90 protein-coding genes and 1 pseudogene (1 of these 91 only partly in view) are annotated in these 114,549 nt (G+C 69.2%); 48 read left to right on the top strand and 43 right to left on the bottom strand.

Annotation, left to right across the window (positions count from 1 at the left end):
- Positions 1-471 precede the first annotated feature (471 nt).
- The 6 genes from RBT54_RS02980 to RBT54_RS03005 form a co-directional block, all read right to left on the bottom strand.
- Positions 472-1,227 (bottom strand): hypothetical protein, encoded by a 756-nt coding sequence (locus RBT54_RS02980; protein ID WP_320363961.1) that lies wholly within the window; start codon positions 1,225-1,227, stop codon positions 472-474.
- A 664-nt stretch (positions 1,228-1,891) separates the two neighbouring features.
- Positions 1,892-2,548 (bottom strand): PIN domain-containing protein, encoded by a 657-nt coding sequence (locus RBT54_RS02985; protein ID WP_320363962.1) that lies wholly within the window; start codon positions 2,546-2,548, stop codon positions 1,892-1,894.
- 21 nt (positions 2,549-2,569) lie between these two features.
- Positions 2,570-3,523, bottom strand: a complete 954-nt coding sequence (locus RBT54_RS02990; RefSeq protein WP_320363964.1) for a restriction endonuclease — start codon at positions 3,521-3,523, stop codon at positions 2,570-2,572.
- Between the two features lie 136 nt (positions 3,524-3,659).
- On the bottom strand, positions 3,660-4,979 hold the full coding sequence (locus tag RBT54_RS02995) for a ferric reductase-like transmembrane domain-containing protein (protein ID WP_320363966.1): 1,320 nt from the start codon (positions 4,977-4,979) through the stop codon (positions 3,660-3,662).
- Positions 4,980-5,146: 167 nt separating this feature from the next.
- Positions 5,147-6,016 carry a putative RNA methyltransferase gene (locus RBT54_RS03000; RefSeq protein WP_320363968.1) on the bottom strand — a complete coding sequence of 290 codons (870 nt, stop codon included), beginning with the start codon at positions 6,014-6,016 and terminating at the stop codon, positions 5,147-5,149.
- The gene (locus RBT54_RS03005; protein WP_320363969.1) at positions 6,013-6,369 is read right to left on the bottom strand and encodes a cupin domain-containing protein; all 357 of its coding nucleotides are present in this window, start codon (positions 6,367-6,369) and stop codon (positions 6,013-6,015) included. Before RBT54_RS03005 ends, RBT54_RS03000 begins: the two co-directional genes overlap by 4 nt.
- Positions 6,370-6,511: 142 nt before the next feature.
- On the opposite strand from RBT54_RS03005, the gene RBT54_RS03010 reads away from it, so the two are divergent.
- The 7 genes from RBT54_RS03010 to RBT54_RS03040 all read left to right on the top strand — a co-directional run bounded on the left by RBT54_RS03010 (position 6,512) and on the right by RBT54_RS03040 (position 13,990).
- Positions 6,512-8,131: an AAA family ATPase gene (locus RBT54_RS03010; protein WP_320363970.1), complete on the top strand. Its 1,620-nt coding sequence runs from the start codon at positions 6,512-6,514 to the stop codon at positions 8,129-8,131.
- A gap of 118 nt (positions 8,132-8,249) precedes the next feature.
- On the top strand, positions 8,250-9,344 hold the full coding sequence (locus tag RBT54_RS03015) for a metal-dependent hydrolase (protein ID WP_320363971.1): 1,095 nt from the start codon (positions 8,250-8,252) through the stop codon (positions 9,342-9,344).
- 5 nt (positions 9,345-9,349) lie between these two features.
- Entirely contained in the window at positions 9,350-9,925 is a 576-nt protein-coding gene (locus tag RBT54_RS03020; RefSeq protein WP_413788418.1) for a protein disulfide oxidoreductase, read from the top strand.
- Between the two features lie 10 nt (positions 9,926-9,935).
- The gene (locus RBT54_RS03025) at positions 9,936-10,904 is read left to right on the top strand and encodes an alpha/beta hydrolase (protein WP_320363973.1); all 969 of its coding nucleotides are present in this window, start codon (positions 9,936-9,938) and stop codon (positions 10,902-10,904) included.
- A gap of 81 nt (positions 10,905-10,985) precedes the next feature.
- On the top strand, positions 10,986-12,017 hold the full coding sequence (locus RBT54_RS03030) for a DctP family TRAP transporter solute-binding subunit (protein WP_320363974.1): 1,032 nt from the start codon (positions 10,986-10,988) through the stop codon (positions 12,015-12,017).
- 207 nt (positions 12,018-12,224) lie between these two features.
- Positions 12,225-12,710, top strand: a complete 486-nt coding sequence (locus RBT54_RS03035; RefSeq protein ID WP_320363975.1) for a TRAP transporter small permease — start codon at positions 12,225-12,227, stop codon at positions 12,708-12,710.
- On the top strand, positions 12,707-13,990 hold the full coding sequence (locus RBT54_RS03040) for a TRAP transporter large permease (RefSeq protein WP_320363977.1): 1,284 nt from the start codon (positions 12,707-12,709) through the stop codon (positions 13,988-13,990). The genes RBT54_RS03035 and RBT54_RS03040 overlap by 4 nt, the downstream gene beginning before the upstream one ends.
- A 66-nt stretch (positions 13,991-14,056) precedes the next feature.
- On the opposite strand, the gene RBT54_RS03045 is transcribed toward RBT54_RS03040, so the two are convergent.
- The gene (locus RBT54_RS03045; RefSeq protein WP_320363979.1) at positions 14,057-14,680 is read right to left on the bottom strand and encodes a TetR/AcrR family transcriptional regulator; all 624 of its coding nucleotides are present in this window, start codon (positions 14,678-14,680) and stop codon (positions 14,057-14,059) included.
- 198 nt (positions 14,681-14,878) lie between these two features.
- Between RBT54_RS03045 and RBT54_RS03050 the strand changes: the two genes are divergently transcribed.
- The 4 genes from RBT54_RS03050 to RBT54_RS03065 all read left to right on the top strand — a co-directional run bounded on the left by RBT54_RS03050 (position 14,879) and on the right by RBT54_RS03065 (position 22,045).
- A complete protein-coding gene (locus RBT54_RS03050; protein WP_320363981.1) occupies positions 14,879-16,069 on the top strand; it encodes an efflux RND transporter periplasmic adaptor subunit in 1,191 nt (396 codons plus the stop codon).
- 11 nt (positions 16,070-16,080) lie between these two features.
- Complete coding sequence (locus tag RBT54_RS03055; protein WP_320363982.1) at positions 16,081-19,239, top strand: efflux RND transporter permease subunit; 3,159 nt, start codon at positions 16,081-16,083, stop codon at positions 19,237-19,239.
- Positions 19,240-19,258: 19 nt separating this feature from the next.
- Positions 19,259-20,665 (top strand): AdeC/AdeK/OprM family multidrug efflux complex outer membrane factor, encoded by a 1,407-nt coding sequence (gene adeC / locus RBT54_RS03060; protein WP_320364193.1) that lies wholly within the window; start codon positions 19,259-19,261, stop codon positions 20,663-20,665.
- Positions 20,666-20,791: 126 nt separating this feature from the next.
- Entirely contained in the window at positions 20,792-22,045 is a 1,254-nt protein-coding gene (locus RBT54_RS03065) for a GTP-binding protein (RefSeq protein ID WP_320363983.1), read from the top strand.
- Positions 22,046-22,114: 69 nt separating this feature from the next.
- Here RBT54_RS03065 and RBT54_RS03070 read toward each other — a convergent pair whose 3' ends face one another.
- The 3 genes from RBT54_RS03070 to RBT54_RS03080 all read right to left on the bottom strand — a co-directional run bounded on the left by RBT54_RS03070 (position 22,115) and on the right by RBT54_RS03080 (position 23,784).
- A complete protein-coding gene (locus RBT54_RS03070) occupies positions 22,115-22,618 on the bottom strand; it encodes an AAA family ATPase (RefSeq protein ID WP_320363985.1) in 504 nt (167 codons plus the stop codon).
- Between the two features lie 25 nt (positions 22,619-22,643).
- Entirely contained in the window at positions 22,644-23,135 is a 492-nt protein-coding gene (locus RBT54_RS03075; protein WP_320363987.1) for a hypothetical protein, read from the bottom strand.
- Positions 23,136-23,307: 172 nt separating this feature from the next.
- Entirely contained in the window at positions 23,308-23,784 is a 477-nt protein-coding gene (locus tag RBT54_RS03080) for a bacteriohemerythrin (RefSeq protein WP_320363989.1), read from the bottom strand.
- 238 nt (positions 23,785-24,022) lie between these two features.
- On the opposite strand from RBT54_RS03080, the gene RBT54_RS03085 reads away from it, so the two are divergent.
- Both RBT54_RS03085 and RBT54_RS03090 read left to right on the top strand, forming a co-directional pair.
- Positions 24,023-25,576, top strand: coding sequence for a DUF2868 domain-containing protein (locus RBT54_RS03085; protein ID WP_320363991.1), 1,554 nt, complete (start codon positions 24,023-24,025; stop codon positions 25,574-25,576).
- Positions 25,573-26,991: a GTPase/DUF3482 domain-containing protein gene (locus RBT54_RS03090; RefSeq protein WP_320363993.1), complete on the top strand. Its 1,419-nt coding sequence runs from the start codon at positions 25,573-25,575 to the stop codon at positions 26,989-26,991. The genes RBT54_RS03085 and RBT54_RS03090 overlap by 4 nt, the downstream gene beginning before the upstream one ends.
- Before the next feature lie 8 nt (positions 26,992-26,999).
- Here the strand turns inward: RBT54_RS03090 and RBT54_RS03095 are convergent, their stop codons facing one another.
- From RBT54_RS03095 to RBT54_RS03105, 3 genes are all read right to left on the bottom strand, one after another.
- Positions 27,000-28,025, bottom strand: coding sequence for a dihydroorotate dehydrogenase-like protein (locus tag RBT54_RS03095; protein WP_320363995.1), 1,026 nt, complete (start codon positions 28,023-28,025; stop codon positions 27,000-27,002).
- Positions 28,018-31,680 (bottom strand): pyruvate:ferredoxin (flavodoxin) oxidoreductase, encoded by a 3,663-nt coding sequence (nifJ, locus tag RBT54_RS03100; protein WP_320363997.1) that lies wholly within the window; start codon positions 31,678-31,680, stop codon positions 28,018-28,020. Before nifJ ends, RBT54_RS03095 begins: the two co-directional genes overlap by 8 nt.
- A 162-nt stretch (positions 31,681-31,842) precedes the next feature.
- Positions 31,843-32,130: a type II toxin-antitoxin system HicA family toxin gene (locus RBT54_RS03105; RefSeq protein ID WP_320363998.1), complete on the bottom strand. Its 288-nt coding sequence runs from the start codon at positions 32,128-32,130 to the stop codon at positions 31,843-31,845.
- 106 nt (positions 32,131-32,236) lie between these two features.
- Here RBT54_RS03105 and RBT54_RS03110 point away from each other — a divergent pair, with 106 nt between their 5' ends.
- Positions 32,237-33,316 (top strand): hypothetical protein, encoded by a 1,080-nt coding sequence (locus RBT54_RS03110; protein ID WP_320364000.1) that lies wholly within the window; start codon positions 32,237-32,239, stop codon positions 33,314-33,316.
- Between the two features lie 87 nt (positions 33,317-33,403).
- On the opposite strand, the gene RBT54_RS03115 is transcribed toward RBT54_RS03110, so the two are convergent.
- The 4 genes from RBT54_RS03115 to RBT54_RS03130 all read right to left on the bottom strand — a co-directional run bounded on the left by RBT54_RS03115 (position 33,404) and on the right by RBT54_RS03130 (position 39,098).
- Entirely contained in the window at positions 33,404-34,393 is a 990-nt protein-coding gene (locus RBT54_RS03115) for a hypothetical protein (protein WP_320364002.1), read from the bottom strand.
- A gap of 5 nt (positions 34,394-34,398) precedes the next feature.
- Positions 34,399-36,333: a hypothetical protein gene (locus tag RBT54_RS03120; protein ID WP_320364004.1), complete on the bottom strand. Its 1,935-nt coding sequence runs from the start codon at positions 36,331-36,333 to the stop codon at positions 34,399-34,401.
- 13 nt (positions 36,334-36,346) lie between these two features.
- On the bottom strand, positions 36,347-37,243 hold the full coding sequence (locus RBT54_RS03125; protein ID WP_320364006.1) for an SH3 domain-containing protein: 897 nt from the start codon (positions 37,241-37,243) through the stop codon (positions 36,347-36,349).
- Between the two features lie 148 nt (positions 37,244-37,391).
- Entirely contained in the window at positions 37,392-39,098 is a 1,707-nt protein-coding gene (locus RBT54_RS03130; protein ID WP_320364008.1) for an ATP-binding domain-containing protein, read from the bottom strand.
- A gap of 136 nt (positions 39,099-39,234) precedes the next feature.
- Here RBT54_RS03130 and RBT54_RS03135 point away from each other — a divergent pair, with 136 nt between their 5' ends.
- From RBT54_RS03135 to RBT54_RS03165, 7 genes are all read left to right on the top strand, one after another.
- The gene (locus RBT54_RS03135; protein WP_320364010.1) at positions 39,235-39,855 is read left to right on the top strand and encodes a MarC family protein; all 621 of its coding nucleotides are present in this window, start codon (positions 39,235-39,237) and stop codon (positions 39,853-39,855) included.
- A 156-nt stretch (positions 39,856-40,011) separates the two neighbouring features.
- On the top strand, positions 40,012-41,967 hold the full coding sequence (locus RBT54_RS03140) for a TonB-dependent receptor plug domain-containing protein (protein ID WP_320364011.1): 1,956 nt from the start codon (positions 40,012-40,014) through the stop codon (positions 41,965-41,967).
- Complete coding sequence (locus RBT54_RS03145) at positions 41,967-42,905, top strand: ABC transporter substrate binding protein (protein ID WP_320364013.1); 939 nt, start codon at positions 41,967-41,969, stop codon at positions 42,903-42,905. The genes RBT54_RS03140 and RBT54_RS03145 overlap by 1 nt, the downstream gene beginning before the upstream one ends.
- Positions 42,902-44,224 carry a diguanylate cyclase gene (locus RBT54_RS03150; protein ID WP_320364015.1) on the top strand — a complete coding sequence of 441 codons (1,323 nt, stop codon included), beginning with the start codon at positions 42,902-42,904 and terminating at the stop codon, positions 44,222-44,224. Before RBT54_RS03145 ends, RBT54_RS03150 begins: the two co-directional genes overlap by 4 nt.
- 141 nt (positions 44,225-44,365) lie before the next feature.
- On the top strand, positions 44,366-47,947 hold the full coding sequence (recC, locus tag RBT54_RS03155; protein WP_320364017.1) for an exodeoxyribonuclease V subunit gamma: 3,582 nt from the start codon (positions 44,366-44,368) through the stop codon (positions 47,945-47,947).
- A gap of 184 nt (positions 47,948-48,131) precedes the next feature.
- Positions 48,132-49,241 carry a choice-of-anchor E domain-containing protein gene (locus RBT54_RS03160; RefSeq protein ID WP_320364019.1) on the top strand — a complete coding sequence of 370 codons (1,110 nt, stop codon included), beginning with the start codon at positions 48,132-48,134 and terminating at the stop codon, positions 49,239-49,241.
- A gap of 154 nt (positions 49,242-49,395) precedes the next feature.
- On the top strand, positions 49,396-49,998 hold the full coding sequence (locus RBT54_RS03165; protein WP_320364021.1) for a YigZ family protein: 603 nt from the start codon (positions 49,396-49,398) through the stop codon (positions 49,996-49,998).
- A gap of 61 nt (positions 49,999-50,059) precedes the next feature.
- On the opposite strand, the gene RBT54_RS03170 is transcribed toward RBT54_RS03165, so the two are convergent.
- The 5 genes from RBT54_RS03170 to RBT54_RS03190 all read right to left on the bottom strand — a co-directional run bounded on the left by RBT54_RS03170 (position 50,060) and on the right by RBT54_RS03190 (position 54,224).
- Positions 50,060-50,965: a phosphorylase gene (locus RBT54_RS03170; protein WP_320364022.1), complete on the bottom strand. Its 906-nt coding sequence runs from the start codon at positions 50,963-50,965 to the stop codon at positions 50,060-50,062.
- 96 nt (positions 50,966-51,061) lie between these two features.
- Positions 51,062-51,841, bottom strand: coding sequence for a 5-oxoprolinase subunit PxpA (locus RBT54_RS03175; protein WP_320364023.1), 780 nt, complete (start codon positions 51,839-51,841; stop codon positions 51,062-51,064).
- A 28-nt stretch (positions 51,842-51,869) separates the two neighbouring features.
- On the bottom strand, positions 51,870-52,925 hold the full coding sequence (locus RBT54_RS03180) for a biotin-dependent carboxyltransferase family protein (RefSeq protein ID WP_320364025.1): 1,056 nt from the start codon (positions 52,923-52,925) through the stop codon (positions 51,870-51,872).
- A complete protein-coding gene (pxpB, locus tag RBT54_RS03185; protein ID WP_320364027.1) occupies positions 52,922-53,692 on the bottom strand; it encodes a 5-oxoprolinase subunit PxpB in 771 nt (256 codons plus the stop codon). Before pxpB ends, RBT54_RS03180 begins: the two co-directional genes overlap by 4 nt.
- Before the next feature lie 16 nt (positions 53,693-53,708).
- Positions 53,709-54,224, bottom strand: coding sequence for a winged helix DNA-binding protein (locus RBT54_RS03190; RefSeq protein WP_320364028.1), 516 nt, complete (start codon positions 54,222-54,224; stop codon positions 53,709-53,711).
- Between the two features lie 173 nt (positions 54,225-54,397).
- On the opposite strand from RBT54_RS03190, the gene RBT54_RS03195 reads away from it, so the two are divergent.
- The 3 genes from RBT54_RS03195 to RBT54_RS03205 are packed head-to-tail and all read left to right on the top strand — an operon-like array spanning position 54,398 to position 57,273.
- Complete coding sequence (locus RBT54_RS03195; protein WP_320364030.1) at positions 54,398-55,387, top strand: TRAP transporter substrate-binding protein; 990 nt, start codon at positions 54,398-54,400, stop codon at positions 55,385-55,387.
- Between the two features lie 57 nt (positions 55,388-55,444).
- Positions 55,445-55,966 (top strand): TRAP transporter small permease, encoded by a 522-nt coding sequence (locus RBT54_RS03200; protein ID WP_320364032.1) that lies wholly within the window; start codon positions 55,445-55,447, stop codon positions 55,964-55,966.
- A gap of 8 nt (positions 55,967-55,974) precedes the next feature.
- Positions 55,975-57,273, top strand: a complete 1,299-nt coding sequence (locus RBT54_RS03205; protein ID WP_320364034.1) for a TRAP transporter large permease subunit — start codon at positions 55,975-55,977, stop codon at positions 57,271-57,273.
- Here RBT54_RS03205 and RBT54_RS18430 read toward each other — a convergent pair.
- A pseudogene (locus tag RBT54_RS18430) lies at positions 57,242-58,183 on the bottom strand (LysR substrate-binding domain-containing protein). The gene RBT54_RS03205 and the pseudogene RBT54_RS18430 overlap by 32 nt on opposite strands.
- A gap of 140 nt (positions 58,184-58,323) precedes the next feature.
- On the opposite strand from RBT54_RS18430, the gene RBT54_RS03220 reads away from it, so the two are divergent.
- The 3 genes from RBT54_RS03220 to RBT54_RS03230 all read left to right on the top strand — a co-directional run bounded on the left by RBT54_RS03220 (position 58,324) and on the right by RBT54_RS03230 (position 62,086).
- Complete coding sequence (locus RBT54_RS03220; protein WP_320364037.1) at positions 58,324-59,703, top strand: L-serine ammonia-lyase; 1,380 nt, start codon at positions 58,324-58,326, stop codon at positions 59,701-59,703.
- A 100-nt stretch (positions 59,704-59,803) separates the two neighbouring features.
- Positions 59,804-61,042, top strand: a complete 1,239-nt coding sequence (sstT, locus tag RBT54_RS03225) for a serine/threonine transporter SstT (RefSeq protein WP_320364039.1) — start codon at positions 59,804-59,806, stop codon at positions 61,040-61,042.
- 6 nt (positions 61,043-61,048) lie between these two features.
- A complete protein-coding gene (locus tag RBT54_RS03230) occupies positions 61,049-62,086 on the top strand; it encodes a low specificity L-threonine aldolase (RefSeq protein WP_320364041.1) in 1,038 nt (345 codons plus the stop codon).
- A 95-nt stretch (positions 62,087-62,181) separates the two neighbouring features.
- Here RBT54_RS03230 and RBT54_RS03235 read toward each other — a convergent pair whose 3' ends face one another.
- Positions 62,182-63,732 carry a cryptochrome/photolyase family protein gene (locus RBT54_RS03235; RefSeq protein WP_320364043.1) on the bottom strand — a complete coding sequence of 517 codons (1,551 nt, stop codon included), beginning with the start codon at positions 63,730-63,732 and terminating at the stop codon, positions 62,182-62,184.
- Between the two features lie 110 nt (positions 63,733-63,842).
- On the opposite strand from RBT54_RS03235, the gene RBT54_RS03240 reads away from it, so the two are divergent.
- Positions 63,843-64,571: an aspartate/glutamate racemase family protein gene (locus RBT54_RS03240; protein WP_320364045.1), complete on the top strand. Its 729-nt coding sequence runs from the start codon at positions 63,843-63,845 to the stop codon at positions 64,569-64,571.
- A gap of 286 nt (positions 64,572-64,857) precedes the next feature.
- Here the strand turns inward: RBT54_RS03240 and RBT54_RS03250 are convergent, their stop codons facing one another.
- Positions 64,858-65,409 (bottom strand): cytochrome b/b6 domain-containing protein, encoded by a 552-nt coding sequence (locus RBT54_RS03250; protein ID WP_320364049.1) that lies wholly within the window; start codon positions 65,407-65,409, stop codon positions 64,858-64,860.
- Positions 65,410-65,493: 84 nt separating this feature from the next.
- On the bottom strand, positions 65,494-65,754 hold the full coding sequence (locus tag RBT54_RS03255; RefSeq protein ID WP_320364051.1) for a PepSY domain-containing protein: 261 nt from the start codon (positions 65,752-65,754) through the stop codon (positions 65,494-65,496).
- A gap of 336 nt (positions 65,755-66,090) precedes the next feature.
- Between RBT54_RS03255 and RBT54_RS03260 the strand changes: the two genes are divergently transcribed.
- The gene (locus tag RBT54_RS03260) at positions 66,091-66,993 is read left to right on the top strand and encodes a cation diffusion facilitator family transporter (RefSeq protein ID WP_320364053.1); all 903 of its coding nucleotides are present in this window, start codon (positions 66,091-66,093) and stop codon (positions 66,991-66,993) included.
- Positions 66,994-67,127: 134 nt separating this feature from the next.
- On the opposite strand, the gene RBT54_RS03265 is transcribed toward RBT54_RS03260, so the two are convergent.
- Positions 67,128-68,204, bottom strand: a complete 1,077-nt coding sequence (locus RBT54_RS03265; protein WP_320364055.1) for a cytochrome-c peroxidase — start codon at positions 68,202-68,204, stop codon at positions 67,128-67,130.
- 480 nt (positions 68,205-68,684) lie between these two features.
- Between RBT54_RS03265 and RBT54_RS03270 the strand changes: the two genes are divergently transcribed.
- On the top strand, positions 68,685-70,136 hold the full coding sequence (locus RBT54_RS03270) for an RNB domain-containing ribonuclease (RefSeq protein WP_320364058.1): 1,452 nt from the start codon (positions 68,685-68,687) through the stop codon (positions 70,134-70,136).
- A gap of 52 nt (positions 70,137-70,188) precedes the next feature.
- Here the strand turns inward: RBT54_RS03270 and RBT54_RS03275 are convergent, their stop codons facing one another.
- Entirely contained in the window at positions 70,189-70,815 is a 627-nt protein-coding gene (locus RBT54_RS03275; RefSeq protein ID WP_320364060.1) for an exopolysaccharide biosynthesis protein, read from the bottom strand.
- A gap of 144 nt (positions 70,816-70,959) precedes the next feature.
- On the opposite strand from RBT54_RS03275, the gene RBT54_RS03280 reads away from it, so the two are divergent.
- The 4 genes from RBT54_RS03280 (at position 70,960) to RBT54_RS03295 (ending at position 79,272) form a co-directional block, all read left to right on the top strand.
- Positions 70,960-72,099 (top strand): diacylglycerol/lipid kinase family protein, encoded by a 1,140-nt coding sequence (locus RBT54_RS03280; protein ID WP_320364062.1) that lies wholly within the window; start codon positions 70,960-70,962, stop codon positions 72,097-72,099.
- A gap of 10 nt (positions 72,100-72,109) precedes the next feature.
- Complete coding sequence (locus tag RBT54_RS03285; RefSeq protein ID WP_320364064.1) at positions 72,110-72,943, top strand: metallophosphoesterase family protein; 834 nt, start codon at positions 72,110-72,112, stop codon at positions 72,941-72,943.
- 102 nt (positions 72,944-73,045) lie between these two features.
- On the top strand, positions 73,046-76,948 hold the full coding sequence (locus RBT54_RS03290) for a UvrD-helicase domain-containing protein (protein ID WP_320364066.1): 3,903 nt from the start codon (positions 73,046-73,048) through the stop codon (positions 76,946-76,948).
- Positions 76,945-79,272, top strand: coding sequence for an AAA family ATPase (locus RBT54_RS03295; protein WP_320364068.1), 2,328 nt, complete (start codon positions 76,945-76,947; stop codon positions 79,270-79,272). Before RBT54_RS03290 ends, RBT54_RS03295 begins: the two co-directional genes overlap by 4 nt.
- A 55-nt stretch (positions 79,273-79,327) precedes the next feature.
- Here the strand turns inward: RBT54_RS03295 and RBT54_RS03300 are convergent, their stop codons facing one another.
- On the bottom strand, positions 79,328-80,812 hold the full coding sequence (locus RBT54_RS03300) for a fused MFS/spermidine synthase (RefSeq protein WP_320364070.1): 1,485 nt from the start codon (positions 80,810-80,812) through the stop codon (positions 79,328-79,330).
- Between the two features lie 126 nt (positions 80,813-80,938).
- Here RBT54_RS03300 and RBT54_RS03305 point away from each other — a divergent pair, with 126 nt between their 5' ends.
- The 6 genes from RBT54_RS03305 to RBT54_RS03330 all read left to right on the top strand — a co-directional run bounded on the left by RBT54_RS03305 (position 80,939) and on the right by RBT54_RS03330 (position 86,029).
- Entirely contained in the window at positions 80,939-81,172 is a 234-nt protein-coding gene (locus RBT54_RS03305) for a hypothetical protein (RefSeq protein ID WP_320364072.1), read from the top strand.
- A 126-nt stretch (positions 81,173-81,298) separates the two neighbouring features.
- Complete coding sequence (locus RBT54_RS03310; protein ID WP_320364074.1) at positions 81,299-82,348, top strand: PHB depolymerase family esterase; 1,050 nt, start codon at positions 81,299-81,301, stop codon at positions 82,346-82,348.
- Positions 82,345-83,142 (top strand): molybdate ABC transporter substrate-binding protein, encoded by a 798-nt coding sequence (modA, locus tag RBT54_RS03315; RefSeq protein ID WP_320364077.1) that lies wholly within the window; start codon positions 82,345-82,347, stop codon positions 83,140-83,142. Before RBT54_RS03310 ends, modA begins: the two co-directional genes overlap by 4 nt.
- Positions 83,126-83,812, top strand: coding sequence for a molybdate ABC transporter permease subunit (gene modB, locus RBT54_RS03320; RefSeq protein ID WP_320364079.1), 687 nt, complete (start codon positions 83,126-83,128; stop codon positions 83,810-83,812). Before modA ends, modB begins: the two co-directional genes overlap by 17 nt.
- A complete protein-coding gene (modC, locus tag RBT54_RS03325) occupies positions 83,812-84,891 on the top strand; it encodes a molybdenum ABC transporter ATP-binding protein (protein WP_320364081.1) in 1,080 nt (359 codons plus the stop codon). The genes modB and modC overlap by 1 nt, the downstream gene beginning before the upstream one ends.
- Positions 84,892-85,129: 238 nt before the next feature.
- The gene (locus RBT54_RS03330) at positions 85,130-86,029 is read left to right on the top strand and encodes an LOG family protein (RefSeq protein ID WP_320364083.1); all 900 of its coding nucleotides are present in this window, start codon (positions 85,130-85,132) and stop codon (positions 86,027-86,029) included.
- A gap of 113 nt (positions 86,030-86,142) precedes the next feature.
- Here the strand turns inward: RBT54_RS03330 and RBT54_RS03335 are convergent, their stop codons facing one another.
- Positions 86,143-87,537, bottom strand: a complete 1,395-nt coding sequence (locus RBT54_RS03335) for an FAD-binding oxidoreductase (protein ID WP_320364085.1) — start codon at positions 87,535-87,537, stop codon at positions 86,143-86,145.
- Positions 87,538-87,693: 156 nt separating this feature from the next.
- Between RBT54_RS03335 and RBT54_RS03340 the strand changes: the two genes are divergently transcribed.
- Positions 87,694-88,341: an alpha/beta fold hydrolase gene (locus tag RBT54_RS03340; RefSeq protein WP_320364087.1), complete on the top strand. Its 648-nt coding sequence runs from the start codon at positions 87,694-87,696 to the stop codon at positions 88,339-88,341.
- Between the two features lie 20 nt (positions 88,342-88,361).
- On the opposite strand, the gene RBT54_RS03345 is transcribed toward RBT54_RS03340, so the two are convergent.
- The 3 genes from RBT54_RS03345 to RBT54_RS03355 all read right to left on the bottom strand — a co-directional run bounded on the left by RBT54_RS03345 (position 88,362) and on the right by RBT54_RS03355 (position 95,816).
- The gene (locus RBT54_RS03345) at positions 88,362-93,941 is read right to left on the bottom strand and encodes a CHAT domain-containing protein (RefSeq protein WP_320364089.1); all 5,580 of its coding nucleotides are present in this window, start codon (positions 93,939-93,941) and stop codon (positions 88,362-88,364) included.
- A gap of 135 nt (positions 93,942-94,076) precedes the next feature.
- Positions 94,077-94,745: a hypothetical protein gene (locus RBT54_RS03350; protein ID WP_320364091.1), complete on the bottom strand. Its 669-nt coding sequence runs from the start codon at positions 94,743-94,745 to the stop codon at positions 94,077-94,079.
- 120 nt (positions 94,746-94,865) lie between these two features.
- Positions 94,866-95,816: an AraC family transcriptional regulator gene (locus tag RBT54_RS03355; RefSeq protein ID WP_320364093.1), complete on the bottom strand. Its 951-nt coding sequence runs from the start codon at positions 95,814-95,816 to the stop codon at positions 94,866-94,868.
- Between the two features lie 171 nt (positions 95,817-95,987).
- Between RBT54_RS03355 and RBT54_RS03360 the strand changes: the two genes are divergently transcribed.
- Positions 95,988-97,316 (top strand): tetratricopeptide repeat protein, encoded by a 1,329-nt coding sequence (locus tag RBT54_RS03360; protein ID WP_320364095.1) that lies wholly within the window; start codon positions 95,988-95,990, stop codon positions 97,314-97,316.
- A 121-nt stretch (positions 97,317-97,437) separates the two neighbouring features.
- The gene (locus RBT54_RS03365) at positions 97,438-99,576 is read left to right on the top strand and encodes an ATP-dependent helicase (protein ID WP_320364097.1); all 2,139 of its coding nucleotides are present in this window, start codon (positions 97,438-97,440) and stop codon (positions 99,574-99,576) included.
- A gap of 42 nt (positions 99,577-99,618) precedes the next feature.
- Here RBT54_RS03365 and RBT54_RS03370 read toward each other — a convergent pair whose 3' ends face one another.
- The 5 genes from RBT54_RS03370 to RBT54_RS03390 form a co-directional block, all read right to left on the bottom strand.
- Positions 99,619-99,987: a DUF488 domain-containing protein gene (locus RBT54_RS03370; RefSeq protein ID WP_320364099.1), complete on the bottom strand. Its 369-nt coding sequence runs from the start codon at positions 99,985-99,987 to the stop codon at positions 99,619-99,621.
- A 48-nt stretch (positions 99,988-100,035) separates the two neighbouring features.
- Positions 100,036-100,344, bottom strand: a complete 309-nt coding sequence (locus RBT54_RS03375; RefSeq protein ID WP_320364100.1) for a HigA family addiction module antitoxin — start codon at positions 100,342-100,344, stop codon at positions 100,036-100,038.
- A gap of 11 nt (positions 100,345-100,355) precedes the next feature.
- Complete coding sequence (locus tag RBT54_RS03380) at positions 100,356-100,655, bottom strand: type II toxin-antitoxin system RelE/ParE family toxin (protein WP_320364102.1); 300 nt, start codon at positions 100,653-100,655, stop codon at positions 100,356-100,358.
- Between the two features lie 100 nt (positions 100,656-100,755).
- Entirely contained in the window at positions 100,756-101,733 is a 978-nt protein-coding gene (gene cysK, locus RBT54_RS03385) for a cysteine synthase A (protein WP_320364104.1), read from the bottom strand.
- 138 nt (positions 101,734-101,871) lie between these two features.
- Complete coding sequence (locus RBT54_RS03390; RefSeq protein WP_320364106.1) at positions 101,872-104,748, bottom strand: AMP-binding protein; 2,877 nt, start codon at positions 104,746-104,748, stop codon at positions 101,872-101,874.
- 172 nt (positions 104,749-104,920) lie between these two features.
- Between RBT54_RS03390 and RBT54_RS03395 the strand changes: the two genes are divergently transcribed.
- Entirely contained in the window at positions 104,921-106,159 is a 1,239-nt protein-coding gene (locus tag RBT54_RS03395; RefSeq protein ID WP_320364108.1) for a class I SAM-dependent methyltransferase, read from the top strand.
- A gap of 13 nt (positions 106,160-106,172) precedes the next feature.
- Here the strand turns inward: RBT54_RS03395 and RBT54_RS03400 are convergent, their stop codons facing one another.
- Positions 106,173-106,742 carry a NapC/NirT family cytochrome c gene (locus RBT54_RS03400; protein WP_320364110.1) on the bottom strand — a complete coding sequence of 190 codons (570 nt, stop codon included), beginning with the start codon at positions 106,740-106,742 and terminating at the stop codon, positions 106,173-106,175.
- A gap of 96 nt (positions 106,743-106,838) precedes the next feature.
- Positions 106,839-107,594 carry a c-type cytochrome gene (locus tag RBT54_RS03405; RefSeq protein ID WP_320364112.1) on the bottom strand — a complete coding sequence of 252 codons (756 nt, stop codon included), beginning with the start codon at positions 107,592-107,594 and terminating at the stop codon, positions 106,839-106,841.
- 214 nt (positions 107,595-107,808) lie between these two features.
- On the opposite strand from RBT54_RS03405, the gene RBT54_RS03410 reads away from it, so the two are divergent.
- From RBT54_RS03410 to RBT54_RS03425, 4 genes are all read left to right on the top strand, one after another.
- On the top strand, positions 107,809-109,296 hold the full coding sequence (locus RBT54_RS03410; protein ID WP_320364114.1) for a sensor histidine kinase: 1,488 nt from the start codon (positions 107,809-107,811) through the stop codon (positions 109,294-109,296).
- A complete protein-coding gene (locus RBT54_RS03415; protein ID WP_320364116.1) occupies positions 109,262-109,903 on the top strand; it encodes a response regulator transcription factor in 642 nt (213 codons plus the stop codon). The genes RBT54_RS03410 and RBT54_RS03415 overlap by 35 nt, the downstream gene beginning before the upstream one ends.
- 156 nt (positions 109,904-110,059) lie before the next feature.
- On the top strand, positions 110,060-110,368 hold the full coding sequence (locus tag RBT54_RS03420; RefSeq protein ID WP_320364118.1) for a DUF485 domain-containing protein: 309 nt from the start codon (positions 110,060-110,062) through the stop codon (positions 110,366-110,368).
- On the top strand, positions 110,365-112,083 hold the full coding sequence (locus RBT54_RS03425) for a cation acetate symporter (RefSeq protein ID WP_320364120.1): 1,719 nt from the start codon (positions 110,365-110,367) through the stop codon (positions 112,081-112,083). Before RBT54_RS03420 ends, RBT54_RS03425 begins: the two co-directional genes overlap by 4 nt.
- Before the next feature lie 91 nt (positions 112,084-112,174).
- Here RBT54_RS03425 and RBT54_RS03430 read toward each other — a convergent pair whose 3' ends face one another.
- From RBT54_RS03430 to RBT54_RS03440, 3 genes are all read right to left on the bottom strand, one after another.
- Positions 112,175-113,599 (bottom strand): sensor histidine kinase, encoded by a 1,425-nt coding sequence (locus RBT54_RS03430; protein ID WP_320364122.1) that lies wholly within the window; start codon positions 113,597-113,599, stop codon positions 112,175-112,177.
- Positions 113,589-114,257, bottom strand: coding sequence for a response regulator transcription factor (locus RBT54_RS03435; RefSeq protein WP_320364124.1), 669 nt, complete (start codon positions 114,255-114,257; stop codon positions 113,589-113,591). The genes RBT54_RS03430 and RBT54_RS03435 overlap by 11 nt, the downstream gene beginning before the upstream one ends.
- A 228-nt stretch (positions 114,258-114,485) precedes the next feature.
- Positions 114,486-114,549: the end of a hypothetical protein gene (locus RBT54_RS03440; RefSeq protein ID WP_320364126.1), read on the bottom strand. Its footprint extends 104 nt past the window's final position; the window shows 64 of its 168 coding nt (coding positions 105-168); the start codon falls outside the window, past its right edge; its stop codon occupies positions 114,486-114,488.

The following is a 114,549-nucleotide window of genomic DNA, read 5'->3' on the forward strand; positions in this document are numbered from 1 at the left end:
GGCACATCCATGACGAACACCACCAGCACGAACACGACTTCGCCTGGAACAGTGACGATCCACATGAACATCGGCACCGCCACGAGGCGCTGGTCCACAAGCACCCGCACTTTCCGGACATCCACCATCGGCATTCACATTGATTGACCAGAACACCAATTTGGCGTCTCCAATATGTCATGCGAGGTGGCGGCTTCACTCGGTTACTTGCCGTTCGGACCACGAAGTGCCCGATGGCTGGATTGGGTCGGGACGCGACGAGCAACCTTCTTAGTTCAGCGCCGGAAACCGGCCGCTCAAGTTTCGCATCCCGAAAGCTGCCGGACGCCATCGAGTGCAGCCGACCCGTTACTGCCGTTGAGCTTTCAGGGAAGCTGTCATTCAACGTCTGAGTTAGCCGGCCCGCGCAGGCAGCCGTCGCGGGTCCGGCCGAGCGAGGGGTTAGGCCGCACTGCGCGCGGCGCGACGTCTCTAGAACCAGCCTTTCACTATGTTGATGATCTCGGAGATGATTCGCACGGCTACGTAGAATGCTGCGATCACCACCAATACCCCCGAGATAATGGCCGCAATCTTGGCGCCTCCCAGAATCTTGAGGCCAGCATGGATTGCTGCGGCGATCGTTTGCAGCTGCGTGATATCTACACCCTGCGGCGTGTCAATCCTCTTCCCCGCGCTTGGTGTGATCAAGGTGTGCGTGAGCTTGGCTGCCTCAGCGAGGTTCTCCACTTCATCCCGCCGTTGGGTAAGTACCCTGAATGCGGTGTACTTGCCCTGCGCATCCTTGGTTTGGTCTTCAAACTCAGCCGAAATCTCGCGTACCTTCGTGCGCAGCGAGTCATAGAGCTTGCCAAGCGGCTCGTCCCAAGTAACGTCGTTGTCGCTGGCGATTTTGTCGACCACAGCGAGAGCGTCAGAGGCCGCTCGCCAGTAGCGAATGGGGTCGCAATACTCATCGGAATCTTCAGTTGCTGCAGAGCGAAGCAGCTTCTCTGTAAGTTCGAGCCAACCCTTCATCCGGTCGATCGGCGTTTCGGCAAAGTCTTCTACCGTCCATCCCTTGCCGGCTTGCCAACAGGCCACCTTCTTCGCTTCAGGTTCACCCGCCGTCAAACAGATTCCTCGCGTCTCGGTCCGAGGTGTGGTTGGGTCAGTTCGAGTCGGCCGGCAGGGAATTTCGGGAGACCAAGGGCCGAACTGGATTGGGGAGGGGTAGTGAATCTCCATGGCGTTCTCCTTTGTTTGCTCGGGGCAATCGGAATGCAGAGAGATCTGGCAGGGAGGTGGTTGTGCGGCCTAACTTTGTTTTCGGGCGACTGCACTGCTGCGTAACATGACCTCTACTGCGATACACGGGATTTCAACCTGCCCGAAGAAACTAACCAAATCAGCAGTCTATCGGGGTTTGGAGTCTTGCTTGTTCTTACTAACAGTGCGGCAAATCCGGCCACGCTCAAAATCATCGACCGCAGCGCACACAGATGGAGAACCTCTCCTTGCTGCGCCGGATTCTCACCGCATTCTTTCGACCGGCACGAGCCCGTCGTCATGCCATGGCTTCAACATAGACGAGCGCCGTCAACCCGCAAGTCAAATGTAACGGTCACCGACCGCTCCTGGCCGGGTCGAGCCAAGGCGCGGTCCAAGTTGGCCGCTGTAAACCGGCCATTCCAGCGGATTGGGGGTAGCCCCGTCTCTTGAGATCGAAATGTACCCACGACCGACGGCAACTGGCCGAATGTGTGAGGTCGGGCTGAGTGCTCAGTAGCTGCCGTTGGTGATCAGGCGGAGGTCGCCCTGAGTGGCCGCACCGGCCGAGTTGCTGCCAAACGTTTGGCTGGATCGACCAGCGTCTGACCTGAGCGTCATTGCGATGCGGTGCGTTCTAGTGCTACTCCGGAATCGCGTAAGCGAGACGCTGCCCCGCCACTTTCACGAGACCCCGCTTCACCAGTTCCGAGCACACCATGTCGACGGTCGAGCCCGATACGTCCTTGCCGAGTTTGGACTGGATGGCGTTGTGCAACTTGCTCAACTTGCCCGGTCTCACCCGCTTCATGGCGACCAGTTGCGCGACGGCCATTGTGCAGAGCTCTTCGAACCTTCCCGCATCCGCTACGTGACGCTCGTTCGGCCGCGCTTGTGCGGGATCCGCGACCGACTTAACGGGGCTTGCTGCCCGAAAACAGGGCATCTCCTCGATCGACGGCGACCGCGCCGAGAATACCTTTCGTGCTTTCAGGTGCTGGATCAGGGGGTCGAAGCCCATGTCTTTCGAGATGATGTGGAAGAAGCCGCTCGGGTCTTCGGCGGCGAGACGGCCAAGATGAAAGGCGACGTGGAAGTCCAGTGCGTTCGCGCCGGGTGATTCAAGCATCACGTACTCCCCGCGCGTGCCGAACGTCTGCATGGCAAGTACGAGATCGACTGGCAGTTTCGTGTTCTTGGGCCCGAGGAACACCATGACGCGGAAGTGCTCGCCCTTGAGCAGCTCGAGCGACTTGACGTGAACGTTCTCGAAGTCGATCAGGACATGGTTGGTGCGCAAGGCAGGCTCCCAGCGTTGCGGTTAGGGGGTTGCCCCGCGCATCTGCAGCGTCGCGCGGCATTTCGGAAAATGGACACAGCCCCAGAATCGTCCGCGCTTCCCGTCGCGCGCAGCCATCTTTACCCCGCACGATGGGCAGGTGGGCGTCGTCCACTCGCCTTCCGTCGCAAAGGCGAGCAGTTGTTGGCGCAGGGCCTCGGGCAAGCGCTCGAGCATGGCGAGGAACAGTTTGCCGTCGAGCAGGGTGATCCGGTTCTCGGTGGCGAAGGCGCGGGCCTCGTCGGTGAAGCCGTTCGGGGCCATGAAGAAGGCCTTTTCAACGCGCTCGTGCGCCATCACGCCGCGCAGTTCCCGCACCGGCTTGACGCCGACGGCCTGGTTCCAGGCCTTGCACTGGACGACCGCCGTGCAACGCTGGGGATCGGCGTCGTCCTGGAACAGGCGGATGTCTACGCCGCCGTCGGCGCCGAGTCGGGTGGTTCCGGCCCGGATGCCTTTCACGCGATAGAACTCGCAACAGAGATCCTCGAAGCGCTTCCATTCGATGCGGTCGATGAGCTCGCGCGACCAGGCGGTCGGACGAGCCGGGGGCGCCGCGGCGTTGGTCGGGCTTACGAATGACGTCGCAAGCGGTGCCTTGTCGAGTTCCGACAACGAGGCCTCGGTTGCGCGAACCGCTGGCTGTATCGGGCGGCTTGCGGGCGGGCGGGGCGGGGCTGTGGGTGCCTGCAGGTTCTGCGCGAAGAAGCGGATCAGCGAAATGCTGCCGAAGAGGACGGCCATCAGCCAGGCCAGCGGCACGAATGCGAGCACCAGACCGCTGAGCATGCGGCTGCTACCGAACATGGCGGGAATGATCACGGTGGCTGCGAGGACGCACACCGCCGCCATGGCGGCAGAGACCTTCCAGTCGGACGTGGTGGCGATCTCGAACAGGCCCGGATCGCGGCGGGACTTGCGGTAACGGCGGGACATGCCGCGATTATGCTTTGCACGAATACATGCGGCATGGCCGAAGCAATGACACCTGCGAACTACTTCTCGGAGCTGGGCCGATTTGACGAGTGCGGTGCGAGGCGCGACGACCGCAGCCGCCGCGCCCCTCGCCCCGTCACCGCATCTCGAACGCCTCGCGCCGGAAGCTCAGCCGCCGTCCCCACAGCCGCGCCAGCCCGGCCTTGAGCTGGTCGCCGAAGCCGCGCGGGCCGCAGAACCAGACTTCCGCGCGCCGGCCGTCGGTGGCGGTGGCGGCGAGGTGCTCGGGCGTCAGGTCGTTGCCGGCGGCGCGGTCGTGGATGTGCAGGCTCACGCTCGGCAGCTCGGCGCACAGGCTGCGCAGGCGTTCGACGAAGGGGTCGTGCGCCGCGCCGCGGGTGCTGTAGTGCAGCTCCACCGTCGGGGCCGCGGCGGGGTCGGCGCGCAGCGCGTCGAGCCAGGCCAGGAAGGGGGTGACGCCGATGCCGCCGGCGATCCAGATCTGGCGAGCCTTGCGGTCCTGGCGACCGAGCACGAAGCGGCCGTAGGGGCCTTCAATGGTGACCGCCTGACCGACCGCGACGCGGCTGGCGAGCTGGCGGGTGTAGTCGCCCAGGGCCTTGATCTGGAAGGTGAGGCTGCGGTCGCCGTGGTCGGCGCTGGCGATGGTGAAGGGGTGCGAGCCCTCGAAACGCTCGAGGCCGACGAAGGCGAACTGCCCGGCCTGGTGTCCGCGCCAGGCGCCGTCGAGCCGGCACACGATCTCGGTGACGTCGGGGGCGGGCGAGGATACGGCGGTGACCACACCCTGCACCTTGCGGTCGCGACCGATGCGGCCGGTGAGCGCGACCACCGAGGCCACCGTGCCGGCGGCGAGCAGCAGCGCGAGGACGAGGCCGACCGGCTGCGCCCAGTAGTCGGGCGGCGCCAGCACGGCGGCGTGGAAGGCGAGCAGCAGGTAGAACACCGGCATCGCGCGGTGCAGGTGGCGCCAGAACTTGTAGGGGAAGCGCTTCCACAGGCTGAGCACGACCATCGCCAGCACCAGGTAGATGGCGAATTCGCCGAGCTCCTCGCCGGCGTCGCGCAGCATCTCGTACAGGCCGCCGAATTCATCGTGCTCTGGCTTCCCGGCCTTGCCGTACAGCGACTTGATGACGTCGTCCGACATCTCGATCAGCCAGTGCAGCGCGGCGAACACCGCGGCCAGGATGCCGGCCCATTTGTGCAGGCGGAAGATGCGGTCCATGCCGCCGAGCGGGCGCTCGAGCATGGTGGGGCGGGTGGCGAGCACCATCGCGAGCGACATCAGGCCGATGGCGAGCAGGCCGCTGAGATAGAGGCCCTGCTCGCGGACGAGCCAGGGCAGGGAGGCGGTGCCGCCGTCGAGGGCGGCGACGTTCAGCCCCCAGGCGAGGGCGAGGATGCCAATGAAGGCGGATAGGACGGGGATCATGGCGGCAGCTCCCGGAGCGGCGAATCGGAAAGGGGCGCCTGCTACGCCGGCACCCCCGTGCAAGCACTTGCATGCTGCGCTCCGATCGCTGAACCAATCCTGAAGCGGCTGTTCACCGCCCGTTCATCCGGGCCTGGTGGAGTGAGTGGGGCAACGTCCGTGCTGCGTCATGGCGCGTGTCGCGCGTAGCGTGCCAGGCGCACATCCACCGTCATCGTCAGCGCGGTGAGCGCAGCGGCGCGGGCGCGGCCTTCCGCGGTGGCGCGGTAGAGGTGGGGCGTCATCGCCAGCAGGTCGGCGATCGGCGCGGCGCCGTCGACGTGGATCTGGAAGCGCAGGGTATCGGTGCCGAGGTGCGCGAAGCCGGGCGGCGCCTGGCGTGCAGCGGGGCGTTCGGGCTTGAGGGTGGGGTAGATGACCTCGCGCAGTTCGCGCAGGTGTTCGGGGCCGGCGTCGACCTGCAGCAGCTCGCCGCCGCGGCGCAGCACGCGGGCGAATTCGGGGTAGACCGGGAAGCCGAACATGCACAGCACGCGGTCGAGCGTGCCCGGCAGCACCGGCAGGCCGGCGTTGCTGCCGACGACCCAGGCGGCGCGGGGGGTGCCGCGGGCGTCCTGGCCGTCGCGTTTGGCTGCTGCCTGCACCGCCCACTTCGAGATGTCGAGACCGAGCAGCGCGAGCGGGTGCGCGTCGCCCGCGGTGGCGGCGAGCTGGCGCAGGTAATAGCCCTCGCCGCAGCCGGCGTCGAGGCAGGTGAGCGTGCGGGCTGCGGGGGCCGCCTGCAGCAGCGCCTGGGCGACCGCGTCGGCGATCGGCTGGTAATGCCCGGCTTCGAGAAAGCGCCGGCGCGCGGCGACCATGTCCTTGCTGTCGCCGGGGTCGAGCGAACGCTTGTTCTGCACCGGCAGCAGGTTCACGTAGCCCTGGGCGGCGATGTCGAAGCAGTGGCCGTCGGCGCAGCGCCAGCTCGCGCCGCTGCGCTGCAGGGGCGCACCGTCGAGCGGACAGGCGAGCGCGGTGAAGGGCGAGACGCTCACTTGGCCGCGTCGGCCGGGCTGCGCAGCATCACCAGCACCATCTTGAAGGGTTCGAGCGGGGTGACGGCGTGGGGCACGTTGGCCGGCATCAGCAGGGTTTCGCCGGCGCCCAGGGCGTGATGCTCGCCGCCGAGCAGGATGTCGGCACGCCCTTCGACGCCGATCAGCAGCGCGTCGAACGGTGCGGTGTGTTCGCTCAGCCCCTCGCCGGCGTCGAAGGCGAACAGCGTGACGCTGCCGCCGGCGTTCTTCACCAGCATGCGGCTGACCACGGCCTTGTCCTGGAACTGCAGCATCTGCGCGAGGTTTTCGACGCGCGGCGGGGCGTCGGAGAGACGGTTTCCGGTGCTCATGGGGGCCTCTTTGTAGATGGTCATCGAATCGCCAGAATCATTGCCCGCTTTGCCAGCGCTGTCCATGACGTTGCTCAGCCCTTGCGCGGGCAGTGTCCTCCAAGTCCGATACCATGGCGGCAGGATGCGGAGGTGATCGGAGATGAGCGGCGACGAGCGCAGTGCAGGCGACCTTGTGCACCAACTGATGCAGCCGGGCGTGCTGCCCGGCTCGGAGGGTGGCGTGGACTTGATCGAGACCCACATCTCCTGGGTGCTGCTCGCCGGCGAGCACGCCTGGAAGCTGAAGAAGCCGCTCGATCTGGGCTTCCTGGATTTCAGCACGCTGGAACGCCGGCGCGAGGCCTGCGAGGCGGAGCTGCGCCTGAACCGGCGCACGGTGCCGGAGCTGTACGAGGCGGTGGTGCCGGTGTGGCGAACGGCGCAGGGCGTGCGCGTCGGTGCGGATGTCGTTGATGCGGACGCGCCGCTCGATTACCTCGTCCGCATGCGCCGCTTCGACCAGTCCGCGCTATTCACCGCCCTGCTCGATGCCGGCCAGCTCGAGCCAGCGCTGTTCGACGACCTCGCTCACCACGTCGCGACTTTCCACGCCGCAGCGGCTGTCGCGCAGCCGGGGCAGGGCTTTGGCGATGCGGCGGCGGTGCATGCGCCGGTGCGGCAGAACTTCGCCCAGTTGCGCGCGCAGTTGGCGCTTGCGCAGGTCAACGATCCGGCAATGCTCGAAGAGCTCGCCCGCGTGGAGGCCTGGGCCGAGGCGCAGTTCGCCGCGCTGGCGCCGGTGTTCGACGCGCGCCTCGCCGCCGGGCGGGTGCGCGAATGCCATGGCGATCTGCACCTGGGCAACCTGATCGTGCTCGACGGCGAGCCGCGCCTGTTCGACGCGATCGAGTTCAGCGCCGCGCTGCGCTGGACCGACGTGATCACCGACATCGCCTTCCTGGTCATGGACCTGCAGGCGCGCGGTCAGCCCGCGCTCGGCGGGCGTTTCCTCAATGCCTGGCTGGAACGCAGCGGCGACTACGCCGGGCTGCGCGTGCTGCCGTACTACCTGAGCTACCGCGCGATGGTGCGCGCCAAGGTCGCCGCCATCCGTGCGGCGCAGGTCGAGGGGGAGGAGCGCGTACAGACTCTGGCCGAGTGCGCGCGCTACCTCGCGCTCGCCGCCGCGCCGGCGCAGATGCCGGCCCCGGCCTTGTTGATCGCCAGCGGTGTCTCCGGCAGCGGCAAGACCAGCCAGTCGCAGCCGCTGATCGAGCAGCGCGGCGTGATCCGCGTGCGGGCGGACGTCGAGCGCAAGCGCCTGTTCGGACTGGAAGCGGACGCGGCGAGTGGTTCCACGCTCGGCGGCGGGCTCTACACCGCCGAGGCTACCGCGCGTACCTATGCGCGCCTGGCTGAGCTCGCGCGCGCGGTGGTGGAGGCGGGCTATCCGGTGCTGGTTGATGCGACCTTTCTCAAGCGCGCGCAGCGCCGCGGCTTTGCCGAGCTGGCCGACGCGCTCGGCGTGCCCTTCGTCATCCTCGCCTTCGACGCGCCGGCGGCGGTGCTGCGCGAGCGCGTGCGCAGCCGCAGCGCGGCCGGTGGCGACGCGTCCGAAGCCGACGTGGAGGTGCTCGAAGTGCAACTTCGCACGCGCGAGGCGTTCGAAGTGGAGGAACTCGCGCGCGTGCTGCCGATCGATACGCGCTCGGCGCCGGACTGGCGCACGCTGCTGCCTGAGCTCGAGCGCCTGTGGCGCGCTACGCCAGGGCCGGTTTGACGCTGCGCCCGACCTGCCTGCAGGACGCCCGACCCAACTTGTGTCGAGCGTGCACAAGGGCAGTGCGCGCAGGGGCAGCGACCCGGCAGCCTCTCCAATAACGAACAGCCTGGACCCCATGGATACACTCACTCACGCGCTCTCGGGCGCTCTCGTCGGCCGTGTGCTCGCGGGGCGACGCGCCCCTGCGGGCGCTGGCTCGGCGCCGGTAACGGCCACGCCGCCCGTGTGGCAGATGGTGGTCGCCGGCACCGTCGCCGCGACCTTCCCCGACCTCGACTTCGTGCTCGGCTGGATCTCCGAGCTCACCTACCTGCGCGGCCACCGCGGCGTCACCCACTCGCTGCTCCTGCTGCCGCTCTGGGGCTTGACGATCGCCTGGCTGCTGGCGCGCTTCTGGCAGCGCGGCGGGCGGCCGGGCGCGGACTGGCGCAGCTTCTACGTGGTGGTGTGCAGTGCGCTCTTCGTGCACATCCTCGGCGATCTGATCACCCAGTTCGGCACCATGATCCTGGCTCCACTCTCCGACCACCGCTTCGGCTGGGGCACCACCTTCATCATCGATCTGCCTTTCACCGGCATCATCCTCGCCAGCCTGCTCGCGAGCGCACTGTGGCGCAGCAGCAGGGTGCCGGCGACGGCGGCGCTGGTGCTGCTCGCCGGCTGGGTCGGTGTGCAGGCGACGGGGCGCGCCGAGGCGATCGACGCCGCGCGCGCCTACGCCGCGGCGCAGGGCATCCCGGTCGTCGAGCTCGACGCCGCGCCGCGCCCGGCTTCGCCCTTCAACTGGACCGCGATCGTGTTCGACGGCGAGCGCTACCACTACGCCCACATCAACACCCGGCGCAGCGAACCGCTCGTCGCCACCGAGGACGACAACTTCATCCGCCGCTTCTCTGCGCCCTACCGGCCGGTGGCGATGGCGCAGTGGCAAGTGGGCGAGCGCTTCGGCAATGGCGACGGCCGTGAGCTCGCGCAGACGGTGTGGCAGGCCGAGGACTTCGCCTTCTTCCGCTGGTTCGCGATGTTCCCGGTGCTCGACCACGTCGAGCGCGACGCCAGCGGCCAGGTCTGTGCGGCGTTTCGCGACCTGCGCTTCGTGACCCCGGGGCGCGGCCGCGAACCCTTCATCTACGGGCTGTGTGGCGTTGCGGGCGAATGGCGCCTGTTCGAGCGCGAGGGCGACGTGCGGCGCTGGATCGACGTACGATGACGCGGATGAAAGACGACGATTCCAATCTGCCTCCCGTACACGCCGAGCCGCCCGCCGAGAAGCCTGCTCGAACGGCGTCGCGCTGGCGGCGGTGGACGGTGGAGATCGCAATCTTCGTGGTCATCTTCTTTGCCATCCAGGCCTGGATGGCGCGCGACGTGCCGGCCGGCCCCGCGCCCGACTTCGCCACGATCGCCGCCGATGGTAGTTCGCTGAGCCTCGCCGACTGGCGCGCAGCCCATTCCGGAAAGGCGGTCGGCGTGTATTTCTGGGCCGACTGGTGCCCGATCTGCACCGCGCAGCAGGGCACGATCGACGGCGTACAGGCCGATTACCCGGTGCTCACGGTGGCCATGCAGTCGGGCGATGCCGCGGCGGTGGCCGGGGTGCTCGCCGAGCGCGAGCTCGACTGGACCACCGCCATCGACGCCGACGGCCGTATCGCCCAGATGTACGGCCTGCGCGGCGTGCCCGCCTTCGTCATCGTCGGCCCGGCGGGCGAGATCCGCTCCGTGTCGCTCGGCTACACCACGGGCTGGGGTCTGCGTGCGCGGCTGTGGTGGGCGGGTTTGAGTTCTTGAGGAGCAACAAATGGGCGCACCCGGACTGATCGCCGCCTTTACCGCCGGTGCAGCCACGCTCGCCGGCGGGCGGGCGCTGGTGCATTGGGGGATCCGCAAGGGCCTGGCGGCGCCGCGGGTGGCGCATCACACCGACCCGGGTGCGCTTGGGCTGGCGTTCGAGACGCTGCGCATCGGCACCGAGAATGGCAGGTCGCTGCATGCGTGGCTCATTCCCGCGCCGGGGCGCGCCGCCGTTGCCGGTGCGGATGCGGCGGCCCCTCCGGATATGGCCCCAATTGAATCCGGCGTGTCGCCCGAGTCCGCGCCCGCAGTGGTGGTGATGCACGGCTGGGGCGGCAATGCCGCCCTGATGCTGCCGCTCGCGCGTCCGTTGCATGAGGCCGGCTACGCGACGCTGTTCGTCGATGCGCGCTGCCACGGCGCGAGCGACGATGAAACCTTCACCTCGTTGCCGCGCTTTGCCGAGGACGTCGAGCACGCCTTCGCCTGGCTGGCCACCCGCGCCGGCGTCGACCCGCAGCGCATCGCGCTGCTCGGGCATTCGGTGGGCGCGGGCGCGGTGCTGTTCGCGGCCTCGCGCACGCCGCAGGTGGCGGCGGTGGTCAGTGTGGCGGCGTTCTCTCACCCGGCGGCGATGATGCGGCGCTGGCTGGCGGCCAAGCGCATTCCCGAAAAACCGATCGGCCGCTACATCCTCGACTACGTGCAGAAGACCATCGGCTACCGCTTCGACGACATCGCGCCGGTCGCCACCATCTCGCGCATCCGCCGCCCGGTGCTGCTGGTGCATGGCGCGGACGACGAGATCGTGCCGATCGACGAGGCGCAGCAGATTTTCGCCGCGCGCGGCGACACGCCGGTCGAGCTGATGACCGTGTCGGGCGACCATGAATCCTTCGCCGACCTCGAGCACCACATGGGGCGGCTGGTGGCGTTTCTTGACCGCGTGCTGGCCGCGGGGCGCGCTGGTTTGTAGAATCGACCTTCCTTCCCACGCTCCGGAGCGCACCACGCGCATCTCAGCCGGAAAAACAAGCACAAAACGGAGACGCATCCCATGCAAAAACGCCGCTTTACCGCCCTCATCGCCGGCCTGTTCGCATCCGCCGCGCTCGGCTTCTCGATGCCGGCCACGGCCCAGCAGTACAAGGACGAATACAAGCTCTCCACCGTGCTCGGCGAGGCCTTCCCCTGGGGCTGGGGCGCGAAGCGCTGGGCCGACCTGGTCGCCGAGAAGACCGAAGGCCGCATCAAGATCAAGGTCTATCCGGGCACCTCGCTGGTGTCGGGCGACCAGACCAAGGAATTCACCGCGCTGCGCCAGGGCATCATCGACATGGCGGTCGGCTCGACGATCAACTGGTCGCCGCAGGTCAAGGAGCTCAACCTGTTCGCGCTGCCCTTCCTGATGCCCGACCACAAGGCGATCGACGCGCTCACGCAAGGCCGCGTCGGCACGAAGATGTTCGAGATCCTCGCCGAGCGCGACGTGGTGCCGCTGGCCTGGGGCGAGAACGGCTTCCGCGAGGTCTCCAACTCGAAGAAGCCGATCCGCACGCCGGACGACGTCAAGGGCATGAAGATGCGCGTGGTGGGCTCGCCGCTGTTCCTCGCCACCTTCAACGCGCTCGGTGCCAACCCGACGCAGATGAGCTGGGCCGACGCCCAGCCGGCGATGGCGACCGGCGCGGTCGATGGCCAGGAGAACCCGCTCGCGGTGTTCAACGCCGCCAAGCTGCACACCGTGGGGCAGAAGAACCTGACCCTGTGGGGCTACGTGGCCGACCCGCTGATCTTCGTGGTCAACAAGAACGTGTGGAATTCCTGGTCCGAAGCCGACCGCAAGGCGGTGCAGGAAGCCGCGCAGCAGGCCGCCACCGAGGAGATCGCCCGCGCCCGCGCCGGCATCTCGGCGGGCGATGACGCGCTGCTGAAGGAGATCGAGGCCAACGGCGTGGCGGTGGTGCGCCTTTCTGATGCCGAGCGTGACGCCTTCCGCACCGCCACCGCGGGGGTGTACAAGGAGTGGGCCGAGAAGATCGGTGCCGACCTGGTCAAGCAGGCCGAGGAAGACATCGCCAAGCGTTGATTTGGGCATGTGCCCGGCGCGGCCCTCGAGAGCCGCGCCGGGTGCTTCCCGTGGCTGATGCGAGATCGTTTTCGCGGGCAAGCCCGCTCCCACGGTGCCGAGTGCGCCAGTTCGCTGTGTGGGAGCGGGGCTGCCCGCGAATGTTTTGAACCGTAATCCGCTGACCCAATCCGCCGAGCCCCTTCGTGCTCGCGGATGACGTGTTCCATGACCCCCGAAATCCCAGATCCCGCGCCCGCCGAACAGCCGCCCTACACGATCGAACAGGTCCTCTCCGGCATCGTCATGGGCCTGATCGTGCTGATCACCTTCGGCAACGTGCTGGCGCGCTATTTCACCTCGCAGTCCTTCGCTGCGACCGAGGAGTTCTCGATTGCGCTGCTGATCGTGCTGTCTTTCCTCGGCTCATCGGCGGCCTTCGCCTTCGATCGCCATATCCGCGTCGACTTCTTCGTGCGCAAGTTGCCGCCGGGTTTGCGCGCGTTCGCCGACTGGCTGTCGTTCGCGGTCACCGCGAGCTTGTTCGCCTTCATCGCCTTCTACGCCGGCTGGCTGACCTGGGACCAGTACCGGTTTGAGGAAACCTCGCCCGCGCTCGGCGTGCCGCAGTGGTGGTACACGGTGTGGATGCCGGTGCTGGCGGTGGCGCTGGTGCTGCGCCTGATCATCACCCGGGTGCGGGGGCGCGCATGATCGGCTCCGTCCTCATCGGGTTGTTCCTGTTCGCCTTGCTCGCGGGCATGCCGCTGGCAACCGGACTGGGTGTGGCCAGCATCGCGGTACTGGCGATGGCGGGCTTCGACCAGCTTGCAGTGCCGACGAACATCTACGCCGGCATCGCCAAGTACCCGCTGCTGGCGATCCCGATGTTCATCCTCGCCGGCATGATCTTCGAGCGTTCGGGGGTGGCGATCCGCCTGGTGCGCTTCGTGACCGCGATGGTCGGCGAATGGACCGGCTCGCTCGCGGTGGTCGCCGTGCTGGTGTCGATGCTGCTCGGCGGCATCTCCGGTTCCGGCCCGGCCGATGCGGCGGCGGTGGCGGCGGTGATGCTGCCGTCGATGATCGCGCGCGGCTATCCGAAAGGCTTCTCCGCCGGCCTGATCGCCGCCTCGGGTTCGACCGCGATCGTGATCCCGCCCTCGGTGGCCTTCATCGTGTACAGCGTGATGGTGCCGGCGGCGACGGTGCCGGCGCTGTTCGCCGCCGGCCTGTTCCCGGGCATGATCGCCGCGCTCTGCCTGCTGGTGCCTGCGGTCATCATCAGCCGCAAGTACGGGTTCGGGCGCGACTACAAGGCCGAGCGCCCGCCGCTGGGCAAGAGCTTCATCGACGCGATCTGGGGCCTGCTGGCGCCGGTGATCATCCTCGGCGGACTGCGCACCGGCATCTTCACGCCCACCGAGGCGGCGGTGGTGGCGGTGGCCTACGGCATCTTCGTCGGCATGGTGGTGTATCGCAGCATCAGCTTCAAGGGGCTGTTCCGCGTGCTGGTCGACGCCGGCGAGCTGTCGGCCGTGGTGCTGATGATCATCGGCATCGCCTCGGTGTTCGCCTGGGCGGGCAACACGCTCGGCATCTTCGACGTCGCGGCCAAGGCGCTGGTCGGACTGCATTCGAGCGAATGGCTGATGCTGCTGTCGATCAACCTGCTGCTGCTCGCCGCCGGCATGTTCCTCGACGCGATCTCGATCTTCCTGATCCTGCTCCCGCTGCTGGTGCCGATCGCGGTGGCGATGGGCTGGGACCTGGTGTGGTTCGGGGTGATGATGACGATCAACCTCGCCATCGGCCAGTTCACCCCACCCATGGCGATCTCGCTGATGATCACCTCGCGCATCGCCGGCATCGGCATGGAGGAGACCTTCAAGTGGGTGATCTGGCTGGTGCTGGCGATGGGCGCCGGGCTGACGCTGATGATCGTCTTTCCGCAGATCGCGCTGTGGCTGCCGGGGAAGCTGGGGTATCTGTAAGCCGGTCCGCGAGTCGCTACGGCTCGCGCCGGCTCTTTTCGCGGTCCTTAGTGAAGACGCGGTGCTTCAGCCCGGCTGATCGAGCAGGTCGTTGATCGCGAGCTGGATGCGCTGCGCGACCCGCCGGCGGTCGAGGTCGGGGTTGCGGATCGTGCGCAGCAACAGGCCTTCGAACAGGGCGGCGAGCACTTCCACCATGTCGGCGGTGGCCCCGGGGGTGTCGTCGTGGCCGGCAGCGCTGCGGATGGCGCGGATGGTGACCATCAGCTCGCGGCGACACGCCTCGTCGGCCTCGCGGACAATCCTCGCGACGTGCGGGTTGCGCGCGGCCTCGGCGACGATTTCCACCTTGAGCGCCGCACTGGCTGGATCGAGTTGATCCAGCACGCCTTCGGCGGCGCGTTCGATCAAGGCATTGCGTACGTTGCACGCTGCGCGCAGTTCGGCGGTCAGGGTCAGCAGGGTTTCAAGATCCTGTGCCACGATCGCGCCGATGATCGCTTCCTTGTTCTCGAAGTAGTGATAGATATGGCCGGCGCTCATGCCGGCGATCTTCGAGATCTGTGCGATGCTGGCGCCATGAAAGCCGTGCTCGCGAAAGCACTGCGCCGCGGCGGCAAGAATCTGCTGGCGACGGGCGGCGGCGCGCGACGCGTCGGTGGTGGGGGGCGTTGGGTCGGTGATCTGCATGCTGTTCCAATCAGACGCTCGGGCCCGCCGTCGATGAACCACCGGAGCGGGGCGATGTCTTGAAAAATCTTGCGATGCAACAAACCATAACATAGAATGAGCGTTCGATCTAGAATAACCATTCTAATAGGCGGGGTGTCGGCCGGCGACCAACAGTTGCACGCCGACGTCGCCGCCTCTCGCGTTCACGAGGCTCCCATGAAGACAAGCTCCCAACCCCTTTTCAGGTCCGCGGCTGCGCTAGCGCTGAGCGCCCTGTTCCTTGCCGCTTGCAGTGGAGGCAAGGAACAGGGCGGCGCGTCGGGCGCAGGGGCGCCACCGCCGCCTGCCGTGACCGTGATGACGCTCAAGAGCGAAACGGTGCCGATGGTGGCCGAGTTGCCCGGCCGCACCAGCCCCTACCTGATCGCCGAGCTGCGCCCGCAGGTCACCGGCATCGTCACCGAGCGCGCCTTCAACGAGGGCAGCGAGGTCAAGGCCGGCCAGGTCCTGTACCGCATCGATCCCGCGCCCTACCAGGCCGCGTTCGATAGCGCCAGGGCCGCGCTCGCGCGCGCCGAAGCCAACGCCCAGGTGGCACGCATCAAGGCCGAACGCCATTCCGGCCTGGTGAAGATCGAGGCGGTCAGCAAGCAGGCCAACGACGACGCCCAGGCCGGGCTCAAGCAGGCGCAGGCAGAGGTCGCGGCCGCCAAGGCAGCGCTCGACAAGGCGAAGATCGACCTCGACTACACCCGCCTGAAGTCGCCGATCGCCGGCCGCATCGGGCGCTCGGCGGTGACCGCCGGCGCGCTGGTCACCGCGAACCAGGCGCAGGCACTCGCCACCGTGCAGCAGCTCGATCCCATCTACGTCGACCTGACCCAGTCCAGCGCCGAGATGCTGCGCCTGCGCAGCGAGATCTCCGCCGGTCGCCTGCAGGCGGGCGCCAAGGGCGAGGTGCCGGTGAAGCTGATCCTCGAGGACGGCAGCGAGTACGCCGCCGAAGGCCGCCTGGCCCTGTCCGAAGTAACCGTCGATGAGGGCACCGGCAGCGTGACCCTGCGCGCGCAGTTCTCCAACGCCGACGATCTGCTGTTGCCCGGCATGTACGTGCGCGCACGCCTGCCGCAAGGCACGCGCAGCGACGCGATCCTGGTGCCGCACAAGGCGCTCAGCCGCGATCCGCTCGGCAACGCGCTGGTGATGGCGGTCGATGCCGAGAGCAAGGTGGTCGCCCGTCCGGTGCAGGTTGCGCAGTCGCTCGGCGAGAACTGGGTGGTGAGCAGCGGAGTGAAGGCCGGCGAGCGCATCATCGTCGAGGGGCTGCAGAAGGTCCGCCCCGGCGTTACCGTGCAGGCCGAGGAAGCGGGTGCGGCGCCGGTGGCTCCGGCCGCCGCGGCGCAGTGAGGTAGGCGACCATGGCCCGTTTCTTCATCGACCGACCCATCTTCGCGTGGGTCATCGCCATCGTCATCATGCTGGCGGGCGCGCTGTCCATCCAGCAGTTGCCGGTGTCCCAGTATCCGTCGATCGCGCCGCCCGCGATCGTCATCAACGCCCGCTACCCGGGTGCGTCCGCCAAAGCGGTGGAAGACTCGGTGACGCAGATCATCGAGCAGAAGCTCACCGGCCTCGACGGCCTGCTGTACATGAAGTCGACCAGCGACGCCTACGGCAACGCCTCGACCACGCTGACCTTCTCCGCCGACACCGACCCCGATATCGCCCAGGTGCAGGTGCAGAACAAGATGCAGACCGCGCTGCCGCTGCTGCCGCAGGCGGTGCAGCAGCAGGGGGTGACGGTCGCCAAGTCGGCGATGAACTTCCTGATGGTGGTCGGCTTCGTGTCCGCGGACGGCAGCATGGACGGCACCGACCTGTCCGACTTCCTCGTGTCCTCGGTGCAGGACCCCTTGTCCCGCGTGGATGGCGTGGGCGAGGTGCAGGTGTTCGGCGCGCAGTATGCGATGCGGGTCTGGCTCGACCCGGCCAAGCTCACCAACTACCGCCTCACCCCGGGTGACGTGCGCACCGCGCTGCTGGCGCAGAACACCCAGGTGTCGGCCGGCCAGCTCGGCGGCACGCCGGCGCTGCCCGGTCAGGGCTTCACCGCCACCATCACCGCGCAGAGCCGCCTGCAGACCGTCGAGGAGTTCGAGTCCATCCTGTTGCGCAGCAGCATGCAGGGCGGCGAGGTCCGCCTGAAGGACGTCGCCCGCATCGAGATCGGCGCCGAGAACTACGGTACCCTCGCGCGCTTCAACGGCCAGCCCGCCGCCGGTGTGGGTGTTCGCCTCGCCTCCGGCGCAAACGCGCTCGACACCGCCACCGCGGTGCGCGCGAAGCTCGACGACATGCAGCGCTATTTCCCCGAAGGCGTGGAGTACGTCGTGCCCTACGACACCACGCCCTTCGTCAAGATCTCGATCGAGTCGGTGGTGATGACGCTGATCGAGGCGGTGGTGCTGGTCTTCCTGGTGATGTACCTGTTCCTGCAGAACCTGCGCGCCACACTGATCCCGACCATGGCGATCCCGGTGGTGCTGCTCGGCACCTTCGGCCTGATGGCCGCCTTCGGCTTCTCGATCAACACGCTCACCATGTTCGGCATGGTGCTGGCAATCGGCCTGCTCGTGGACGACGCCATCGTCGTGGTCGAGAACGTCGAGCGCGTGATGACCGAGGAGGGCTTGCCGCCCAAGGAGGCCACCAAGCGCTCGATGGACCAGATCACCAGCGCGCTGATCGGCATCGGCCTGGTGCTGTCGGCGGTGTTCGTGCCGATGGCCTTCTTCGGCGGCTCGACCGGTGTGATCTACCGCCAGTTCTCGATCACCATCGTGTCCGCGATGGCGTTGTCGGTGCTGGTCGCCATCGTGTTCACCCCGGCCCTTTGCGCCACCATCCTGAAGCCGGTGGAGAAGGGGCATGAACATGGCGAAGGCAGCTTGTTCGGCAGGTTCTTCCACTGGTTCAACATCAAGTTCGAGCGCAGCACGAAGGGCTACGAGTCGGCGGTGGGCGGCATCCTCAAGCGCAGCGTGCGTTTCCTCGCCATCTACCTCGCCATCGTCGTGGTGCTCGGCCTGCTCTTCGTGCGCATGCCGACCTCCTTCCTCCCCGAGGAAGACCAGGGCGTGATGTTCAACCAGGTCATGTTGCCCGCGGGCGCGACCCAGGAGCGCACGCTCGAGGTGCTGAAGAAGGTCGAGGACCACTTCCTCGAGAACGAGAAGGACTCTGTGCGCGCGATCTTCACCGTGGCGGGTTTCAGCTTCGGCGGCAGCGGCCAGCACATGGGCATCGGCTTCGTGAACCTGAAGCACTGGGACGAGCGCACGGCCCCCGGCCAGGACGTCAAGTCGATCGCCGGACGCGCGATGGGCGCGTTCTCGCAGATCCGCGAGGCCATGGTGTTCGCCTTCGTGCCACCGGCGGTGATCGAGCTCGGCACCTCGGGTGGCTTCACGGTGCAGATGCAGGACCGCTCCGGCCTCGGCCACGAGGCCCTGCTGGCCGCGCGCAACCAGTTCCTCGGCATGGCGGCGCAGGACACGCGTCTGGTCGGCGTGCGTCCGAACGGTCAGGAAGACATGCCCGAGCTGCAGCTCGACATCGACCACGCCAAGGCCGGTGCGCTCGGGCTGTCGGTCGCCGACATCAACGACACCTTGTCGACCGCCTGGGGTGGCAGCTACATCAACGATTTCCTCGATCGCGGCCGCATCAAGAAGGTCTACCTGCAGGGCGATGATCACGCGCGCATGACGCCCGAGGACCTCGACAAGTGGTACGTGCGTAACAAGACCGGCGACATGGTGCCGTTCTCGGCCTTCGCCACCTCGCACTGGACCTATGGCTCGCCGCGCCTGGAGCGCTTCAATGGCCAGCCCTCGATGGAGCTCCTCGGCCAGGCTGCGCCCGGCTTGTCGTCCGGCGAGGCAATGCAGGCGGTCGAGGACATCATGGCGAAGATGCCCCCGGGCATCGGCTACGACTGGTCGGGTACCTCCTACGAGGAGCGCCGCTCCGGCTCGCAGGCGCCGGCGCTGTATGCGCTGTCGCTGCTGGTGGTGTTCCTGTGTCTGGCGGCGCTTTACGAGAGCTGGTCGGTGCCCTTCGCGGTGATGCTGGTGGTGCCGCTCGGTGTGCTCGGCGCGCTGCTCGCCGCCACCGGGCGCGGGCTGTCGAACGACGTGTATTTCCAGGTCGGCCTGCTCGCCACCATCGGCCTGTCGTCGAAGAACGCGATCCTGATCGTGGAGTTCGCCAAGGCGCAGATGGAAGAGGAGGGCAAGGATCTGATCGCGGCCACGCTGACCGCGGTGCGCATGCGTCTGCGCCCGATCATCATGACCTCGCTCGCCTTCGGCTTCGGCGTGCTGCCGCTGGCGATCGCCACCGGCGCCGGCGCGGGCAGCCAGAACGCGATCGGCACCGGCGTGCTCGGCGGCACCATCGCCGCGACGCTGCTCGGCCTGTTCTTCGTGCCGCTGTTTTACGTCGCGATCAAGCGCGTTTTCCCGGACAAGCCCAAGGGTGAGGCCGCTGCGCCGTCCACCCAGGAGGGAAGTTGAGATGACCAAGTACGCAACAATGCTGCCGCTGCGCGGCCTGGTGGTGGCGCTGGCCGCCACCATGCTCGGCGCGTGCTCGATGATTCCGGTCTTCGAGCGCCCGGCGGCGCCCGTGCCGGCGACCTTCCCGCAGGCGGCACCGACCGAGGCCTCGGCGCTCGCGCCGCTGGCCGACGCCATCGCGTGGCGCGACTACTTCGCCGACGAACGCCTGCGCAACGTGATCGCGCTCGCGCTCGACAACAACCGCGACCTGCGCGTCGCTGCGCTCAACATCGAGCGTGCGCGTGCCCAGTACGGCATCCAGCGCGCCGACCTGTTCCCCTCGATCGCGGTCAGCGGCGGGCAGAGCGCGCAGCGCGTGCCGGGCGACCTGAGCATGACGGGTGACGCCAACGTCAGCCGCCAGTACTCGGCCAACCTCGGCTTTGCCAGCTACGAGCTCGACTTCTTCGGCCGCGTGCGCAGCCTGGAAGAGCAGGCGCTGCAGACTTATCTGGGCACCGAAGACGCTCGTCGCAGCGCGCAGATCAGCCTGGTTGCCGAGGTCGCCAATGTCTGGCTACGCCTGGCGGCCGACCGCGAGCGCCTGGCGCTGGCACGCGACACCTTCGAGACGCGGCAGAAGTCCTTCGAACTCACCCGGCGCAGCCTGGAGCTCGGCGCAGTGTCGGCGCTCGACCTGCGCCAGGCCGAGACCCTGATGCAGACCGCGCGCGCCGATGCCGCGCGCTACGCCGCGCTGGTGGCACAGGACGAGAACGCGCTCGCGCTCGTGGTGGGTGCCGGCGTGCCGGCCGAGTTGCAGCCCGATGCGCTGAGCGCGCGTCTCGCGGCGGTCACCGAGCTGCCCGCCGGCGTGCCCTCCGAGGTGCTCGGCCGCCGCCCCGACATCGTCCAGGCCGAGCGCGCGCTGATGGCCGCCAACGCCAGCATCGGCGCCGCGCGCGCCGCCTTCTTCCCGCGCATCACGCTCACCGCCAGCGCCGGCACCGCGAGCAGCTCGCTCGACGGCCTGTTCGACGGCGGCTCGGGCGCATGGAGCTTCGTGCCGCAGATCCGCCTGCCGATCTTCGAGGCCGGGCGGCTGCAGGCCAGCCTGGACGTGGCCGAGATCCAGCGCGACATCAACGTCGCCCAGTACGAGAAGGCGATCCAGTCCGCCTTCCGCGAGGTCGCCGACGCGCTCGCCGAGCGCGCCACGCTGGCCGAGCAGCTCGACGCCCGGCGCAAGCTGGTCGAAGCCACGAAGCAGAGCTTCGAGCTGTCGGACGCGCGCTACAGGGGCGGGGTCGATAGCTACCTCAACCTGCTCGACGCCCAGCGCAGCCTGTACGGCGCCGAACTCGAGCTCATCGCCACCCGCCTGTCGGACGCCACCAACCGCGTCGCGCTCTACAAGGCGCTGGGCGGCGGCTGGCAGTGATGTGGCATTAGGCGCGGCGCCGAGGACGCGGCCGAATTCGCGGCCAAGGCCGCTCCCACGGTGCACCGGGCAAGCTCGCGGGCTTGCCCCCGAACGCTCATCGTCGGCTGCGCTACACTGCCCCGAATGAACGCAACCAGCACTCCACACGAACCCGCCGCCGGCGCTGCACCCGACGCCGACCGCCGCATCCCGGTGACGCTCCTCACCGGTTTCCTCGGCGCCGGCAAGACCACGCTGCTGAACCACCTGCTGCGCCAGCCGCAGATGGACGGCAGCGCGGTGCTGATCAACGAGTTCGGCGCGGTCGGTGTCGACCATCACCTGGTCGAGAAAGTGGATGAGAGCCTGGTCGTGCTCGACTCCGGCTGCATCTGCTGCAGCGTGCAGGGCGACCTGGTGCGGGCGCTCAAGGGCCTGTTCATGCGCGCGCTGCGGCGCGAACTGAAGGGCCTGCACCGGGTGCTGATCGAGACCACCGGCCTGGCCGATCCGGCGCCGGTCATCCATACGCTGATGGCGGAGCCTTTCCTGTCCGAGCGCTACCGGCTCGACGGCGTGGTGACCGCGGTCGACGTCACGCATGCGCTCGATCAACTCGCCAACCACAACGAGGCCGTGCGCCAGGTGGCGATGGCCGACCGGCTGCTGCTGACCAAGTGCGATCTTGCGGATGCTGCACAACGCGAAGCGGTCGCCGCCCGTCTCGCCCTGCTCAACCCCGGCGCGCGTCAGGTCGAGGTTCGGGGCGGGGCGGTGGCGCCCGACGAGGTCTTCGGCTGCGGGCTCTACGATCCGACCGGCAAGGTGCCCGACGTCGCGGCCTGGCTGGGTGAGGAAGCGGTCCGCGCAGCCCGGCGCCCGCTTGCGGCCGGCACATGGTCGCGGTCGTCGCCGCGCGCGGGCGGGGCGTCGGCCCATGAACCGGCTGCGGCCCTCCCGGCAGGGGATCGGAATGGCTCAGGCGCGGCGCTGGCGGGAGCGGGCTTGCCCGCGAGTCCCGATCTGCCTGCAAGCGCGGCACCGCAGCGCGAACGGCCGCGCCACGATGCCGGCGTCACCAGCTTCGTGCTGCGCTTCGACGAACCGCTGTCCTGGTACGAGTTCTCCGATGGCCTGGCGCTGCTGTTACAGGTGTACGGCGCGCGCATCCTGCGCATCAAGGGCCTGCTCAACGTCGCCGGCGATCCGCTGCCGCGGGTGCTGCAATGCGTGCAGCACAGTGTCTACCCGCCCACCAGCCTGCCCGCCTGGCCCGACACGCCGCCCTACGACGATCGCCGCAGCCGGCTGGTGTTCATCGTGCGCGACCTGGCGCAGGGCGAGGTGGTGTCGATTCTCGGCAGCTTCACCGGGCAGGTGCCACACTCCGCGGCTTGATGCGCGCCACCTTTCACCGTAGGGCTGCCGGGCACGGCCGAGCGGCCCATTCACGCGCGGGCCGGCGCGTCATGGCTCCACGCGGAACTCCTGTACCGCTTCGATCTCGGGCAGGGTGATGCGCAGCCGCCAGCGCCCGACCTCGAGCGCCGCACTGGTCGCCACCAGGCTGCCGGGGCGGACCAGGCGATGGCCGAGTGGCAGGGCGGTGCCCGTATCGTCGGCACGTTCAAGCGCCAGACTGAGTGCCAGCTCGGCCGGCGCGGGCTGACCGGTGGGGCCGACCAGGTCGATGGCAAAGCTCACCTGGCGCGCGGCGTCCTGTGTCATGCGCCCGCGTACTTCCCAGATGTTGGCCGTGCCGTGGAAGATCACCCCGCCGCGCTCGGCGCCGGGTGAGGCGGCAATCGGCCCGACCGCGTTGAGGCGCGCCTCGTGGTGCACGAAAAAGATCATGCCGACGAAGGCCGCGATCAACAGCATAAACAGGCCGCCGATGATACCGACCAGTACTCGTGCGCTGCGTACCTCGGCGGCGGCCGGCTGCTGGACCGGTGCAGAAGAGCGTGTCATGGCTGTCGTGCCCGATCGCCCGCGCTCAATCGCAGGTCGCGCGGCATTCGCCGCTCGCGCAGTCTGCCGCCTCGACGGTGCAGGTCGCCCTGGTGCGCATCACCATGCGCTGCTCGTTCTCGTAGTCGCAGATCAAGCGGGTCAGGTTGTTCTTCTTCTCGGCACTCATCTTCAAGGCCTTCGAGGCGCGAAGGAGGTCGGTTTCGAGGTTGCAGTTCAGGTAGCCGCTGAAGTCGCCATTCGCCGACTCCCACAGCGCGGTGTTCTTCACTGCCTTGTAGTTCTCGAAGCTCGAGCAGGTGACGGCGTCGCGCCCGTAGAGGCGGGCGTTGTCGCCGCAAAAGCCCATGAAGGTGTACTGCAGTTCGGCCTCGTTGGGGCAGGGGGCAACCTGCACCGCGGCGTTCAGGGCGGGGCACGATAGGGTTTCGGCCTGCGCCGGGCTGGCGAGCAGGGCAGCGGGCAGGGCAAGGGACAGCAGGGCCAGCCTGACCCGGGTGGTGAGCGGCATTGTCATGATCTCGGCAAAATGGATCGGAGGAGGTTCAAGAGCGGGGTTACAAGCGTTGGTGCGCGGACTCAGGTGGACCTTGGGCGACTCCCCTGATCAGGTTGGGCCTGATCGGGTCGGGCTTGAATCGGTCGGGTTCGGCAGATAGGGATGGCTCAACTGCGGCCGCGTGTGGCGATCACCAGAACTTCCACCACCATTTGCGCTTTTTCATTGCGTCTTCGACATGATCGGACCACTTGCTGGCGCCGCCCGCCTCCAGGAAGAAAGCTCCAAAGCGCTTGTCCGCCTCGTTGATGTGGCGCGTGAGCCAGACCTTCAGAAAGTGCAGGAGTTCGAAGGTGATCGTGGCCTGCCCGGAATCGAGCTTGTCCTGCAGGGCCTTGACCTGGCCGATCAGGTCTTCGTGGTTCTGCTTGTGCGCGGCGAAATCGGGATAGTTGGACACCCGCATCAGGCTTTCCTCGACGGCAAAATGCGTGCGCGTGTAGTCCGCCAGCTTGTCGAGGATCTCGCGTGAAGTGGCCGTGCCGTGATGCTCCTGAATGGCGACGTGGAGTTGGTTGAGCAGGTCGACGAGTTCCTTGTGCTGCTCATCGATTTCTTGCAGGCCGACACTGAAATCGTCGGACCAGTGAAAGAGGTCGGTGGTCATGCTCGAATCCAAGGCTGAGATGGACAGCCGAAAGGCTAACCCGTTTTGCCCGCACCGAATTGACTCTGATCAAGTTGAGCCGGGTTCTCATCCGTTTGCCATGTGATGACCTGTTGGTCCGACGCGGCGCAGCGAATGCAGGAAGTCGGTTGCCGTCGCCTGTCGTCGTGCGTCGTGCAGGGGAAGGTTGTTATCCTTCGGTATGCGATCCGGTCCCGATAACGCCCCAATTCCACGCGTGCCTCCGTCGTCCTCCTCTCAATCTCCGCGCGCGCCTCGCGGCGCTGCCGCGGCGGGGTGGTTCGACCCGCTCGCGCAGCGCTGGCTGGCCGAACTGGTGCGCCGCCATGAGGAACGCCACGGCGCATTGGACGACGCGCGCATCCATGCCGATGCGCGCGCCGCAGCGTCCGATTTCGAGGGTCGGCTGCTCCATCGGGCTGATGCGCTCGGCGCGCGCGAGGGTTGGCGCGAGGCGATCCTGCGCTGGCAGGCACGGGCGCGTGTGCTGCTGTTTGCCGCCGCGCTGCTGGCGCTGGTGCTCGGTTTCGGCGCCGCGGCCGGCGTGCTGGGCGACGGCACGCGGCCAGTGAATGTGTTGTGGACGCTGGGCGGGCTGCTCGGCGTGCACCTTTTCAGCCTGCTGCTGTGGCTGGTGACGCTGGCGCTACAGGGCGGGGCGCGCGGCGGCTTCCAGCACGGTGGAGTGCTCGGCCGCGCCTGGCTGGCGCTGACCGGCTTCCTCGATCGCAGCAAGGCGGCGGCCGACCTGCCGCTGGCGCTGGGCGGCCTGCTCGGGCGTGGGCGGCTCGCGGCCTGGGGCGTGGGCGCGGCCAACCATGCGCTGTGGTTCGCCGCGCTGCTCGGCGCCACGCTCGGCGTGCTCGCGCTGCTCGCCACCCGGCGCTACGGCTTCGTGTGGGAGACCACCATCCTGCCGGCGGACACCTTCGTCACGCTGAGCGCCGCGCTCGGCGCACTGCCGGGCATGCTCGGCTTTCCGGTGCCGGATGCGGTCACGGTGGCGGCGAGCGGTGACGCGCCGATGCTGGACGAGGCCGGCCGGCGTGCGTGGGCGGGCTGGCTGGTGGGCGCGGTGGTGGTCTACGGCGTGCTGCCGCGGCTCATGCTCGCGCTGTTCTGTGTGCTGATGTGGCGGCGCGGCACGCGAAGGCTGGCGCTCGATCTGTCGCGCCCAGGCTATGCCCGCCTGCGCCCGCTGCTGATGCCCGATAGCGAACGCATCGGCGTGCGCGACCCGGCGCCGGCGGCGATGCCGTGGCCGCGACGGCACGCCGCGCTCGCCAATGGCGACGGCGGCGTGCTCGCGGTGGCGCTCGAACTCGGCGACGATCTGGCGTGGCCGGACGTCCTCGATGCACGATCGGCGCCCGATGACGCGCGGGGGATGACGACCGCGCCGGATTCGGCGCCAGCGCGCCACTGGGACGACGGCGGTCGCCTCGACAGCCGCGAGCAACGCCGCGCCACGCGCGAATTTTTCGCGGCGCATCCGCCCAGGCGCCTGCTGGTGGCGGTCGATGCGCGCCAGACCCCGGACCGCGGCAGCCTCGGCCTGATCGCCGAGCTGGCCGATCATGCGCAGTCGATCCGGGTCTGGCTGGCCGGCGCAGCGGGTGAGCTGGTCGGCCTGGACAGCGACGTGGCGTCGCTCGGGCGGCTGCGCCAGTGGCGCGAAGGCCTGGCCGGCATCGGTCTCGGCGAGGGCGTGGCGCTGCTTGATGCCGCTGCCGCGCGCGCCTGGCTGGAACACGGAGATGCAGCGCGATGAGCGACATCCTGCGCGTGGCCGTGGTCGGCCACACCAACACCGGCAAGACCTCGCTGCTGCGCACGCTGGCGCGCGACGTCGGCTTTGGCGCGGTGTCGGATTCGGCCGGCACCACCCGCCACGTCGAGGGCCTGCGCCTGATGGCCGACGGCGTGCCGGCGGTGGAGCTGTTCGACACCCCGGGCATGGAGGACGCGATCGCGCTGCTCGAGTTCATCGACGGCCTGGTCGCGCATGGCGAGCGCGTCGACGGCCCCGAGCGCGTGGCGCGCTTTCTCGCCCGCGACGAGGCCGCCGGCCGCTTCGAGCAGGAGGCCAAGGTGCTGCGCCAGATGCAGGCGAGCGATGCCGCCCTGTACGTGGTCGATGCGCGTGACCCGGTGCTGCCCAAGCACCGTGACGAGCTCGATCTGCTCGCCGCCTGCGCGCGGCCGCTGCTGCCGGTGCTCAACTTCGTTGCCGCGCCCACGGCCCGGGTGGATGACTGGCGCACCGCGCTGGCCCGCCTCGGCCTGCACGCGGTGGTGAGCTTCGACACCGTGGCGCCGCCGCTCGATGGCGAGCGCGAACTGTTCGAGACGCTGGCCACCCTGATCCACGCCCACCGCGCCCGCCTGCAGGCGCTGATCGACGCCCGCGCGCGCGAGTCCGACGCCCGCCGCGAGGCCGCCCGCCGCCTCGTGGCCGAGCTGCTGGTCGAGCTGGCGGCGGTGCGCGACCGTCTCGACGAAGCCACCGACGCCGACAGCGACGCCGTGTTGCAGGCCACTGTCGCCCGCCTGCGCGAGGATGTGCGCAGGCGTGAGCAGGCCTGCGTCGATGCGTTGCTGCGCCTGTACCGCTTCCGCCCCGACGACGCGCGCATGGACGCGCTGCCGCTCACCGACGGGCGCTGGGACGACGACCTCTTCAACGCCGAGACCCTGCGCCAGATGGGTGTGCGCCTCGGCACCGGCGCCGCTGCGGGCGCGGCGGCCGGGCTCGGCGTTGACCTGATGGTCGGCGGCCTCACGCTGGGCGCGGCGGCTGCGCTCGGCGCCATTGCCGGCGGGCTGTGGCAGACCTTCGGCCACTACGGCGAGCGCATCGCCGCCAAGCTGCGAGGGCATCGCGAGCTCACCGTGGACGACGCCATCCTGCGCATCGTCGCGCTACGCCAGCGCGAACTGCTGGCGGCGCTGGAGGGTCGCGGCCATGCGGCGATGAAGCCGATCGAGGTGGGCGGAGGGGCGGCAAGCGCCGGCGGGAGCCGCCTGCCGGTGGCCGAGGCGACGGATCCGCTGACCCGCCAATGGCGCACCGGCAGCCTGCCCGGTGCACTGAGCCGCGCCCGCGCCCATCCGGAATGGGCGCTGGGCGAAGGCGATGACGACAAGGACGACGCAGTCGCCGAGCTGGCGTTGGAGCTCGGCTGAGCCCCTCCTCAGTAGCGCACCCCCGGCGGCGGCGTGAACGAGTCGATCGCGTTGAGGTAGGCCGCGCGCGCAAACGCGCTCGGGTCGGTGAGCTTGCGCTGGCTCATCGAGCCCTTGAGCTGCTCGACCGACGCGTACTCGCGCTCGCTCATCCAGCGCGTCATGCCTTCGAGCACGGTGGCGATGCTCTGCGGTCCGTTCTGCAGCAGCGCGCTCGCCATGTGCACCACGTCTGCGCCCGCGAGCAGCATCTTCAACGCGTCGTCGGCGCCATGCACGCCGCCGGTTGCGGCCAGGCTCAGGCCGGTGTGGCCGCGCAGCAGGGCGATCCAGCGCATGGTCAGCAGGCCGTCGGCGGGCGTGGACAACTGCACGCGATCGACCACCGACAGGGTCTCGAGGTCGATGTCGGGCTGGAAGAAGCGGTTGAACAGCGACACGCCTGCGCCGCCGGCGGCTTCGATCCGGGCGACGAAATTGGGCAGCGAACTGAAGAAGGGCGACAGCTTCATCGCCACCGGGATACTCACCACCGTCTTCAGTTCGCGCAGCAGCGCGAGGTAGCGTTCTTCGAGCGCCACGGCGCCCAGCGCCGGATCGCTCGCCATGTACCAGGCGTTGAGCTCGAGCGCGTCGGCGCCGGCTGCTTCCATCTCCTTGCCCAACTCGACCCAGCCCGACAGCGAGTTGCCGTTGAGGCTGGCGATGACCGGGATGGCCAGGCGCGCCTTGAGGCGCTCGATCTGTTCCAGGTAGGTGTCGAGCTTGCTCTGGTAGCCGGCGTCGGCGGGCAGGTGGCCGGCCGACTCGCCAAAGGTGTCGGGATGGACCAGGAAGCGGTCCATCATGCGCTCGTCGTTGGCGACGTCTTCCTCGAACAGCGAGTGCATCACGATCGCCGCGGCGCCGGCGTCTTCCATGTGCAGCACCGGGTCGAGCGTGCGGCTGAGCGGCGTGGACGAGGGCACGATCGGGTTCTTCAGCGTCAGGCCGAGATAGGTGGTGCGCAGCTCGGGCGTATTCAGGTCAGCCATTTTGGGTGTCTCCGGTGCGGGCGGCCGCTTGCGGGGCAGCGTCTTCCTTCGCAGCGCCGTCGGGGGGAGCGTCGCCCATCCCGGGCAGCGCAGCCAGTTCGGTGTACTCGTGGTGGCGCTGGCGGGCGTGGCGCTCGGCCTCGTCCAGGAAGCGGGTCGAGGCCTCGGGGTTCTGCCGTTCCAGCACGGTGAAGCGCGCCTCGTTACGGGCAAAGTCTCGGTAGGGCACGCTCGGCGCCGCGCTGTCGACCGACAGCGGGTTGCGGCCCTGCGCGCGCAGGCGCGGGTCGTAGCGCAGCAGCGGCCAGTGGCCGGACTTCACCGCCAGGTCCTGCTGGTGGTGGTTGAAGGACATGTCCACGCCGTGGGCGATGCAGGGGCTGTAGGCGATGATGATCGACACCCCCGGGTAGCTCTCGGCGTCGAGGAAGGTCTTGAGCGTGTGCACGTCCTTGGCGCCGTAGGCCACCTTGGCGACGAAGACGTTGTCGTAGTCCATCGCGATCTTCGCCAGGTCCTTCTTGTGCGAGGGCTTACCGCCGGCGGCGAACTTGGCCACCGCGCCCATCGGCGTGGCCTTGGAATTCTGCCCGCCGGTGTTGGAATACACCTCGGTGTCGAGCACCAGGATGTTCACGTCCTCGCCCGAGGCCATCACGTGGTCCAGCCCGCCAAAGCCGATGTCGTAGGCCCAGCCGTCGCCGCCGATGATCCACACGCTGCGCCGGATCAGGTATTCCGCCAGGGCGGCGAGCTGGCGCGCGGCCGCGGTGTCGATCGCCGCGAGCTTCTGGTTCAGCAACGCCACGCGTTCGCGCTGCTCATGGATGCCGGCCTCGGAGTGCTGGTCGGCGCCGAGCAGGGCAGCGACCAGATCGGCGCCGAGCGCCTCGCCGTGCGTCACCGCCAGCGCCTGCAGCTGGGTGCGCGCGGCGGCGCCGAGCTGGTCGGTGGCCAGGCGCATGCCGAGGCCGAATTCGGCGTTGTCCTCGAACAGCGAGTTGTTCCACGCCGGGCCGCGGCCGTCGGCGTCGGTGGTGTAGGGCGTGGTCGGCAGGTTGCCGCCGTAGATCGACGAGCAGCCGGTGGCGTTGGCCACCATCATGCGGTCGCCGAAGAGCTGGGTGGCCAGGCGGATGTAGGGCGTCTCGCCGCAGCCCACGCAGGCGCCGGAGAACTCGAACAGCGGCTGCAGCAGCATCGAGCCCGGGATCGTCGTGCGCTTGGCGCTGCGGCGATCGAGGTCGGGCAGGCGCAGGAAGTAGTCCCAGTTCTCGGCTTCCTGGGCGCGCAGCGGCGGCTGCGGCGCCATGTTGAGCGCCTTGTGCGAGACGTTGGACTTGTCGCGGATCGGGCACACATCCACGCACAGCGTGCACCCGGTGCAGTCCTCGGGCGCCACCTGGTAGCTCATGTGGGTGCCGGCGGGGTAGTCCTTGCTGCGCGCCGGAACGTGCTTGAACGCGGCCGGCGCGTCGGCCGCGCGATCAGCCGTGAACACCTTGGCGCGGATTGCCGAGTGCGGGCACACGAACACGCACTTGCCGCACTGGGTACACAGCTTCTCGTCCCACACCGGGATCTCGAGCGCGAGGTTGCGCTTTTCATGGCGCGCGGTGCCGCTCGGCCAGGTGCCGTCGACCGGCAGCAGCGACACCGGCAGCGCGTCGCCCTTGCCCTTGATGAGCGGGATGGTGACGCGGCGGGTGAAGGCGTCGAGGCCGTCAGCCACGATGGGCGCTGTCCCGGTGGTGTCGGCGGCGGCCAGCGTTGCCGGCACGTCCACGCGCTGCAGCGCGGCCACGGTGGCGTCGATGGCGCGGTAGTTCTGCTCGGCGATGCGCCGGCCCTTGCGGCCGTAGGTCTTCTCCACCGCATGCTTGATCGCGGCGATCGCCTGGTCCTGCGGCAGGATGCCGGAGATGGCGAAGAAGCAGGTCTGCATCACGGTGTTGATGCGCCGCCCCATGCCGGCCTCGAGCGCGACCTGATAGGCGTCGATGACATAGAAGCTGATCCTCTTGTCGACGATGGTGCGCTGCATGGTCGGCGGCAGCGCGGCCCACACCTTGTCGGCGGGCTCGCTGGCATTGAGCAGGAACACCGCGCCCGGCGCGGCGTGGGCGAGCACGTCGTGCTGCTCGATGAAGAGCGGCTGGTGGCAGGCGACGAACTTCGCGTCGCTTTCGCCGGTGAGGTAGGCGGAGCGGATCGGCTGCGGGCCGAAGCGCAGGTGCGACACCGTCATCGCGCCGGATTTCTTCGAGTCGTAGACGAAATAGCCCTGGGCGAAGAGCGCGGTCTCGTCGCCGATGATCTTGATCGAGTTCTTGTTGGCCGACACCGTGCCGTCCGAGCCCAGGCCGTAGAACACCGCGGCGAAGGCGTCGGCGGCGGCGTCGGTGCGGAAGGCGGGGTCCCAGGGCAGCGACAGGCCGGTGACGTCGTCCTCGATGCCGATCGTGCACCGGCGGCGCGGCTGGGGCTGCTGCAACTCCTTGAGGATCGCGCACACCATGGCCGGATTGAACTCCTTCGAGCCCAGGCCGTAGCGCCCGCCGATGACCTTGGGCATGGCGGCGAAGCGCGGCGTGGCGTCGGCCTGGTCCTCGGCCAGCGCCACCACCACGTCCTTGAACAGCGGCTCGCCGTCGGCGCCCGGTTCCTTGCAGCGGTCGAGCACCGCCAGGCTACGCACGGTTTGCGGCAGCGCGGCCAGCAGGGCCGCAGCGTCGAGCGGACGGAACAGGCGCACCTTGAGCAGGCCGACCTTCTCGCCGCGGGCGGTGAGGTGGGCGACGGTTTCTTCCACCGTGTCCGCGCCCGAACCCATGATCACGATCACGCGCTCGGCATCCGGCGCGCCGACGTAGTCGAACAGGTGGTAATGGCGACCGGTGAGCGCGGCGAATTCGTCCATCGCCTGCTGCACCACGGCAGGGAAGGCGTCGAACCAGGGGTTCTGCGCCTCGCGCGCCTGGAAGAACACGTCCGGGTTCTGCGAGGTGCCGCGGATCACCGGATGCTCGGGCGACAGCGCACGCGCGCGCTGCGCAGTGATGCGCGCGTCCGGCAGCAGCGCGTGCAGGACCTCGTCGGGGATGAAGTCGATCTTGGCGACCTCGTGCGAGGTGCGAAAGCCATCGAAGAAATGCAGCACCGGGATGCGTCCGGCCAGCGTCGCCGCGGTGGCGATGGCGGCGAAGTCGTGCGCCTCCTGCACCGAGTTGGAGGCGAGCAGGGCGAAGCCGGTGGCGCGGGTGGACATCACGTCGGAGTGGTCGCCGAAGATCGACAGCGCATGGGTGGCGAGCGCGCGTGCCGCGACATGGAACACCGTCGGCGTGAGCTCGCCGGCGATCTTGTACATGTTCGGGATCATCAGCAGCAGGCCCTGCGAGGCGGTGAAGGTGGTGGCCAGGGCGCCGGCCTGCAGCGCACCATGAACCGCGCCGGCGGCGCCGCCTTCGGACTGCATCTCCACCACCCGCGGCACGCTGCCCCAGATGTTGGTCTTGCCGTGGGCGGCCCATTCGTCGGCCAGTTCGCCCATGTTGGACGAGGGCGTGATGGGGTAGATCGCGATCACTTCGGATGCGCGGAAGGCAACGGAAGCGGCGGCTTCGTTGCCGTCGATTGTGATCTTTGTAGTCATGGCCTGATCTCTCTGCGGGCTTCGTAGGCACCCACTTTACTGCGGGCGTGTGAATCACCATACGAATATCTTGCGGCGCAGCATTTGACATTTGTCATGGAATCCAGCCATGAAAAAAATCGATGCATGACCGTAACCAGGCGTCTGTGGTCCGCGTCCAGCCTACTGCTGAGTCTGTTGCATCTGGTCGTACTGCGAGGGCGTCATGCCGGCACTGGCGAGGAACTCACGCAAAGCCTTCACCGCCTGCTTGCCGAACTCGTTGCTGTGGTGCGGGTGGTGCAGGTAGAACTCGTGGCGGTTGATGACGATGCGAAAGCGTGCGCCGTGGCCCGATTCGACGACCGCGCCGAGGTGATGGAGCAGTGATTCCACCTCGCGCCATTGCAGGTTGCCGGCCGGGGGGTCGCGGAAGATCGCTTCCAGGGTGTGGCGGTGCTTGTTGCTCATGGTGCGCTCCGGTGGGTGGAGGGGCCTTGTCATCGTAGCCCACACTCAACTTACCCGCGCGGATGCCGTTTACAACGCTGTCGGTGTTTGCTTTAAAGGTCTGTCCATGAAAGTCGCTGCCTTCAGTGTCGAGCTCCAGTCTTCGCACTATCGTGCGCAGTCGCTGGAAGTCAGCGAGCGTCTTGATGTTTGGCGTGATGCATCCAGCGCAGCAGGGTCGCGCGGGGCGACGGAGCACGAAGGGGCGCAGCAGCAGGGGCGCGTGCAGATCTCGCCGGCCGGGCAGATCGCGCTGGCGAGCGAGGCCGCCACGGTGGAAGCAATTGCCGAGGACGAGATCGACAGCGATCCACGTTTGGCCATGCTGGTGCGGATGATCGAGTTCCTCACCGGTGAGCCGGTGCGCCGCTTCAAGCTCAGCGAGCTCGACCCTGCCACTGCGGCGGAGCCGCCCGCAGCGGCGTCGGCAGGCCAGGGCGAGGTGCGCGCCGGCGTGGAGCAGGGCGCTGCACGACGCGTCGGCTTCGGCATGGAGTACGACTTCAGCGCCACCTACACCGAGTCCGAGCAGACCGCGTTCGGCGCGGCGGGCGTGGTGCGCACCGCCGACGGCGCCGAGATCCGCTTCGAGCTCGGCTTCTCGATGGCACGCAGCTACAGCGAGTCGGTGTCGGTCAGCGTGCGCGCGGGCGATCAGCGTCTGAAGGATCCGCTGGTGCTCGATTTCGGCGACCCGGCTGCGGCCCTGTCTGATGTGCGCTTCGACTTCGACCTCGACGGCGACGGCAGCAAGGAGCTATTGCCGTTGATGGGCGGCAGCGGCTTCCTCGCCTTCGACCGCAATGCTAACGGCCGCATCGACGACGGTCGCGAGCTGTTCGGGCCGGCCAGCGGCGACGGCTTCGCCGAGCTCGCCGCGCTCGACAGCGACGGCAACCAGTGGATCGACGAGGCGGACGCCGCGTGGTCGCAGCTGCGGCTGTGGCAACCCGATGCCGACGGCAAGGGCCGGCTGCAGACCCTGAACGAGGCCGGCGTCGGCGCCTTCTACCTTGGCCGGGTCGACACCCCCTTCAGCCTCAAGGACGCCGCCAACGACACCCTGGGCCTGATGCGCGCGAGCGGCATCTACCTGCGCGAGGATGGGGGTGTCGGGACAGTGAGCCAGGTCGACCTTCGAGTCTGAGCGGGCAGTGGCACCCGTCCGCAACACAAGAATCCGGGCGCGCGGCTAGCGGGCATGCCGCCTGCGAGGTGACATGCCCGTCGGGTCTTACAATGCGTCGACCTTGAGCTGCAGGCGCTTGAGCATCGGGCCCACCTGCTGGGGGGCGCCCATCACGCGCGCGAACTCCGCTACGCGCATCGGGCGTTCCGGTGCGATCGAGATCCTCGCACCCTCACCCGTGCCATTCACGAGCCCGACCCAGGCTGCGCAGGCGTCCTTTGGGGCGGGCAGCATGCTTGCAAGCTCCTGCTCGCAGCCGCGCACCTGCTGGGCGACGTCCGCTTCGAGCGCAGCCTTGCGCTGCTTGAGCGGGTCGCCCTTGAGCGGGTCGACCGGGTACTTGTAGCGCTGCTCGATCAGGCCGCGACGGGCGAAGTAGCCCAGGTCGCGCACGGCTGCGGAGGTCTTGCCGATCTCGATCGACTCGAGGGCACCAAGCGCCCCCAGCATGCCGCCCCCAAAGGGGTTGCCCGCCATTGCGGCAGCGTTGGCGAGCTCGGCGGGGTCGGGCAGGTTGCCGAGTTCAAAGCTGGCCTCCGCCGCCAGCAGGTCCGGCAGGGTCGCCCGATACTCCAGCCCCAGGCTTCGTTCGCGTTCCTTGTCCTTGTAGTCGGCCTTCACGTAAAGGTCGAACGGTTGCAACTCGTTGCGGCCGCTTGCGTGGAGCAAGGGCTTGAGCGCGTCGGCCGCGCTCTTCTGGCCGGTCGGCATCTGGATGCCGCTGAGGTCGAGCGTGACCCGCTTTCGCTCCTTGCTGTCCTCGTAGTCCGATATGGCGACGCGATCGATGTCGATGTCGAGCTTGCCGACCAGCGGGTTCTCGCTGCGAATGGCAAGGCCGTCGATGGTGATCGTGCCGCCCAGAGGGGTCGAGCTGACTGCGCGCCAGCTGACCTGGCCGCTCAGCTCGTTGTCGTACACCCAGTCTTCCAACTGCTTTTCCGCCTTGCTGCTGGCGTAGGCGCCGAGGCCGAGATAGCCGCCGATGGCGACGGCGAGGACGGCGGGTGCGATGAACTTGATGTGTTTCTGCATGAGGGTCATTCCTGTGCGCCTGACTGCGTGTAGCGGTCAGGCCATACGGCGCGCACCTGGTCCTTGGCTCGCTCAGGGGTCCATTCCGGCTGCCCGAGGCGATGGCGGGTGAGTTTGAGCGGGTCGCGGAGGTCGGCGCAGCCGTCCTTCTCGCAGTTGACGACGGTCTTGGTGGCGAGTTGGGTGAGCGGCAGCCCTGCCGCGTCGAGCGCCTTGCTGTCCAGGCTTGCATCGGCGGTGACGAAGTACCAGCCCTTGGACAGCTTCTCGGCGTTGCCGGCAAGCAGTTGGGCCTCATAGGGGAAGTCCACGTGACCACCTTCGTCGGTCGTGTCGCTGACGCGGACGATCAGGCTCACCGGCTTGCTGCGACCACCCATCAACTGTGCGAAGTCGTTCGCACCGTCCAGGTCATCGACCAGCTGGGCCATCAGCTGCTGCGGGTCACGCGCGAGCCTGCCAAATCCCTCGTAGACCCGCAGCTCGCTCTCGGCCTGCATCGCGATCTGCTGCAGGCGCTGCCGCTCGGCGCGCTCGCGTTCGGCGGCCTGGCGTTGTGCCAGCTCGGCCAGCTTGCGCTCGTGATTGAACAGGTGGTTGACCGCGTGGTTGGGATCGAAACCGAGCTGTTTGCTGCGCCAGTCGCGCTGCATCACGACCTCGTACAACCAGGCGTCGCGCTGCCCCTGCAGCAGGCCTTGCTGGAGGTTGCGCATGGCGTAGACGCGGACCGAGTTGACGCGCGGGCCTTGCTGTTCCAGCTCGGCGATCGGTTGCATCAAGGTGCTGCGGATGGTGTCGAGGTTGCGGAACAGGTCGACCTTCTCGGTCAGCGCGACGATGAACAGGCTGCCTGCCTGCCAGGTGCCGTTGTGACGGTCCCGCGGCAACTGCGCCAGGTAATGGACGCCATTGTCCGCATCGCTGCCGAGCAGCAGCAGGAGGTTCTGCGCGTCGTCGAAGCCGGCGATCGGCCACGCGGTGTTGCCGTTGACGATGGGCAGGCCGCGGTTGAAGGTGGCCTTGATCTTGCGGAGCAGCACGCCGTCGCTGCGCATGATGTTTAGCTCGCCTTCGCCAGTGGCGAAGCCGTCGCTCCCGCAGGTCGGGCCTTTCGATTCGACGCGCAGGAACTCCTCGGCGACGTCGGGCTTGTAGCCGACGCGATAGCGGCAACCCGCCTGGTCGCGCAGCTCGGTCAGGAAGCTCGCGCCTGCCAGCACCGTGTCCTCCCGTGGCGGGGTCCAACCGGCAACACCGAAATCTGCACGTGCGGGTTGCGCGGCAACTGCGACTGCGGCCGGCGCTGCGGGCTCGCTCGGTGTCGGGGCCGGAGCCTCAACGGGTGCCGCGGCCGGTGCAGGGGCTGGTGCGACAGCGGGGGCTGGTGCGACAGCGGGGGCTGCAGTTGGCGCGGAAGCGGCAACCGGAGCCGGCGCGGGCGCTGTTGCTGGGGGTGTCGCTGAGGCAGGCGCTGGTGCAGCCTCGGCCGCAGCCGGGGCTGGCGCAACTGCCGGTGCTGCGGCAGTTGCGGGCTTATCTGCGGGGGCCGGCTCGGCGGTGGGCGCCGGCGCGCTGGCGAGCGCTGCCTTCGGCTGGGCGGCGAGCGCGAGCCAGCCGCCGGCCTTCTCGCTGAGGCCGTTGCGGGCTTCGCTGCCGCTTGCATCGACGCTCTTCCACTGCGTGGTTGCGGCTTGCGGGCACTCCTTGGCAAGCAGGCCGCCCAGGCGAGGCATCAGGCGCTCGACCGCTTCCAGGCTGGGCTCGCCACCGAAGGCGAAGCGCATCTGCAGGGCGGGGGCGCACCAGGGCTCGCCGGCGCGGTGGTCTACGAATACTTCAACATTTTCTGCTTTCGAGAACGCCAGGCGGTGGCTTGCGTCGCCGGCAAAGGCGGAGAGGCTGAGCGCAAGCAGCCCGAGGACAGGGTATCGCTTCATGTTGGTGCAGCCCTCAGGTCAGTTCCCAGGCGCCGTCAGCGGCCTGGCAGGCCTTGACGTTCTGCTGCTCGCGCTTGCCTTCGGCGTTGACGGTGTATTCCAGGGTGCGGCAGGTCGTGGTCGCGGCGACCTTGTCCTCGACGACCGGCATGCTGTCCAAGTCGAAGCCCTGGCTCTGGGCGCTGGTGACGTCCATGGCGTCGAGGTCGGTTGCGGTGTTGGCCGGCTTCGCGGCCTGGGTCTGCGTGGTTGCGGCCTTGGCGACCTGCTGGCGGGCGGAGACGGGTTCGACCAGCGGCGCGAACACATAGCCCACGGTCACGCCACGGCGGCCCACCGCGAGCCAGTTGTTGTCGGTGCGGCCGATCGCGGTGAAGGTGCTGCCTGCGGCCAGTCCGCCGACTTTCTCGGCGCTGGCGTCGGGGGCGCTGCGCACGTTGGCGCTCTTTATGGCGCGGTAGGGCTTGTTGATGACCTGCAGATTGGAGACGGACTGTACCTTGGCCGTACGCTTGACTGCCATCTCGCGGCTGACCTGCTCGGTCGACACCGGCACGATCGTGGCCGATGCGCCGCTGTGGTCCGATTTCCAGGTCATGGTCTGGCCGTCTCCGGCGCTGTCCAGCACCTGCTGGGTCTGCATGGCCAGGGCCTCGCGGTCGCGCTCGTCGAGGCTCGCGCCGATGGACTTGCCCAGCATGCCGCCGGCAAGGGCGCCGATCACCATGGCTGCGGTGCGACCGCCGCCCTTGCCGATCTGGCTGCCGAGCAGTATGCCGGCTGCTGCGCCAACCACGGTGCCGATGTTCTCCTTGTTGAAGGCGTCGCTCTGCGGCATGTTGGCGCAGCCGGTGGTCATGCCGACGCACGCGGCGACTGCGAGTGCTGTGAGTTTCTTGCGAGTGGTCATGAGCGGATGGATCTCGGATTATTGAGCGGGTAACGAATTGTTACGCGATGATGCCATGGAGGGCATCCTGCTCAAGGTGCGTATATTCCGGATGAGTTGTGAAGTTATTCACGTGTAAGCCGAAATTGATGTCTCGAATCCGCCCGTATCACCTTCCGCTAGTGTCGAGATACCCCGGTGAGTCCGGTCGGGGACCAGCTTCCAGGGCCTGCGCACAACGCTCCGACGCCACCATGATCAGCTTCATCGTCGCCCGAGTTGCGCCGACGAAGAGCTTGCGCATGGTGAGCTCGTCCATGGCCTCGCCCGTGGTCTCGAAGTCGATCTCGGTGAAGATGATGCAGGGCGCCGATTGCCCCTTGAAGCGGTACACCGAGTCGATCAGCAATTCGCCGTGCGAGTGCTCGGGTTCGCCGAGCAGGTCATAGCGGCCGGTGAAGGCGCGCAGGCGGTGGGGGCCGAGCTGATCGAGCGCGGTGAAGCGCGAGTGTTCGCGACCGCGGAAGGTGAGCAGCACGATCATGTCGCGCCGAAAGCCGAGGCCGAGCGCGCGCGTGATCGCGCGCTTGGTGGCCTCGAGCAGGCTGGCCTCGTCGTGCCAGATCAGCACCTCGGGTTCGCTGTCGGTCACCGGGCTGCCGGCGCGGATCGGCGCCGGCAGCGGCAGGCGGGCGTTGAGCAGGGCGAGCACGTCGGCCGGGGTGCGGTAGTTGGTGTCGGCGGTGAGGCCAACCCAGCCCGGCAGTGCCACCGGCGCGCGGTCGTAGAGGTTCTGCAGCGGGTCTTCCAGCCACCACGCGCGCCCGCCCGGCTTGAGCAGCGCGAGCAGGGCGTCGCGCCAGGGCTCCATGAAATCCTGGCCCTCGTCGATGATCAGCTCGTCGAACTGCCAGTCGGCGGTGGTGTGGGTGGCGACCAGCGCGGCGAAGTCGGCCTCCATGCGGCGGAAGGCGCCGGGCGCGCCGAAGGCCGGCTTGCGCCCGGCGTCGCGCAGGCGGCGGTCGCAGAGCTGGTGGAAGGTGGCGACCTCGCCGCCGGCCGGCGCGATGCGCGCGAAGTGGTCGGCGAGCGGGCGGTTGTAACAGACGTACAAGGGGCGCCTGCCGGCGGCGAGCGCGTCGGTGTAGGCGGCGAGCGCGAGCTGGGTCTTGCCGCTGCCGGCGGTGGCGGTCACGCGCAGGCGGTGCGGTGTCATGTCGATGCGACGCGCCCATTCGGTGAGCCCGCCCGACAGCCGGGTGGTGAGGTCGTCGGCCTGGCCGATGTGGGCCTGCACATCGGGCACCAGCTCCAGGATGTCGGCGAAGAAGCGGTGCAGCGCCTGCAGGCGGGCAGGCTCGGCAGGCGGGTCGCCAGCCCGCGGCGCGGTCAGGTCGTGCACGATGGTGGCGAAGGCGTCGCGCCGGCTGGCGTCGACGATGCGCGCCGGATCGAGCCCGGCGCTGCCGGGCTGGCGCACGTGGTAGTCGGGGCAGAACAGAAGGATGTCGAGCACCGGCTCGGCGCCGGCCAGCAGCGGACGCAGGCGGGTGCGCAGCTCGTCGGCGCTGCGGGCGAGTTCATGGCTGATGTGCTGCGCGCGCTTGCGCCCCGGGCGCATCAGGCCGTCGGCGGTCTCGTCGAGGAAGCCCGCATGCTGCTCGATCAGCAGCACCCGTCCGCCCGGGCCGACCACGGCGAAGGCGATCTCGCCGAACACCAGGTGCGCGCCCTCGGCGCGCGTCCAGTGCAGGCCGTGGTAGATCGTCCATGCGCGCGGCAGCGCCGCGGCCAGCAGCGCGAGCGTGGCGCGCTCGCGCCCGCGGGCGCCGGCGGCGGGGAGCTGTTGCCAGCCTTCGGGGTGGGTTCGGGCCATCAGGCGTTCCGTGGGGGATGTGCACACAGGTTGGCACGAGCACGCGTTCGAGGCGCAAGTTTAACAAGCGATCGGCTATGCTCCCGCGCTTGCTCGCGCTGCGTCCCCCGCGCCGCGCCCCCCGGATACGGAAACCATGGAAACACTGAAGGTCTTCATCACCTTGCTGGCGCTGATCAACCCGTTCGGCGCGATCCCGATGTTTCTCAGCCTCACCGCCGGGCAGTCGGCGCGCGAGCGGAAGAGCACGATCAACACCGCAGCGGTCGCCACCGCGATCGTGGTCGGCGCGGCGGCGCTGTTCGGTCAGAGCCTGCTGGGGATCTTCGGCATCTCGATCGCCTCGCTGCAGGTCGGCGGCGGCATCCTGCTGTTCATCCTCGCGCTCAACATGTTCAACGCCGAGCCGGGGCGCATCCGGTCGACGCCGGAAGAGGAGCACGAGGCAACCGAGCGCTCGAACGTCGCCGTCGTGCCGCTGACGATTCCGCTGCTCACCGGGCCGGGCACGGTCAGCACCGTGATCATTCACTCCGAGCAGGTGCAGCACTGGTGGGACATGGTGGCACTGCTGGTGATCGGGGCGGTGATGGGCGGGGTGGTGTGGGTGTGCTTCCGCATGGCGGGACGGATCAGCCGCTATGCCGGCCAGACCGGCCTGAACATCATGACGCGCCTGATGGGCCTGGTGCTCGCGGCGCTTGCGGTCGAATTCGTCGCCCACGGCGTGCGCGCGCTCGCGACCGGAGTTGGCTAGCGAGCGTGCGGATTTTCGCGGTCTGGTCTCCGATTGGCTGGCGCATTCCACAGTTAGGGTGCAAGGTTCGGCGCGAGATCCATTGCCCCACATTCAACCGTGCCACGTCCTCGCCTCCTCAACCCGCTCCTGTCCACGGCGACCGCTGCCGGCCTGATGCTCGGCATCGGCGCAGCCCATGCGACCGACGTCTTCTTCAGCGACATCCCGGTCGTGCTCACGGCGTCGCGCATGGCGCAGTCGCCGCTCGATGCGCCGGTCGCGGTCACCGTGATCGATCGCGAGATGATCGAAGCCTCGGGCTTCACTGAAATCCATGACCTGCTGCGCTTGGTGCCCGGCTTTCTGGTCGCGGACTGGGCCGAGGGTTCGCCGACCGTCGCCAACCATGGCCTGGGCGATGCGTATGAGCGCCGCATCAAGGTCATGATCGATGGCGGCACGGTGAACAGCCCGCTGTGGGGCAACACCAATTGGCAGGATCTGCCTTTGCGCGTCGACGACATCGATCGGATCGAGGTTGTTCGGGGGGCCAACGGCGCGGCCTACGGGGTCGATGCCTTCCAGGGCGTGATCAACATCATCACCCGGTCGCCGTCCACCCAGAGTGGCGCAGGCCTGATCTCGAGAGTCGGCAGGAACGGTTTTTACGATCACGGTTTCCGGGTAAATGGCAAGCTCGATCAGGCGCTCGACTGGCGCCTTTCCGGCTCGCATCGGCGTGCGGTGAACTTCGAGCCTTATCTGGATCAGCAGTCGCCCGATCAGCCCAACTGGAACGACCGGGAGACCGTCACCCGATCGGTCGTCAACCTGTCCGCGACCGCCCAGGTGTCGGCGCACGATGAAATCGGCCTGATGCTTGGCGCCAGTGAAGGCGAGAGCGACCGCGGGATTCCGTTCAGTCTTTCCGATCCGCTGCGTGCCGACGACGCCCGTTCGACCTTCCTCCATCTGGGCTGGCGGCGCAGCTCTGCCGCGGACGCCGAGTTGTCCGTGCACTATTACCACCAGGACGAGCGCATGCGAGGCGCCTGGCTGAACACAGAGAACACCCCTGTGGTGATCGGTCGGGACCGGAACAGTGACGTGCGCCGGGACAATCTGGAACTCCAGTATTCGGCGCGTCTGTCACCGAGCTGGCGCTTCATGCTAGGCGCGGGAGTCCGCCAGGAGTCCGTGCGAGCGCCTTACATGTTCAATACCGGCAGCACGCTGCGGGGAACCAGCAGTCAGCTATTCGGCAGCGTGTTCTGGGCGCCGCTCGAGCGCCTGAAAATCGACCTTGGTGGCGTACTCGAGGATCACAACTACAGCGGTTCGCTGTTTTCGCCGCGGCTGGCGATCAACTACGCGCTGACGCCGGAGTCGGCGGTGCGATTTTCGGCCGGGGTCTCCTATCGTGCGCCGTCATGGGTCGAGTCCCGGTCCGAGGAGGCGATCTACGGCAATGGCGAGCTTCTGCGCGTTTTCAACAAGGCAAGTCCCTCCGTTGATCCAGAGCGTGTGCGCCATTTCGAGCTCGGTTACGTGGCCGCCTTTCGCGAGCTCGGGCTGCGTCTCGATGTGCGCGCTTTTCACAAGAGCTACGAGCGGTACATTGACGATGAGACCTGCCTGAATCCGTGCCCGCCCATCGGGAACATTGGCGCACCTGCGCGGACGAAGACTTTCCTGTTCCAGAACGCGGGGACTTTTCGCATGACCGGGGGCGAGTTCAGCGCCGACTGGCGCAAGCCTGGCTGGGGGCGGGTCGTGCTGTCACAGTCCTTCGCGGACGTCGACGCTGATGACGACATTCTCGATGATGACTTCACTTACAGCGTTCCGACGTCGGTCACCTCGGTGCTGCTGATCAAGGATTTGCCGGGTCGCTGGCGTGCGAGCATGGGGTTCTATCGGCATTCGGTCATGAAGTGGCTGAGCGACGGCGACATCGTTCCCGAGAAGGCTCGCGTCGATCTCAAGCTGGTGCGCGAGTTTGGCCAGCCGGGTTCCGGCAACGAGGTGGCGATCGTGGCGCAGAGCGTGGGTGGGCGATATGTCGATTTCCACGAGGGCCGCTTCCGTCACGAGCCGCAGGTCTTCGGCAGTCTTCGCCTCGCGTGGTGATGCGTTTCGTTCTGCAGCGACGCTCGTACTTGCGCGCCTGCCTGTGCGGGCTCGCGCTGTTGCTGGGCTTCACCACGTCGTCTGTGGCCTTCGCCCTCGACGTGGCGGTGGTGGTTTCACAGCGCGACGGCGTGCACAAGGCCTTCGCCGATGCCTTCATGCGTGCCGCGGCCGGTCTCGGCCACCGCGTGTTCGACATCGGCAGCCCGGCAGAAGGGCTGGATGACGTCGCGCTCGCGCGCGCCGACCTGGTGGTTGCCAGCGGCGAGGCCGCCGCCGAGCTGGCGCTCGCGCGCCACCTACGGCCCACTTTGGTGACGATGATCGCGCGCAGCCGCTTCGAGGTGCTGCGCAGTGCATACCCGCAGGCGGCGCTGTCCGCCTGGTTGCTCGATCAGCCGGTCGAGCGCCAGTTCCGCCTGCTGTGTGCCGTGGTGCCCGAGCGCATGCGGGTGGGCCTGCTGCTCGGCGACAACATCGACGCCGAGGCGGCGCTCCACGCGGCAGCCGCCGACGTAGGGCTCACGCTCGCCACTCGCCAGGTGCGCAGCGAGAAGGAGCTGATCGCCAGTCTCGAGGAGGTGTTGAGTGCGAGCGAGGTGCTGCTGGCGCTGCCCGACCCCATGCTGTCCAGTCCGACTGCGGCGCGCTCGATCCTGCTCACCAGTTACCGCTACCAGAAGCCGATCATCGCCTTCTCGCGCGCCTATGTGACCGCCGGCGCGCTGGCGGCAGTGTTTATCACCCCCGAACAGGTCGCCAGCGATCTCATCGACTGGTTGCGTACCCAGGACTCGACGCGGGTCACGCTGCCCCCACCGCAGGAGCCGGTGTCGTTCGAGATCGCGGTCAATCGTCAGGTGGCGCGTGCGCTCGGCATCAGCGTGGCCGACGACGGGGAATTGCTGCGCCAGACCGCAGGAGGTGGGCAGCCATGAGCACCGATCGCATCTCCCTGCGCGCGCGTCTGCTGCTCACCGTGCTGTTGCCGGTGCTGCTGCTGTCGGCGGCGATGACGGGCCTGTCGCTGTTTCGCGGCGCACGCATGGCGGACCGGGAGATTGCCGAGCGTGGTCTGGCCATCGTCAGTTTCCTTGCGCCCGCCGCCGAATATGGCGTGATCTCGGGTAGCCGCGGCAGTCTCGATGGCTTGATCCAGGCGCTGCAGGCGCAGAACGACGTGGCCGCGGCGGTGCTGTATGACCTCAGCGGTCACGAACTCGCCCGCCTGGGCGCACCTGTCCTTGCCGATGACGGTCGCACCCGGCAGGCCAAGGAGGCGGTCCGACTGGGCCGGCAGGGGCGGCGCGTCGCCTTTGCTGCGCCGGTGATGTCGATGCCTGTGGCGGTCGACGAATTTGCCGGGGGCAGGGCGGCGCTGGCGCCATTTCCGGTGGGCTGGGTGTATGTGGAGATCGACACCCGCGCCTACGATGCGCGCTGGCGCACCACGGTGATGACCACGGTCGGGCTGGCTGTCGGTGCACTGGTGCTCGCGATGCTGCTCGCCATTCGACTCGCCAACGTGGTGGGCGAACCCGTCGCCCGGCTGGTGGAGGCCGTTCGGCGCATGGCGCGCGGCGAGCTCGACGTGCAGGTCAGCGGTCGCGCGGGCAGTGAGGAGCTACAGACGCTGGAGGATGGCTTCAACTCCATGGCGCGTGCGATTGCCAACGCGCACAAGACGCTGCAGGCGCGCATCGAGCAGGCGACCGCGCGGCTCTCTCATCAGGCCCTGCATGACCCGCTCACGTCCTTGCCCAACCGTCGCGCGTTCGAGCAGGCGCTGGAAGAACTGCTCTCGGCCTCGCGCCGGGCCGGCGATCACGGCGCCTTGTGCTTCATGGACCTCGACCACTTCAAGCCGGTCAACGACACCGGTGGACACGCCGCCGGCGACGCCCTGCTGCGCGTGGTTGCGGATCTGATCCGCAGCCACCTGCGCAGTGAAGACACGGTATGCCGGATCGGCGGTGACGAATTCGCGCTGATCCTGCGTGGCTGCACGCCGGCCGACGTCGCCCGCATCGCCAGCGGCCTGTGCGCAGCGGTGCGGGATCTGCGCTTCGAATGGGAAGGCCGCGAGTATCGCATCGGCGCCAGCATCGGCTTCGCGATGATCGACGGCGCGCTCGGCAGCGTGGCCGAACTGGTCCGTGCCGCGGACCATGCCTGCTACATGGTCAAGCGCGAGGGACGGGGGCGCGCCATGGCGTACCGGCCGGAAGATTTCGGCGCGCCGCCGCCGGGCTCCTAGCCCGCCAGCCCGCTCCTGCGCAGGGCTGACCGGTCCGTGGTTCATGCGCCTGGCCTGGCATGGCCGGGCGCGCGAGGTGCGCGTGTCCCGCTCCGTATAATGGCGGCTCGATCACCGCTGCGCGGCCCGCCTGCGCCTGCCATGTTCCATCTCAGCTTCTCCAACCGCTTCGAAATCCTCCTCGACACCTTGCTCGAGCGCCTCGGCGCCGAGCAGCCGGGGCCGTTCGGCCAGCGCCAGGTGGTGGTGCCGAGCAGCGCGCTGCGGCGTGTGGTCGAGCTGGCGGTGGCCGACCGCGAGGGCGTCAGCGCCAACCTGCGCTTCGACTACCTCGCGCAGTGGCTGTGGCAGCAGATCGGGCGCGTGGTGCCAGTGGCGGAACGCTCGCCGTTCTCGCCCACGCTGCTCGCGTGGCGCATCCACGGTCTGCTCGATCGCGCGCATGAACACGGCGCGTGGGTGGCGGCGCATCCGCGCCTGGCGCGCTATCTCGACGGCGCCGATGCGCGCATGCGCTTCGAGCTGGCCGGGCGCATCGCGCGCGTGTTCGATCACTACCTGACCTACCGGCCGCAGTGGCTGGCGGTGTGGGCCCACGGGCGCGGCTCGGCGCTCGGACCCGGGGCGAGCGCGGTCCAGCTCGCCGACGAAGCCTGGCAGGCCGAGCTGTGGCAGCGCATCCGCGACGGCATGGGGCTGCGCCAGGAGCATCCGGCCCAGGCCTTTTTGCGCCGCGTCACTGCGATGTCGGCCGATGAGCTGGCCGCGGTGGGCCTGCCGGCCACGGTGCACGTGTTCGCGCTGCCTGCGCTGCCGCCGCTCTACCTCGACCTGCTGCGCGAGCTGGCGCGGGTGGTGGATGTGCGCCTGTACGTGCTCAACCCCTGCCGCGAGTTCTGGTTCGACATCGTCGATGCGCGCCGCCTGTCCTGGCTGGCGGCGCAGCAGAAGGACATGTTCTTCGACACCGGCAACGGCCTGCTCGCCGCCTGGGGCAAGCAGACGCGCGCCCACATCGGCCTGCTGTTCGAGGGCGAGCACGCGGTCGAGGAAGACGCCGCCTTCGCGCCCCACCCCGGCCGCCACCTGCTGGCGCGGTTGCACAACGCCATCCTCGCCCTGGAGGAACTGCCGCCGGCGGGCGTGCGGCTGGCCGGCAGCGACCGCAGCCTGGAGGTGCACGTCTGCCACTCGCGCACCCGCGAGCTGGAAGTGCTGCACGACCGCCTGCTCGGCCTGTTCAAGATGCATGCCGGCACCGACGCTGCGCTGCGCCCGGCCGACGTCGTGGTGCTGACCCCCGACCTCGAAACCACCGCGCCGCTGATCGAGGCGGTTTTCGGCACCGCCCCGGCGGCGCGCCGCATCCCGTGGCGCATCACCGGCCTCGGCGGCACCCGCGACAACCCGGTGGCGCGCGTGCTCGACCAGGCCCTGCACCTGGCCGCCAGCCGCTTCCCGGCAAGCCGCGTGTTCGACCTGCTGCAGCAGGCGCCGGTGGCGGCGCGCTTCGGGCTCGATGATGCAGCGCTGGAGGCCGTGCACGACTGGCTGCGTTCAGCCGGCGTGTGCTGGGGACTGGATGCGGTGAGCTCCGCTGCCACGGGTCCCGTCGCCGGCACGGCTGCGGCCGACGCCGGGGCACGGACCGAAGCCGGTTCGGCGTCCGCGCACACGCTGGATGAAGGCCTGCACCGGCTGTTCCTCGCCTGGGCGGCCGGCGAGGCCGCCGACCAGGCCAGCTTCGCCGGACGCATCGGCGCCGGCGCTCCTGAGGGCCAGGCCGCATCCGCCCTCGGCAGCCTGTGGCGCTATGCCGACAGCCTGCGCAGCGTGCGCGACCTGTTGCTGCGCGAACACACCGGCGCCGGCTGGCGCAGCGCGCTCAACGAGGTGCTCGATCGCTTGGTCGGCGACCCCGCCGAGCACGCCGATGCGCTGCGCGAGGTGCGTGCCGCGATCGCCGCGCTCGCCGACGATATCGCCGCCGCCGAGCTCGAGGCCGCGGTGCCGCTCGCGGTCGTGCATCCGGCGCTGGCCGCGGTGCTCGACGACCCGGCGCGTGGCGGCGTGCCCGGCGGCACGGTCACCTTCTCCGCCTTGCCCGCGCTGCGCAGCCTGCCCTACCGCGTGGTGTGCGTGATCGGGCTCGACCAGGGCGCCTTCCCCGGCAGCGACGGCCCGGCCGAGTTCGACCTCATGGCCGCCCGCCCGCAGGCCGGCGACCGCCAGCGCCGGCTCGACGACCGCAACCTCTTCCTCGACCTGATCCTGTCCGCGCGCGAGGTGCTGCACCTGTCCTACGTCGGGCGCAGCGTGCGCGACGGCAGTGCGCTGCCACCATCGGTGCTGGTGGACGAGTTGCTCGACACCCTGGCCACCGCCTGCGCCAGCACGGCGGGCGACCCGGCGGCGCTCGCCGAGGTGCGCAGGCGGCTCACCGTGATCCATCCGCTGCAGGCCTTCGCCGCCGACTACTTCATCGCCGGCGCGCGCCGTGATGAGCGGCTGACCAGCTTCAACGAGGACTACGCGCAGGCGCTCGCGAGTCGGCTGGCGGCGTCTGCGGGCGCGGGCGGTGCCGGTGCCGCAGTCGCCAGTGCCGCGGCCCCATCAGTCGCAGCGCAAGCGCAATCGCTCCTGCGCGAGCCCGGCGCCGCCGAGGGGGAAAGCGATGCGGACGATGCGGACGCACGCAGCGGCGCCGATGCCGCCCCTTTCTTCGTCGCGCCGCTGCCGCCGCCCGATGCGGCCTGGCGCGAGGTCGAGCTGCTGCAACTGATCCGCTTCTTCGCCAATCCCTGCCGCTACCTGCTGCGCGAGCGCGTGGGGCTGGACCTGCCTCACTCGGCCGAGGTGCTCGACGACGTCGAGCCGATGCTGCCCGACTGGGCGGGCCAGCGCGCGCTCGCGGCGCGCCTGCTGCCGGTGATGCTGGCCGATGCGATGCCTGCGCCGAAGGGCAGGGCAGGCGAGCTGGATGAGTCGAAGGCCGGTGTGGCCCCCGCCGTCGAGGCGCTTGAGCCGGGCGCTGGTGCGGCTCACGACCGCCTGTGGGCGCTGGCGCGTGCCGGCAACGAATACCCCGCCGGCACCCTCGGCGAGGCCGCGCTCGTGCGCGAGTTCGAAAGCTTGCTGGCTTTCTCCGGTCGCCAGCGCCAGCTCCTGGCTGCGCCGGCGCAGCCGCCGCATCGGGCGCGCTTCGAATGCTGTATCGACGGCGAGGCCTGGTCGCTGACCGCCAGCTTTGCCGACCTGCGCGCCGATGGCCTGCTGCGCGCGCGCTACGACGACACCCGCGCCAGCGACTACCTCGGCGCCTGGCTCGCCCACCTGCTGCTATGCGCAGCGCCCGCACCCGGCGTGCGCGGCGAGACGCGCGGCCTGTCGCGCGACGGCGAATTCCGCTTCGCGGCGCTGGACCCGGCCGTTGCCGGGCAGGTGCTCGAAACCTTGCTTGGGCTCTACCGTCAGGGCCTGTGTGCGCCGCTGCACTTCTTCCCCAAGTCGGCCTGGGCCTATGTAAAAAATTCCGACAGTCCGCGCAAGGCGATGGAAAAGTGGACCGGCGGAATGCGAACGGAATACGGCGAGGGCAATGACCCGGCTTACCGCCTCGCGCTGCGCGGCGTCGCCGAGCCGCTCGATGAGACTTTCTTCACGCTCGCAGAAAAAGTATTCGTGCCCCTTGTGGAGTCGATCCTTGACGAGAGGCTTTCCTGACTGCTAGGCGAATGCGGGCGTCGTCTTCCGGGCAGGATTGGCGCGCGCTTGTCGGCCGTGCTTACACGCCTGCCGTTCGCGGTGGATGGTTTTTTGCAAGCCATTGAAAAATAGAATAAAAATAGTATGGCCCGGCTCTTGCTAAAAGCGTTTCAGCCAATAACAAGACGCTCCTGGAGCCATCATGCAACTCGATTACACTGTATCTGCTGCCCGCCCATTGGCGCTTGCGCTCGCCTTGGGGGCTGGACTGCTGGCCGCGCCGGCCCACGCCCTGGTGCTGAGCACCGCGCCGGTCGCATTCACCGGCTCGGCTTCGGTCACCGATGCCGAGGGCGGTACCGCGACCAACGCCAACGGCGCCTCGCTCGGCAGCGCCAGCGTGCAGCAGTTCGATGCCAGCCTCGGGGTTCTGACCGGGGCCTCCGTCAATGTGCAGTCGACCCGCGACGCCAGCGTGCGCGTGACGTCGACCACAGGCAGTGGTGGGAGCAATGGCCAGGTGAGCTCGAACGGCACGGGTAGCAGCAGCGCCGCAATCTCGGCGCCAGGGCTGGCCTGGACCTTCAGCACGATCACGCTCGACGATGCGTGTGCGGGCAACCGGCGCGCGGCGTGTACCGGCCCGGCGACCTCCTCGAGCGTCACCACAAACTCGGATGGCGGCGTGGCCGAGGCCCAGTTGGATGCCTACGTCGGCGCCGGCAAGGTTGACTTCAGCTTCAGCGCACCGCTGCTGAGCGCGGAGCAGACCTCGAGTGCCTTTGCCGGTACCGAAAGCACCGTGACGACGCTGACCTGGGCGGGCAATCTGGGTATCAGCTATACCTACCTGCTGCATGCGCTGGCTGCGTTCGACAACGGCGAGCAGGCGCTGGAACTCGATTTCGGCACCGTCTTCGTCGGCGACTCCGCCATGCTCGGCTTCGGGCTGGGGAATGCCGCGGGTGAGCGTGTCGGGCTGGACCTCGACGAGGTCAACGGCTCGGGTGACACCGGCAAGCTGAGCACCGACCTCAAGCCCTTCATGGCGCTGCTCGCCGGCCCCCCGGGTCTGAGCTTCAACGCCTGGCTCGACACCAGCGAGGCCGGCGTGTTCTCTGCCACTTACCTGCTCGACCTGTCCGACGCCGACGTCGGTGCATCGTCCTCCCGCTACGGCTACACGATGAGCCTCAAGCTCACCGGCACCGTCCTGGACCGCCCGGCTGTCAGTGCCGTGCCCGAGCCCGGCTCGCTCGCTCTGCTCGGTCTGGGCGTGATCGGCCTGGCCGCGCTGCGCCGCCGCGCCTGATCCGGTTCGCATAGTCCCTGGCCGGGGCCGTCACCCTCGCGGGTTGGCGGCCCCGGTTGTTTGTGGCGGCGGTTTTCCGCGCATCGATGCCGGGCAGTGCGTGGAACCGAGCCTGGAACGGTCTGCGCGCGGGCCATCGGCTAGAATCGTCGCCATGCCGCTGACTCTCGCCGCCCCCGTCCACAGCGAACTGATCATCAAGAAGAGTCGCTTCATCGGCTGCGTTCAGCCGATGGCCGATCGCGCCGCCGCGCAGAAGGTGGTGGCAGCGTTGTGGGCGCAGCATCCCGGCGCGCGCCACGTGTGCTGGGCGCTGCTCGCGGGCGGGCAGTCGGCGGCGGTGGACGACGGCGAGCCGAGCGGCACCGCCGGGCGGCCGATGCTCGAAGTGCTGCGCCACCAGGACCTGGAAGGCGTGCTCGCCACCGTGGTGCGCTACTTCGGCGGCGTGAAGCTTGGGGCTGGCGGGCTGGTGCGCGCCTACACCGACGCGGTGGCGCAGGCCCTGCTGCAGGCGGAGAAGGTGCCGATCGTGCGCCTGGCGACGCTGCGCTGCGCCGTGCCCTATGCGCTCGAAGGCCTGCTGCGGCGCGAACTCGAGGTGGCGGGCGCGAGCCTGCTGACGGTGACTCATGGCGAGGCGGTGGAGCTTTGCTTCAGCCTGCCGGAGGATGCCGCGGCCGCGCTGCAGGCCCGGCTCGCCGAGGCCGGGCAGGGGCGGATTGCCTGGCAGGCGGTGCCGGACGTGGCCGAGTAGCGCTGCACTCCCATCGCCGAAACACCGCGCTCGGGTGGCGCTGCCCGCCCCGCGTTTCCTGTCAGCAGCCGACCGCTGCGAGTGCCTGCAAAGGCCCGACGCGGCGGATGGATTCGATCTGCTCGCGCTGGCGGGTGTACAGCGTGCCGCCGAAGCACACCGCGCTGATCGAGATGCCTTCGAAGCATTCCTGGCTGCGCGGCAGCATCAGCAGCCAGCCGTCGTGGATCAGCAGGTTGCAGGGCGGCAGCAGGCCGTCGGCGCCGGGCTTCAACTGCAGCGTGTCGCAGGCGCGGCGAAAGCCTTCGAGCAGGCTGTCGGCAGCCACGTCGACAGCCACACCCAGGCCGCAGCGCACGCGCACGAAGCAGTGCTGCATCGACAGCGCTGGGTGGCGCGCCACGCCGTGCTCGGGCAGGTCGCCCGGCAGGCCGGGGGCGAACAGGCGCAGGCTGGCGTTGCCCTCGGTGTCGGGCATCCACTGCACGTGCTTGTGGCGCTGGCTGGCACCGGCTGCGGTGCCGCCGTTGTAGAGGCCGATGCCGCCCGCCTCCATCATGATCTCGGCCAGCGCCGCGAAGTCGCTGCGTGCCAGCGGCAGCAACTGTTCCTCGAACGCACGCCGCGCCAGCACCAGGTGGCGCTCGCAGAGCGGGAACTTGTTGAGGATCACGACGTGCGCGGTGCCGATCGGGCCGACGGTGAGTTCGGGATCGGGGTTGAGGAAGGGGTTGAAGTTGGGGTCGCGCGGTCCGCCCGGGATGGCGACCTGGGTGGCGGCCGGGGTGGCGGCCGGGGTGGCCGCCCTCGCCGCGTCCTTCACCGCCAGCGAGGACACCCAGCGCACGATGAAGCGCATGCCGGCGTCTTCCATTTCGGTCTGCTCGGCGGCCACCGGTTGCAGGGCGCCCGAGGCCAGTGCCGCCGCGCTGCGTGCGTCGATCGCTTCCATCCAGGTCTTCGTCATGTCTCCGTCGTCTCCGTTGTGTGCTTTTGCGCAAATGGGAACGGTGGAGTGTAGGCGGAAATGATGGATTTGTAGCCGGGGAGGGGGCGCTTGCGTTCAGCGCGTGGCGACGACCTCGGGCAGGGGGGCGACGGTCCATCCGCGCGCTTCCAGCGCTGCGCGCAGGTGGCGTGCGCTGTCGACTGCGCCGAGGGTGTCGCCGTGCACGCAGATGCTGTCCATCGCCGTGGGCAGCACCTTGCCGCTCTGGCTGACCACGCCGCCGGCGTCGAGCATGCGCAGCACGTGGGTGACGAGCTGGTCGTGGTCGTGGATGACCGCGCCGGGCTGGCCGCGCGGCACCAGGGTGGCGCGGTCGGTGTAGGCGCGGTCGGCGAAGATCTCGCCGGCCACCTTGAGGCCGGCGCGCTCGCCTGCGGAGTGGAGCTCGGACAGCACCGGGGCGAGCAGGATGAGGTTCGGGTCGATGGCCTTGACCGCACACGCCACCGCATCGGCGAGCGCGGCGTCTTCGCAGGCCTGGTTGTTGAGCGCGCCGTGCGGCTTGACGTGGGTGACGCGCGCGCCTTCGGCCGCGGCCATGCCGGCGAGCGCGCCGACCTGGTAGATGACCATGGCTTCGAGCTCGGCCGGCGCCATCTTCATCGGCCGGCGGCCGAAGCCCTGCAGGTCGGGGTAGGCGGGGTGGGCGCCGAGGCTGACCCCGGCGGCGAGCGCGGTGCGAACGGTATGGCGCATCACCACCGGGTCGCCGGCGTGGAAGCCGCAGGCGATGTTGGCCGAGCGCACCACCTGCAGCAGGGCTTCGTCCTCGCCCATGGTCCACGCGCCGAAGGATTCGCCGAGGTCGGCGTTGAGGTTGATGATGTTGGTCATGGAGAGGGCCTCAGGGCGGGATCGTTCTTCAATATAGCGGTCGATATTCGGCGCCGAGCGCATGCACGACGCCGTCGACCAGGTTGCCGGTGTAAAGCGCCACCAGGTCGATGCCGTCGGCCGGCAGCGCGCGGATGGCGGCGATCAGCGCGCAGGTCTCGGCCTCGGCGGCGCGCGCGATCTGCGCGCCCTCGGCGGCGCTCACGGTGGCAAAGCGCAGCGTCTGCCCGGGGCGCAGCGCGGCCAGGCGGCCGAGGTCGGCGGTGATCACGGTGGCGATCTTGGGATAGCCGCCAGCGGTCTGGGCGTCGGCGAGCAGCACGATCGGCTGGCCGGCGCCGGGGACCTGGATCGAGCCGGGCACGGTGGCGTCGGACACGATCTCGGCGGCGGCGGTGTGTTCAAGCCTGGCGCCTTCGAGGCGGATGCCCATGCGGTCGGCCTCAGCGGTGACGCGGTAGTCGCCGCCGACCAGCGCCGCCAGCGCGGCGGCACTGAAGTGGTCGGCCTGCGGGCCGAGGACGAGGCGAATCGGGCGCTCGTCGGCTGTGGGCGGCTGGGTCAGCACGTGGTCGCTGCCCAAGGCGTCGGCTTCGCCCAGCGTCAGACGCGTGCCGGCGGCGAGCGCGCGGCCCTGGCCGTCGGCGCCGCCGAGGCCGGCGCGCACGTAGGTGGAGGCGCTGCCCATCACCGGCGGCACGTCCAGCCCGGCGACCGCGACCATGGCGATACGGCCGTTGCCCATCTTGCGGATGCGCAGCGATTCACCGTCGGCGAGCGTGACCGAGCGCCAGGGCGCGAGCTGGCGGCGGCCGTCCGCGCCGTCGACCTCGATCACCGCGTCGCCGGCCACCGCCACTTTTGCCGCGCCGCCGTGCGCCGTGAGCTGCAGGCCGCCGTCGAAGCATTCGATCACCGGTGCGTCCTCGTCGCGGCCGGCGAGCGCGTTGGCGATGCGCATCAGGCGGCGGTCGAGCACGCCCGCCCACGGCACGCCGATGCGGCGATGGCCGTGGCGGCCCTTATCCTGGATCGAGGCGAAGGCGCCCGGCGAGACGATCTCGAGTTCGGTCTGCGGGCTCATGCTGCGTCCTCCGCGGTGGCGGCGTGGGCCGCGTCGGCGACCAGCCACTGCATCGGGTCGATGTCGCCGCTGCGCAATCCGGCCTCGAGCGCGCGGCATTCGTTCGCGCTCACCGGCGTGAAGCGCACCTTGTCGCCGGCGGCGAGCAGCGAGGGCGAGGCGCGCCGGGCGTCGAACAGCGGCACCGGGCAACGCCCGACCAGGTGCCAGCCGCCGGGGCTCTCCCACGGGTAGATCGCGGTGAGGCCGGTGGCGATCGCCACGCTGCCGGCGGGCACGCGCACGCGCGGCTGGCTGCGCCGCGGCAGGCGCAGGCGTGCGGGCAGGTCGCCCATGAACGGGAAGCCGGGCAGGAAGCCGAGCATGTACACCAGGTATTCGGTGCCGCTGTGCAGCGCGACCACCTCGGCCTCGTCGATGCCGATCGTGCGCGCCACCTCGGCGAGGTCGGGCGCGGCCTCGCCCTCGTAGCACACCGGCAGGCGCCAGTGGCGGCCGTCGACCGGCGTGCCGTGCTCGGCGGCGTCGATCAGCGGCTGCAGCGCCGCGAGCAGGGTGTCGCGGTCGGTGGCGAGCGGGTCGAAGAACACCGTCAGCGAGCGGAAGGTGGGCATGGTCTCGATCACCCCCGCCAGCGCGCCCGCCTGCTGCCGGCGCAGGATGGCGGCATCGAGCGCGTTGACCGCGGCGAGCAGGGCGGGGTCGATGACGCTGCCGAACTCGATGGTGAGTGCGGCGTCGCCGGCGTCGAGGATGCGAACACTCATGGCGGGCCTCCTGTATTCAGAGCGGGGAGGTGGAGGCTGCGCGCGCGGCCTGGTCGTAACGCCCGGAGAGCGTGCGCAGCAGTTGGGCGAGTTCGGCGATGCGGGCGTTCTCGTCGGCGCTGCCGCTGAAGCCGGGCATCAGGCAGGCCTCGCGTACGTCGCGGTACGCCATGCAGATCTCGCGCCCCTGGTCGGTGACGGAATAGAAGGCTTCCTTGCCACGCTTGATGCTCTGCACCAGGCCGAGCCCGACGAGCTTGCGCAGTGAATAGGAGACGACGTGCGTGTCTTCCACATTGAGCACGAAGCCGATGTCGGCGAGGCGTTTTTCGGTGTCGCGGTGGGCGACGTGGTGCAGCACGAGGACGTCGATCGGGGTCATGTCCTTGACGCCGGCGGCGGTCATGCAGCGCATCATCCAGCGTGCGAACGCATGCCACGCGATGATCAGGCCGAACTCGAACTCGGACACCTGGGGCGCCTTCGCCGAGACGAGGTGCTGTGACGAAACGATGGGGGTGCTGTCGCTCATTGAAACCTCCAGTGATGTTTCGAAGACGTATCGCGTAAAAAACATCTACGTTTTGTTGACAAGATAATCAGAAAATCTCTATCGTGCAATAACGGTGACTTATGGATAGCCGGTCGCCGCAACACAAACCGCGTCACGGGGGCCTCTGCCCCTTCACTTCAGGAGCACACGCCATGACCCTTACGCATCCCCTTCTCAAGGTGATCACCGGTTCCCTGGTCGGTTTCGGCATCGCCGCGGCCGCGCATGCCCAGACCACCTGGGACATGCCCACGCCTTACCCGGCCAGCAACTTCCACACCGAGAACATCCAGCAGTTCGCCAACGAGGTCGACGCGGCCACGGGTGGCAAGCTCAAGATCACCGTGCACGCCAATGGCTCGCTGTTCAAGGCCAACGAGATCAAGCGTGCGGTGCAGGCCGGGCAGGCGCAGATCGGCGAGCTGATCATCTCCGGCCTGGCCAACGAGGATGCGCTCTATGCCCTCGACACCGTGCCCTTCCTCGCCACCAGCTACGCCGACTCGAAGAAGCTGTGGCAGGCCTCGCAGCAGGCGGTCGAAGCGCGCCTGGCGAAGAACGGCCTGAAGGTGCTGTACTCGGTGGCGTGGCCGCCGCAGGGGCTGTATTCCAAGACCGAGCTCAACACCATCGGCGACCTCAAGGGCATGAAGATCCGCTCCTACAGCCCGACGGTCGCGCGCATGATCGAGTTGATGGGTGGCCAGCCGGTGACCGTGCAGGCCGCCGATCTCACCCAGGCCCTGTCGACCGGTGTCGTATCCGCCAACCTGACCTCGTCGGCCACCGGCTACGACACCAAGAGCTGGGAACAGCTGAGCTACTACTACGACATCCAGGCCTGGCTGCCGAAGAACATCGTGTTCGTGTCGCAGAAGGCCTTCGATGCACTGGATGAGCAGAGCCGCGACGCGCTGCTCAAGGCCGCCGCGACGGCCCAGGAGCGCGGCTGGAAGGTCTCCGAAGAGAAGACCGCCTGGTACATCGACCAGCTCAAGGCCAACAAGATGACGGTCCAGCCGGCCCCCGCGGCGCTGCAGGCCGAGCTGCTCAAGGTCGGCGAGCGCATGACCGCCGAGTGGGTCGAGAAGGCCGGCCCGGACGGCCGGGCCATCCTCGACGCCTACCGCAAGCTCAAGTAAGTCCTCGCTGTCGTACAGGGCCCGTTCGCGCGGGCCCTGGCCTTTCCGGAGACCGCCATGAGAGCGCTTCTCGATTCCCTGTACCGGCTGTCCGGTGCGCTCGCCGCTGTCGGCATGATCGTCACCCTGGTGATGGTCGCGGCCGGCGTCTTCAGCCGTCCGCTCGGCATCTACCTGCCGGGCACCGACGACTACGCCGGCTACGCGATGGCAGCCTGCGGCTTCCTCGCCCTGGCCTACACCTTCAAGCATGGCGAACACATCCGCGTCAGCCTGGTGATCGAGCGCCTCGGTCCGCGCCTGCGCAGGCTGACGGAGTGGCTCGCACATGGCGCCGGTGTCGTCGTCGCCTCCTTGCTCGCCTGGTATGCCGTTCGCCTGGCGTGGCAGTCGCACGAATTCGACGAGATTTCGCAGGGTGTCGATGCCACGCCGCTGTGGATTCCGCAGATGTCGATGGCCATCGGCGCCGTGATCCTGCTCATCGCTGTCGTCGATGACTTCATTCAGGTCAGCCTGGGGCGCGAGCCGCAGCGGCTCGCCAAGGCGAACGCCGACGAAATGGCGCACATGGAATAGGGGGCATCATGGAACTCACTGCTGCACTCGTTCTTGTCGGTCTGATGGTGGTGCTGTTGGCCAGCGGGCTGTGGATCGGCCTCGCGCTGATGGCCATCGGCATGCTCGGCATGCTCGGCTTCACCGCCCGCGCGCCCGGCGACGGCATGGCCGTGGCGATCTGGAGCCACGGCTCGAGTTGGACCCTGACCGCGCTGCCGCTCTTCCTGTGGATGGGCGAGATCCTGTTCCGCACCAAGCTGTCGCAGGAGATGTTCAAGGGCCTGTCGCCCTGGCTGGAGCGCCTGCCGGGGCGCCTGCTGCACACCAACGTGATCGGGTGCACGCTGTTCGCCGCGGTGTCGGGTTCGTCGGCGGCGACCTGCGCCACCATCGGCAAGATCGCGATGCCCGAGCTCAGCCGTCGCGGCTATCCCGAGTCCATGGTGCTCGGCACGCTGGCCGGCGCCGGCACGCTCGGCCTGCTGATTCCGCCCTCGATCATCATGATCGTGTATGGCGTGGCCGCCGACGTGTCGATCTCCAAGCTCTTCATCGGCGGCGTGCTGCCGGGCATCCTGCTGGCGTCGCTGTTCATGGGCTGGGTGGTGGTGTGGTCGCTGATGAACCCGGAGAAGATCCCGCCCGCCGACCTCAAGACCAGCTTCATGGGCAAGCTGCGCGCGTCGAAGAACCTCATACCCGTAGTGCTGCTGATCGCCGGCGTGCTCGGCTCGATCTACACCGGCATCGCCACCGCCACCGAGGCGGCGGCGATCGGCGTGATCGGCAGCCTGATCATCGCCGCGGCGCAGAAGTCACTGACACGCGCGAGCTTTCTCTCCGGCCTGATGGGCGCGACCCGTCTGTACTGCATGATCGCGCTGATCCTCGCCGGCTCGGCCTTCCTGACCCTGGCCATGGGCTATATCGGCCTGCCCCGTCATCTGGCCGAATGGATCGGTTCGCTCGGCCTCACGCCCGGCATGCTGCTGTTCGCGCTCGGGATCTTCTTCGTGCTGCTCGGCTGCTTCCTCGACGGCATCTCGATCATCGTGCTGACGATGGCGGTGCTGCTGCCGACCATCCAGGCGGCGGGCATCGATCCGCTGTGGTTCGGTGTGTTCGTGATCGTGGTGGTGGAGATGGCACAGATCACCCCGCCGGTGGGCTTCAACCTGTTCGTGCTGCAGGCGCTGTCGGGCAGGCAGATCACCACGATCGCGGTGTATGCGCTGCCTTACTTCCTGCTCATGGTGCTGGCGCTGATCCTGCTCTACACCTTCCCCGGGCTGGTCACGTGGCTGCCGGGGCAGATGATCGGCTGAGGCCGTGCGCCTCGCCGACGATCCAGTCATGCACCGTGGCCACGCGCGGGTCGGCGAGCGCACCAGCGGAATACACCAGGCAGTAGCGTTTTCCGGTGGCCACCGTCTGCGCGAAGGGCGCAACCAGGCGGCCGCTGTCGAGTTCGTCGGTGATCAGCGTGCGGCGCGCGATCGCGACCCCCATGCCGGCGATCGCGCACTGCATGGTGATGTGGTTGCGGTTGAACATGTAGCCGCGCCGCACCTCGACCTGAGGTGCGCCGATCGCGCGCAGGTAGCGCTCCCATTCGGCGTAAGGCGGGCTGCCGCGCCAGGCGGTCATGTCGTGCAGCAGCGGGTAGTGGATGAGCTCGTCAGGCGTCTCCAGCGCCGGGCGGCCGTCGAGCAGGCGCGGCGAGCACACCGGAAAGATCTCCTCCTCCAGCAGCACCGTGCTCTGAAAGCCCGGGTAGGTGCCGTCGTTGAGGTCGATGGCGAGGTCGAACTCGCCGTCGCGCAGCTAGTAGGTGCTGTCCTCTGCCTCGACCTGCAGTTCGATCTGAGGAAAGCGCGCCATCAGCCGCGGCAGCCGCGGCACCAGCCAGGTGGCGAGGAAGGAGGGCAGGGTGCGCACCCGCACCACGCCGCTCAAGGCGCCGCCGCGCAGGCGGCCGATGGCCAGATCGACCGCGGCGTAGGCCGGGTCGACCGCGGCGAGCAGGCGGTTACCGGCGTCGGTGAGTTCGATCCGGCGCGGCAGGCGGCGGAACAGGCGCTGGCCGAGCCAGTCCTCGAGCAGCTTGATCTGCTGGCTCACCGCGCCGGTCGTGATGTGCAGTTCTTCGCCCGCCCGGGTGAACGAAAGGTGGCGCGCAGCGGCGAGGAAGACGCGCAGCCGGGTGTGTACCTGCGAAGGTGCAGAGGGGTTCATGGTTTAGTTTTAATAAACACAAGGTGAAAATCTATCGATTGAGTCGCTTCTGCTGCCAATGGAAAATACCTTGATGCGGCGATAAGTATTTTCGCGATTAGATTGGTTAAAGCAACACCGGATTCCAACAGGAGCGATCCATGTCCATCAGCGTCCTCGATCTGTTCAAGATCGGTATCGGCCCGTCCAGCTCGCACACCGTCGGGCCGATGCGTGCCGCGCACGATTTCGCCACCGCACTGGCGCAGCAGGGCGTGCTCGAGCGCGTGCGCCGCATCGAGGTAAAGCTGTACGGGTCGCTGTCGGCGACGGGCGTCGGCCACAGTACGGACCGTGCCATCATCGCCGGACTGATGGGCGCGCGCCCGGACGCGGTCGATCCCGATTTCGTCGCCGACGCGGTCGACCTGGTCCGCCTCGACGGCGAACTCAAGCTCGCCGGCACGCACACGCTGGTCTTCGACTGGGCGCGCGACATGCGCCTGTTGCCGGTGAGTCTGCCCTACCACCCCAACGCGATGCGCCTGATCGCGCATGGTGACGATGGCGTGGTGTACGAGAACACCTACTATTCGGTCGGAGGCGGTTTCGTGGTGGACGAAGCGCAGGCGCAGTCGGGGACTTCGGCCGAGGCCGAAGTCGCGGTGCCGTATCCCTTCGACACCGGCGCCGAACTGCTCGAACAGTGCCGCCGCCACGGCCTGCGCATCAGCGAGCTGATGCTCGCCAACGAGGGCGCCTGGCGCAGCGAAGCCGACACGCGCGCCGCGCTGCAGCGCATCTGGGGTGTGATGTGCGCCTGCGTCGCGCGCGGCATCACCCAGGAAGGCGTGCTGCCCGGCGGGCTCAACGTGCGCCGCCGCGCTGCCGCGCTGCACCGCAAGCTCAGCGAGCGCGCCGCCGGCCGCAACCTGATCAGCGACACCATGGCCGCGCTCGATTGGGTCAACCTCTACGCGCTCGCCGTCAACGAAGAGAACGCCGGCGGCGGTCGCGTCGTCACCGCGCCCACCAACGGCGCGGCCGGCATCATCCCCGCCGTGCTGCACTACTACATGGACTTCATGCCCGGCAGCAGCGACGCCGACGTCGAGAACTTCCTGCTGGCCGCCGCCGCGGTCGGCGTGCTGTGCAAGAAGAACGCCTCGATCTCCGGCGCCGAGGTCGGCTGCCAGGGCGAGGTCGGCTCGGCATGTGCGATGGCGGCCGCCGGCCTCACCGAAGTGCTCGGCGGTAGCCCAGAGCAGGTCGAGAATGCGGCCGAGATCGGTCTCGAACACAACCTCGGCCTCACGTGTGACCCGGTCGGCGGCCTGGTCCAGGTGCCCTGCATCGAGCGCAACGCGATGGCCTCGGTCAAGGCGATCAACGCCGCCCAGCTCGCCCTGCGTGGCGACGGCGCGCACGCGATCTCGCTCGACCAGGTGATCCGCACCATGCGCGACACCGGCCGCGACATGCTCGACAAGTACAAGGAAACCTCCCGCGGAGGCCTCGCCGTCAGCTTCCCCGAGTGCTGACCGGCTCACCCCTGCCGCATGCGGAACACCATTCCCGCAGCGGCTTTCCGCCCTATCCGGGCGCCCCCGACCATAACGTCATCCACGAGGAGACACCCCGATGACCACCGCCACCCCCACGGTTCTGCAGCGCGTACTGCGCATGAGCCTCATCTCCCAGATCGCCATCGGTCTGGTCCTCGGCATCGCCCTGGCCCTGATCGCGCCGGGCGCCACGAAATCGGTCGCCCTGCTCGGCGACCTCTTCATCGCCGCGCTGAAAGCGGTCGCGCCGATCCTGGTGTTCGTGCTGGTCGCGGCCGCGATCGCCAACCACAAGCACGGTCAGCCGACCCACATCCGTCCGGTGCTGATCCTTTACCTGCTCGGCACCTTCGCCGCCGCGCTGGTCGCGGTGCTCGCCAGCTTCGCCTTTCCCACCACGCTGGTGCTGGACGCGCCCGCCGCCACCGGCAGCCCGCCGGGCGGCATCCTGATCGTGCTCAAGAACCTGCTGCTCAACGTGGTTGCCAACCCGGTCAAGGCGCTGATGGAAGCCAACTTCATCGGCATCCTGGCGTGGGCGATCGGGCTGGGCATCGCGCTGCGCCACGCCGGCGAGGGCACGCGCAAGGTGGTCAATGACCTCGCCGACGCGGTGTCGTCGATCGTGCATGTGGTGATCCGCTTCGCCCCGCTCGGCATCTTCGGCCTGGTCGCGGCCACCATGGGCGAGACCGGTTTCGACGCGCTGCTCGGCTATGGCCGCCTGTTGCTGGTGATCGTCGGCTGCATGCTCTTCGTCGCGCTGGTGATCAACCCGCTGTTCGTGTTCTGGAAGCTGCGCACCAACCCGTATCCGCTGGTGTTCGCCGCCCTGCGCGGCAGCGCGGTCACCGCCTTCTTCACCCGCAGCTCGGCCGCCAACATCCCGATCAACCTCGAGCTGTGCCGGCGCATGGGCCTGCACGAGGACACCTACGCGATCTCGATCCCGCTCGGCGCCACGATCAACATGGCCGGCGCGGCGATCACGATCTCGGTGATGACCCTGGCTGCCGCCCACACCCTGGGCATCCCGGTCGACTTCGCCACGGCACTGCTGCTGTGCATCGTGTCCGGCCTGGCCGCGGCCGGCGTGTCGGGCGTGGCGGGGGGCTCGCTGCTGCTGATCCCGATGGCGACCGCACTTTTCGGCATCGAGACTGATGTGGCGATGCAGGTGGTGGCGATCGGCTTCGTCATCAGCGTGGTGCAGGACTCGGCAGAGACTGCGCTGAACTCCTCGACCGACGTCATCTTCACCGCCGCCGCCAGCGCTGCGGCGACCGGCGAGCCGCTGAACCTGGACCGCGCCTGAGCCCTCATGCAAGCGACTCAACATTTCGCCAGCGACAACTACGCCGGCGTCTGCCCGGAGGCCATGGCAGCCTTCGTGGCGGCGAACGCCGGCCACGCCCCCGCCTACGGCGAGGACGAATGGACGCGCAGGGTCTCCGACCGCCTGCGCGAGATCTTCGAAACCGACTGCGACGTCTACTTCGTCTTCAACGGCACCGCCGCCAACTCGCTCGCGCTCGCCTCGCTGTGCCAGAGCTATCACAGCGTGGTGTGCCACGAGCTCGCCCACGTCCAGACCGACGAGTGCGGCGGGCCGGAGTTCTTCTCCAACGGATCCAAGCTGCTGCCCGCGCACGGCGAACAGGGCAAGCTCACCCCCGCCGCGGTGCTGGAGGTGATCTCGCGCCGCAGCGACATCCACTACCCCAAGCCGCGCGTGGTCACGCTGACCCAGAGCACCGAGGTCGGCACGGTGTACCAGCCGGACGAGGTGGCCGCGATCTCCGCCTGCGCGCGCGAGCACGGCCTGCGCGTGCACATGGACGGCGCGCGCTTTGCCAACGCGGTGGCCTCGCTCGGCGTGGCGCCGGCGGAGATCACCTGGAAGGTGGGCGTGGACGTGCTGTGCTTCGGCGGCACCAAGATGGGCCTGCCGGTGGGCGAGGCGGTGGTGTTCTTCGACCGCAAGCTGTCCGAAGACTTCGCCTACCGCTGCAAGCAGGCCGGGCAACTGGCCTCGAAGATGCGCTTCCTGTCCGCGCCCTGGCTCGGCATCCTGGAAGACGACGTGTGGCTCGAGCACGCCCGCCACGCCAACGCCATGGCCCAGCGCCTGGCGGCCGGGCTGGTGCAGGTGCCGCGCGCGAAGCTGATGTTCCCGGTAGAGGCCAACGGCGTGTTCTGCGAGCTGCCGCTGCCTGTGCTCGACGGCCTGCGTGCGCGCGGCTGGCGCTTCTACACCTTCATCGGCGCCGGTGGCGCGCGCTTCATGTGCGCCTGGGACACGCTGCCCGCGAGCGTCGACGCGCTGCTGGCGGACGTGCGCGCGCTGGCGTCGCGTTAGTGCCCCTGTGGGAGCGGGCTTGTCCGCGAAGGTCGCAGGGTCGAGCGCCACTTTCGCGGGCAAGCCCGCTCCCACAATCGAGCCGACCTGCGCGCCTATAAGGCGTCGATCTGTGCGAGGTAAATCGACGCCTGGGCGCGGGTGGCAGCGCGCTCGGCCGCATCCATCTTCGCCCACGCCTTGTACGGCATCGCCATGCGCGGGTTGCGTGCGAAGCGGGCCTCGTGGCGCAGCAGGAAGTCCCAGTACAGGCTGTTGAACGGGCAGGCGGGCTTGGCGTCGCGCCTGGCAGCGTCGCTGCCGTGGCGGCGCTTGGGGTCGTAGGTGCAGGCCTTGCAGTAATCCGACTGCTTGCCGATATAACTCGCCGCGCCGGCGTAGGGCTTGCTGGCGATCACGCCGCCGTCGGCAAACTGGCTCATGCCGCGGGTGTTGGGCATCTCCACCCACTCGAAGGCGTCGATGTAGATGCCGAGATACCAGGCGTCCACCGCGTCCGGGTCGCAGCCCGCCAGCAGCGCGAAGTTGCCGGTGATCATCAGGCGCTGGATGTGGTGGGCGTAGGCGGTGTCCAGCGACTGCCCGATGGCGTGGCGCAGGCAGGCCATCCTGGTGTGGCCGCTCCAGTACCAGGCCGGCAGCGGGCGCTGCGCGTCGAGCGCGTTGGTGTCTGCGTAGCCCGGCATGCGCGCCCAATACACCCCGCGCACGAACTCGCGCCAGCCCAGGATCTGGCGCACGAAGCCCTCGCAGCTCGCCAGTTCGACCTTGCCCGCCTGCCAGGCGGCGACCGCGGCGTCGATGACCTCGCGCGGGTGCAGCAGCTTGACGTTGAGCGCGAACGACAGCCCGGAGTGGAACAGCGTCGTGGAGCGCGTGCTCATCGCGTCCTGGTAGGGGCCGAACCAGGGCAGGGCGTGCTCGATGAAGTGCGCCAGCCCGGCGCGCGCCTCGCGCCGGGTGATCGGCCAGCGCAGCGCATCGGCGTGCGGCGTGCCGATGGTCTGCACGCCGGCGGCGAGGATCTCGTCCCACAGCGCTCGCAGATCGTGCCCACTCCACGGCCACGCCGGCGCCGGCGGGTCGCCCGGCCATTTCTCGCGATTCTGCGCGTCGAAGTTCCACACTCCGCCCACCGGCGCGTCATCGGCGTCGACCAGCACGCGATGGCGGCGGCGCATGTCGCGGTAGAAGAACTCCATGCGCGGCACCTTGGCGGCGAAGCGCTGCGCCAGCTCGGCGCGCTCGGCGAGAAAGTGCTCGCTGCCGACCACCGCATGCGGCAGGGCCAGCGCCCGCGCGGCCTCGTCCAGCACCTGCTCCACCCGCCACTCGTCGGCCTCCATGCGCTCGAAGCGCGTCGCGCCACACTCGGCTGCCACCTGCGCCAGGTTGGCGGCAAAGGCCTGGCGGTTGTCGGCGTCGCCAATCCGCAAGTAGCGCACGCGGTGCCCCGCCGCCTGCAGCGCGTCGGCAAAGGCGCGCATCGCGGCGAAGATCCCCAGCACCTTCTGCGCGTGATGGCGCACGGTGTCGGTCTCGCTGCGCACCTCCATCATCAGGTAGAGCACGTCGGCGCGCGGCGCGCGGAACCAGGAATGGGCGGCGTTGAGCTGGTCGCCGAGGATGAGGCGGAGGGTAGTCATGCTTGCTCGCGTACGGAATGAGGGACTGCGGTCTTGGCCGGTGATGTCGATGAAGCCCGGGAAATAGCCATGGCATGATGTGGCGTCTCCGCTTCCTGCGCATTATCCCCATGAAAACCATCGGCCTCCTTGGCGGCATGAGCTGGGAATCCACCGTGCCGTATTACCGTCAGATCAACGAAGCCGTAAAGGCCCGGCTCGGCGGCCTGCACTCGGGAAAGATCGTGCTCTACAGCGTCGATTTCGCCGAGATCGAGCGCCTGCAGCACAACGGCGACTGGACCGCGGCCGGCGCGCTGCTGGCCGACGCCGCGCGGGCGCTGGAGCGCGCCGGTGCCGACTTCATCGTGCTGTGCACCAACACCATGCACAAGGTGGCGCCGGCCATCGAGGCCGCGGTGAAGATCCCGCTGCTGCACATCGCCGACCCCACCGCAGCCGCAATCCACCACGCCGACCTGCACCGCGTCGGCCTGCTCGGCACGCGCTTCACGATGGAGCAGGACTTCTATCGCGGCCGCCTTGCGGGGCAGCACGGCATCGAGGTGCTGATCCCCGAGGCGGACGATCGCGATCTGGTGCATCGGGTGATCTACGAGGAGCTTTGCCTGGGGCGCATCGAGGAGGCCTCGCGCCAGGCCTATCGCGACGTGATGCGGCGCCTGGTCGAGCGCGGCGTGCAGGGGATCATCCTGGGGTGTACGGAGATCTCGATGCTGGTCGGGGACGAGGACGCGAGCGTGCCCTTATTCGATACCACGGCGATTCACGCGGAGGCGGCGGCAGCGCTGGCGCTTGGGCGAGAGCTGGATTTGCCGAATCCTGGGGCGGGGTCTTGAATGTCTTCTCCCCATCACCACCTTCCTGACCCAGGTGGGCTTTCCCGGCCTGGCCATCTACAGCGCCAGCAAGGCGGCCCTGAAGTCCCTTTCCCAGACCCCGGCGGCAGAACTCGCCCCCAGGGCATCCGGGTCAATTCCATCGCCCCGGACCCGATCGGGACGCCGCTGTGGGGAACGGTCGGCCCGCCGCCTGAAGTTCTGGGCGCGGTTGCGGGAAAGATCAATTCCAGGCTGATGCCCGGCGCATTCGGCGAGCCGCAGGACATCACCGAGCCCTCGGTGTTCATGTGCTCTGCTGAGCCCGCTTGCGAATCTTCACGCCGGTGACCATTGCGGCGACCAGATTGATGCGCTCGACACGGCTCATCACGATTGCCGCCAATGCATGCAGCCCCGCCAACGCAATCAACGTCGATGCGAGCACCTCATGGAGTTCCTGCATCCACTCCACGCCCCAGAACGCGTCCGTGGTTTGAAGAAAGCCAGTCAGGCCCAGGCCCAGCACCAACGTAATCAACGCGAGCATCATCAATGCACCGACCGGATTGTGCCCCGGGTGAAAGTCTGGCTGCCCGGAGGCCACCTGGCGCAGATGACGGAGTAATCGCTGCGGTGTCGGGAAGAAGTCGGCGAAGCGCGCATATCGGGTGCCGATGAAGCCCCACACGATCCGGGCAGCGACGAGCGCTGTGGCGATGTAGCCCAGCCATTGATGAAGTGTTTCGCCGTCTTCGACCACGAAGTAGTTGAGCATCACGCAAGACACCAGACTCCAGTGGAACACGCGTACGAAGGGGTCCCACACGCGAACAGTTTGTGGCGGGTTCATGAACATCCCCGGGTTGATTGAATTCAGTGCCTGACCTGGCGACCGAGCCCCGGTCGCGGGGCCCTGTGCCGATTCTATGGGGGGCGTTGCTCAGCCCTTTCTTTCGAGCTCGGCAGCGGTGATCGGGTCGAAGTAGATCTCGACCTTCTTACCGTCCTTGTCGAAGCCGTAGATCTCGTAGCACTTGCCCTTGCTGACCTTGAAGGTCTTGATCTGGTAACCCTGGGATTCGATCTTGGCCTTGAAGTCGGCCTCTTTCATCCACTGGTCTTGCGGGGCATTGCAGGTCGGGCCGGCGATTGCGCTGGTGGCGGCAAGCGCGAGCAGAAGCGAGGCGAGGAGCTTGTTCATTGTTGTCTTTCCTTCAAAGGGTTTGAATGCTTTTCGGGTCTCGGCTGAGACCGTGGAGACAATTTGAACCGCCCAACATGAAGGCAGGCTGAACGAAACCCAGGAGCTTGCGTTTGGATACAACTTGCACGGCGGCATCTGCGCTTGGGGGCACGAACTGTGATCGCGCACGACGCGGGGCGGGCTCACCTGCCAGGGCACGTGAGGCGCGCGCTGACCATCCGCACGGTTGATGCCGGCTCGTGCTCGGGGTGCGAGCCAGCGGCATTCTCAAAAGGTTCTCATCGGCTATGCTGATTCTACCGACCTACCGAATTTCTCTCCCGAGCCAGATAAATGATCTCCATGCTGGATAAGCTGCAGGCGCGTCACTTCTTCTGGATCTCGACCGCTGCCGCGATTGCGACCATTCTGCTCAAAACGCTTGCGTGGTGGGTCACCGGCTCCGTCGGGCTCCTTTCCGATGCGATGGAATCGTTTGTAAACCTGGCCGGCGCGGTCTTCGCGTTGTGGATGATCACGATCGCCCGTTGCCCGCCGGATGCTGAACACCCCTTGGGTCATGCCAAGGCTGAATACTTCTCGGCCGGCTTCGAAGGCATCCTGATATTTGGCGCTGCTGGCGCAATCATCTGGTCTGCCGTAATGCGCCTGCTCGAGCCGCAGCCGCTCGAGGCGCTGGGATTCGGACTCGCGCTTTCGGTCGGCAGCAGCGTCATCAACCTGCTGGTGGCATTGGCTTTGCGGCGTGCGTCGCGACGCCTGCGCTCGATCGCGCTCGAGGGTAGTTCACGCCATCTGATGACCGATGTCTGGACCTCTGCCGGGGTGCTCGCTGGGCTCGGGCTTGCCAGTCTGAGCGGCTGGCTGTGGATGGATGCACTGGTGGCCATTGCGGTCGGCATCAACATTCTGGTCGAGGGTACGCGGCTGGTGCGCGCATCCGCCCATGGCCTGATGGATGCATCATTGCCGGCGGGAGAAGTGAGCGCAATCGAAACCGTTCTGCAGGGTTTCGCGCTACGCGGCATCGAGCCCGCCAATCTTCGCACCCGCAGTGCCGGTGTAGAGAGTTTCATTTATGTCGACGTTCGGGTACCCCCGGACTGGACCATTCTGCGTATTCACGATCTGCTCCACGAGATCGAGGCCGAAATTCAGGCGATCCATCCGGGGGCCCGCGTATTCACCCACCCGGAACCGCTGTCCGGTGACGCGCAGGGCGCGCCGGCTGCATGAATGGGCGGTGAACGCGGACTTCATGATCGGTTCATGCACCGGGGCGCAAAATGCAGTCATGTTCGGTGGCAAGAACCGCTGCGATGACGGACCGCCGCAGGCTGTGGCGGCGTCCGAATAGCAAGGGAGCCTCCTCAGTGGCCTACCGGATTGGTCGGAAGGTGAGGATCAACCGCCGGTACGATGCTCACGCCGGTCGTCATCGGCAGGCGCGGCATCGTCTGGGCGGGAAAATCGCCGCCGAGACTGGTCAGGAAAGCAACCACATCCTTGAGTTGGGCTGGCTCGATCGTTTTGTTCAACTGCGTCTTCGCCATCACCTGCACGGCCTCTTCCAGTGTCGGCACCTGCCCGTTATGAAAATAGGGCGCCGTCAATGCGACGTTACGCAGGGTCGGAACCCGCCACATGTGCTTGTCTTCTTCCTTCCCGGTTGCGACGTGGCGACCGGTGTCATCGAGGAGGGCGTATCTCTTGTCGTATTCGCTGCCGGCAAAGGTCGGGAACTTCATGAAGAAGCCTACCCCAGTCGGCATTGCGGGTCCGCTGAAATTGGCGCCAGAGTGGCAGGCAGTGCAGCCCAGATCGGCAAAGGTTTGCATGCCGCGTACCTGTTGCTCGGTCAACGCCGTCTTGTCTCCCCTGACATAGCGGTCGAAGGGTGTGTTCGGCGTAACGAGAGTGCGTTCATAGGCTGCAATCGCGTTTGCGACGTTGTCCATTGTGAGCGGATCATTGGCACCAGGAAACGCAGTCTTGAACAGCGGTAGATAGTCAGGGATGCCCTTGAGTCGTTCCATTGCGACAGCGGCATCGCTCATCCCCATCTCGATGGGATTGGTGATCGGTCCTTTGGCCTGCTCTTCGAGGGTGGCCGCACGCCCGTCCCAGAATTGTACCGACTGATAAGCGGCATTCCAGACTGTCGGAGCACTTCGCCCGCCGCGTGCATCATGCATGCCGATCGAGTTGGGGCGGTTGTCATCGCCGCCAGCCATGACGTTATGGCACGAATTGCACGAGAGCGTTCCGTGCTCGGATAGGCGGGGGTCGAAGAACAGTATTTTGCCCAACGCGACCTTCGCGTCGGTTTGCGGATTCTCTGCGGGGATTGGTGGCTTCTCGGGTAGTGCTTCCCATTGTTGTGCCTGGACACTAGCGGCGCTGACACATAAGCCTGTCAGCACGAGCGATCGAAGAGTTCTGCTCATGGTGGTTCCTTCGAGTAGCGGGATTGCGATCAGAGTGAATCGAGTCCGACTAGGGTCAGGCGGTGCCGTCTCGCAAAAATAAGAGGTAACGCGACATGTCGGGCGGATCAACAATTGCATACGTCAGGTTAACGGAAGATGAATAGCGAGATGATTTTTGCATTCCACCGGTTCCATGAACTGGAGACCTCCCGTTCGACGGCACTGAGCTGCCGTGCAGCAGCGGTGGGGACAACAGCGGCCGCTCAATCGGCACGAGCTGATTGGTGGCTGAGGCTGAGAAAGAGTTGGCCAGACTGAAAAACAGACTGGCGGCTTGAAGATCAGAAAGCCGACTTTGACCTTGAAAACATCATCAGGCAGTTCGGGGTCGGTAACGGCCCCCCAAGCTGCGCTACCGCAAGCATTTCATCGCGATAATCCCCTTCAGCCTCCGCAAACCCATCACAATCCAACTCTGCCACCACCCCTCCTATCGCCATGGACGCTCCCGACCTCGCCCAGATTGCCGCCGATGAAATGCGCGCGAACGGCCTCGAGCCGGTGTTCCCGCCCGAAGTGCTGCGCGAGGCGGAGCACCTTGCCCAGGACGGCGCGGAGCGCTCGGGCGACATCCGTGATCTGCGCGGCCGCCAGTGGTTCTCGATCGACAACGACGACACGCTCGACCTCGACCAGTTGTCCTGGGCCGAAGCCCTGCCCGATGGCAGCGTGCGGCTCGCCGTGGCGGTGGCCGATGTCGATGCGCTGGTGCGCCGTGGCGGCAGCGTCGACACGCATGCCGCGGCCAACACCACCTCGGTCTATACGGCAACCGGCGTCTTCCCGATGCTGCCGCCGCTGTTGTCGAACGATCGGACTTCCCTGCACGAAGGCGAGGAGCGGCTTGCCGTGGTCGTGGACATGAACGTCGACCGCGAGGGATCGGTCACCGACGCGCAGTTGTACCGCGCCGCCGTGCGCAACCACGCCAAGCTCGCCTACGACAGCGTGGCGGCATGGCTCGAGATGCAGGCGCCACCGCCGGCCGCCATCGCCGGGAATGCGGCGCTGCAGGCGCAACTGCGCGTGCACGACCAGGTGGCGCGCAGCATGCGCCGCTGGCGCCAGCAGCGTGGGGCGCTGAACGTGATGACGTCGCAGGCGCGGCCGGTGTTCGACAAGGGTGAGTTGGTGGACCTGCGCGCCGACCGGAAGAACCGGGCCAAGGACCTGATCGCCGACATCATGATCGCGACCAACGGCACCACCGCCCGCTTCCTGGCCCAGCATGGTCAGCCCTCCTTGCGTCGGGTGCTGGAGGAACCCAGGCGCTGGGACCGGCTGGTGCAACTGGCCGCGCAGCACGGCGCCATCCTGCCCGTGGCGCCCGACGCGCTGGCGCTCGACCGCTTCCTGACTGCGCGCCGTGCGGCCGAGCCGTCCGGCTTCGAAGATCTGTCGCTCGCCGTGGTGAAGCTGCTGGGGTCGGGCGCCTATGTGGCAGCACCGCCTGACGCACCGCCCGCCGGTCACTTCGGGCTGGCCGTCAACGACTACGCGCACTCCACCGCGCCCAACCGTCGCTTCGTCGACCTCGTCACCCAACGGCTGCTCAAGGCAACGCTGGCGCAACAGGCAATGCCCTATTCCATCGCCGAACTCGACGTCATTGCGCAGCACTGCACCATCCAGGAGGACAAGGCGTCGACGGTCGAGCGCCGCGTGCTCAAGGCCGCCGCCGCTTACCTGCTGCATGACCGGATTGGCGACCGCTTCGACGCCATCGTCACCGGCGCGACACCGAAGGGCACGTTCGTGCGCATCACCGCCCCCATGGTCGAGGGCCGGATGGTGCGCGGGTTCGAAGGGCGGGACGTGGGTGATGCGGTGCGGGTGAAACTGCTCGGTGTCGACATCGAACAGCGCTTCATCGACTTCGGGAGCGTCTAGCCCGGATGCGATCGAGCCGACCCTGGCGTATCCGCCGCGTACGCGCCTGCGCTTAGCGGCCGAAAGCGAGGCCGGTCAGCGACAGCAATTCGGTGGCGGCGAGCGTGCCGCCCCACCACAGCAGGATTACCGAAGCGATCGCGGCCAGCGTCACCAGGTAGCCGCCCAGCAGCATCAGGCCGTCGCGCAGGCGCAGCCCCCAGGCGATCAGGACGATGGCCAGCGCAGGCAGCACGTTGTCAAAGCTGATGATGGGCACCGGCACCATCATCGACAGCCCGGCGGCGCAGAGCATCAACCCGTTCACCATGCGCGCCGGCCTGTCGCTCAAGCGCAGCAGGCGCGGTCGTCCCAGCACGGCGATGACATTGACGACCCGGCTGATCATTCGCGCCAGCAGCGCCCTGGCGCGCCCATTCATCTCGCGTCGGGCAAGCCAGGCGGGCAGGGGCACCGGCTGACCGCTGAACAGCCCGAACGCGACCAGGATGCAAAAGGCGCCCACGATGGAGGCCATCCCCGGCAGCGCCACCGGAAAAAGCAGCGGCATTGCCAGCAGGCTCAGCCACACCATGCGTTGGCGGTTGCTTTGACCCACGGCGTCGGCCATCGTACCGTTCATCGATGCAAGCTGCGCCCCGGCAATCCGTTCCACGCTGGCCCGTCGTTTGTCGCTCATCACCGATAGACTCTGCTTGAAGTGCCTGGCCATTCGGACTCTTGTCGGTCTCGACGGTTCCCCGAGGTTTCGTCGTGTTCGATCGCGGCGGCCTGCACCGGCGCGGGTCTGAAGGCCGCAACAACATGGCGGCGTTGCGGGCTCGTGGGTAACGATGCAATCCGCAGGCTTTCCACCGCCGCATCTTCCGGAGAACACAGCGCATGCCCAACACCCGCAATCCAGACGCCGTTCGGCTGCAGCATGAATGAGAATCTCCAGCCGCAGTCGATAGGGGGCGACCGCGCGCCGCGCGCCGCGACGTCGGCCCCGCACGTCGACCCCGCGGCGGCCCTGCTGTTCGTGATCAACGCCGGTGCGGGCGCCCTCGACCTCGATGCCAAGCGTGCCGTGATCGAGGCGGCCCTCGCCGCGCATGGGCGCAAGGGTGAATTGCTGAGCTGCGAACCTGACGATCTGGCGCGGGTGGCCAGCGCGGCCGCAGCGACGGCGGTGGCGCGCGGGACGGCGGTGGTCGCCGTCGGCGGCGATGGCAGCCTCAGCACGGTGGCGCAAGCTGCGCACGAAGCCGGTTGCCCAATGGGCGTCATCCCCTACGGCACCTTCAATTACTTTGCCCGGACGCACGGCATACCCACCGAGCCGGCCGCTGCGGCGCACTATTTGATGGATGCGCGCCCGACGCCGGTGCAGGTGGGGGCGATCAACGACCGGGTGTTCCTGGTCAACGCCAGCATGGGCGCGTACCCGGAACTGTTGCAGGACCGCGAGGCCTGGAAGGCGCGCTTTGGCCGCAGCCGTTGGGTGGCGTTCGTGGCCGCGTGTGCGACGCTGCTGCGCGCGCAGCGCCGACTGCGGCTGCACGTCGAGACGGCTTCGGCGGTGCGCGACGTGCAGACCCTGACGCTGTTCGTGTGCAACAACTGGCTGCAGTTGCAACAGTTCGGCGCGGAACCGGAAGACACCCTGGCCGGCACGCCCGGCGACGGCAGTCTGGCGGCGCTGATGCTGCGGCCGATCGGCACGTTGTCGATGCTCGGGTTGATGGTGCACGGGGCAATGGGCAGGCTGGGGGAAGCCGCTGGCGTGGACAGCTTCGAGTTCAAGCACATGGTGGTGAGGCCCAGGCTGGCACCCGGCCACAGCGAGGTCACGGTGGCGTTCGACGGCGAGGTCGCACGCATGCGCGCGCCGATCGACATTCGCGTGCTGGACAAGCCCTTGTACGTGCTCCAGGCGCCTGGCGCAGCGGCGACGGCAAGCGCGCCCGAGGCAAAGACATGAGGGCGGTGCCATGAGTGTCGTGCTGCACATCTCCGATACCCATTTCGGCACCGAGCAGCCGCGGGTGGTCGAGGCCCTGGTCGCGCTGGCCGCCCAGCAGCGGCCCGATGTGGTGGTGCTGTCGGGCGACATCACGCAGCGGGCGCGGCCCGCCCAGTTTCGCGCGGCGAAGGCCTTCGTCGACCGGCTGGGGGCGCCGGTCGTGGCCGTGCCGGGCAATCACGACATTGCCTTGTTCGACCTGTGGGCGCGCCTCACCCGCCCGTACGCGCGCTACGCCAGGGCGTTCGGATCCGATCTCGAGCCGGTGCACGCCGCGCCGGATCTGCTCGTCGTCGCCGTCAACACCACGCGCGCATGGCGGCACAAGCACGGGGAGGTGTCGGCGGAGCAGATCGCTCGGGTGGCAAGCCTGCTGACGGCGGCCAGCGCGCAGCAGTTGCGCGTGGTGGTGGTGCACCAGCCCGCGGCCGTCACCAGGGCCGAGGACCACGTCAACCTGTTGCGCGGCCACCATGCCGCCCTGCGGGCGTGGTCGGCCGCCGGCGCGGACCTCGTGCTGGGCGGGCACATTCATCTGCCCTACACGCTGGCGCAGCACGGTCTGGCGCGGCGACTGTGGGTGGTCCAGGCCGGAACCGCGGTGTCGTCGCGCATCCGCCTCGAGGCGCCCAATTCGGTGAATATCCTGCGCTGGGGCGAGGCGTCCGGTGCGCGCGATGACCCGGCGCGAACCGGATCCGAGGCGGGAGGATCCTGCCTCATCGAACAGTGGGACTTTGCACGCCACGAACACGCCTTCGTGCGCACGGCGGTCACCGCCGTCGACCCGGAGCGCGCCTGATCGCGCGACCGTTGCGGCCACCGCCGGCCCTGTACGACATGATGCTGGCTCGCCCGCTCGGCCTGGTGCACGGCAGGCCGGCCTCCGCTACCATCCCTGCCCATGTCCGCCGCCCCCGAACTCGACGTCTTCTCCTGCCCGCTCGACGGTGTCCGCCTGGTCGAGGCCTCGGCCGGCACCGGCAAGACCTGGAACATCTGCGGCCTCTACCTGCGCCTGCTGCTCGAGCGCGCGCTGCCGGTCGAGTCGCTGCTGGTGGTCACCTTCACCAAGGCGGCGACCGCCGAGCTGTCGGGGCGCATCCGCGAGCGCATCGTCGAGACCCTGCAGGTGCTCGATGGCGGCACGCCCGGGCCGGATCCCTTCGTGTCGAACCTGCTCGCGCACCTGGCCGCCGCCGGCCACGCGCGGGAACAGCTCGCCACCCGCCTGCGCCTGGCGCTGCAGACCTTCGACGAGGCGGCGATCTTCACCATCCACGGCTTCTGCCAGCGCGCGCTCGCTGACACCCCGTTTGCCGCCGGCCTGCCCTACGAGCTGGAGCTGGTCGAGGACGACAGCGCGCTGCGCCTGGAGGCGACGCAGGATTTCTGGCGGCGCGAGGTCGCCGGCGGCGGGCTGCCGGCGCTGCTGGCGACGCATCTGCTGCAGTCCGGCGACAGCCCGGAGGGGTGGGCGGAGATCCTGAAGCGCCACATGTCGCGGCCGTGCGCGCGACCGCTGTGGGATGAAGGCACGGCGGCGGAAGGGACGGAGGCAGATGGCGGCGTCGGCGCCGCGCTGGCTGCCGACGAGGCGCGCCTGCAGTCGGCCTACGCCGCCGCGCGTGCCGTAGCCGGAACGCTCGGCGAAGCGATCGCTGCAGTGGAGGCGGCGCTCGGCGGCCTCAACGCCAACAGCTACAAATCCGAGTCGGTGGCGAAGGCGGCGCGGCAGTGGGCCGACTGGCTGGCGGCGGGCGATGCGCTGCATCCGCTGCCGGGCGGCAACGACGGCAAGCTCGCCTTGCTCACCGCCGACACCTTGGCGGCAAAGACCACCGCCGCCGGTCGCAAGAGCGGCATCGCCCCGCCGCGCCACGCCTTCTTCGATCCCGCCGCCGAACTCCTCGCCGCGCGCAGCGCAGTCGACACGCACTGCGCCACCGCCCGCCTGCGCCTGCTGCGCCGCTTCGTCGAGCACACCACCGCCGAGCTGCGCCGGCGCAAGGCCGAACACCGCCAGATCGCCTTCGACGACATCCTGTGGAACGCCCACCGCGCGCTGCATGCGGGCGACCAGCCGTGGCTTGCTGCGGCGCTGCACGCGCGCTACCCGGTGGCGTTGATCGACGAATTCCAGGATACCGACCCGCTGCAGTTCGGCATCTTCGACCGCATCTACCGCGCCGAGGACCGCCACGGCACCCTGTTCCTGGTCGGTGACCCCAAGCAGGCGATCTACAGCTTTCGCAGCGCCGACCTGTTCACCTACCTCGCCGCGCGCGATCGCACCGACACCCGCTACACGCTGCGCCACAACCAGCGCTCGGCGCCGGCGCTGATCGAAGCCTGCAACCGCCTGTTCGGCGCCAACCCGGCGGTGTTCATGATGCCGGGGCTGGAGTATGTGCATGTCGGCGCCGGCAGCCGGCAGCGCACGCCGCTGGTTGATGACACCGCGCCCGGCCCGCTGCCACCGCTGCAGTTGTGGCGCATCCCGCGCGACGAGACGCTCGACGAGGGTGACGGTCGCGCCGGGGCTGCGGCTGGCGAGGGGAACGATGAGGGCGAGGGGGCCGAGGCGGGCGGTGGCACCCGCCTGCCGCGCGCCCAGGTCATGCATCGCGCCGCCCACGCCGCCGCCGCCGAGATTGCGCGCCTGCTCGCTGCTGGTGCCGATGGCCATATCCACATCGGCGACGACGCACTCGCCCCCGCCGACATCGCCGTGCTGGTGCGCAGCCACGGCCAGGGCGCGCGCATGCGCCGCGCGCTGGCGGCCTTCGGCGTCGGCAGCGTCGAGCTGTCGCAGGCCAGCGTGTATCACACCGACGACGCCGAAGAACTCGAGCGCGTGCTGCTGGCGATCGCCGAGCCGCTGCGCGAGCGCCGCGTCAAGGCCGCGCTCGCCACCGCCACCATGGGCCGCGACGCCGCCGCGCTCGCCCGCCTGGCCGCCGACGAGGCCGCGCTGCTCGCCACGCTCGACGCCTTTGCGCGCTGGCGCGAGCTGTGGCTGACGCGCGGCTTCGGCGTCATGCTGCGCCAGTGGATGAGCGACGAGGGCGTCGCCACCCGCCTGCTCGCCCGCGCCGACGGCGAGCGCCGGCTCACCAACCTGATGCATCTGGCCGAACTGCTGCAGCAGGACGCCGGCAGCGCCGCGCCCGAGGTGCTGCTGCGCACGCTGGCCAGCCGCCGCGCCGACGCCCGGGGCGGCGAGGCCACCCAGCTGCGGCTGGAGTCCGACCGCAACCTGGTGCAGATCGTCACCATCCACCGCGCCAAGGGCCTGGAATACGGCGTGGTGTTCTGCCCCTTCCTGTTCGACGGCTATGCGCGCGGCGGCAGCGACGGCCCGATGCGCGCCTGGCACGACGACGACGGCGAACTCGTGCTCGACTACCGCGCCGAAGCCGCCGCCGACAAGGCGGTCAAGGCGCGGATCAAGTACGAGCAGCAGGCCGAGGACTTGCGCCTGATCTACGTCGCCCTGACGCGCGCCGTGCACCGCTGCTACCTGGTGGTGGGCAGCTACGCCAGCACCAGCTTCGGCAAGATCAACCACACCGAGGCCGGCCGCAGCCTGCTCAACTGGATGGTGGCCGGCGCCGGCATGGACGCCGAGGCCTGGGCCGCGCACAAGCCCACGCCCGCCGGCACCGACGCCCACTGGCGCGCGCTGGTGGCGGCGAGCTCGCTCGACGGCCAGCCGGTGATGGCGCTCGCCGATCTGCCCGACGGCCACGGCGCCGCGCTCCCCGCGCCCGACACCGCCAGCCAGCGCCCGCGCGCCCAGCGCCCGCCGCAGGTGCCGCCGGGCTGGCGCATCGGCAGCTTCAGCGCATTGATTTCGGGGGCGGTCCATGAGCGCGCCGCGCAGGACCACGATGCGAGCGCGCTGCCGGCCGGGGAGATCCGGATACTTGCCGAGCCGTCCGAGGCACCTTCGCCGCAGCCGGTACCGGCCGACGACATCCTGCGCTTCCCGCGCGGCCCTTCCGCCGGCGACTGCATGCACGCGATGTTCGAGGCCGCCGACTTCACCGATGCGGCGAGCTGGGACGTCGCGATCGACGGCGCGCTGGCGGCCCATCCGCAACGGCTGGCGGACGAAGGGCGGCGGGTGCGCAGCGCGGCGGCGGGGCGACAGCAGGAGGACGAGCCCGCGCCGGTTCGACTCGCGCGCATGCTGCGCAGTCTGCTGGCCGACGTGCTCGCCACGCCCCTGCTGCCGGCTGGCGCCGCCGGCGCCGGCGCCGCTCCGCTACGCCTGGACAGCGTCCCGCAGGACCGCCGCCTGGTCGAGCTCGGCTTTCACCTGCCCGCACCACGGCTGACGGCGGCGCAGCTCAATGCCTGGCTGGCAGCGCAGGGCTACGGCGTGCCGCGGCTGGCCTTCTCCGACCTCGACGGCTACCTCAAGGGCTTCATCGACCTGGTGTTCGAGCACGACGGCCGCTTCTGGATCCTGGACTGGAAGTCGAACCACCTCGGCGAGCAGCCGGAGGACTACGCCCCCGCGCGCATGGAGGCGGCGATGCAGGCCCACGGCTACCATCTGCAGCACCTGCTCTACACCGTCGCCCTCCACCGTCACCTCGGCCGCAGCCTGGCGGGCTACGACTACGAGACGCACTTCGGTGGCGTGCTCTACCTCTTCGTGCGCGGCGTACGGCCGGGCTGGCAGCTCGACGGCCAGCCCACCGGCGTGTTCCACCACTGCTGTCCCGCCGCCACCCTGAACGCGCTCGACGCCCTGCTTTCCGGCCAGGAAATCGCGATCGCCGAGGAGCTCGCATGAACGACCTCGCCGACGGCTTCGCCCGCCACCTGGTCGACTGGGCCACCACCCTCGGCGCGCCGGCCGACAGCTTTGCGCTGCTCGACACCGTGGCCCGCCGGCTGGCGACTGCGACCAGCGCCGGACACGTCTGCGTGCCGCTCGAGGCGTTCGTGCGGACGCGCGCGGCCCGGGAGGAGGATGCCCCGTCGCTGCGGGACGATGAGGTCTGGCCCGACGCGGCTGGGGCCGCGGCGAGCGCCTGGGTTGGTGACGATCAAGCGCCAGTCGCGTCTTTTGCCGAAGGCGACGCCTGGCAGGAAGAGCTCGACTACGGAGTCATGCCATCCGGTGAGGACGATGCGGACTTGCAAGTTGATGCGTGGCCGGTGGCGAGCGCGCCGGACGCATCGGACATGCAGTCCGGCGTGGCGCGAGTGCGCGAGCTGCTGCTGGCCAGCGGCGTGGTGATCGACGCGGCGCAGGCCGTGGCCGGGCACTCGGCGCATCCGCTGGTGGTGGACGCGGGCGATCGGCTTTACCTGCGCCGCCATTTCGACCAGGAGCGCGCGCTGGCGGCGGCGCTGGTGGCGCGCGCGAGGGGCGCCGACTTCGCAGAAGGTGTGGCGGGGGCCGGGGGCGCTGTCGTCGTCGAGGGACAGACGGGCGCCCGGGGCGCTGGGGTCGAGGACGGGGCGGCACCGCGCCCGGCCTTGCTCGACACCCTGTTCCCCTCGCGCCCCGGCGCGGCACCCGACTGGCAGAAGTGCGCGGTGATGCTCGCGCTGCAGGGCCGGCTCACCGTCATCAGCGGCGGGCCCGGCACCGGCAAGACCACCACCGTCGCCGCGTTGCTGGCCTGCCTGGTCGAGGCGCAGCCAGACCTGCGCATCGCGCTCGCCGCGCCCACCGGCAAGGCCGCCGCGCGCATGCTCGAGGCCCTGCGCCAGCGTGCGCAGACGCTGCCGGCGGAGCTCGCCGCCCGCCTGCCCGCCGCGGCGTTCACCGTGCATCGCCTGCTCGGCGTCACCCCCGAGCCCGGTCGCTTCCGCCATCACGCCGCCAATCCGTTGGCGGTGGATGTGCTGGTGGTGGACGAGGCGTCGATGCTCGACCTCGCGCTCGCCACCCGCCTCATCGACGCGCTGCCGCCCACCGCGCGCCTGGTGCTGCTCGGCGACAAGGACCAGCTCGCCGCGGTCGAGGCCGGCGCGGTGTTCGCCGAGCTGTCGGCGGAGTGCGTGTTCAGCGCCCCGATGCGTGCGCGGCTGGGGTTGGGCGGCGCCGCTGCGGGCGCCGCGGATGCGGGCGCGGGCCTTGCAGGAGCGGGGCTTGTGGGAGCGGGCTTGCCCGCGAATGAGGCCTCGACCACACCATTCGCGGGCAAGCCCGCTCCCACGGAGGCGGCCCTAGCCCGTGCCCCAGCCACCGGCAAGCTGGCCCTCAGCGTGTTGTGGTTGTCCGAGATCCAACGCTTCCCCGCCGACTCCGGAAAAGGCCGGTTGGCGACCGACATCCGCGCGGGGCACGGCTTGGCCGCGCTGGCCTGGCTGGCAGCGGGGGAGGATGCGTCGGCGCGCTGGATCGAGGACAGTGACGCCCGTCCGTCGCTGGCGACGCTCGCCTGCATCGAGAGCGGCTACGCAGCCTATTTCGAACTGCTGCGCACCGGACTCGGTGGCGTGGCCGGTGCGCCAGCGGCGCCGGCCAATGCGCTGCGGCTCGATGCCGCGCAGGGCGGCGAACAGGGCAACGCAAAGGGCGGCGCCCCCGGTGTCGATGCCGCCGCCGCCATGCGCGCCTTCGAGCGCTTCCGCGTGCTGGTCGCGGTGCGCGAAGGCGGGCGCGGGCTGGGGGCGCTCAATGCCTGGGTGGAAGCGCGTCTGCGCGCAAGCCTGGGCCTGGCGCCCGATCGCAGCGCCGGCGGGCGCTGGTATCCCGGGCGGCCGGTGATCGTGCTCGCCAACGACTATCTGCTTGGTCTGTTCAACGGCGACATCGGCCTGTGCCTGCCCGACGAAACGGGGGCGTTGCGGGTGTTCTTCCCGGCGGCCGATGGCGGTTTTCGGGCGATCGCGCCGCTGCGCCTGCCGGCGCACGACACGGCGTTCGCGCTGACGGTGCACAAAAGCCAGGGTTCGGAATTCGAGGAAGTGCTGCTGGTGCTGCCGGCGCGGCCGCTGCGGGTGCTGACGCGCGAGCTGCTCTACACCGGCGTCACCCGGGCGGCGCAGAAGGTCACCGTGGCGGGGGCGGCCGAGGTGTTCGTCGCCGGCTGCGCGGCGCGCACCCAGCGCGCCTCCGGCTTGCGTGAGCGCATGCGCGAGGCGACCGCGCACGCCTGAGCCGGTTTTGTCAGACTCCTGGGCGGACCCATGCGAGTCGGCCGGGTGCGCAGCGCTATCGACTGCGCAGCACGTCCACATCGGCGCGATTGCGCTCGTCGGTGTAGGGCTCGGCGGGCAGGGTTGCGGCGGCCGCCGAGCACGTCACCAGCACATTGCCCAGCGACCGGTCGCGAAACAGCACCTCGACCGCGCACGTGCCGTATTCGGCCTCGATGGTCGCCAGCAGGTTGCGCGCGTAGGGCGTGGCCAGTTGCGGGTCGAGCAGCAGGTTGGCCACCATCACGCCGTCGGCGGCGAGCGCGCGCCGCGTCGTGCGCCAGAACTCGCGGGTGACGAGGTGGGCGGGGATGCTGGTGAGCGCGCTATACACATCGACCACGACGACGTCGTAGCGCAGCGCGGTGTCGCGCACGTAGGCGCGCGCGTCGGCGACCACGAACTCGCCGCGAATCGGTTCGCGCAGGAAGTCGCGCTCGGCGATGTCCTTCACCGCCGGGTCGATGTCCACATAGGTGTAGTCGTTCAGCGGCTCGCGGTGCGACAGTGTGAAGCCGCCGGCGCCCAGCACCAGCACGCGGCGCTCGCGCAAGGCGAGTTCGTCGAGCAACAGCGTGCGCAGGCGCTCGATGTAGCGCGCATAGCGCGGCGGTTCGCTGGCGTCGATGATCGAGGCCACCGAGTTGTTGATCCAGAACACGCGCGGTGCCTCGAAGCCGGCGAGCGTGACCGGGTCGATGCGGTAGGTGGCGTAGGCGGTCTCGAGCTGCTGGGGCAGGATCAGGTTGAAGCCAATGGCGGCGGCGCCGAGCAAGGCTGCTGCGGTGTTCGCGCGCCGACGGAGTCCACCGGAGGTGCCGAGCGCGGGCACCAGCGCCAGCAGCAGCCCGGCGCAGATCAGCACCGCGGCGCCCACGCCCAGCCACTGCATCACCAGCATCGACAGCGACACCGCGCCCAGGAAGGAACCGAGCGTCGACCAGTACAGGGCCGCGCCGCTGCGCGCGCCGGCGCGCTCGTGGCGCAGCAGGTTGGTGAGGATCGGCACCGTCTGCCCGAGCAGCCAGGCCACCGGGCACAGCACGCCGCCGACCAGCACGAACCACGCCATCGGCGCCGGCTGCAGGTGGGCGAAGAGCTGGTCCACCACCGGACCGGCGAGGCCGACCGCGATCAGCGCGGCGGCGATCAGGAAGTTGCGCCGCACGCGGGCCAGGTAGTTGGATGCCACCTGCCCGCCGGCCTGGTAGCCGAGCGCGAGCGCGAGCAGGAAGAAGCCGATGGTGGGGGCGGTGACGGTGATCGCGCTGCCGACGTGCGGCACCAGCCGGCGCAGGGCGACGATCTCGGCGCCGAGCGACACGAAGCCCTCGACGAAGACGAGCGCGAACAGCAGCGCGACCGGGAGCGCCGGGGCGGGGTCGGGGCGAAGTCCGGGTGTGGCGTCCGGGGTCAGGCCGGCGCTGGGGCCTGCGGTGGCGGCGGCGTTGGAGTCGGGGCCGGGGCGGGGGCTTGAGCCTGGGAGGGCCGGGTCTTGCATCGCAGCGTTCCTGCCCATGTCGTGAATCGTGGATTATCCGGGCACGCCGCGGCCGATGCCAGCGACGCGCGAATCCGTTACCCTGCGCCCTGTTCCCATTACCCGCGCCCCCCGGCGCCTGCGCCCATGGCCCTGCCCACCCTCAAGCAACGCAAGACCTTCGCCCTCATCCGCATCTTCGGTGGTATGGTCGCCGCCCTGTACCTGAGTTTCGTCGTTGTCAGCAACATGCTGGCCGGCGTGCCCTTCGAGGGCAGCCTGGTATTCACCGCGCTGATCGCCGCCGTCGGCTACGGCTATGCGGCCTGGTATCTGCGCGAGCTCTCGGCCGTGGCACGCGAGGAGCGTGGGGGTCGATGACGCGATGCGCAGCGGCGTACAGCTATTGATACCGTCGCGCGCACTGCCCGTGCGTAATCCCTCGCGGACATTGCGTTCGCCTGCGCGCTCCACCCATCCTGATGTCCCCCTAGAGAGCGCTCCCTCATGAGTACACGTGTCCGCAAGTCTTCGTTTGCCCGAGCGATGCAGCGCGCAGCGACGTCGATGACCCGCAGCGCCTTCAAGGCTGGCGCCAAGGCGGCGGGCAAGGCGGTGACGCGCACCGTCGACGCGATGGCGGCGCAGTACCGGCCGCCGCCGGGTAGCGGCGACTGGATCGCCGGCCAGGCCATGGGCCCTGGGGGGCTGCGCCGCTATTTCCTGTTCCGCCCGGTGGGCGTGCGCAACGACGAGCGCCTGCCGCTGGTGGTGATGCTGCACGGCTGTGGCCAGACCGCGGCGGTGTTCGCGCGCAGCACACGCATGAACCGGCTCGCCACGCGCGAGCGCTTCATGGTGCTCTATCCCGAGCAGGACGTGACCCACAACCCGCAGGGGTGCTGGAACTGGTACGACACCCGCAACTACCACGCCGACGCCGAGGCCGCCACGCTGATGGCGGCCATCGACCAGGCCTGCCTGCTGTATCCGGTCGACCGCGACGCGGTGGCGGTGGCCGGGCTGTCAGCCGGGGCGAGCATGGCGGCCTTGCTGGCGGTGAGTTATCCGCAACGCTTTTGTGCGGTGGCGATGCATTCCGGGGTGCCGCCCGGCAGTGCGCGTTCGGCGGCGGGTGCGCTGGCCGCGATGCATGGCCGCCGTCTGCCGGCAGAGGTGGCTCAGGACGGTAAGCGCCCACCGCTGCTGGTGATCCACGGTCGTGACGACGCCGTCGTGTCGGCGCGCAACGGGCAGGCCGCGGCGGCGCAGTGGGCGACGGCGCTCGGCGCCGCGCAGGGTGAATCGCGCATCGTGCAGCGCGGCACCCGCAAGGCGATGACCGTCACCGATTTTCGCCGCAGCCGGCGCGTGTGCGTGCGCCTGTGCGAGGTGGACCGGCTGAGCCATGCCTGGAGCGGCGGCGCGGCCGGGCAGATGTTCAGCGACGAGAAGGGGCCGGACGCGTCGAGCCTGATCTGGCGCTTCGTCGCGGCGCAGTTGCCCAAGGTGGCCGCGGCGGCGCCGGCCACCCTGGTGAGGACCCTGCGGCGATGAGCGCCATGCTGCGCATGATTGGCCTGTCCGTGCTGCTGGCGGCGTCGGCCCTGCTGCCGGCGGCGCAGGCGGGCGAGCGCATCACGGTAGCGGCGGCGGCCGACCTCAAGTTCGCGCTGGACGAGATCGTGGCCGACTTCCGCAGCACGCGCCCGGACGATGCGGTCGAGGTGGTCTATGGCTCCTCGGGCAAGTTCGCCACCCAGATCCGCCAGGGCGCGCCCTTCGATCTCTACTTCTCCGCCGACATCGCCTACCCGCGCGCGCTCGAGGCCGAAGGCCTGGCGCTCGGCCCCACCCGCCCCTATGCGGTGGGGCGCATCGTGCTGTGGAGCCGCACGCGCGACGCCGGTGCGCTGCGCCTGCAGGACCTCGCCGACCCGGCGCTCGGGCGCATCGCCATCGCCAATCCGCGCCACGCACCCTATGGCAAGCGCGCCGAAGAGGCCTTGCGCGCCGCCGGGGTGTGGCAGGCGGTGCAGCCGCGCCTGGTGCAGGGCGAGAACATCGCCCAGACCGCGCAGTTCGTGCAGACCGGCAACGCGACGGTGGGCATCATCGCGCTGTCGCTGGCGCTCAACCCGGCGCTGGCCGGGCAGGGCGGCTACCACCTGATCGACGCCGCCCTGCATGAGCCGCTGGAGCAGGGCTTCATCCTCACCCGCAAGGCCCAAGGCAAGGCGCTCGCCACCGCCTTCGCCGACTACATCGGCACCGAGGCGGCGCGTGCGGTGCTGGCGCGCTACGGCTTCGAGCTGCCGATCAATCCGCCTGACCATGCCCTCCCTGACTAGCGCCGACTGGTCCGCGGTCTGGCTCACCTTCCAGCTCGCCACCGTCAGCACCGTGATCCTGCTGCTGGTGGGTACGCCAATCGCGTGGTGGCTGGCGCGCACGCGCTCGAAGTGGAAGGGCGTGGTCGGCGCGGTGGTGGCGCTGCCGCTGGTGCTGCCGCCGACGGTGATCGGCTTCTACCTGCTGGTGGCGATGGGGCCGGCGGGGCCGGTCGGCCGGCTCACCGAAGCGCTCGGCCTCGGCCTGCTGCCGTTCTCCTTCGCCGGCCTGGTAGTGGGCTCGGTGATCTACTCGCTGCCCTTCGTCGTCCAGCCGGTGCACAACGCCTTCGAGGCCATCGGCCGCCGCCCGCTCGAGGTCGCCGCCACGCTGCGCGCCGGGCCGTGGGACAGCTTCTTCAACGTCGCGCTGCCGCTGGCGCGGCCGGGCTTCATCACCGCGACCATCCTCGGCTTTGCGCACACGGTGGGCGAGTTCGGCGTGGTGCTGATGATCGGCGGCAACATCCCGGACAAGACGCGCGTGGTGTCGGTAGCCATTTACGATCACGTCGAGGCGCTGGAGTACGCCCAGGCGCACTGGCTGGCCGGCGGCATGCTGGCGTTCAGCTTCGTGGTGCTGCTGGTGCTTTACGGCCGGCGGCGCACGCACGGCGGGGGCTTCAACTGATGGCCGGCATCGAGGCGCGCCTTGCGGTCGATTACGCCGACTTCCATCTCGACGTCGACCTGAACCTGCCCGGCCGCGGCGTCACCGCGCTGTTCGGCCATTCCGGTTCGGGCAAGACCACGCTGCTGCGCTGTGTCGCCGGGCTGGAGCCGGCGGCGCGCGGGCGCCTGGTGGTCAATGGCGAGTGCTGGCAGGACGATGCGCGCGGCGTATGCGTGCCCACCCATCGCCGCCAGATCGGCTACGTCTTCCAGGAGGCGAGCCTGTTCCCCCACCTGTCGGTGCGGCGCAACCTGGAGTTCGGCCTGCGTCGCATCGCGGCCGCTGCGCGCCGGGTGCAGCTCGAGCATGCGGTGGCGCTGCTCGGCATCGAGGCCCTGCTCGAACGCATGCCCGATCGCCTCTCCGGTGGCGAGCGCCAGCGTGTCGGCATGGCGCGCGCGCTGCTCACCAGCCCGCGCATCCTGCTCATGGACGAGCCGCTCGCCGCGCTCGACCACAGGCGCAAGCAGGAGATCCTGCCCTACCTCGAGCGCCTGCACGACGAGCTCGACATCCCGGTGCTCTACGTCAGCCACTCGCCCGACGAGGTGGTGCGCCTGGCCGATCACGTGGTCATGCTCGGCGAAGGCCGGGTGATGGCCGCCGGCGAGCTGCACGCGACGATGGCGCGTCTCGACCTGCCCACCGCCTTCACCGAGGACGCCGGTGTGGTCATCGACGGCACCGTGGCCACGCACGACGACCACGACCACCTCACCCTGCTCGACTTTGCCGGCGGCGCGGTGTGGGTGCAGCGCCAGCCGGTGGAGCTCGGCCGCCGCCTGCGCTTTCGCATCCACGCCCGCGACGTCAGCCTCGCCGACCACCGCGTGGAGGGCACCAGCATCGTCAACCTGATCGAGGTCACGGTGAAGGAGGTGGTCGGCGCCGATTCCCCCGCCCACGTCCTGGTCGGCCTCGACGCCGGCGGTACCGCACTCATCGCCCGCATCACCCGGCGCTCGAGCGCGCAGCTCGCGCTGCGCCCGGGGCGCAGGATGTGGGCGCAGATCAAGTCGGTGGCGCTGCTCGGTTGAGATCCCGCCAGCGTTCAGCCACCTGGCGCAGGCGCCGAGGACTGCGCTTGTGTGGGAGCGGGCTTGCCCGCGAATGGGACTGTGTCGGCGCTCATGCGCGGGCAAGCCCGCTCCAACGGGACAGGTGATGGGCGCACGTAGCGCCTTCGCGCATTGGCATGGTGACCCATGCCCGGGGCTCGCCTCATGTCACGCGCGGATGCGATGATGCGGCTCACTGAACCGCATGGACTCCCCGATGAGCAAGAACGCCCCTCTCCGCGCCCGCAACTTCCCCTCCGCCGAGGACGAGGCCAAGGCCGCCCAGCCCCATGGCCGCTACGACGGTCCCGGCAGCTCCTTCCGCATGGCCTTCACCGACACCGACTTCCTGCTGCGCGAGGAACTGCGCCCGGTGCGGCTGCAGCTCGAGCTGCTCAAGGCCGAGCTGGTGCAGCAGGAGCAGGGGGTGGAATCCACCGTGGTGGTCTTCGGCAGCGCGCGCTTCAAGGCGCCGGACGTGGCCGAGGCCATGCTGCGCGACGCGGTGGCGAGCGGTGACGAGGCCGCGATCCGGCGCGCGCAGCAGATGGTGAAGAACGCGCGCTGGTACATCGAGGCGCGCCGCCTGGGCGAGCTGGTGACGCGCGAGGCCGATGTGCTCGGCGAGCCGGTGATCGTCGCCACCGGCGGCGGGCCGGGGATCATGGAGGCGGGCAACCGCGGCGCCTTCGACGCCGGCGGGCGCAGCATGGGGATGAGCATCTTCCTGCCCTTCGAGGAGGCGCCCAACCCCTACATCACGCCCGAGCTGTGCTTCCAGTTCCACTACTTCGCGATCCGCAAGATGCACTTCCTGATGCGTGCGGTGGCGCTGGTGAGCTTCCCGGGCGGGCTGGGCACGCTCGACGAGCTGTTCGAGGTGCTCACGCTGACCCAGACGCGCAAGATCCGCCGCCGTCCGATCGTGCTGGTCGGGCGCGACTTCTGGGAGCGCCTGATCAACTTCGACGTGCTGGTCGAGCACGGCGTGATCAGCCCGGAGGACAAGAACCTGTTCCACTACGCCGAGACCGCCGAGGAGGCCTGGGACGCGATCAAGGCCGCCTACAGCGGCGACAATCCCGCGCTGACGGCGCGGCAGTTCAAAGGCAGCTGAGGGGCAGCTGAGGGGCAACTGAGGGGCAACTGAGCGGGCAACTGAGCGGGCAACCGCCCCGTATTGCGCCGCCCCCGCGGTGCGCGCGCCGCGGGGCGAATCACGCAGCCGTTTCAAAGCATCTTCCCCGGATTCAGGATGTTCTTCGGATCCAGGGTCTGCTTCAGCGCCCGCATCAGCGCCAGTTCGGCCTCGCTGCGCGAGTAGTGCAGCCAGTCGCGCTTGAGCGTGCCGATGCCGTGTTCGGCCGAGATCGAGCCGCCATGGGTGCGCACCACCGAATACACCGCGTCCTCGATACGCATCAGGCTGTCGTGGTCGCTCGGCACCTTGCACACCACCACATGCAGGTTGCCGTCGCCGACGTGGCCGAAGAACAGGGCCTTGAGCGCCGGCCAGTCGCGATCGAGGTTCTCGCGGATGCGCGCGGCACAGTCGCCGATCTGCGCAATCGGCACCGAGACGTCGAAGTTGAGCGTCGGCGCGTAGTCGCGCAGCACCTCGGCCACGCCGTCGCGGATGGCCCAGAAGGCTTCGGCCTCGGCCACCGACTGCGCCACCGCGCCGTCGAGGATCCAGCCCGCTTCGATCGCCTGCTCGAGCATGGCCTCGAAGCGCCCGGCGTCGGTCTCGGGCTGGCCGCAGTGCATGTCGAGCAGCACATACACCGGATAACCCGTGTCGAGCGGCGCGCGCAGTTTGCCCGCTTCCACCGCGGTGACCAGGTAGTTGTTCCACATGATCTCGAATGCGCTGACCTGGCCCGACAGGCTCTGCTGCGCATGGCGCAGGAAGCGCAGCGCCGCCGGGTAGTCCTGCAGCGCGACGACCGCGGTGCTGACGCCCTTGGGCAGCGGCTGCAGCTTGAACACCACCTTGGTGACGACGCCGAGCACGCCCTCGCTGCCGATGAAGAGGTGCTTCAAGTCCATGCCGGCGTTGTTCTTGACCATCTGGTTGAGCATGCTCAGCACGGTGCCGTCGGCCAGTACCACCTCCAGTCCGAGCACCAGATCGCGCGTGTTGCCGTAGCGGATCACCCGATTGCCGCCGGCGTTGGTCGCAACGTTGCCGCCGACCTGGCAGGAACCGCGCGCGCCCAGGTCGACCGCGAGCAGCGCGCCGGCGTCGCGGCAGGCTTCCTGTACTGTCTGCAGGATCGCCCCGGCCTCGACGATGACCGTGCCCGAATCGACGTCGATGCGCTCGATGCGGTTCATGCGCTCGATCGAGACGACCACCTCGCCGCCGGCCGGCACCGCACCGCCGACCAGACCGGTCAGGCCGCCCTGCGGCACCACCGCCTGGTCGTGGGCGTGGCAGATCGCCAGCATGCGCGAGAGCTCGTCGGTCGTGCGCGGACGCAGGATCGCCAGCGGTTGGCCGCCGGCGCAGCCGCTCCAGTCCTGCAGGTATTTCGGGCTGGCGTCGCCGGGCAAAACCTCGACGCCGAAAGCGGCGGTCAGCGCTGCCAGCACGGCAGCAGAGGGGGCGTTGTGGACGGTCATCGGCTTGACTCTCTTGTGTGCGTTTCGATTCGTACAGGGCTTCGGATGACTGCGCCCCTGCAGGCGCGCGATGGTGGAAGTCGGCCAGTTCAGTGTCAATATTGATTTATCGATCCCAAGAGGCGGGATCAGACGCATGTCCTTTACGGAGCACCGATGAGCGAACCGCGCCCGGAGATCGTCCTCGTCCATGGCCTGTGGATGCATGGCTGCGTGTTCGCGCTGCACCGTCGCCGGCTGCATGAGCTGGGCTGGCGCAGTCATGCGTATTCGTATCGGTCGCTGTGCGGCGAGCTCACGGGGGTGGCGGACGGGCTGGCGGCCTTCATTGCAGGCCTGGGTGCGCGCCCGCTGAACGTGATCGCTCACAGCCTGGGCGGTTGTGTGGCGCTGGACATGCTGGCCCGTCATCGTCCGCCCGGGCTCGGGCGCATCGTGCTGCTCGGTTCGCCCGTCCTGGGCTCCGGCTCCGCGCAGCAGATCCTGCGCGTACCGGTGCTGCGCCATGGGCTCGGGCGCGTGCTGCCGCAATGGCTGGCGCGCGCGATGCCCGACGTGGATCCCGCGCTCGACATCGGCGTGATCGCCGGCAACCGGCCGATCGGGCTTGGGCGCATCGTGCCCGGCATGGAAAAGCCCAACGACGGCATGGTGGCGGTGCGCGAGACGCGCTGGCCCGGCGCACGCGACCACATCGTGCTGCCGGTGACGCACATGCAGATGCTGTGGTCGCGGGCCTGCCTGGCGCAGGCGCTGCGCTTTCTCGACGCCGGGGCCTTCGACCACGGCTCGGGCACGGCCTGAGCGGGTGTGCCCGAGCAGACTCAGGTGGCGTCCCGAATATCCCCCAGTGCCTTGCGCAGCGCCGGCAGGTCGGGCCCGAGCAGGATGATCAGGCAGTCCAGGTTCTCGATCACCGACGCGCGCTCGCGCGGGCTGGCGCCGCGGGTGATGACGCGGCGATAGCCGTCGCGGATGCGTTCGGCGATCTCGGCGCAGGGGCGCGGCAGGTTGGCAGTGCGCCGCGCGCGTGCGCCGGATGCGGGCGCATTGATGCAGCGCTCGAGCAGGCGCACCAGCTCGAGGTCGGCGAGCGCGACGCCATCCCAGAAGTCGGGCTCGCTGTCATAGCGCGTCTGCAAGGCGGCTTGCAGACGCGCGATGTCGCTCTCCAGGCCTTGCCGCCAGGTGTCCGCACGCGTGGTGTCCAGGCGCCAGGCGAGCAGCGCGGCGCTCGCCCAGTTGGTGAAGGGGTAGGCTTCCTGCCTGCCGCCTTTCTCGAACGACGCCAGATAAGCGTCGGCGCAGGCAGCGAGCGCGGCGAGGCGCGCATCGGGGTCGGATTCCGCGGTCAGCGCACGCCGCTTGTGGGCGCTGCCGAGCAGGTCGAGGCGCTCGGTGGTGGGGGCGCGCTCGCACAGTTGGGTGAGGTCGGCGATGGCGCGCGCCATGAGCTCGTTGCGCGCCCGGGCTTCGTCGGCGGTCTCGACCACGCCGCGCGCGCGGCGCGACTGCCAGAGTTCGGCGGCATGACGGGCGCGGAAGTTGGCGAGTTGCTCGAGGGCGCGCAGCGGGCAGTTGCCCTTGGCGGCGCTGACCGCGGTGCTCAGGCAGTCGATCGCGGCCTCCCAGAAGCGCGCCTCGCCCCAGGCGAAGCCGAGTGCCGCGGAGATGTCGGCGCGCGCCAGCCAGCGCGTGCGCTCGGTCTCGGGGATGCGCGCCAGCAGGCCGTTGATGCGGGCCGCGGTGGCGTCGTCGCGGCCTTCGCTGCCGGCGCCGACGCGCAGCCATTCGGTGAGGTTGTCGAGCTCGACCACCAACTCGTCCGGCGCGTGGAAGGACAGGCGCTCGCGCTGGCGCTGAGGGCCGTTGCGCTGCAGGCTGTAGGCCGGATCGCCGTAGCACTGGTAGGCGCCCCAGGTGTTGACGCCGGGGAAGCGCATCCACACCTCTTCGCGCGCCGCGCGTACCGCCTCGCCGAAGGCCTCGCCGTCGAGCATGCGGCGGTAGAAGGCATCGGCAAAGGCGAGCGCGGCCGCGTCATCCACCGCCCAGCCGGCGGCGACCACCGCACGCACGCCCATGCGGATGAACTGCATGCCGAGGTTGGCGGCGAGTGCGCCGCGGTCGGTGCCGGGGCCGGGCTTGCCGAGGTGGCAGCAGTTGATGAAGACAAGTTCCGGCACCCAGCGCATCTGCTCGATGTCGCCCGGGGTGAGGAAGATGTCGCGGCCGATGACCATGCCCGAGATCTTGGGCGGCTTGCGCTCGGGGTCGGCGCACGGGCGGTCGGTGCGCGGCGGCAGCGCGTACTCGTGCTCGCCGTGGCCAGCCAGGTGCAGGATGCGCCAGGCGTCGCCGTGCAGGCGCTCGATGATCTTGTCGGCGCGGCGGTCGATGCAGTCCTCCACCTGCCAGCCGCGCTCGCGCAGCAGGCCGGCGACCTTGAAGGCCTCGTGCTGGGCGCCGGGCAGCGGCGGGAAGACTTCCCAGCCTTCCAGGTCGGGGTTGCCGACCACCAGCGCGCGGGCCTCGAAGGCGTGCGCCGGGCGCGGGCGGAAGTCCGTGGTGCGCAACTGGCGCACCAGTCCGGCATTGACCGCCGGCGGGCGGCCGTTGTCGCTCCAGCGGTTCTCGAGCAGCTCCCACGGGTAGCGCGCGGAGCATTCGTCCACCAGCAGCACCAGGTCGCCCTGGCGCGGCGCGGCCTCCTTGAGGGGCAGCGGCAGCAGCATCTCGTACAAGGTGTGCGCGGCCTCGGCGTTGGCGCTGGACGAGTTAGAGGCCGCGCGGATGAAGGCGTCGGCGAGCGCGAGCTGGCCGGTGGCCAGCGTCTCCTCGGCGCGCGCGCGGTCGGTGGTGAAGATGAAGCGCAGCGCGTTGCGCTGACCGTCCTCGTCGACGATCTCCAGGCGGTGCCACCACTCCGGGGCCTCGTCGAATCGCACCCGGCGGCGGCCGGCGCGGCCGGCTTCCACCACCCGTGCCGACCAGCGCACCGCGTTGGCGATCTGCCCGTTGGCGAGGATCGCGCGCAGGCTTTCGGCCGCCGCGATGGCGACGTCGGCGAAGAGCTCGATGAATTCCAGGCGGTCGATGGTGACCGGGTTGTCGAACCGGGTGTCCTGCAACTGGGTGTTGGCGGAGATCGCCGCGCGCAGGATGGCTTCGAGCGAATCGCGCGTGGTGAGCGCGCCGGCGCCGGTGCCCACCAGCAGGCACGACACCCTGGCGTTGCGTGTGCCGCCCGCCGCGCCAAAGCGCGAATTGGGCCACTGCGACACCTGCAGTGCGTAGTCGAGCAGCGCCGCGCGCACGCCGGCTTCGAGCAGGCCGGGGGTGAGTTCGCCGACCTGGCCGAGGCCGACCACGATCGCGCCTTCGGGTTTGGCGTGCCGCCGCACATTGAAGAACAGCGCGTTGGTGTCGAGCCGCCCCGGATACAGGCCGAGCTCGAGCCGGCGCGATAGGGCGCCGCCGAGCTGGCGGTCGAGCGTGGCCTCGGCGCTGACGATGGTGTCGCCCAGATAGTGGCCGACCAGCACCGGGTGGCGCGCGTAGGACAGGTCGCCGTGGCGGATGCTGAGCTCGATCGTCGGTGCCAGCGGGCGGGTGTCGATCGGCGCCTGGCGCAGGCCGCCACCAAAACCGATGCTGCGCAGCTCGTCTTCGGCGGGCAGGCCGTCGGCCGGCGGCGTGGCGGGGAGTTCGAAGTGCGCTGCTGCCTCGCCGCCCGCGCGTGCGCGCAGCGGTGGCGTCGTGGGCAGGCGGGTGGTGGTGCCGGTCTGCAGCAGGTCGAGGTAGGCGGGGAAGGCGTGCTGCTGCACGCACAGCGCGTCGTGCGCGGTGTTTTCCAGGAACCACATCGGCACGCCGTCGAGCCGGCCCGAGGCCCAGCTCACCGTGCCGTCACCCTCGCGGCTGGCGATGAAGGCCAGGCGCTTGCGGCCGGCGAGCCAGGCGAGCTCGTCGGCGGGGTTGGCGAAGTCGTAGTCGGCGAACTGGTAATCCACGATCGTGGCCGGCTGGCTGCCGGCGACGTAGCACATGTGCTCGGCGTCCGCGCGCGCGTTACGCAGCAGCGTCCAGGTCTCGCGCGCGGCGCGCAGCACCGGCGCCGGCACCGCCTTCCAGCGCGGCTGCAGGGTGTCGTGCAGCGTGCGCCAGCGTGTGGGGGCGGCGAAGTCGGGGTCGGACTCGGCAAAGGGCAGCAGCTCGACCAGGCCGGGGAAGTCGCGCACCAGCTCGACGATGTCATCCACGCCACGGGTGAAGTCGAGCAGCGAAAGGCGCGCCTGCGTCGGGTTGGTGCCGGTGAGCCAGCGCAGGGTCTCGTACGAGCCGAAGTTGGGCGTGCCCAGCATCAGCAGCCGGCTGCCGGGCAGGCGGGTGATGCGTTGCCATAGGGCGGCGCCGCGGCTGCCGTCGGCGATCATCGCCCGCACCACCAGGCCGCCCATCGAGTGCGCGACCAGGTGCACCGGCTGGTTGGCCTGCTCGGCCTGCGGCAGCCACTGCTCGAGCGCGTTCGCCAGCCGCGCCGCGGCCGTGCGTACCGACTGCCGCCAGTCGTAGGGAAAGACCTCGACGCGATGGGTGGCGGCGAGGAACTCGATGAGCGGGCCGTAGAAGTCGTCGATCACGTGGTCGGCGCTGATCTCGGGGCGATCGATCGCGAGCTCGCCCAGACCGCCACGCAGCAGGGCGCGGTAGTCGAGCCACACCGGCCGCCCGCCGGCAGACAGGCCGCTGCCCATGGTGCCGGGGAGCACGATCGCGAGCGGGCGCGGCCCGGCCTGGTGCTGGCTGCGCGCCACCGCCTCGCGCCAGCGCGGCGGCGTGTGCGGGGCCGCGGCGATTGGCAGGAAGCCGCCGGCGTCGTCGTCGCGGCGGGTGAGTCCGGCGACCAGCCAGCCGATGCTGTCCGGGTTGTGGAAGTAGCTGAAGTGATTGACCTGCGCGCCGCGGTCGAGGCGGAAGCGGGCCCCGCCCTCAGTGCGGCGCAGGCCGCCCGACATGGCGCCGGTATTGACCACCAGGTCGTGGTCGGCGCCGTAGAACCAGTCGGTGACCAGCAGCTTGATCTTCTGCCACGGCGAGGCGCCCTCGATGTCGCCGGCGATGACGCTGAGGTCGGCGCGGGAGACGAGTTCGGGATGGTGCAGCAGCCGGGTCAGTGCCGAGCCCGGCATCATCGCTTCCAGGCCGGGCAGGGTGCGCGGGTCGGTGCGTTCCTTGACCACCGCGAGCAGGAATTCGAGGCCGTCGGCGAAGGGGCTCTCGCCCAAGGCCTTGCCGGCGAGGAAGTTGAGCATCGACAGCCAGCGGTCGAGCCGGCCGGAGGCGAGCGTGGTGCCGCGCGCCGGGCAGGCCACGCGCACGAAGCGGGTGACGCGGATCTCGCGGGTGGCGAGTTCGCCGAGGAGTTCGGCGAATGCGGCGCGGTCGGCGTCGTAGGCGGCGTCGCGTTCCTTCAGTTCGTCCGGGGACAGCGGCAGCAGGCCGAGCTGGTCGGCGATCGTGCGGTCGGCGGCGAACAGTTGCGCGAGGCGGGGCTTTTCGAGCTGCGCCGCCACGCCCTCGCACTGGCCGAGGCAGAGCAGTTCGCCGACCAGCCCGCCGCGCGAATGGCTGACCAGGTGCAGTTGCGCGCCCTTGGGCAGGCGGCGCACCAGCGCGAGCGCGTTGGTGATCGGGCTCTCGGTGAGGCTGCGGTGCTCGAAGGCGAAGGCGCGCCCGGCGTAGACGGTGGCCAGGCGGGTGCGCGCGTCGCGGCCGGCGGCGTTGTCGGCCGCCCACAGCTTGCCGAAGCTGCCCTGCGTGCTGGAGGCGGTGCCGTGCAGGAATATCAGCAGCGGTTCTGCGGTGGCCGGCAGCAGCGCCTTATCGGCGAGTGTGGCGAGCGGGGCGAGGGCGAAGGCGCCGTCCAGGCTCAGGGCGTGCAGGCCGGGTTTGCCGCCTTCGAGCTTGCGGTCCTCGAACCAGCGTCCGAGCTTGGTGGCGGCCTTCTCCTCGACGCGGATGCCGAAGAACTCGAGCACGCGGATGCCCAGCCCGAGCGCGCCGCGCTCGCCGCGGCTGGCGTCGCCGGGGGCGGTCGCGAGGGTGTCGCCGAGCGTATCGAACTCCCAGGCGTCGCCGCCGTCGCGCGCGAGGCTGCGCCGGCCATGCTCGCGCACCAGCGCGTCGGCGTGGGTCCACAGCTCGAAGCCGTTATCCAGCTCGACGCGCACGACCTCGTCGGCGGCGACCTCGAGCTCGCCGGTGACGCCATCGCGCGCGCGCCCGGGGGTGAGCAGGCGATGGCTGAGCACCGTGGCCGGCGCGCCGGTGCCGGCCGTGCGGCGGGCGGTGTGTTCCGGGGCGGAGAAGTTGCCGCGGATGCGGAAGCTGCGTGTGGGCATGGCGAGGCTCCGGAAGCGTGTCGGGTCGCTGCTGCGCGACCGCTGCAAGGGAATGGGAAAGCGGAAGGGATGCGCGCTGGCTGGACGCAGGCCGGTGATGTGTCGGCTCGCGCCACGGTATTGATCCAGCCTAGATCAGGGGCCTGCGCCCTGCCACAGCCGCCGGCAGTCGATGTGGATGACGTGGCCGCGGTGGCGCCGCACTTCGCCCACCATGTGCGCGGTGCCGCCCGCACCGTCGCCGCCCTGGCCGTCCCACAGGCACAGCAGCCACACCTGCTCGCCGCCGCGGGCAAGCGCGGTGTCGAGCAGCCAGCGGTTGCAGCGCTCGAAGGGGTTGTCCTCGGGCGGGAGTTTCGCAGCGTCCGGGCCGCTGCCGGTCCGTGCGCCGGGTGCGGACGTCGGCATGACCTGCGGCGGGCGGGCGAGGCGGGCGGCGACCGCACGATAGCGTGCCACCCAATCCTCGCCGTCGCACACCGGCCGCACCGAGCGCTCGATGAACTCGGCCTCGTCGAATGGCTGCAGGAACTGCAGCGCCATGCCGCGTTCCTGCGCCGCCTCGGCAAACAGCAGGTCGCCACCGGCGGCGCCCTGGGTCAGGCCGAGGTCGTCCGGCCCGGCCTGCAGTTGGTCGAGCGCGGCAGCGATATGCGCTGCCGCCGCGGGCACGCACGCGGGGGGAAAGCGCGGCGCCGCGCGGTCGGGCGCATCGACCATGTGGCCACTGAAGAGGATGACCCGGCGCGGGTGCGGCGGGGGTGTCGGGGGTGTCGGGGGTGTCGGGGCGGAGGATTCGGGCACGGCGTTCGGTCCTTGCGACGGCGACGATTTCTGCGGCGGGTCGGTGCGCCATCATAGGAGAGGGCGCCGAGGCTGGCGAGGCGGCACTGGACACATCGGCGCGTGTACCGGGGGCATGGCTCAGCGCCCGGCCTGGCGCCGCCAAGCCGCCGGGGTGGTGCCGAAGGCGCGCTTGAAGGCGCGGCAGAACGCGGCCTCCGACTCGTAGCCGACATCGAAGGCGATCTGCGCGGTGGCGGCGGGGCTTTCGCGCAGGCGCAGGGCGGCGAGCTGCAGCCGCCAGTTCGCCAGGTAGTGCATCGGCGGCGTGCCGAGCAGCGTGGTGAAGCGCTCGGCGAAGGCAGAGCGCGACAGCCCGACCTCGCGCGCCAGCTCCTCGGTCGTCCACGGATGGGCGACGCGGCTGTGCAGGAGGGCCAGCGCGCGCCCGACCGCGCGGTCCTGCAGGCCGGCGAGCCAGCCGGTGTGGCCGGCGGGCAGGCTCGCCAGATAACGCCGCACCGCCTCCACGAACAGGAGTTCGGCGAGCTTGCCGAGCACGGCCGCCGAGCCGACGCCGCCTTCGGCGAATTCCGCGGCGGCGTGGCGGAAGGAGCTCTCGATCCAGGCCCCGCCGGTGCCGTCGCGCACCTCCAGCTTCAGCACCGGCGGCAGGGTGGCGACGAGCGGGTTGTGCGGCGCCTCGCAGCCGAGAAAGCCGCACACGATGCGGGTGTGCTCGCCACCACCGCCGAGGCGCAACGACGCCGGCGCGGCGGCGGCCGGGGCCTGCAGGTGGTCGTCGATCGGCGTCGGCCGCAGGCCCGGCGCGCTCGCCAGCAGGTGGCCGTCGTTGCGCGGCAGCATCACGATCTCGCCCGCCGCCACTTCGACCGCCTCGCCGCCCACCTGCACGAACATGCGCCCCGCCACCACATAGTGGTAGGCGATCAGATGGGCCGGCATCTCGCCCTGCGGAAACTCCTCCGGCCCAACCTGCGACTCGACGCACCACGGCGCGCTGAACTCCGCGTCGAGGAACACGCCACCCGACAGGCGCACCGCGGCGAAGACATCGGACAGTGCATCCACCCTGCTGACCTCCTGCTGCGATCCGCGGCGCCGCGGTCAAGATTTCCGGCGTCGCGGACATATCGGCCATGCGGCCATGCACTTAACTTAGCACTGCGCGCACGCCCCGGCCGATCTTCGCTGGCCGGGGGCAGAAGGCGCGTCACCCCCACCCCAGCAAGGAGAACGAAGATGAGCTTTCACGACGACCACGGCCTCGCCTGCACCGGCGCCGACGCCGACAGCGCCGCCCACTACCGGCGTGCCCTGCACCAGTTCCGCTGCTACATCGAGGACCCGGTAGCGAGCGTCGATGCCGCCCTCGCGCTGCGCCCCGACTTCGTCATGGCCCACGCGCTGAAGGCCTGGCTGCACCTGCTCGGTACCGAGCCGGGGGCGATCGCGGTGGCGCGCGACTGCCTCGCCGCCGCGTCCCGTCTGCCGGCGAACGCGCGCGAGCGTGGCCACCTGCAGGCGATCGGCGCGCTGGTGGATGGCCGCTTCCGCCAGGCCGGGCGCGTGCTGGAGGAGGTCGCCATCGACCATCCGACGGATGCGCTCGCGCTGCAGGCGGGGCACCTGCTCGACTTCTACGTCGGCAACGCACGCATGCTGCGCGACCGCATCGCCCGCGCGCTGCCGGCGTGGTCGAGCGCCATGCCGGGCTACCACGCCGTGCTCGGCATGTACGCCTTCGGCCTCGAGGAGTGCGGCGAGTATGTCAGCGCCGAGGCGCAGGGGCGCGCGGCGGTCGAGATCGAGGTGCGCGACGGCTGGGCCCAGCACGCGGTGGCGCACGTGATGGAGATGCAGGGCCGCGAGCGCGACGGCATCGCCTGGATGCGCGCCGACCCCGCGGCGTGGTCCACCGACAGCTTCTTCCGCGTGCACAACTGGTGGCATCTCGCGCTCTACCACCTCGAGCTGGGCGAGATCGACGAGGTGCTGGCGCTGTACGACGGGCCGATCCGCGGCGAGCGCTCGACCGTGATCCTCGACATGATCGACGCCTCGGCCATGCTGTGGCGCCTGCATCTGCGCGGCATCGATGTCGGCACGCGCTGGCAGCAGCTCGCCGAGGACTGGGCGCCGTTCGCTGCCGCCGGCAACTACGCCTTCAACGACGTGCACGCGACCATGGCCTTCGTTGGCGCGGAGCGTCTCGACCTGGTCGACACGGTGCTGGAGACTCAGCACGCGGCGATACAGGGCGAGGGCGACAACGCCGCTTTCACGCGCGAGGTGGGCCAGCCGCTGACGCGGGCGATCCGCGCCTTCGGGCAGCGGCGCTATGCGGAAACCGTGCGCCTGATCCGCGACGTGCGCGAGATCGCCCACCGCTTCGGCGGCAGCCATGCGCAGCGCAGCGTGCTCGACCTGACACTGATCGAGGCCGCGCTGCGCGATGGCCAGCAGGCGCTCGCCGTTGCGCTGTGCAACGAGCGCGTCGGAGCCCGGCCGCACAGTCCGCTGACCCGGCTGCTGCGGCAGCGCGCGGCACCGCTGCGGGTGGCGGCATGAGGTGGATGGCGGCATGAGGCACGGGCAGCAGGTCGGTCTTCTGCGCCGACCTGCGAGCTCGGGCTGAACGCCTGCAGTCCTGCCCTATCGTCGGCGGCATTGGCTGAATATAATTACAGCCATGCCGCCTTCGTCTTCTCCTGCTGCCGCAGCCCCTGCGGCAGTGCCTGACCTGCTCGCTTCCGACCCGCTCGCCCGCCTCAACCCGGCGCAGCGCGCGGCGGTCGAGCACGGCATCACGGATGCGGCGACTCGCGAAGGCCATGTCCCGACCCCGGCGGCGCCGCTGCTGGTCATCGCCGGCGCCGGTTCGGGCAAGACCAACACCCTGGCGCATCGCGTGGCGCATCTCATCGCCCACGGCGCCGACCCCGGGCGCATCCTGCTGCTCACCTTCTCGCGGCGCGCGGCCGACGAGATGGGTCGGCGGGTGCGGCGCATCCTCGCGCAGGCGGCCGCCGGCCGGCCCGGGCTGGCGCAGGCCGAACTGCGCTGGTCGGGCACCTTCCACGCCATCGGCGCGCGCTTGCTGCGCGACTACGCCGGGCGCATCGGGCTCGATGCCGGCTTCACCATCCACGACCGCGAGGATTCCGGCGACCTGATGAACCTGGTGCGCCACGAGGCGGGGCTGTCGGCCACCAGGCAGCGCTTTCCGCAGAAGGGCACCTGCCTGGCGATCTACTCGGCGGCGGTCAACACGCGCGCGCCGCTCGCCGAGGTGCTGCAGGCGAGCTATCCGTGGTGCGCGCAGTGGGAGGACGACCTGAAGCGCCTGTTCCGCGCCTATGTGGAAGCCAAGCAGGCGCAGCAGGTGCTGGATTACGACGACCTGCTGCTGTACTGGGCGCAGATGGTGGCCGAGCCCGAACTCGGCGCCGAGATCGGCGGCCTGTTCGACCACGTGCTGGTCGACGAATACCAGGACACCAACCACCTGCAGGCCGCGATCCTGCTGGCGATGAAGCCGGACGGTCGCGGCCTCACCGTGGTCGGCGACGACGCGCAGTCGATCTACGCCTTTCGCGGCGCCACCGTGCGCAACATCCTCGACTTTCCCGCCGCATTCGATCCGCCGGCGCAGGTCGTGACGCTGGAGCAGAACTACCGTTCCACCAAGCCGATCCTGGAAGCCGCCAACGCGGTGATCGCGCTCGCCGCCGAGCGCTTCACCAAGAACCTGTGGTCCGAGCGCGAATCGGCCCAGCGTCCGCGCCTCGTGGCGGTCAAGGACGACGCCGATCAGGCCGCCTTCGTTGTCGACACCGTGCTGGCGCGGCGCGAGGAAGGGCTCAAGTTGAAGCAGCAGGCGGTGCTGTTCCGCGCCTCGGCGCACAGCGCGCGCCTGGAGCTGGAGCTCACCCGGCGCAACATCCCGTTCGTGAAGTTCGGCGGCCTCAAGTTTCTGGAAGCCGCCCACGTCAAGGACGTGCTCGCCGTGCTGCGCTGGGCCGAGAACCCGCGCGACCGCATCTCGGGCTTCCGCGCCATCCAGCTGCTCGCCGGCATCGGGCCCAAGACCGCCGGCCGCGTGCTCGACAACGTGTGCACTGCGCCCGAGGGCTGCGCGCTGCTCGCCGAGCAGCCGGTGCCCGAGGCCGCGCGCGCCGGCTGGCAGGAATTCGCTGCGCTGATCGATCGCCTGGCCGGGCGCCCGCAATGGCCGGTCGATTTCGAGCTCGCCTGCCGCTGGTACGAGGCGCAGATGCCGCGCCTGTACGACGACTTCGCGCTGCGCGTGCTCGACATCCAGCAGCTCTCCCGCATCGCCGCCACCAGCCCGAGCCGCGAGCGCTTCCTCACCGAACTGACGCTGGACCCGCCCAGCGCCACCAGCGGCGAGGCGGGCATGCCGCTGCTCGACGAGGACTACCTGATCCTGTCCACGATGCACTCGGCCAAGGGCCAGGAATGGAACGCGGTGAGCGTGCTCAACGTGGTCGACGGCTGCATCCCGTCCGACGTCGCCACCCGCAACAGCGCCGAGATCGAGGAAGAGCGCCGCCTGCTCTACGTGGGGATGACGCGCGCCAAGGACAGCCTCGACCTCATCGTGCCGCAGCGCTTCTACGTCACCCAGCAGATGGGCATGGGCGACCGCCATGTGTACGCCGGGCGCACGCGCTTCATCCCCAACCGCCTGCTCGGGCACTTCGAGCAGATGAGCTGGCCACCGCCACCGCCCGAACAGCAGGGCTCGCCGGCCTCGCGCCAGGCGGCGATCGATCTGGCGGCGAAGATGCGCGACATGTGGCGCTGAGCTTGCGCGGTCTGCGTTGATCCAGGTCGGAGGAGGAAGGGCTCATCCTTTGCCCGGGCCGGCTTCCAGCCAGAGACGCAGCGCCTCGGCATTGTTGCAGGTGGTGTCGCGTGCGGCGTAGAGCAGGGTGACGACCGGGTGTACGGCGATCAGGCTGCGTAGCTCGGCGAGCGCCGCGGTGGCGGCGGGGGCCTGCAGCTCCTCGGCGTAGCGCTGGCGGAACTCATCCCAGCGTGCGGGATCGTGGGCGAACCACGTGCGCAGTTCGTTCGACGGCGCGAGCTCGCGCAGCCAGCGGTCAACGCCCGCCGTCTCGCGCTTGAGACCGCGTGGCCACAGACGGTCGACCAGCACGCGGCAGCCGTCGTCGGGTGCAGGTGGGTCGTAGGCGCGGCGGATGCGCAGGGGCATGGTCGAGTGGCGTGCAGGGCGCACTTGAGCAACTACCGCGATTACGGATCAGTGTGCAGGCGCGAAGCGCCGGATGCGTGCGATCGCATCGGCGGCGCTGCTGCGCGCTACCGCCATGTCGTAATCCGCCTGCAATCCCATCCAGAACTCTGCGCTGTTCCCGAAGAAGGCCGCCAGGCGCAGGGCCGTGTCGGCGGTGACGGCACGTCGCTCGCGAACGATGTCGTTGATCCGCGGCGCCGAAACCTGTAGCTCGAGCGCCAGTGCGTGCGCGGTGATGCCGAGCGGAATCAGGAACTCCTCGCGGAGTATTTCGCCCGGATGAATTGGCCGCATGCCATTGGTGATGGGGTCCATGTATCTGCCTCTCAGTGGTAATCGACGATCTCGACGTCGAATGCATCGCTGCCGTCGAAGCGGAAGCACAGCCGCCATTGCCCGTTGATGCGGATGCTGTGCTGGCCGCGGCGGTCGCCCTTCAAGGCCTCGAGACGGTTGTTGGGCGGTATGCGCAAGTCGTCCAGCCGGATTGCACGATGAAGCATCGCCAGCTTGCGCTCGGCCACGGCCCTGAAGTTGGCGAAGCGCGGGCTGGCTTCTCCAGCGAAAAGCGCCTGTGTGTCCCGGCATTTGAAGGAGCGGATCATGACGAGAAGCGTATAACGCATCGCGTTAAGTTTCAACTCCGGATCTGAGCGGGGCTCCAAAGCCTTCTCGTCCGGACGAGGCCCATGCGCGGCAGATGATGCGCATGGGCCTCATGGCAACTCAAACCGCCAGCCCCTTCTCGTCGAACATGCCCTCGAACAGGATCGAGCTCAGATAGCGCTCGCCCGAATCCGGCAGGATCACCACGATGGTCTTGCCGGCGTTCTCCGGCCGCTGCGCCAGGCGCACCGCGACCGCCGTCGCCGCGCCGCAGGAGATGCCGGCGAGGATGCCTTCCTCGCGCGCCAGGCGGCGGGCGTAGAGCACCGCGTCCTCGTTCGTCACCTGCTCGACGCTGTCGATCAGCGACAAATCAAGCACCTTGGGCACGAAGCCGGCGCCGATGCCCTGGATCTTGTGCGGCGCGGGGGCGAGCGGCTGGCCGGCGAGGTGCTGGGTGAGCACCGGGCTGGCGCTGGGCTCGACCGCCACCGACTGGATCTCCTTGCCGCGCACGCGCTTGATGTAGCGCGAGATGCCGGTGATGGTGCCGCCGGTGCCCACGCCCGACACCAGGATGTCGATGCCGCCGTCGGTGTCGTTCCAGATCTCGGGGCCGGTGGTGGTCTCGTGGATCGCCGGGTTGGCCGGGTTCTCGAACTGCTGCAGCAGCACGTAGCGGTCGGGGTCGGAGGCGACGATCTCCTGCGCCTTTGCGATCGCGCCGTTCATGCCCTTGGGGCCTTCGGTCAGCACCAGCTTGGCGCCATAGGCCACCAGCAGCTTGCGGCGCTCGATGCTCATGGTCTCGGGCATGGTCAGCGTCAGCGGGATGCCGCGCGCCGCGCACACGAAGGCGAGCGCGATGCCGGTGTTGCCGCTGGTCGGCTCGACGATCTCCTTGCCCAGGCCGAGGCGGCCGTGGGCTTCGGCGTCCTTAACCATCGAGGTGCCGATGCGGCACTTGACCGAGAAGGCCGGATTGCGGCCCTCGATCTTGGCGAGCACGGTGGCCTGGGCGCCGTCGGTCACGCGGTTGAGGCGGACGAGCGGGGTGTGGCCGATGGAGTCGGCGTTGTCGGAATACCAGTGGGACATGCGCGTTTCCTTATAGGAAGGGCTGAGGGAGGGGCGTCGCCCGTGGGTGCAGTATAGGCAAGGGGGGCGGCCCGCCGCCATGTTGCGCGGCTGTGTCGGTGCAGTGACGAAGGCCGCGAGGCGAGCGCCGCCGGCGATTCAGGTTTGCGTCGCGTCGTCCTCGCCGCAGTGCGCGAGGATGTCGGCGCGCACCGCGTCGCGCAGGGCGAGAAGGTCGTGCCAGTCCTCGCCCGCGGGCTGGTGCGGCGCGCAGATCGTGACCGCGAGCGGGCCGGGGCGTGGCCGCCAGCTTCCGTCGGGCAGCACCGCGCGGGTGCCGGCGAGCGCGACCGGCACCACCGGCAGACCCTGGCGCGCGGCGGCCTGGAAGGCGCCGAGGCGGAAGGCCTGCAGGCCGGGACGGGCGTTGAAGGTGCCCTCGGCGAAGAACAGCAGCGGTGCGCCCGCCCCTGCCCCGGCGGCGAGCGTGTCGGCATCCTCGACCCCGTGGCCGGCGTCGAAGCGGCGCACGAAATGCGTGCCCATGCGCTCGAAGAGTGGGCGCAGCAGCCGACTGTCGCGCAGCTCGGCCTTGGCCACGAAGCGCAGCGGATGCGGCAGCGCGGCGGCGAGCACGAGGCCGTCGATGTAGCTGGCGTGGTTGGCGACCACTACGCAGCCGCTGGCTGGCAGGCAGTCGGCGCCCTCGACCCGCAGGGGGCACCCGCACAGTCGGGCATGCAGGCGCGCGAGGTGGTGGCAGACGGTCCAGCGCTGCTCGAGCCGCGGCAGGGTGAGGATGCCCAGTGCGGCCAGCGGGGCGAGCAGCATGAAGGTAGCCCACGCCCACGCGGCCTGGAGCTGGCGCGGCACCGCCCCCGCGGCGCGGCGCGCACGGCCGGCGAGGCTTGCCAGTTGCAGGCGCAGCACCTGCACCCAGGCGGCGCGGCTGGGCGCGCCGAGGGTGCCGGCGAGGTAGGCGTCGCGGATGGCGGCGCGGCGGATCTTGCCGCTGGAGGTCTTGAGCACCGCGTGCGGCGGGGCGAGCACGACCACGTCGGGGGCGAGGCCGAGCTGGTCCATCGCGGCGGCGCTGATGCGCGCCTCGAGCGCGGCGCGCGCCGCCGTGTCGTGCTCGCGCGTCTCTGCCACCACGATCAGGCGTTCCTCCGTCTGCCCCGGCGCGCGGGTGCCGAACACCGCCACGCAGCCCTTGCGCACGCCGGGCAGCTCGCCCACCGCCTGCTCGAGATCGTAGGGGTAGAGGTTGCGGCCGGCGCGGATGATCATCTCCTTCGCGCGCCCGGTCAGGTAGAGCTCGCCGTCTGCCAGGTAGCCGTGGTCGCCGGTGGCGAGCCAGCCGTTGCGGATCAGCGCCGCGGTGGCCGCCGGGTTGCGGTAGTAGCCGGCGGTGGCCGACGGGCCGCGGAACTCGACCTCGCCCACGCAGCGCTCGGGCAGGGGATGGCCGTCGGTGTCCACGACGCGCAGCGCGTGGCCGGGCAGCGTCGGGCCGCAGGACACCAGGCGCAGCGTGTCGCCGTCGTCCGCGGTGTTTGCGGCGTTCACTGCGTCCGTGGTGTCCGCCGCATCCGACGCGGGTTCGATCTGTTCGCCCAGGCGCACGCTGGCTCGCTGCACGCGGTCGACCACCACGCCACGGCCGGGCGGGGGCACGCACAGCCCTACCGCACATTCGGCCAGGCCATAGACGGGCATCAGGTTGTGCCCATCCAGCCCATAGCGGGCGAAGGCGGCGGCGAAGCGCGCCAGGGTGTCGGGGCTGACCGGTTCGGCGCCGTTGGCAGCCAGGCGCCAGGAGGACAGGTCGAGGCCGTCGAGCTCGGCGTCGGCCAGGCGTTTTACGCACAGCTCGAAGGCGAAGTTGGGCGCCGCCGTGACCGTGCCGCGGTAGCGGTGGATCGCCCACAGCCAGCGCTCGGGGCGGGCGAGGAAGTCGAGCGGCGACATCAGCACCAGGGTGCAGCCGTGGTACAGGCTGCCGAGCCAGGTGCCGATCAGGCCCATGTCGTGGTAAAGCGGCAGCCAGCTCACGCACACGTCCTGCGGCCCGAGCGCGGCGGCGCGCCCCCAGGCGCGGATGTTGGCGAGCAGGTTGGCGTGGCTCAGCGCCACGCCCTTGGGGTCGCCGGTGGAGCCGGAGGTGTACTGGATCAGGCCGAGCGCCGCGCTGCGCAGCGGCTGCGGCGGCAGCGCGGCGATTCCGGCTGCAGCCAGCGTATCCGGGGTGCTGACATGGGCGAGCGTCGGCACCAGCCCGGCGAGCATGCGCGCGAGCGGGCGCACGCGGTCGAAAGTGATCAGCACCCGTGCCTCGCAGTTGCGCAGGATGCCGGCCTGGCGGCGCAGGTGCTCCTCGATCTGGTTGGGGCGCGCCGGTGGATACATCGGCACCGGCACCGCGCCGGCGAACAGGATGCCGAAGAAGCAGCGGAAGAAGTCCAGCCCCGAGGGCAGCATCAGCGCCACGCAGTCGCCCGGGCGCACGCCGAGCGCGACGAGCGCGCCGGCGAAGTGCGTGGCCGCTTCGTGCAGTTGTCCGCAACTGAGCGTCTGCACGTTGTCGTCGTCCACCAGGAAGCGGACGTGGGTGCGCTCGGGATGGCGGGCGACATGCCATTCGAGGACCTCGACCAGGGTTGCGGCGGACTCCGGGAGCTGGGGCGTGGCGTCGGCCGTCGTCGGCTCGGGCAGTGAGGGCGGTGGCGGCGCGCCGCCCACGGTGCGGGATGGTGGCGCAGGGGTGCGGGCGGCCTGCGTCATCGCGCGCAGCAGGTCGCGTGGCGTGTCGGCGCCGGTGAGGACCTCGGTCGGCAGGCGCAGCGCGAAGCGGCGTTCGATGCGGGCGAGCAGTTCGACGCGGCTCAGGCTGTCGAGGCCGAGCTCGCGGTCCAGCGTGCTGTCGAGGCTGGCGCGCCGCGCCGTACCCGGTTGCAGCTCGTGGACGACCTCGTCGATCAGGCGTAACAGCGCGTCGGCGTCGGGTGGGGAGGTTTGGGCGGGAGGTGCAGGCATCGCGGCGAAGTCCGGGTGCGCGCCGCTGGGCGGCTCTGGGCCATGGGGGCGGGGCGGGCAGTGTCGCATACGGGGCCGCCCCAACGGGCGGTGGCCTTGGTAACATCGCCGCCCATGTCTGCCTGCCTTGATTCCCGCGCCCCCCGGGTGGTTCCCCATCGCGGAACGCCCCATGTCTGAGCAACTCGCCCTTGGCCTGCGCGACGTCGCCGCGCTCGGGCAGATCTTCACCCCCGAAGCGGTCGTGCGCGCGATGCTGGCCCTGCGCCGCAACCATGGGCGCGTGCTCGAGCCATCTTGTGGCGATGGCGCCTTCCTGCGCCACCTGCCGGGCGCGGTGGGGCTGGAGCTCGACCCCGACCACTGCCCGCCCGGCGCAAAGGCGATCGACTTCTTCGCCTACCCCGAGCGCGAGCAGTTCGACACCATCATCGGCAATCCGCCCTATGTGCGCTTCCAGGACATCCCGGTCTCGACCCAGGCCCTGATCGCGCGCGGCCAGTACGGTGCCTGCCTGGACAAGCGCGCCAATCTCTACCTGTTCTTCATCGACAAGTGCCTGCGCCATCTCGAGCCGGGCGGCGAGCTGATCTTCATCACGCCGCGCGACTTCCTCAAGGCGACCTCGGCGGTCAAGCTCAACCGCCTGCTGTTCGAGGCGGGCAGCATCACCGATGCGATCGAACTCGGCGACGCACGCGTGTTCCCCGATGCGGTGCCGAACTGCCTGATCTGGCGCTTCGAGAAGGGCTGTGCCGCACGTGACATGCGTTACTGCGAGATCGGCGTCGGCGACGACCTCGGCGCTGCGCTCGCCGCGCCGCGCTGGGAGGCGCGCCACTTCATCGAATGCGCCGGCCACCTCATGTTCGCGCGCGGCGACTACCCCCTGCGGCTCTCGGACGTGGCCTTCGTCAAGGTGGGCGCGGTGTCGGGCGCAGACGAGCTGTACGCCGACCTGCTCCAGGGCAACCGCGAGTTCGTGTGCTCATCCACGGTCAGCACCGGCCAGACCCGGCGCATGATCTTCACCGAACCCGGCGAGCGTCCGCCTCACGCCCTGCTGGCGCACAAGGCGCGCCTGCTGCAGCGCAAGGTGACCAGGTTCGACGAGTCGAACTGGTGGATGTGGGGCCGGCTGCACTACCGCAGCACCCAGCCGCGGGTGTATGTGAATGGCAAGACGCGGGTGGCGAAGCCCTTCTTCGTGCATCCCTGCAACGATTACGACGGCGCGGTGATGGCGGTGTTTCCCCGCCGGGCGGATGTGGATGCCGAGGCCTTCCGCGATGCGCTCAACGCGGTCGACTGGGCCGACCTCGGCTTCGTGTGCGACGGGCGCTTCCTGTTCACCCAGCGCAGCCTGGAGAACGCGCCGCTGCCGGCGGGTTTCGAGCGCTTCCTGCCTTGAACTTCACGCAGGCTCAGTCGTCCCGCGGCTCGACCGGCCGCTTGTGGGCAACGCCCTTGTGGCACTCGATGCACGGTGCGTTGTCGAGCATCGCCTGCTCCATCTTCTCGCCGCCGCGCTGCGTCTGCTGGTGGAAAGCCATCGCCTCGTAGCCGTGACAGTTGCGGCATTCGCGCGAGTTGTTTGCGGTCATCTCCGCCCACACGCGCTGTGCCATCACCAGCCGCTGCGCCTCGAATTTCTCCGGCGTGTCGATCGTTCCCCGCAGCGCATGCCACACCTCGGCAGAGGCCTTGATCTTGCGAATCAGCTTCGGGCCCATTTCGCTGGGCACGTGGCAATCCGCGCACTCGGCGCGAACCCCCGACGGGTTCTTGTAATGTGCGCTCTGCTTGTACTCCTGATGCACGAGCTGATCCATCTCGTGGCAGGACACGCAGAACGCCGTGGTGTTGGTGTATTCCAGCGCTGCATTGAACCCGCCCCAGAGGGTCAGCCCACCGACCGCGCCCAGTACGAGCAATACGCCGGCCGATCGCTTCGCATTCGGGCGGCGTAGCCAGCCCCAGATTCGCCTGAACATGTTCCCTTGCCTTTGTTGTCGGGCCTGTACGCGACTGGCCCCAAAAACGGGCGGGCACCCGAGGTGCCCGCCGCATCACGCTGCCGTGGTGCCCGCTTATTCCTTCGGGAGGCTCGGCAGGTAGCTGACGATGTCGGCCGAAATCTGGTGATCGAGCGCGCGCAGCGCAGGCATGCCTTCGCCTGGCTGGCCGTTGAGCACCTTGTGCAGCATCTCGTAGTGGTTGTCGGCCACCGAACCCAATGCCGGCGCGTCCTTGACCTTCTTGCCGTCGGTGCCGTGGCAACCGGCGCACAAGGTGTTGAAATAGGCCTCGCCCTTGGCCGGGTCGCCCTTGGCTTTCTTGGTCTGCGCGTCGATCAGGCGGCTCATGTCGGGTTGCCCCTGGCTGATGAAAAGCGCGAGGTCGTTCACGTCGCGATCGGACAGGTGCTTGTCGGTGTAGGCGTGGGTGGCGTTGCGGATGATCGCCGCGATGTCGGCCGGCGCCTTGCCGGCGTAGGCCGCAACGCCCTTGATGCCGCTGAAGTGGCTGCCGCTCGCATAGGCGCCGTCCTTGCCGAGGTAGTCCCAGCCGTGGCACTCCTTGCAGCGCCAGGAGTTCTCCTTGTCGTACTTGCCCGCCTTGTTGGCGTAGGCGGGATGGTTGTCGGTGGGCTTGCTCGCCTTGTTTTCGGCGTAGAACTTGTCGTAGAGCCGGCCGCCGCGCGCGGTCGCGGATTCGGTCTCCGCGGCCAGCGCGGGCGTGGCGGCGCCAAGCGCAAGCAGCCCTGCTGTGAGCGTGATCTTGAGCGTGCTTGCGAACGTGGTCGCGATAGCGCGCCGAGGCTGGAATGCGAACAGGCTGGCCATGATGTTCTCCCCCCTTTTTAGTTGTCGTACCGACACGATCATTTGGCCACGAAAGGCCTTATTGCAGCAGGGGCATCGGTCGCGTCACGATTGGGGCCAAGGATGCAATGCCGTTCAGACCTTGGTCTGACTTGGCGCCGGACGGGCGGTGCTACCATCCCGACATGGATTCGGGTACCGAGGCAAGATGACCAGCGAAGCGATCGCACATGCCATGAATCCGACGGTTCGCCGGCCCTTCGAGCCGCTGAGCTTTTCCCGGCAATTCCTGCTGATCAGTGCGGCCCTGTTGACCGTGGCGATGCTGGTCTTCGGCGCCTGGCTCGGGCGACAGATCGAGCTCAATGCGGTGAATCGAACCGCGGCGATGGCTGCCGTGTATACCGAAAGCATCCTCGCGACCCAGCTCGGCCCGGCCCTGCAGGCCGGTGCGCTGGCCGACCCGAGCGCGGAAATTCACACTCGCCTGGATCGTCTGTTCGTCGACAGCCCCCTGCAGCGCAAGGTCGTGCGCTTCAAGCTGTGGGATCGCAACGGCGCGATCCTGTACAGCAGCGATCATGCGCAACGGGGTCGACGCTTTCCCGTCGAAGGCGCACGCGCGGCCGCCCTGGCGGGCGAGTTGCAGGCCCGGCTGAGCCGGCTCGAGCAGCCCGACAACCTCACCGAGCGCGCACGCTGGCCGCAACTGCTCGAGGTGTATGTGCCGCTGAAGCTGGACGGCAGTGCCGAGGTCGAACTGGTGGCGGAGTTCTACCATGCGACCGACAATCTGCTGCGCGACATCGAGCAGGCTCGCGAGCGCAGCTGGGCGCTGCTGGCCTGTGCCACGCTGGCAATCTATCTGCTGCTGCGCGGCCTGGTCCGGCGGGCCAACGACACCATCGTCGCGCAGCGTCGCGACCTGCAGCAGCAGCTCGAACAGTTGCGCACTGCGCTGCAGGAGAACGAGCACATCCGCGCGCAACTGCGCCGGGCGGGCGCGCGCACGACGGCGCTCAACGAGGCCTTCCTGCATCGGATCGCGGCCGACCTGCATGACGGGCCCGCTCAGCAGATCGCCTTTGCGCTGATGCGTTTCGACGAGGCCGCGACCCGTGAGCGCGACGCGCTGCAGCTGCACTCCGATGGCTTTGTCGATCCGGACCGCTGCAGGCTGCGCTCGGCCCTGCACGATGCGCTGGGCGAGTTGCGCGCCATTGCCGCCGGTCTCGGTCTGCCCGGGATGGATGCCCTGTCCCTGACGGACGCGATCCGGCGCGCGGTGCGTGATGTCGAGCGCCAGTCGGGGACGACGATCGGCGCCATCGTTGTCGATATCGCCGCCGATCTCGCCGATCTGGATACCGGGCGCGACCCGGCAGGCCTTGCGCTCAAGATCACCGCCTACCGCTTCATTCAGGAATCGCTGAACAACAGCCTGCGCCATGCGCCGGACGGAGCATGCAGGCTCACGGTGCGTCGTCACGGTGACGAGCTCGAGATCGTGGTCGCCGATGCCGGCCCCGGCTTCGATCCCAGCCGCATCGCCGAGGGCGGCCGTCTTGGCCTGGCGCTGCTGCGCGAGCGGGTACGCCTGCTCGGCGGCGTCTTTGAGCTCGACAGCGCCCCCGAGCACGGGACGAGCGTCAGGGCGCGCCTGCCCATCACCCACGGGAGTTCGATTCATGCACCGACCGATCCACATCCTGCTCGTCGATGACCATCGGCTGTTTCGCGAAGGGGTCGCGCATTCGCTGGCTGCAACGGACGATTTCGTCGTGGTCGGCGAGGCGGGCAGCGGCGAGGAGGCCTTGAGCCTGGCGGCGGCGCTGCAGCCCGACATGGTGTTGCTGGATGTCAGCATGCCGGGGATGGGTGGCATCGCGGCAGCCGAGAAGCTCTCGGTCAGTCTTCCCGGGGTGCGCATCATGATGCTGACGGTGGCGGAGGACCCGGAGTGCCTGCTCGCCGCACTCAAGAACGGCGCCCACGGCTACGTGCTGAAGGGCGTGTCGGCCGCGGAGCTGCGCCGGATTGCCGCCAGCGTGGCCGACGGCGAGGCCTACGTGACGCCCGCGCTGGCTGCGGAACTGCTGGTCGAGTTCTCGCGGGCACGGCCACAGGACGCCTTGTCGAGTCTGACCCCGCGCGAGTCGGGCGTGCTCGAGCTCCTCAGTCGCGGACTCACCAACCGCGAGATCGGCGAGCACCTTCACCTTGCCGAGAAGACGGTCAAGCACCACATGACCAGCATCCTGCAGAAGTTGCATGTGCGCTCGCGCACCGAGGCGGTCGCGCTCGCGCTGCGCAACAAGGCTTTTGGCTGAGGCTGCAGGAACGCCTTAAGGTAGCGTTAAGATTTGATTAAGTATCTGTAATGAAAGAAAAATTTTATGCATGCGTAAGCAGAATGTAAGTCTCTCCTCCTAAGGTGCGTGCAACCGGACAGGCGTCCGGTCCTTTCACCGCAGAAGGAGGGAGATATGGAAAACGATATGGCGGCCAAAATCGCCGCTAACCCCAAGTACCAGAAACTGGTACGCACGCGCTCCAGCTTCGGCTGGATCCTCACCGCGGTCATGATGGTCGTGTACTACGGCTACATCGCGCTCATCGCATTCAACAAGGAAGTCCTCTCCGCCCGCCTGGGCGAGGGCGTGATGACGGTCGGCATCCCGGTCGGTTTCGGTGTCATCGTGTTCACCATCCTGATCACCGGCTTCTACGTGCGCCGCGCGAACTCCGAATTTGACCAGCTCACCCGTGAAATCGTCGAGGAGGCGGGCAAATGATCGGTATCAACGCGAAACTCGCGGGCGGCCTCGTGCTCGCCCTGCTGTCCTCGGTGGCGCTGGCCGCGGGCGGCGACCTCGGCCAGGCCGAGAAGCAGGCCACCAACTGGACGGCCATCATGATGTTCGGTGTGTTCGTCCTCGGCACGCTCTACATCACCAAGTGGGCTGCGGCCAAGACCAAGTCGGCGTCCGACTTCTACACCGGCGGCGGCGGCATCACCGGCTTCCAGAACGGCCTGGCAATCGCTGGCGACTACATGTCTGCGGCGTCCTTCCTCGGTATTTCCGCGGCGGTGATGGCGAGCGGCTATGACGGCCTGATCTACTCGATCGGCTTCCTGGTCGGCTGGCCGGTGATCACCTTCCTGATGGCGGAGCGCCTGCGCAACCTCGGCAAGTTCACCTTCGCCGACGTGGCGGCCTACCGCTTCCAGCAGACCCCGATCCGCGCCTTCGCGGCCTCGGGCACGCTGGTCGTGGTCGCCTTCTACCTGATCGCGCAGATGGTCGGCGCCGGCCAGCTCATCAAGCTGCTGTTCGGCCTAGAGTACTGGATGGCGGTGGTGATCGTCGGCGCGCTGATGATGATCTACGTGCTGTTCGGCGGCATGACCGCGACCACCTGGGTGCAGATCATCAAGGCCTGCCTGCTGCTCGCGGGTGCGTCGTTCATGGCCTTCATGGTGCTGCTGAACTACGGCTTCTCGCCCGAGGCGCTGTTCGCCGATGCGGTCCGCGTCAAGACCGAAGTGTCTGCTGCCACTGGCAAGACCGCTCTGGAAGCCTCTGCCGTTGGCCAGGCGATCATGGGGCCGGGCTCCTTCATCAAGGATCCGATCTCGGCGATCTCGTTCGGCATGGCGCTGATGTTCGGTACTGCCGGCCTGCCGCACATCCTGATGCGTTTCTTCACCGTTCCCGATGCCAAGCAAGCCCGCAAGTCGGTGTTCTGGGCGACGACCTGGATCGGTTACTTCTACGTCCTCACCTTCATCATCGGCTTCGGCGCGATCGTGCTGGTGTCCACCGACTCGAGCTTCCTCGACGCCAACGGCGGCCTGATCGGCGGCAGCAACATGGCGGCGATCCACCTCGCCAACGCGGTCGGCGGCAACGTGTTCCTCGGCTTCATCTCTGCGGTTGCGTTCGCCACGATTCTGGCGGTGGTGGCCGGCCTGACCCTGTCGGGGGCCTCGGCGGTGTCGCACGACCTGTACGCCACGGTGTTCAAGAAGGGCAATGCCGATTCGGCTTCCGAACTGCGTGTCTCGCGCATCACCACCCTGGTGCTCGGTTTCATCGCGGTCATCCTGGGCATCGCGTTCGAGAAGCAGAACATCGCCTTCATGGTGTCGCTGGCCTTCGCAATCGCAGCCTCGGCAAACTTCCCGGTGCTGTTCATGTCGGTGCTGTGGAAGGACTGCACGACCCGCGGCGCGACGATCGGCGGCTTCCTCGGCCTGATCACCGCGGTGGCGCTGACCATCGTGTCGCCGTCGGTGTGGGAAGTCACGCTCGGCAACCCGAAGGGTTCGGCGCTGTTCCCGTACGCTTCGCCGGCCCTGTTCTCGATGGCGGCGGGCTTCATCGGCATCTGGCTGTTCTCGATCCTCGACAACAGCGCGCGTGCCAAGCTCGACCGTGCCGGTTACATGGCGCAGAAGGTGCGTTCGGAAACCGGTATCGGCGCCTCGTCTGCTTCGTCGCACTAAGCAGCATGGCCGCCGGTGGCATCCACAAGGGTGCCGCCGGCCGGTGTGAAACACCGCGGGGCGGTGGGCGCAGGCTCACCGCCCCGCGGTTTTATCTTGTGTTCGTGTTTGCGGGCAGGCGGACGCGCACGCAGGTGCCGCGGCCGCCCTCGCCGTCGTCGATGGCGATGCGCCCGCCATGGCTGCGCACGATCTCGCGCGCGATCGACAGCCCGAGTCCACTGCCGTTCGCCTGGCTGCCGGCGTGGCGGTAGAAGCGCTCGAAAACCTGTTCGCGCACGGCGGCCGGAATCCCGGGGCCGTCGTCGCAGACCTCGATCAGCACGTGCTCATCCTGCATGACGCAACGAAGCCCGACCATGCCGCCGGCGCGTCCGTACTTGAGCGCGTTGTCCATCAGGTTGGCGATCAGTTCCTGCAGCAGCGTGGGGTCGCCATGCAGGCGGACCGGCCCGCGCTCGATGCCGAGGTCGATGTTGCGTTCGTCGGCGCGGTCGACCCAGTCCTCGACCATGGCATCGATCAGCGCGGCGAGGTCGACTTCGGTGGCGTCGGTGATCAGTCGTTCACCGGCTTCGGCGCGGGCGAGCGCGAGCAACTGATTGGCCAGGCGCGTGACGCGCGCGACCGACCCGCGCAGGCGGGCACGCGCTGCGTGGTCCGCGGGCCTCGCCTCGAGCAGTTCGAGCTGCATCTGCAGACCGGCGAGCGGCGTGCGCAACTGGTGGGCGGCGTCCTGCAGGAAGGCGCGCTGCTGCGCGTTGGCGGTGCGCAGGCGCTCGAGCAGGCCGTTGAGTGCGCCGATGACTTCGCGCACCTCGCGCGGGACCCCGGCCGGATCGATTGGTGAAAGATCGGTGCCGGAGCGCGCGCGCAGCGAGTTCTCGAGGCGCTCCAGCGGCGCCAGTCCGCTCGGGATGCTGAAGCGCGCGATGACGCCGGCGGCAATCAGCAGCAGGACGCCGGCCCAGGTAAAACCGATCACCAGCCGGTCCATCGCTTCGTTGCGCTTGCCCAGGGTCTCCGCGACCATGATGTGGAAGCCGCCCGCGCCACTCTCGCGGTAAAGCTTGAGGGCGCGGATCGGTTGGCCGGCGTAGGCGAGATCACGGAACAGCGGACGGGACGACGGCGTGCGGACCGGCGGGGCCTCCTTGCCCACCGGTGTGTAGGGCACGGGCAGGCTGGACAGGGCGTCGCTGTCGTCCAGTTGCGGCAGCTCCGCATCGCCACCCAGCAGGCGGCCCTGTGGGTCGCGCACGCGGAAGTAGATGCGGTCGAACGTGTCGGTGCGCAGTACGGCCTCGACCTCGGGCGAGAGCGTGAGGGTGAGGCCGTCCGGGGCCGCGTGTACATGGGTAGCGATGGCCTGCGCGAGGTTGAGCAGGTTGCCGTCGTAGGCGTTGCCCACCACCCACTTCGCGCTGCTGTAGGCGACCGCGCCTGCGGTGACCAGCAGCACCACGGTGGGCGCCGCCAGCGCGCTGAGCAGGTTGCGGCGAAGACTAGTCTGCACCGTCGCGACGCTCCTTCACGCGCTCGAGGCGATAGCCGAAGCCGCGCACCGTGCGGATCAGCACGCCGGCCGCCTCCAGGCGCGGACGCAGGCGCGAGATATAGACCTCGAGCGCGTTGCTGCTGCCTTCGCCTTGCAGACGCTCGCGGGCGACGGTGCGCCCGTCCGCGCGCACCAGGGCTTCGAGCACCTCCCACTCGCGCCCGCTGAGGGCGAGCGGCTCGCCGGCCAGTTCGGCAAGCCGGCCGTCGATATCGAGCACCAGCGGACCGAAGCCGAGCGCGGGCTCCGCGCTCGTGCCACCGCGGCGCAGCACCGCACGCATGCGCGCGCTCAGCTCGGCGAGCTCGAAGGGCTTGACCAGGTAGTCGTCGGCGCCGAGGTCCAGGCCGTAGATGCGGTCGTCCAGTGCGTCGCGCGCGGTGATCAGGATCACCGGCATGCGCTGGCCGCGTTTGCGGATGCGGCGCACCACCTCGTAGCCACCGAGCCCGGGCAGGCCGAGGTCGAGCAGCACGAAGTCGAAGCCGTTTTCCTGCAGCAGGCGGTCGGCCCGCATGCCGTCGTCCTCGACGGTCACCTCGTCACCCTGGCCGCGCAGGAACTCGGCGATGCCCTCGGCCAGCGTCGGGTCGTCTTCAACCAGCAGAAGCTTCATGTCGTCCTCTCGATCTCCGGCTGCCAGGGGGCGGCCGAGGTGCCTCGTCGCGTGCAGCCCGCTACGTCCTGGGGCGCAATGCTATCGCGAGCCGCGCGTGTCCGGCGGCCTGGCGTCGAGTAGTGCGATCACCATGCGCTCGTGCGCCGTCAGGCGCGCGCGCCCATGACGGCGATGGCGCGGGCGAGGCGCCGGCCTGCGATGCTGGCTGAGTGGCTGTGGTGCCGGTCAGCGCCCCGAGCAGTGCCCGCCCGAGGCCGCCTGGCCGCTGCCGAGCGCGATCGGCGGCGGC

The organism is Thauera sp., assembly GCF_034003485.1.
GTDB lineage: Bacteria > Pseudomonadota > Gammaproteobacteria > Burkholderiales > Rhodocyclaceae > Thauera.

What these genes read in the sequence shown, in the direction of transcription:
- RBT54_RS03360 (WP_320364095.1), top strand. Translation starts at nt 95,988, where the DNA reads ATGAGCTTTCACGACGACCACGGCCTCGCCTGCACCGGCGCCGACGCC.
- RBT54_RS03415 (WP_320364116.1), top strand. Translation starts at nt 109,262, where the DNA reads ATGCACCGACCGATCCACATCCTGCTCGTCGATGACCATCGGCTGTTT.
- RBT54_RS02995 (WP_320363966.1), bottom strand. Translation starts at nt 4,979, where the DNA reads ATGATCCCCGTCCTATCCGCCTTCATTGGCATCCTCGCCCTCGCCTGG.
- RBT54_RS03105 (WP_320363998.1), bottom strand. Translation starts at nt 32,130, where the DNA reads ATGAGCAACAAGCACCGCCACACCCTGGAAGCGATCTTCCGCGACCCC.
- RBT54_RS03220 (WP_320364037.1), top strand. Translation starts at nt 58,324, where the DNA reads ATGTCCATCAGCGTCCTCGATCTGTTCAAGATCGGTATCGGCCCGTCC.
- RBT54_RS02990 (WP_320363964.1), bottom strand. Translation starts at nt 3,523, where the DNA reads ATGTCCCGCCGTTACCGCAAGTCCCGCCGCGATCCGGGCCTGTTCGAG.
- RBT54_RS02980 (WP_320363961.1), bottom strand. Translation starts at nt 1,227, where the DNA reads ATGGAGATTCACTACCCCTCCCCAATCCAGTTCGGCCCTTGGTCTCCC.
- RBT54_RS03260 (WP_320364053.1), top strand. Translation starts at nt 66,091, where the DNA reads ATGATCTCCATGCTGGATAAGCTGCAGGCGCGTCACTTCTTCTGGATC.
- RBT54_RS03375 (WP_320364100.1), bottom strand. Translation starts at nt 100,344, where the DNA reads ATGGACCCCATCACCAATGGCATGCGGCCAATTCATCCGGGCGAAATA.
- RBT54_RS03200 (WP_320364032.1), top strand. Translation starts at nt 55,445, where the DNA reads ATGAGAGCGCTTCTCGATTCCCTGTACCGGCTGTCCGGTGCGCTCGCC.
- RBT54_RS03125 (WP_320364006.1), bottom strand. Translation starts at nt 37,243, where the DNA reads ATGACCACTCGCAAGAAACTCACAGCACTCGCAGTCGCCGCGTGCGTC.
- cysK (WP_320364104.1), bottom strand. Translation starts at nt 101,733, where the DNA reads ATGTCCCACTGGTATTCCGACAACGCCGACTCCATCGGCCACACCCCG.
- modC (WP_320364081.1), top strand. Translation starts at nt 83,812, where the DNA reads ATGGCCGGCATCGAGGCGCGCCTTGCGGTCGATTACGCCGACTTCCAT.
- RBT54_RS03015 (WP_320363971.1), top strand. Translation starts at nt 8,250, where the DNA reads ATGGATACACTCACTCACGCGCTCTCGGGCGCTCTCGTCGGCCGTGTG.
- RBT54_RS03080 (WP_320363989.1), bottom strand. Translation starts at nt 23,784, where the DNA reads ATGACCACCGACCTCTTTCACTGGTCCGACGATTTCAGTGTCGGCCTG.
- RBT54_RS03285 (WP_320364064.1), top strand. Translation starts at nt 72,110, where the DNA reads ATGAGTGTCGTGCTGCACATCTCCGATACCCATTTCGGCACCGAGCAG.
- RBT54_RS03095 (WP_320363995.1), bottom strand. Translation starts at nt 28,025, where the DNA reads ATGGCTGACCTGAATACGCCCGAGCTGCGCACCACCTATCTCGGCCTG.
- RBT54_RS03070 (WP_320363985.1), bottom strand. Translation starts at nt 22,618, where the DNA reads ATGACACGCTCTTCTGCACCGGTCCAGCAGCCGGCCGCCGCCGAGGTA.
- RBT54_RS03420 (WP_320364118.1), top strand. Translation starts at nt 110,060, where the DNA reads ATGGAAAACGATATGGCGGCCAAAATCGCCGCTAACCCCAAGTACCAG.
- RBT54_RS03180 (WP_320364025.1), bottom strand. Translation starts at nt 52,925, where the DNA reads ATGAGCCCGCAGACCGAACTCGAGATCGTCTCGCCGGGCGCCTTCGCC.
- RBT54_RS03435 (WP_320364124.1), bottom strand. Translation starts at nt 114,257, where the DNA reads ATGAAGCTTCTGCTGGTTGAAGACGACCCGACGCTGGCCGAGGGCATC.
- nifJ (WP_320363997.1), bottom strand. Translation starts at nt 31,680, where the DNA reads ATGACTACAAAGATCACAATCGACGGCAACGAAGCCGCCGCTTCCGTT.
- RBT54_RS03250 (WP_320364049.1), bottom strand. Translation starts at nt 65,409, where the DNA reads ATGTTCATGAACCCGCCACAAACTGTTCGCGTGTGGGACCCCTTCGTA.
- RBT54_RS03145 (WP_320364013.1), top strand. Translation starts at nt 41,967, where the DNA reads ATGCGTTTCGTTCTGCAGCGACGCTCGTACTTGCGCGCCTGCCTGTGC.
- RBT54_RS03305 (WP_320364072.1), top strand. Translation starts at nt 80,939, where the DNA reads ATGGCCCTGCCCACCCTCAAGCAACGCAAGACCTTCGCCCTCATCCGC.
- RBT54_RS03380 (WP_320364102.1), bottom strand. Translation starts at nt 100,655, where the DNA reads ATGCGTTATACGCTTCTCGTCATGATCCGCTCCTTCAAATGCCGGGAC.
- RBT54_RS03235 (WP_320364043.1), bottom strand. Translation starts at nt 63,732, where the DNA reads ATGACTACCCTCCGCCTCATCCTCGGCGACCAGCTCAACGCCGCCCAT.
- RBT54_RS03165 (WP_320364021.1), top strand. Translation starts at nt 49,396, where the DNA reads ATGCCGCTGACTCTCGCCGCCCCCGTCCACAGCGAACTGATCATCAAG.
- RBT54_RS03425 (WP_320364120.1), top strand. Translation starts at nt 110,365, where the DNA reads ATGATCGGTATCAACGCGAAACTCGCGGGCGGCCTCGTGCTCGCCCTG.
- RBT54_RS03270 (WP_320364058.1), top strand. Translation starts at nt 68,685, where the DNA reads ATGGACGCTCCCGACCTCGCCCAGATTGCCGCCGATGAAATGCGCGCG.
- sstT (WP_320364039.1), top strand. Translation starts at nt 59,804, where the DNA reads ATGACCACCGCCACCCCCACGGTTCTGCAGCGCGTACTGCGCATGAGC.
- RBT54_RS03275 (WP_320364060.1), bottom strand. Translation starts at nt 70,815, where the DNA reads ATGAGCGACAAACGACGGGCCAGCGTGGAACGGATTGCCGGGGCGCAG.
- RBT54_RS03075 (WP_320363987.1), bottom strand. Translation starts at nt 23,135, where the DNA reads ATGACAATGCCGCTCACCACCCGGGTCAGGCTGGCCCTGCTGTCCCTT.
- RBT54_RS03025 (WP_320363973.1), top strand. Translation starts at nt 9,936, where the DNA reads ATGGGCGCACCCGGACTGATCGCCGCCTTTACCGCCGGTGCAGCCACG.
- RBT54_RS03035 (WP_320363975.1), top strand. Translation starts at nt 12,225, where the DNA reads ATGACCCCCGAAATCCCAGATCCCGCGCCCGCCGAACAGCCGCCCTAC.
- RBT54_RS03310 (WP_320364074.1), top strand. Translation starts at nt 81,299, where the DNA reads ATGAGTACACGTGTCCGCAAGTCTTCGTTTGCCCGAGCGATGCAGCGC.
- adeC (WP_320364193.1), top strand. Translation starts at nt 19,259, where the DNA reads ATGCTGCCGCTGCGCGGCCTGGTGGTGGCGCTGGCCGCCACCATGCTC.
- RBT54_RS03295 (WP_320364068.1), top strand. Translation starts at nt 76,945, where the DNA reads ATGAACGACCTCGCCGACGGCTTCGCCCGCCACCTGGTCGACTGGGCC.
- RBT54_RS03335 (WP_320364085.1), bottom strand. Translation starts at nt 87,537, where the DNA reads ATGACCGTCCACAACGCCCCCTCTGCTGCCGTGCTGGCAGCGCTGACC.
- RBT54_RS03120 (WP_320364004.1), bottom strand. Translation starts at nt 36,333, where the DNA reads ATGAAGCGATACCCTGTCCTCGGGCTGCTTGCGCTCAGCCTCTCCGCC.
- RBT54_RS03240 (WP_320364045.1), top strand. Translation starts at nt 63,843, where the DNA reads ATGAAAACCATCGGCCTCCTTGGCGGCATGAGCTGGGAATCCACCGTG.
- RBT54_RS03410 (WP_320364114.1), top strand. Translation starts at nt 107,809, where the DNA reads ATGAATCCGACGGTTCGCCGGCCCTTCGAGCCGCTGAGCTTTTCCCGG.
- RBT54_RS03030 (WP_320363974.1), top strand. Translation starts at nt 10,986, where the DNA reads ATGCAAAAACGCCGCTTTACCGCCCTCATCGCCGGCCTGTTCGCATCC.
- RBT54_RS03005 (WP_320363969.1), bottom strand. Translation starts at nt 6,369, where the DNA reads ATGAGCACCGGAAACCGTCTCTCCGACGCCCCGCCGCGCGTCGAAAAC.
- RBT54_RS03300 (WP_320364070.1), bottom strand. Translation starts at nt 80,812, where the DNA reads ATGCAAGACCCGGCCCTCCCAGGCTCAAGCCCCCGCCCCGGCCCCGAC.
- pxpB (WP_320364027.1), bottom strand. Translation starts at nt 53,692, where the DNA reads ATGAGTGTTCGCATCCTCGACGCCGGCGACGCCGCACTCACCATCGAG.
- modA (WP_320364077.1), top strand. Translation starts at nt 82,345, where the DNA reads ATGAGCGCCATGCTGCGCATGATTGGCCTGTCCGTGCTGCTGGCGGCG.
- RBT54_RS03150 (WP_320364015.1), top strand. Translation starts at nt 42,902, where the DNA reads ATGAGCACCGATCGCATCTCCCTGCGCGCGCGTCTGCTGCTCACCGTG.
- RBT54_RS03090 (WP_320363993.1), top strand. Translation starts at nt 25,573, where the DNA reads ATGAGCGACATCCTGCGCGTGGCCGTGGTCGGCCACACCAACACCGGC.
- RBT54_RS03405 (WP_320364112.1), bottom strand. Translation starts at nt 107,594, where the DNA reads ATGGCCAGCCTGTTCGCATTCCAGCCTCGGCGCGCTATCGCGACCACG.
- RBT54_RS03130 (WP_320364008.1), bottom strand. Translation starts at nt 39,098, where the DNA reads ATGGCCCGAACCCACCCCGAAGGCTGGCAACAGCTCCCCGCCGCCGGC.
- RBT54_RS03055 (WP_320363982.1), top strand. Translation starts at nt 16,081, where the DNA reads ATGGCCCGTTTCTTCATCGACCGACCCATCTTCGCGTGGGTCATCGCC.
- RBT54_RS03010 (WP_320363970.1), top strand. Translation starts at nt 6,512, where the DNA reads ATGAGCGGCGACGAGCGCAGTGCAGGCGACCTTGTGCACCAACTGATG.
- RBT54_RS03400 (WP_320364110.1), bottom strand. Translation starts at nt 106,742, where the DNA reads ATGTTCAGGCGAATCTGGGGCTGGCTACGCCGCCCGAATGCGAAGCGA.
- RBT54_RS03190 (WP_320364028.1), bottom strand. Translation starts at nt 54,224, where the DNA reads ATGAGCGACAGCACCCCCATCGTTTCGTCACAGCACCTCGTCTCGGCG.
- RBT54_RS03395 (WP_320364108.1), top strand. Translation starts at nt 104,921, where the DNA reads ATGTCTGAGCAACTCGCCCTTGGCCTGCGCGACGTCGCCGCGCTCGGG.
- RBT54_RS03045 (WP_320363979.1), bottom strand. Translation starts at nt 14,680, where the DNA reads ATGCAGATCACCGACCCAACGCCCCCCACCACCGACGCGTCGCGCGCC.
- RBT54_RS03020 (WP_413788418.1), top strand. Translation starts at nt 9,350, where the DNA reads ATGAAAGACGACGATTCCAATCTGCCTCCCGTACACGCCGAGCCGCCC.
- RBT54_RS03390 (WP_320364106.1), bottom strand. Translation starts at nt 104,748, where the DNA reads ATGCCTGCACCTCCCGCCCAAACCTCCCCACCCGACGCCGACGCGCTG.
- RBT54_RS03110 (WP_320364000.1), top strand. Translation starts at nt 32,237, where the DNA reads ATGAAAGTCGCTGCCTTCAGTGTCGAGCTCCAGTCTTCGCACTATCGT.
- RBT54_RS03065 (WP_320363983.1), top strand. Translation starts at nt 20,792, where the DNA reads ATGAACGCAACCAGCACTCCACACGAACCCGCCGCCGGCGCTGCACCC.
- RBT54_RS03195 (WP_320364030.1), top strand. Translation starts at nt 54,398, where the DNA reads ATGACCCTTACGCATCCCCTTCTCAAGGTGATCACCGGTTCCCTGGTC.
- RBT54_RS03365 (WP_320364097.1), top strand. Translation starts at nt 97,438, where the DNA reads ATGCCGCCTTCGTCTTCTCCTGCTGCCGCAGCCCCTGCGGCAGTGCCT.
- RBT54_RS03115 (WP_320364002.1), bottom strand. Translation starts at nt 34,393, where the DNA reads ATGCAGAAACACATCAAGTTCATCGCACCCGCCGTCCTCGCCGTCGCC.
- RBT54_RS03230 (WP_320364041.1), top strand. Translation starts at nt 61,049, where the DNA reads ATGCAAGCGACTCAACATTTCGCCAGCGACAACTACGCCGGCGTCTGC.
- RBT54_RS03040 (WP_320363977.1), top strand. Translation starts at nt 12,707, where the DNA reads ATGATCGGCTCCGTCCTCATCGGGTTGTTCCTGTTCGCCTTGCTCGCG.
- RBT54_RS03255 (WP_320364051.1), bottom strand. Translation starts at nt 65,754, where the DNA reads ATGAACAAGCTCCTCGCCTCGCTTCTGCTCGCGCTTGCCGCCACCAGC.
- RBT54_RS03265 (WP_320364055.1), bottom strand. Translation starts at nt 68,204, where the DNA reads ATGAGCAGAACTCTTCGATCGCTCGTGCTGACAGGCTTATGTGTCAGC.
- RBT54_RS03050 (WP_320363981.1), top strand. Translation starts at nt 14,879, where the DNA reads ATGAAGACAAGCTCCCAACCCCTTTTCAGGTCCGCGGCTGCGCTAGCG.
- RBT54_RS03290 (WP_320364066.1), top strand. Translation starts at nt 73,046, where the DNA reads ATGTCCGCCGCCCCCGAACTCGACGTCTTCTCCTGCCCGCTCGACGGT.
- RBT54_RS03170 (WP_320364022.1), bottom strand. Translation starts at nt 50,965, where the DNA reads ATGACGAAGACCTGGATGGAAGCGATCGACGCACGCAGCGCGGCGGCA.
- recC (WP_320364017.1), top strand. Translation starts at nt 44,366, where the DNA reads ATGTTCCATCTCAGCTTCTCCAACCGCTTCGAAATCCTCCTCGACACC.
- RBT54_RS03160 (WP_320364019.1), top strand. Translation starts at nt 48,132, where the DNA reads ATGCAACTCGATTACACTGTATCTGCTGCCCGCCCATTGGCGCTTGCG.
- RBT54_RS03370 (WP_320364099.1), bottom strand. Translation starts at nt 99,987, where the DNA reads ATGCCCCTGCGCATCCGCCGCGCCTACGACCCACCTGCACCCGACGAC.
- RBT54_RS03175 (WP_320364023.1), bottom strand. Translation starts at nt 51,841, where the DNA reads ATGACCAACATCATCAACCTCAACGCCGACCTCGGCGAATCCTTCGGC.
- RBT54_RS03205 (WP_320364034.1), top strand. Translation starts at nt 55,975, where the DNA reads ATGGAACTCACTGCTGCACTCGTTCTTGTCGGTCTGATGGTGGTGCTG.
- RBT54_RS03330 (WP_320364083.1), top strand. Translation starts at nt 85,130, where the DNA reads ATGAGCAAGAACGCCCCTCTCCGCGCCCGCAACTTCCCCTCCGCCGAG.
- RBT54_RS03140 (WP_320364011.1), top strand. Translation starts at nt 40,012, where the DNA reads ATGCTCGGCATCGGCGCAGCCCATGCGACCGACGTCTTCTTCAGCGAC.
- RBT54_RS03135 (WP_320364010.1), top strand. Translation starts at nt 39,235, where the DNA reads ATGGAAACACTGAAGGTCTTCATCACCTTGCTGGCGCTGATCAACCCG.
- RBT54_RS03345 (WP_320364089.1), bottom strand. Translation starts at nt 93,941, where the DNA reads ATGCCCACACGCAGCTTCCGCATCCGCGGCAACTTCTCCGCCCCGGAA.
- RBT54_RS03340 (WP_320364087.1), top strand. Translation starts at nt 87,694, where the DNA reads ATGAGCGAACCGCGCCCGGAGATCGTCCTCGTCCATGGCCTGTGGATG.
- modB (WP_320364079.1), top strand. Translation starts at nt 83,126, where the DNA reads ATGCCCTCCCTGACTAGCGCCGACTGGTCCGCGGTCTGGCTCACCTTC.